The organism is Vibrio splendidus (genome assembly GCF_003345295.1).
GTDB lineage: Bacteria > Pseudomonadota > Gammaproteobacteria > Enterobacterales > Vibrionaceae > Vibrio > Vibrio splendidus_K.
The window spans coordinates 57,672-173,014 of the sequence record NZ_CP031055.1; the positions used below are offsets into that span (position 1 = coordinate 57,672).

A 115,343-nucleotide genomic window follows, 5' to 3' on the forward strand; every position below is an offset into this window, starting at 1 on the left:
GCCAAAGGCCAGTCGGTTGATATTCGTATGTCGACTATGCCTGTACAGCATGGTGAGTCTGTGGTTATGCGTCTTCTCAACCAATCAGCTGGCCTTCGTAAATTAGAGGCGTCAGGTATACCAAGTGATCTGTTGGTTCGACTTCGTCAACAGTTACGCCGTCCACATGGCATGATCTTGGTCACTGGCCCGACGGGTTCAGGTAAAACAACCACCCTCTATGGTGCGCTAAGCGAATTAAACGAGCCGGGCAAAAAGATTATTACCGCGGAAGATCCGGTGGAATACCGCCTTCCTCGAGTGAACCAAGTTCAGGTAAACCCTAAGATCAATCTCGATTTCTCTACTATCCTCAGAACTTTCCTTCGTCAGGATCCTGATATCATCCTTATTGGTGAGATGCGTGACCACGAAACCGTTGAGATTGGTTTGAGAGCCGCGCTGACGGGCCACTTAGTCTTAAGTACGCTGCATACCAACGATGCAGTAGACAGTGCGCTGCGTATGATGGACATGGGTGCTCCCGGTTATCTCGTGGCAAGTGCCGTGAGAGCGGTGGTGGCACAGCGATTAGTTCGTAAAGTGTGTACTGATTGTAAGGTTGAGGATGAGTTGGATGAACCTCGTAAACAGTGGTTGAGCGTACGTTTCCCTAATCAAGTGGCTGTACCATTCATGAAAGGTCGTGGTTGCCAGAACTGTAACCTAACCGGTTATCGCGGGCGTATTGGTGTATTTGAAATGTTGGAGCTAGAGCAAGACATGATGGATGCCCTCAGAGCGAATGACGCGGTTGGCTTTGCTCAAACGGCAAGGCGGTCTAAAAACTACAAACCGTTGTTGGCTTCTGCGATGGAGTTAGCTTTGCAAGGTGTCGTGAGCCTCGATGAGATCATGCACCTTGGTGAAGGCGATGCTTCCGGTGCCACAGACCCAATTTATCTGTAGGGGTAGACTAGTATGCCAACGTATCGTTATGTAGGTCGCAGTTCTGATGGCAGTCAAGTGACTGGTCAGTTGGATGCGAATAACGAAGATCTTGCCGCAGAAAGTTTGATGAGTAAGGGGATTATTCCCACCTCAATCAAGCTGGGTAAAAGTGGTGGTTCAGTCTTGGATATGGATGTATCTAGCCTGTTTTCCCCCAATGTTCCGCTTGAAGTCTTGGTTCTGTTTTGTCGACAGTTATACAGCCTAACCAAGGCAGGCGTACCACTATTAAGGTCGATGAAAGGTCTGACTCAAAATTGTGAAAATAAGCAGCTGAAAGCAGCGCTAGAAGAAGTGGTTGCTGAGCTAACCAATGGCCGTGGATTAGCAGCATCGATGCAGATGCATCCCAAGGTATTTAGCCCGCTGTTTGTCTCTATGATTGGGGTTGGTGAAAATACCGGTCGCTTAGACCAAGCTTTGCTGCAATTGGCTGGATACTATGAGCAAGAAGTAGAGACTCGCAAACGAATCAAGACTGCGATGCGTTATCCAACCTTTGTGATTAGCTTTATTTTGGTCGCGATGTTCATTCTCAATATTAAGGTTATTCCACAGTTCTCTAGTATGTTTGCGCGCTTTGGTGTCGACCTGCCGCTCCCAACTCGTATCTTAATTGGCATGTCGGAGTTCTTTGTTAATTACTGGGGCTTAATGCTCGCGGTTATCTTTGGTCTTATTTTTGCTTTCAAAGCATGGGTTAAGACAGACAAAGGATTGGAAAAGTGGGACAGGTTACGCTTAAAAATACCTGTGATTGGTGGGGTAGTGAATCGAGCGCTACTTTCGCGTTTTTCACGTACATTCGCCTTGATGCTAAAAGCCGGAGTACCACTGAACCAATCGCTGTCGTTGTCTGCGGAAGCGTTGGATAACCGATTCCTTGAGTTGAGAGTACAAGCTATGAAAGCCGCAATAGAAGCCGGTAGTACGGTTTCTTCAACAGCGATCAATAGCGAAATTTTCACCCCTCTGGTGATACAAATGATTTCGGTGGGTGAAGAAACCGGTCGTATTGATGAGTTGCTACTTGAGGTATCCGATTTTTATGATCGAGAAGTCGATTATGACTTAAAGACCTTAACCGCAAGGATCGAACCTATTTTATTGGTGGTTGTGGCTGGTATGGTGCTGATCTTAGCTCTGGGTATTTTCCTACCTATGTGGGGAATGCTGGATGCAATCAAAGGCTAGGGAATGCTAAATAACCTACAACGCTCACGTTTTGTTATTTGGAGTGTCGTTATTCTTTTTCTTATCGTGGGTGTGCTCTCTGCCTTTAAAACGGTAGAAGAAGAAGCGACTAATACGGCATTGATCGTCGCGAGCAAGCGGATTTTAGAGCAAGCAAATTTGTTCAAACAACAGTATTTGTTATCGGTTGCTAAGCAAGACAATGGCTCGGAACATCCTAAAAGTTATAGCCGAACAGGCTGGATAATGCCGATTCAAGGAGATGAGCGAGACTGTCATTATTGGCTTGAGGAATTGTACCCTCAAGAGAGCATTTTAGGGCTCAGTTCACCGAGTGTTGAAGATAAAAGTGATAACATACAGTTTCATTGTCGCTATCATTATAGTGATAAGTATCAGATAGATATATTGCTCAAAAAAGAAAGGTTTAGTGTGAAAGCCAATATTTTGGCTTTGTGAAAATATTGACAGTTTTTCTGTGGTTTTATACGTGTGCAAATGTATAATGCGCGTTAGCAATTAGATGAGTAGGTAGAAAATGCTTAAAAATCAAAAGGGTTTCTCCCTTGTCGAATTAGTCATCGTCATCGTGGTCGTTGGTTTATTGGCGGTCGCTGCTTTACCCCGCTTCCTCGACGTGACAGATGAGGCTAAAAAATCAAGCATTGAAGGTGTCGCTGGTGGTTTTGCAACCGCTGTTTTGTCGGCAAGAGCACAGTGGGAAGCTGAAGCTAGACCATCTGAGAAGATTGGTGTTGAAACATACAATACTGTAAATTATGATGGTGTTGATTTTTGGTTAACAAGATCAAAGAACAGTAACAATGTCGATACCGATTTTAGAGATGGCTACCCATGGACTCTGAACAACGATTCGAGCACTGCACCACAAGATATTTCAGATGAAACCTGTTCTGAGTTGATGGAAAACTTATTGCAAAATCCCCCTAAAGTAGGTGCGGTTTCAGATGTTGCTAGCGACTCAAATTACAAATATTCAGCGCAAGCGAATTCAGGTGATGCAACGTGTACTTACATTCAGTTAGAAGGTAATACCGAGCACCAATTTGTTTACGAAATTAAAACTGGTCGTGTGACCGTAACTTTGCAGTAAGTCTGCGTAAAATTAAACATAGAGAGAGCTTAACTATGAAAAGACAAGGCGGTTTCACCCTAATCGAACTAGTGGTTGTAATTGTTATTCTGGGTATTCTTGCTGTAACTGCGGCACCACGTTTCCTAAACTTGCAAGATGATGCTCGTGAGTCTTCGCTTCAAGGCCTGAAGGGAGCAATTGATAGTGCTGCTGGTATCGTTTATGGCAAAGCTGCTGTAGAGGGAGTTGAGTCTCAAGAGTACACAGCAACCCCAGCTCCTGCAGTAGAAGGGATTACAACTTCTTTTGGTTACCCAACAGCGGACGTTGATGGTATTGGTGCTGCTGTTGTTGGCTTATCTACAGACTGGTCTGTAACGGCTAGTACTGCAAATACCAGCATTACATACTCATTTGTAGGCACTAATGCGAACGCAGCGGCATGTATTGTTACTTATACGCAAGCTACTGGTACAACAGCTGCAAGTGCTGCAACTACTACAGTAATTTTAGGCTCAGCAGCTGATGGTTGCGGTGGTAATTAGATTTATGCTTTAGACCAGCTTCGGCTGGTCTTTTCTTTTGTATTCAACATGTTTTAACTGCAACTTTATTCTTTATCCTTCCGCATAGTAATTTATAATCTAGATACCCAAATTAACCATCAAAGGCTTATATGAATACAAAGCCAAACAAAGGTTTCACTTTAGTTGAATTGATTGTGGTGATTCTTTTACTTGCTATTATTTCAGCGACAGCTTTTAGTCGGTTTGGTGGTCGTCAAGTTTACGAATTGTATGCTCTTCAAGAACAGGCATCTTCTGTCATTCGACAAATTCAGCTCAATAGAATGCAATCTAACATGAACATGTCTGTGTCAGGTGCTGAAAGCTTACGTTTAGTGGCAGCGAACAATTGCATCGGTGCACAATCTGCTTGTGACAACACATCTGAAACAAGAAGTGATGTTATTTCTAGTGATGATTATAATTTCTCGTCTATACCTGCCTCTAGCTACACTTCTCCAATTGAATTCAACCTTTTAGGTAACCCTGAAAATACCGCCTCATCTGGTGTTCAAATTACCATCTCATCCAATAATAGTTCCGACAGAGCTTGGGTTTGTATCAATTCTCAAGGTTTTGTTTATCCAAGTAATCAGGAATGCCCATGAAGTACGTAAATAGTGGCTTTACGCTTATTGAGTCGATCATTGTTATTGTACTACTTGGTTTTGCAATGCTCGCATTTTCTACTTTTCTCGCACCACAATCCGCACTTTCTGGGCAAGTGAATTATTCCAACCGAGCCTCAGCATTAGGTCAAAGCATTATGACAGATCTTCTCGCTCGTGATTACGGGTCAGTAAGCTCTGGAACACCTATAGAGCTTGGCAGTACTTACACTAATTTTGATGTGGCGTTGATAGTTACCAACGATACACCGACCACGTCGATGCAGAAATTTACGCTAACAATTACCGCGAGCAATAATCCCCCTATCACTTTAGTCGCCTTTAAAGGGGAGTATTAATGAAGGATAAAGGGTTTACTCTAATAGAGATGATTTTGGCTATAGTCGTATCAAGTATTGTGTTGCTTGGTGTTGCGAATTTTACAGAGCTTGGTATGAGGGGCTACTTTGGTTCCGTAGAGCGTTTTCGACTACAAACGGAAGCTAGGTTTGTATTGGAAAAGCTTTCTCGTGAAGTGAGGCATGCTGTACCTAATTTGTTTCCAGCTTCAGTGAGTAGCGGTTGTGTATCATTCTATCCAATTGTTGATTCAGGTTTTTATGCCATTTCTGGAGCTGATATTAACTTCTTGGTTAGTGATACCGGAGCAACGAGTAGCTCATTACAATCCATGTCATTAGTAATAAACCCGACGCGTCCTCACACTGATATCAACGAATTAAACAATATATATCCTCTTAACAATGTTACTCCTCCTAGTGTATCTGCCGCCTATTTTTCTATTCCAAATGGTGCTAACACTCTTATCAGTGAATCTGTAGGCAAAAGGCACTACATTTTTGACTCGAATAACCTTGTGGAATATTGCTTTGCGAATAGTAATTTACTAACTCGTAATGGTGTCACAATAAGCGATCGAGTTATGAGTGAGAATAGTACCCTGAGTTATCAGCCTGCGGATGTTCAGAGTAATGGTGTTGTTGAGTTGATTCTCGAGTTTGCAGAAAATAATGAGTCCACAGTGTTTGAGCAAGAGATACAGGTGATAAATGTCCCGTAAATCAACCCAAAAAGGCAGTGCGCTAATCATGGTCATCTTTGTTATCGTAGTGCTTGGTTTCTTAGCAACAAGTTTGAGTCGAACTAGTTGGTCTGATAATGACTCAAACACCCGAGTGGTGCTAGGCACGCAAGCTTGGTTACTCAGCCATTCTGTTAATGAGTATGTGATGACGCAATTCTATCCCGATCCTGACCCACTATCTTCTTCTGCAGTCTCTACGGTTTGTACTGATCCTATGCCTGGACCTGTTATTACGGTGGCAAATGTGATAGTTGCTGAGTCCCCAATGAACTGCTCTCTTAACCAGCTACAATGTTCAAATCGGGGAGAGTTAGATGGCTTTGTTTTTTATGTCTTAGAGTCTTCGGTTATTTGCGGTTCTGGTGTGAGCGAAGTGCAACGTAATCAAGAGCTTTGGGTTAAGGAGTAAACTCTGAATGTTACTTAAACTAAGGTTATCATCTAGACTATTATTAATTGTCTTTCTATTTACATCATTTAATGTAGATGCAAAAAAATATGACTTGAATGACTTAAATGATTTTTCTAAGTTATGTAGTGGTTCGGTATCTTATTCATCCTCATTTTACCCGATGATATATTACTGTAATGGGGTTTTTTCATCAAAAAATGATGATGTGAATGCTAATAGTGGGTCTACAATTCTCGCATATGGTGGTTATAATTTAGACGGGACCAATATTGGCTCTAATGGATCAAACATAACTCTAAAATCAAGTACGTGGAATAGTAATAGCAATATAGAAAAATCTATAATTCATGGTAATTTGAATCTACATACGGCTTTAACATTATCAGATACTTATGTTGATGGGTATGTTAAAAATAATGTATACATGAGTATTTTTATTTCTGATGATAGTCATATCGCTGGTTATGTTGAATCTTGGTTTAATATAACAGTAGAAGGTTCAGATATTAAGGGTGACGTTAGAAATAATTCAAATAGTTCAATCTATATCCATGAAGGATCTAGTGTTAATGGTAAAGTCAATGCTGGAACATCTGTTACTATACTTGACTCAATCATAAAAGGTGACGTTAAAAATAGAAGTAATAATAATATTTATATTGGTGATAATTCCGAGGTTCGTGGATCCATTGATGCCGGTTCATCAATTACAGTAGATGGCTCAATTATAAAAGGTGACGTTAAAAATAGAAGTAATAATAATATTTATATTAGTGACGATTCTGAAATTCGTGGATCCATTGATGCTGGTTCATCAATTACAGTAAATGACTCATTGGTGACAGGTAATATTTCAAATAGAAGTGACAATCATGTCTATATTGAGAGTTCATCTAAAGTTGAAGGTAATATTATAGGTCGAGGGGAGTTGTTTTTAAGAGACTCAGAGGTCTTAGGTGATATTCAAAGCCTCTTGCAGGATATCAATTTAGATAATGCAACGGTTCATGGGAACGCAACAGCTGCGAATAATAATTGGGCAACAGTTTATTTTCAAGATAACAGTGAGGTTTATGGACAATGCTTGTATAGAACAGACCCTATTGATGCGTGCCAACAACGAGGGTTGTCACCGCTAGCACAGTATCATTTTGATAAGAATTCTTGGGGTGGGGGGAATGTTTTTGATGTTACTGATAGTGCTGGTGGTTTTAATGGTAAAGCAGTAAATCAACCAAATTTGAACCATAATCCTTTTGAACCAGCTTTAATCAATGATTTTAAGAACTTTGGTACTTGTGGATATGCTCAGTTTAGTAATTCTGACAACTCGTATGTCGAAGTTCAGCATTCTTCAGAATTATCCTTTGAGGAAGAACTTTCTGTTTCAGTTTGGATTAAGCTAGGTGACCGTTACCCTCAAGGTAGTTCACTTTATACAATTGTAGCAAAAGATACAAACTATGAATTTCATATTAATAGTCAAGGGAAAATATATTGGTACTGGTTGCAAAAAAACAATCAAACTAGAACTCTGACTAGTAATATAGTGATTAAAAAAAATGAATGGTATCATATTGTCATTGACTACAAAGCAAATAGGAAAAATTCTCAAGCAAAGCTTTATATTAATGGGGCTTTAGATAATATTGTCGGAGATAATGGAAATAAGAAACTGAAAAAAAACAATGAACCATTAAGAATTGGTAATGATGCTAACTTTTCTACTCGTTCATTTAATGGGTACATTGATGAAATTAATGTTTTTAATCGATCTTTAAGTCCTGATGAAGTTAAAGAACTCTACAGTGAACGTCATTTATGTGATCCAATAGATGATAACTTGGTACTCGTAGTTGAACCCAAGGTTGAATATGTATTGACTTGTGAGGTTGCAGCAGTCGAATTCAAAGTCGTAGATGAGAATGGTAGTGTAATTAGTACCGTTCAGGATAGCTTCACTGCATCACACACACCAAGTTCGACTGGTAAATGGTGTGAAGATGAGAGCGGGAGTAACTGTTCTACATCTTCGGGGGACTACCAAAGTCACTTTGTGAATGGGCAAAAAACTTTATACTTATCTTCTTCTAAATTAGATAGTTATGATGTCAGTGGTACTTGGAATGGCGACTTAGAAACTGCCACATCAAAAATTAGCTTTGTACCTTATAAGTTCGATGTTGATGAGCAGTTTGTTGTGGCTGGCGAGGAGTACGAAGTGACGGCAAAAGTGTCTTCTTGTAATACGCAAGATTCTTCGTTGTCACAAGATTATGTGGGTACGCCTACTGTGAGTTTAAATATCGTCCAACCAGTGAGCGGTGATGATGCGATAAGCTTACTCGATTACACACCTGATTTTGAAGTGAGCGATAAAGGAGAGACAACTGATGCATTTTCGATTCAAGAGGCAGGCCAGTTTAAAATAACGTTAACAGACGATAGTTTTGACTGTAGTGAAATATCAGGTTGTCCTGAAAGTGGTATTGATAAACTTTCAGGTAGTTTCTTGGTGAATTCTCGTCCTTGGCAATTTGCGATCTGTACGGATAATAACTCTGATGGAAACAGCAGTAGTGGGGCAGCATTTGTTGCAGCGGGGGAAGAGTTTGACGTGCTTGCTAAACCAATTAGGTTCACGAATGACTCTAGTCAGCTATGTAACAATAACTTGGTAACACAAAACTATTTGCTTTCTTCAGGTGCAATAGGTGCGAATCATACATTAGATACACCTAGTAATGGTGATGCAGTGTTAGGTAGTTTAGAACCGAGTAGTCAACTGATTCAATCTAGTTCTGATATTGTTTCTTCTGATAATGGTTATAAATTCAAAAGCTTAAAGTATTCAGAGGTTGGTAGTATCAACTTTGAAGTGACTGAAAACTCAAACAGCTTTTACGGCAAGATTCTGGGTGGATTTTCTGGAAGTAAATCTATTGGTCGCTTTTACCCTAAATATTTCACCACGATAGGTACTCCAATTTGGGATTATCCAGGAAGTGGAGTAAGTGAGCAAAGCTTTGCTTATATGAATCAACCATTCGATGGTGTCGAATTTGAAGTTGAGGCGTTAAATGCTCTAGGGAACGCGATTACAAATTATGCATCATTTGATACTACGTTAACGGCAGGTTTCTCATTATTTGAACCAAATTTTGGTGACCGTTTTAGTATTCCTGTACCAAACAAAGTGTGGACTGTTGCTGATAATAGAAGCATTGGAACTTTTACATTAAGTCAAAGTTCCCCTTCAACAGACTGTGATTCAGAACTATGCCTCGAAAAGTTACCAACCGCTGATAACTATGAAGATGGCCCTTATAATGGTGCAACAGGGACTGTTACTGATATCTCAATTACTCATACTGGCTCTGAAGATGATGACCCGGTTACATATCTGAATGAAGAAGGGAGTAGAGATCCTCAACGCCTAACCGAGCAGCCCGATATCCGCTTTGGTCGAGTGGAGTTAGACGATGTTGGTGGTAATTCAGGTTCAACAATTACTATTCCTCTAAGATCGGAGTATTGGAATGGCAGCCGCTTTGTTCTTAATGAAGATGATAATGCTACAAACGTCGAAGCTTCTACGAGTGCTAGCGATGTTATTTGGTCAGAAGACGGCAGTGTCATCACGACAGTAACACTCGCTAATGGCGGGCTTGTATCTGATGGAGAATCTCGTAACCTGACGGCTTCTCAAGGTACAGGTGTAAGCATCCGTGAACAAGTACAGTTGTGGCAAAATATGGATGATATTCCATGGCTCAGATACGATTGGGATAGCGATAAAGTTTCTGATGAGGAAAATGGAGAGCAAGATCCCTCCACCGTCGTCACATTTGGCATCTACCGCGGTAACGATCGAGTGATCTACCGAGGTGAAAGTGGTTTAACAGGTCAGTAAAAATATAATTTTTGCCCCTTAAGTTAGGAATCTGTAAGAAATTGCGGGTTTCAGTCCATGTTTATACTTCAATGCCTTGCCGTGACAGCAAGGCATTGGTACATTTAGTGCAATTTTTGTCTTCTAATTCTTGCAGGATGAGCGAAGAATATGTTTAAAAAACTTCGTGGCATGTTTTCAAACGACCTATCGATTGATTTAGGTACAGCCAATACCCTTATATATGTAAAAGGCCAAGGCATTGTTCTTGATGAGCCTTCCGTTGTCGCTATTCGCCAAGATCGTACGGGGTCTGCAAAGAGTGTAGCTGCTGTTGGTCACGCTGCTAAGCAAATGCTTGGTCGTACGCCTGGTAACATTTCAGCGATCCGCCCAATGAAAGACGGTGTAATTGCTGACTTTTACGTAACCGAAAAAATGCTTCAGCACTTTATTAAGCAAGTGCATGACAACAGTGTGCTTAAACCAAGCCCTCGTGTTTTGGTTTGTGTACCTTGTGGTTCAACTCAGGTTGAGCGTCGTGCTATCCGTGAATCAGCATTAGGTGCTGGTGCTCGTGAGGTTTACCTAATCGATGAGCCTATGGCTGCTGCGATTGGTGCTGGCCTACGTGTATCTGAGCCAACGGGTTCAATGGTTGTTGATATCGGTGGTGGTACGACTGAAGTTGCGGTTATCTCACTAAACGGTGTGGTTTACTCGTCTTCTGTACGTATCGGTGGTGACCGTTTTGATGAAGCGATCATCAACTACGTTCGTCGTAACTACGGCAGCTTGATCGGTGAAGCAACGGCAGAGAAGATCAAACACGAAATCGGTTCAGCTTACCCTGGCGATGAAGTCGATGAAATCGAAGTACGTGGTCGTAACCTTGCTGAAGGTGTACCTCGTAGCTTTAGCCTGAACTCAAACGAAATTCTTGAAGCACTTCAAGAGCCGCTATCTGGCATCGTATCTGCAGTGATGGTTGCACTTGAACAGTGTCCGCCAGAGCTTGCTTCTGATATCTCAGAAAACGGTATGGTACTGACAGGTGGTGGTGCACTGCTTAAAGACCTTGATCGTCTGCTTACTGAAGAAACGGGTATCCCTGTTGTTGTGGCAGAAGAGCCATTAACGTGTGTTGCTCTAGGTGGTGGTAAAGCACTAGAGATGATCGACATGCACGGCGGCGACCTGTTCAGCGAAGAATAATATCTAGTGTTAGGCTCTTTTCTTATCTAGTTTTATGTAAAGAGCCTAGGACCTTGTCTATAGGATCAAATGTAGCTCTAGGACCAAATATAGAATGAAGCCAATTTTTGGTAGAGGTCCCTCTCTACAATTGCGCCTGTTTTTTGCTGTAATTTTATCAGCCAGCCTTATGCTGGCTGATAGTCGTTTAGATGCTTTCTCAAATGTACGCTATCTATTGAACAGCATGGTTGCGCCTATTCAATATGCAGCCAACTTACCTCGTACTATGTTCGATGGTGTCTACGATCGTTTTAGTACTCGTAAAGGCCTAATCGAATCCAACCATAATATTAAACGAGAAGTCTTGCGCCTGAAGAGCGAGCTGATTCTGCTTGAGCAATATCAAGAAGAAAACAAGCGCCTCCGTAAGTTGTTAGGGTCTCCGTTTATCCGTGATGAAAAGAAAGTAGTCACTGAAGTTATGGCGGTAGACACTTCACCATATCGTCATCAAGTTGTGATCGACAAAGGTCAGATTGATGGTGTGTATGAAGGACAACCGGTGATCAACGAAAAAGGCATTGTCGGCCAAGTGACTTTTGTTGCTGCTCACAATAGTCGTGTCCTGTTACTGACTGACGCAAACAATGCGATTCCCGTACAAGTTATTCGCAACGATATTCGAGTGATCGCTTCGGGCAATGGCATGATTGATGAGATCCAGCTAGAGCACATCCCAACCAGTACCGATATACAAGAAGAAGATCTATTGGTGACATCTGGACTCGGTGGAGTATATCCAGAAGGTTACCCAGTCGCCTACGTTACTGCCGTTGATTACGACCCGAAACGTGAGTTTGCCGTTATCAAAGCGGAGCCTGTAGTTGAGTTCGATAAGCTCAGATACTTGCTGCTAGTATGGCCTGATGAAAACAAACAGATGCAAGCGGATCAATCCAGCATAGAACAAGCATTGTTAGAGGGCGAAGATGGCCAATAGCGTTTTAAGAAGCAAGGTAGTCATTGGCTGCTCATTTTTAGTAGCACTAATTCTGCAAACGATCCCTTGGCCTGGTAGTTTGGATCTATTTAGACCATCTTGGTTACTACTGGTTACCTGTTACTGGGTTTTGGCTCTACCTCACCGTGTTAACGTGGGTAGCGCTTTGATTCTGGGCTTATTGTGGGATTTGTTGATAGGCTCGACGTTAGGTATTCGAGGCATGATGATGGCAATCGTTATGTACATTATTGCGATGAATTTCCTAGTCATTCGTAATATGGCGCTATGGCAACAAGCGATGATTATTGCCGCGTTAACGGTATTGTTTGAGGTGTTGATCTTCTTTGGTGAATATTTGATCCAAGATGTCGTTTTCAATCCATTATCGTTATGGAGCGCATTGATAAACTGTATACTTTGGCCTTGGATGTTTCTATTAATGAGACGCGTACGTCGTCATTGGCATGTAAGGTAGAGTGACAATGGAAAAGAAGCATTTAGTTTTGGCATCCGGTTCACCACGCCGCAAAGAATTGCTATCGCAACTTGGTTATGAGTTTTCTGTCCTTGTAACTGATGTTGAAGAGTGTAAACACGCCCAAGAAACCGCCGAAGAGTATGTTAAGCGACTATCTTTAGATAAAGCCTTAGCTGCGTTGTCTTTATTGAAAGATAACCCTTCTGAAAAGCAGCATGTCGTTCCTAGTTCTGATAATGTAGTTTCTAGTGTTGATAATGTAGCTGTTGGCTCTGGCATCGTAGCTCTTGGCTCTGATGCTATTTCTCTTGATTCTGAAACAGTCGTTCTTGGTTCTGACACAGTTGTCGTAAGCCAAGGGCAAGTGCTCGAGAAACCCACCGATTTTGCCGACTCTAAGCGCATGCTTACTCAGTTAGCAAACGAGCGTCACCAAGTGATGACGGCAGTTTCTGTGGTTTCAGAAGAAAAACAAAGAACAGAAATCATTATTACCGACGTATGGTTTAAACCCCTCAGTGAACAAGAAATAGAACAATACTGGCAAACAGGGGAGCCATGCGATAAAGCCGGTAGCTATGGGATCCAAGGTTTGGGTGGGCGCTTTGTTACCCGAATCGAAGGTAGTTATTACGCCGTTGTCGGCTTACCTTTATATGAAACGGACCAGCTACTGCAAGAATTCTTATAATTACTAATCTGAGGTGCACCATGAGTGCTGAATTGTTGCTGAACGTGACCCCGAGTGAAACTCGCGTGGCCATGATTGAAGGGGGGGCTCTTCAAGAGATCCATGTCGAACGAGATGCTCGACGCGGTATCGTAGGAAATATCTATAAAGGACGTGTAAGCCGTGTTCTTCCGGGAATGCAGGCGGCTTTTGTGGATATAGGCCTTGAGAAAGCAGCTTTTCTACACGCCTCTGATATTGTTCCGCACACTGAATGTGTTGCTGAAAATGAAAAAAAACAGTTTCAAGTCCGTGATATTTCGGAGCTTGTTCGTCAAGGTCAAGATATTGTTGTTCAAGTTGTCAAAGACCCTCTTGGTACTAAAGGTGCCCGTTTAACCACTGATATTACTCTGCCATCTCGTTATTTGGTCTTTATGCCGGGCGCAAGCCATGTCGGTGTATCTCAGCGAATTGATAGTGAGTCAGAACGTAACCGTCTTAAAAAAGTGGTATCTCGTTACTGTGACGAACACGGTGGCTTCATTATCCGTACGGCCGCAGAAGGGGCTGATGCGAATGAATTGGCACAAGATGCCGCATTCTTGAAACGATTATGGCTAAAAGTGTTAGAGCGTCGTGGTAAACACAAAGCTCGTACTCGTCTATACGGTGAACTTTGCCTAAGCCAACGTATCTTACGTGACTTTGTGGGTACTGAGTTGAGCCGGATCCAGGTCGATTCGCGTTTAGAATATGAAAACCTAAAAGAATTTACTTCTGAGTACGTGCCAGAGCTGACTGAAAAGCTTGAGTTATATGAAGGCGACAAGCCTATCTTTGATATGTACGATACCGAGAACGAAGTTCAACGCTCTTTGGATCGTAAAGTCGAATTGAAGTCTGGTGGGTATCTGATTATCGACCAAACGGAAGCGATGACGACAGTTGACATCAACACCGGTGCCTTTGTCGGTCGTCGTAATCTAGAAGAGACGATTTTTAACACCAACGTAGAAGCGACGCAAGCCATTGCTCGTCAGCTGCGTTTGCGTAACTTAGGTGGCATTATCATTATCGACTTTATCGATATGCTGTCTGAGGAACATCGTAAGCGAGTACTAACTTCTTTAGAGGCGGCGCTCGATAAAGACCGTGTGAAAACCAATATTAATGGCTTCACACAGCTTGGTTTGGTTGAGATGACTCGTAAACGTACCCGTGAAAGTATTGAGCATATTCTGTGTTCTAGCTGTCCTGCCTGTGAAGGTCGTGGCAGTGTGAAGACAGTCGAAACCGTTTGTTATGAAATACTTCGAGAAATTACTCGTGTAAATCGTGCGTACGATGCCGATAAGTTCGTGGTTTATGCGGCAGCAGCGGTTGCCGAGGCATTAGAGGGTGAAGAGTCTCATGCGCTTGCTGAGCTTGAAGTCTTTATTGGTAAACAAGTGAAAATTCAGGCTGAGCCTCTGTACATACAAGAGCAGTTTGATGTCGTTATGATGTAATGGATATTTTGTGAGTTCAAGCGTTACTCTGATTCTTCGTGCATGTCTATGGTTAGTGGTTACTCTCTTAGTAACGCTAGCCATTGCTGTTACTACACTGCGTGTAGCCTTACCCAATTTAAATAAGTATCAATCTGAAATTGAGCTTTGGGTAAACCAACATTCCGGTTTTGATTTTTCTATTCAAGACGTGGGTGGTTTTTGGCGTAACACTCACCCCTCTATTGCTCTGCAAGGCGTTAAAGCTAGCCTTCCCAATGCAGAAGATGTGACCTTCTCTGTTGAGCGTGTTGAAGTCGAGTTTGACTTGATTCAATCGCTCGTTCAGATGCGTCCAGTTGTGGCCGATCTGGTCATGAATCAAATGTACCTTGATATTCGCTCAATTGATCTGTTTGCTGGAAAAAACGGTACAGACGAACCTAAAGACCCCGGCTCTTCGAAGCGAGTGATGCAAGAGCTGGATAATTTACTATTGAAAACTTTGGTGGATGTGACCGCTAAAGATTCTTCACTTCTCTATCGTTCAGTCTCGGGCGAAGATCGTCAGCTCGATATCGACATTTTAAAATGGCAAAACACAGATAAACATCACCTTGCTGAAGGGGTTGTTAGCATTAAAGACGCCAATCTTAACTCGTTGTCAGTAAGTGCTAACTTTATCGATGGTGGCTCATTAACCGATGTAACCGGTGAGTTCTATGTGAGTGCAGATAACATTTCGGTTAAACCATGGTTAACCCGTTACATGCAGGCTGAGTCTGGTGTTGAAACCGGTACTGTGAGTTTAAATAGCTGGCTGACCTTGAGAAACAGCAAACCAGTGAGTGCGTATGTTGAGGTGTTACCTTCTGAATTGACTTGGAACGAAGATGGCCAACATGATCTGATGATTGAGTCAGGGGTGTTTAAACTGTCTCCACTCGCTGAAGGTTGGCAAGTAAATGGGCACTCTCTTAACCTAAGAACCGACGATAGACCATGGCCTGAACTTAATGTTGCCTTCAAGTGGAATAAAGGCCCTTGGGAGCTCAATGTTTCTGAACTTGATGTAGAAACTATTACCCCGTTAATCAAGTTACTGCCTGATTCTGCGCAATCAACCAAAATGATCAATTCGTTGAAGCCTGGTGGCTCTGTTTCTGATATTCGGGTCTCAATGGATTCTGGCATCGAAAGCTTACGTTATTCAGCGAGTTTTAGTGATCTTGCCATTGAGCAATGGGAGTTGGTTCCGGGCTTTAGCCAAGTTTCAGGCAGTGTGTTTGGCTCTGCATCTGAAGCGAAAGCCAGTCTGCATGTGATTGACGATGTGTTTCCTTATGGTGATGTCTTTCAAGCGCCTTTAAATATCAAACAAGGTCAGGTTGACATTGTTTGGCAGCAAGATGAAAACGGTTGGAAGCTTTGGTCCGATAAAATCACAGCAGCCACGCCAGATTTACAAGTTCTAGGCGCATTTCGCTTGGACTTCCCAAAGGATGCTAGCCCATTCTTATCGTTCTACGGCGAAGCTGATGCTTACAATGTCGGCGAAACATGGCGTTACTTACCTACATTGGCACTTGGACAAGATCTTACCGACTACCTTTCTACTGCGATTCAAGCGGGTAAAGCAGATACCGTAAAACTGTTGTGGCATGGCGATTTGTCTCAGTATCCATACACCAACCACGATGGTATTTTCCAAGTTTGGGTTGGCTTAGAGGACGCTAAGTTCAGCTTTGATACCGCCTGGCCATTGATTACCGATCTTCAACTTGATCTGTTGTTTGAAAATGATGCGATGCATCTTGATTCTCGTTCCGCTCAATTGATGGATGTGATGGCAGACCGAATCACAGGACGCATTCCTTATTTAGGGGAAGGCGGCCATATTGAAATTGAAGCTAAAGCGACGGCGTCAGGTAATGCGGTTCGTGATTACATGACGGCTTCACCGTTGGTTGATTCTGTGGGTGCTGCCCTAACGGCGCTGCAAGTGAGTGGTGATGTATCGTCTGAATTCCAACTCAATATTCCTTTTGATTCCGAAAAAGAGCCAAGAGCGTGGGGTTATGCTGATCTCAAAGATAACCATGTAGAGATTGAAGCGCCGCCAATGGTGCTTGAAAATACCACTGGGCGTATTGAATTTGATAATGATGTGATTACGGCCAACGGTCTCGCTGCCGATTTATTAAAGCAAGGTATTTCCGTTGATTTTAAAGGGCTCAACGATGGGCCTGGATATGCCGTTGATATCGATGTATTGGGCGATTGGGACGTTAAGCCTCTAGAGCCTTATGTTGGTGAACAGTGGTTGAGCCGCTTGTCAGGTCATGCGCAATGGCAAAGCCAGATTGATATTCAACTTAATGACATCGGGTTTACTTACCAATTAGATTTACAGTCAGATCTTAAATACTTGGCGAGCGATTACCCGTATCCATTGGCGAAAAAATCACTAGAAAGTGGTTCTGCAAGGCTTCAAGCCTCGGGCAACCAAGAGTCGATTACCGCGCGTCTGCAACTGCCGAACACTAAATACCAAGCTGAAATTGATATTACTGGCGATGTTCCTGAGTTAACGGCGACTAACTTAGTGCTGGGTCGTGGTGGCTATAAAATTAGCCCTGTCGTTGGCCATCATGCATTAATTCGTACCGACAAATTTAATGCCGATGATTGGTTATCGGTTGTTATGGAACCGGTGAAGCCTTCAGATGCTGTGCTCAGTCAAATGAACACGCCAACCATTCCTGCACCAAGTCGCATTACGTTCGAGAGTAAGGAACTGATCTTAGGCGGTATTCCTTGGAATGATGTCGATTTTAGCGCTCGTAAGAACAAACAGGCGTGGCAGATGGAAGTGTCTAGCCAAGAGATCGAAGGGGATATTAATTATCTGCCTCCATACGATTTAACGGTTTCGCTGGATCGCCTACATTTGTACGTTCCTGAGTGGAGTGACAAGAAAAACCAAGAACAATTGCTTCAACGAAAAGAGCAAGAAGCCCCATTGATCTCTGAATTGGATAGAAAGATCCATGATGCGATGCCAAATCTAAAATTGACCCTTAACGATTTTTGGTTGCAAGGCTATAAGGTCGGTAAGGTCGATGTTGAACTGGCCAGGCAAGACGATCGTATTGAGTGGAAGAAGATTCAGGTTCGAAGCGGCGGAAACAAAGCGGATGTGAGTGGCTGGTGGGAGTTGAAAGGCGATAAGAGTCATTCATCGCTAGCCGTTGATGTTGAAGGCGAAAACAACAGTGAATTAATGGAACGTTTTGGTATTACTTCAGGGATTCAAAAAGCGCCTTTCGCGCTGGAAGGTCAACTGCAGTGGGATGGATCTCCTTGGGGTATTAAAATGGATACCCTTGACGGCAACGTTGAAACCAAATTCGGCAAAGGCATTATTTCAGACGTAAGTGGTGCTGCTCGATTGCTTGGTCTATTTAGCCTAGATTCGATTATCCGTAAGATGCAGCTCGATTTCTCTGATGTGTTTGATAAAGGCATGGCATTCAATAGCATCACAGGAACCGGCAAGATTCAAAATGGCATATTCCTGACGAACGATCTGAATATGGATGCGGTCGCAGGTGAGATGAAGATCAAAGGAATTGCTAACCTGAATACGCGTCAGGTTGATGCTGAAGTGAACTTTACTCCTGATATTACCTCGGGCATTCCAGTATTGACGGCCTTTGCGGTAACGCCTCAAACGGCGCTGTATGTATTGGCGGTGACTACGGTTATATCGCCGGTGGTTGAAGTCTTTACTCAAGTGAATTACTCGGTAAAAGGCCCATTGGATTCACCTACGGTGAGTGAGCTTTCTCGTAGTTCTGGCGAGTTCCAGCTACCCGAAAAATTGAGAAAACTAGCTGAGTAGTTGTTAACAAGCCAGTCGGTTAATATACGGTCAAATGCCGATTTCTGAATCATAATGAATAGAGGAGCGAGACACATGGATAGCGTTGGGTTGATTCAAATGACATCTGGCCCTAGCCCTGAATTGAACCTTGCTTACCTTGCTCAAGAAGTAGAAAAGTGCAAAGCGTTAGGGGCTAAGTGGGTTGTTTGCCCTGAAAACACGTTAGTTTTTGGTAGCAAAGCCGATTATCACCAGTATGCAGAGCCCTTAAATGATGGCCCATTACAGAAGAAACTGTCTGAGTTAGCTACGCTTCATCGAATCTGGATTATTGTCGGTAGCATGCCTATAAGTACGACTAAAGGCGTGACTACTACAACATTGGTGATTGATGATTTTGGCAGCTTAGTGGCTCATTACGACAAGCTACATATGTTTGATGTTGATGTGGCCGATGCGCATAAGTGTTATCGAGAGTCCGATATTTTCACTCCGGGTGACCGAGTTGTGACGACAGAAACGCCTTTTGGTCGCTTAGGTTTGAGTATTTGTTATGATGTGCGCTTTCCACACTTGTATTCAGAGTTACGTAAGCAAGGTGCGCAGATCATTATCGTTCCAGCGGCGTTTACAGCAGTGACTGGTCAAGCGCATTGGGAAGCCTTATTAAGGTGCCGTGCGATCGAAACACAATCGTGGATTGTAGCGGTAGGGCAAGGTGGCAAACATCCTTGCCAAAGAGAAACATGGGGACACTCAATGGTGGTTGATCCATGGGGACGAGTGGTCGCACAATTGGACCAAGAGCCTAAAAGTATGGTGGTTGAGATAGACACATCCAGTTGTGAGTCAATTAGGCAAAATATGCCAATAGCGCAACATTCTCGATTCACCAATCAATTTTAATTACAAACAAGAGCCATTTATGAGCATTAATCAAATTGAAGAAGCACTACTGAACCCGACAGGGCTTACGGAGCAAAATATCGCAGATACATTGGCGAGCATTGCTACCCGCCAAATTGATTATGCTGATATCTATTTCCAGTCAAGCTGGCATGAATCTTTGGTGCTAGAAGATAGCATCATTAAAGACGGTTCTTTCAACATCGACTGCGGTGTTGGTGTTCGAGCGGTATCTGGCGAAAAAACCGGTTTTGCGTACTCTGATCAAATCCAATTAGAGGGTCTGAAGCAAAGTGCGATTGCTGCTCGTGGTATCGCGAAGCAAGGCCAAAACGGCAAGGTTCACGCTTTCAAACGCAATTCGAACCAAGCTTACTATGACGCTGTTAATCCGCTAGCAAGCTGGGAAAAACAACAAAAAACAGAATTACTAAAAGCGCTTGATGCTTACATTCGTACCAAAGAGCCTATGGTCACTGAAGTATCAGTGAGTTTAAGCGGTGTGCATGAGCAGATGCTTGTTGCTGCTACTGACGGCACTTTCGCGGGTGATATTCGTCCGCTTGTTCGTTTGTCTATCAGCGTACTGGCACAAAAAGGCGATCGTCGTGAACGTGGCAGTGCTGGTGGCGGTGGTCGTTTTGGTTACGACTTCTTCTTAAGTGATGCTAATGGTTCTCAGGTTGCTTACCAATTTGCTGATGAAGCAATCCGCCAAGCGTTAGTTAACCTTGAAGCGGTTGCTGCACCTGCTGGTGCAATGCCTGTTGTTCTTGGTTCGGGTTGGCCGGGCGTTCTTCTACATGAAGCGGTAGGCCACGGTTTAGAGGGTGATTTCAACCGTAAAGAATCTTCAGTATTCTCAGGTAAGATCGGCGAGCAAGTAACATCAAGCCTATGTACGATCGTTGATGATGGTACATTGACAGATCTTCGTGGTTCATTAAACGTTGATGATGAAGGTGTAAACGGTCAGTACAACACGCTAATCGAAAACGGCATCCTAAAAGGTTACATGCAAGATAAGCTTAATGCTCGTCTAATGGGTGTAGCGCCTACAGGTAATGGTCGTCGTGAGTCTTATGCACACCTTCCTATGCCGCGCATGACCAACACTTACATGCTGCCAGGTGAGCATACTCCTGAAGAGATTATCTCTACGGTTGAAAGAGGCATCTACGCGCCGAACTTTGGTGGCGGTCAGGTGGATATTACTTCTGGTAAGTTTGTGTTCTCCGCTTCTGAAGCGTACATGATTGAAAACGGTAAGATCACTCACCCAGTGAAAGGTGCAACGCTAATCGGTTCGGGTATCGAAGCGATGCAGCAAGTGTCTATGGTGGGTAACGACCTTAGCCTAGACCGTGGTGTTGGTGTGTGTGGTAAAGCCGGCCAAAGCGTTCCAGTCGGTGTTGGTCAACCAACATTGAAGCTAGACTCTCTTACAGTAGGTGGTACTGAGTAATTCAGGCTAACCCCGTTTGATTAGAGTTTCAGTTTCTTAGAAGCTAGAAGTTAAAAGTTAAAAGCGCCTCCAATGTGAGGCGCTTTTCTGTTTTTGGGCTTTCTGTTGCTGGATCGCTATTTACTAAACCGAATCGTTACATGTTCTCTTCAGCAAATTCTGCCAGTCGGCTTCGTACTACACCATTGAGGTGAATATTGGCACTGCCTTCGAAGTCTTTAAAACGCTCGACCATGTAGGTTAAGCCTGAAGTTACAGGGGTTAAGTAGGATGAATCTATCTGAGCTAGGTTTCCTGAACAGACGATCTTGGTGCCTTCACCACAACGGGTGATGATGGTTTTGATTTGTGAAGCGGTGAGGTTCTGACACTCATCCAAAAGGACAAAGGCATTTTGAATTGAGCGGCCTCGCATGAAGTTAATCGATTTGAACTGGATATTGGCTTTGTCACAGATGTACTTCATTGACCCTTCGGTGCAGTGATCGTTCTTGTGCAGAGCTTCCAGTGTATCGGTCACTGCCGCTAACCAAGGCAGCATTTTTTCTTCCTCGGTGCCGGGAAGGAACCCAATCGACTCACCGATATCGGGCGTGTTTCGGGTTACGATGATCTTATCGAATTGTTTACGCTCTATGGTTTGCTCAAGTGCGGCAGCCATGGCTAACAGTGTTTTACCACTACCTGCAGCGCCGGTGAGAATCACCAAATCAATATCAGGGTCGAGCAGTGCATCAATCGCCATCCCTTGATAGACATTCTTAGGTGTAATGTCCCATGTCTTGCGGTTCATTAACCTTTCTCGACTGAGATCTCTGAGCGTAATGCGTTCGGCCTCAATCTCTTCTACACGACCAGCAAAGTCACTTTCTTCGTCAATCACATATTGGTTGAGGAAGGTTGGATCGAAAGGTACTCTTGCGAGGGTGTGCAGCGTTTTTCCGCCTAAACTTCTACTCTCGACGTTATCGACGCCATCCCAGAATGAGCCTTCGAGTTGTTGAAAGCCTTTAGTGAGGTATTGGATGTCATCAATCAATTGATCAGTTTGATAGTCTTCAACAAAGCGGACCCCAGCGCCTTTGGCTCGTAAGCGCATGTTGATGTCTTTAGTGATAAGAACCACTTCGCGTGGTGCGCGTTTGTTTTGAAGGTAAAGAACTGCGTTGAGGATTCGGTTATCGCCTGCCTTGTCATCGGCGAAGGCTTTGATGCTTTCTTGAAGTTCGTAATCAGCGAGTATTGAAATACTGCCAGATGCGTTTATGTCTTTAGAAAAAGGAATGCCTTCCGATATTTGGTCTGGTGTGGCTTCCCTGAACAAGTCTTCGAGCGTTCGAATCGCAATTCTCGCATCTCGAGCAACGTCTCTTTTACTGTCTTTGATTCTGTCGAGTTCTTCTAGCACCGTCATGGGGATAACGACATCGTGCTCTTGGAAAGAAAATATAGCGAAAGGTTCGTGAAGTAGGATATTAGTGTCTAAAACAAATAGCTTCCGGTTGGTCTCGCCCATAGCATCTCCTTGCCGACGTGCGGCTTGCCTTGCATTCATTGAACGTAGATAAAGCTCATATAAAGATTAGTATCTCATTCCGGTGATAGTCAACTACTCACCTAAACTTCATCTAGAGAAATATCGCCATATCGTTGTGAATGAATATGGCGTGTTCATTTAAGAGCAGCAATCTGCTACCTATAGATTAACCATGATTTTTTGACAGTTTGATTGCATTGGCGAAAACAGAAAAAAAGTGTGAAATCATCGCCTTTAGGCGTGACCTAAATCACAGCATCGAGTAATATTAGCGACCTTTTTCTGCACCATTTTCTTGAGATATTTATTATCGAGAGCGCACTTAAAAAGTGGCTGCAAACTAGGCATTTTTAGCTATATTTTTAATGCAGGAGCGATAACGCTCTTGTTTAAATTGCAGTTCAAATGACCAAATTCCAACTATAAGATTGAGGTAGTCGATTCATGACATTTGCTTTGGGGCAACGCTGGATAAGCGATACGGAGAGCGATTTAGGTTTAGGTACCGTTGTAGCAATGGACGCTCGAACAGTGACAGTAATGTTTGCAGCATCAGAAGAGAATCGTGTCTATGCACGCACTGATGCTCCCGTAACCCGAGTAACGTTTAATGTTGGCGATGTCATCGAATGCCAAGAAGGTTGGTCTCTATCTGTCGAAGAAGTTATCGAAGATAAGGGGCTACTGACTTATTTGGGCACTCGTGAAGACACTCAAGAGACAGAGGTGACTCTGCGTGAAATATTCTTAAGCAACCAGATCCGCTTTAACAAACCACAAGATAAGCTGTACGCAGGTCAAATCGACCGTATGGATAACTTCGTACTGCGTTACCGTGCGTTAAGCAATCAATACCAGCAACATAAGAGCCCGATGCGTGGCTTGTGTGGTATGCGCGCTGGTTTGATTCCTCATCAGTTGTACATTGCTCATGAAGTGGGTCGTCGTCACGCTCCGCGCGTTTTACTAGCTGATGAAGTGGGTCTAGGTAAAACCATTGAAGCAGGCATGATCATTCACCAACAGGTGTTGTCTGGCCGTGCTGAACGCATTCTGATTGTGGTACCTGAAACTCTGCAACACCAATGGTTAGTAGAGATGATGCGCCGTTTCAACCTGCACTTCTCTATCTTTGACGAAGAGCGTTGTATTGAAGCCTTCGCGGAGTCAGATAACCCATTTGATACACAGCAATACGTTCTGTGTTCTTTAGATTTCCTACGTAAGAGCCGTAAGCGCTACGAGCAAGCACTTGAAGGTGAGTGGGATTTGTTGGTTGTCGATGAAGCGCACCACCTTGAGTGGAGCCAAGACAAACCGAGCCGCGAATACCAAGTGGTTGAAGGATTAGCTGAAAATACTTCTGGCGTACTGCTACTGACAGCAACCCCTGAACAGCTGGGTCGTGAGAGTCACTTTGCACGTCTGCGTCTGCTTGATCCTGATCGCTTCTACGATTACGAAGCATTCGTTGAAGAAGAAGACCAATATGCCCCTGTTGCTGATGCTGTAACGGCATTGTTCTCTGGCGTGAAGCTTGAAAACAGCGCGAAGAATCAGATTACAGAGCTTCTATCTGAGCAAGATGTTGAGCCTCTATTCCGCGTTATCGAGGGCGATAGCAGCGAAGAAGAGCAAGCGTTAGCTCGCCAAGAGCTAATTGATAACCTTATGGATCGCCATGGTACCGGCCGTGTTCTATTCAGAAACACACGTGCTGCAATCAAAGGCTTCCCTAAGCGTAATGTAAACCTACTGCCGATGGATATTCCAACGCAGTACACAACTTCTATGCGCGTATCAGGCATGATCGGTGGCAAAATGGCTCCCGAAGCTCGTGCGATGAAGATGCTGTACCCAGAAGAGATCTTCCAAGAGTTTGAAGGTGAAGACTCAAGCTGGTGGCAGTTCGATTCACGTGTGAACTGGTTGATTGAAAAGATTCAAGATAAGCGCAGCGAAAAGATCTTAGTGATCGCCTCTCGTGCGAGTACTGCTTTGCAATTAGAGCAAGCACTGCGTGAGCGTGAAGGTGTGCGTGCAACCGTATTCCATGAAGGCATGTCGATTTTAGAGCGTGATAAAGCGGCGGCTTACTTTGCTCAAGAAGAAGGCGGTGCTCAGGTTCTTATCTGTAGTGAAATCGGTTCTGAAGGTCGTAACTTCCAATTTGCTAACCAGTTAGTGATGTTCGATCTTCCGTTCAACCCAGATTTGCTTGAGCAACGTATTGGTCGTTTGGACCGTATCGGTCAACTGCGTGATATCGACATTCACGTTCCTTACCTAAAAGGCACATCGCAAGCGATTCTAGCGCGTTGGTTCGATGAAGGTCTGAACGCATTTGCAGAGACGTGCCCTACAGGTCGCACGGTTTACGACAAGTACTCTGATGTTCTTATTGAGATGTTGGCTTCTGGTAACACCGAACAACTTGATGAAGTGATTGAAGAATCAGCCAAGTTAAATCAAAGCCTAAAATCAGATCTAGAAAAAGGCCGCGATCGCCTATTAGAAATGCACTCAAATGGCGGCGAAAAAGCGCATGAGATTGCAGAAAAGATCGCGTCGACTGACGGTGATACTAACCTAGTGTCTTTTGCACTGAGTCTGTTCGATACCATTGGTTTGAACCAAGACGATAAGGGTGAAAATGCGCTAGTTGTGACGCCATCTGAGCACATGATGGTTCCAAGCTACCCAGGCCTACCTTATGAAGGTGCAACCATCACGTTTGATCGTGAAACTGCGCTGTCTCGTGAAGACATGAACTTCATTAGCTGGGAACACCCAATGATTCAGGGCGGTATTGATCTGCTATTGAGCGAAGGTGTGGGTGCATCAGCGGTATCGCTACTGAAAAACAAAGCGCTACCTGTTGGTACTATCCTGCTTGAGCTGGTTTACCTTGTTGATGCACAAGCGCCAAAGCGCAGCGGTATCAGCCAGTTCTTACCTAAGACGCCGATTCGTTTGATGATGGATGGTCGTGGTAACGATTTATCTGCTCAGGTTGAGTTCGATAGCTTTAACCGTCAGCTAAGTCCTGTGAACCGTCACTTGGCAAGCAAGTTGGTGAATTCAGTACAGGGTGAAATTCACAAGCTAATTGAAGCCGGTGAGACGCATGTACTGCCGAAGGTTGAAGAAGTTCGTCAGCAAGCCCAGAAAGATATGCAAACCAACTTGAACGGTGAGCTAGAGCGTCTACAAGCGCTTAAAGCGGTGAACCCTAACATTCGTGATGAAGAGCTAGAAGTTATCGAAGCTCAAATCAATGAACTGACCGGTTACATCAGTAAAGCTCAGGTTCAGCTGGATTCGTTACGCTTGATTGTGGTTTCTCACAACTAAGCCAAGAACTCGAATATCGCTAGCTTGACGCTTTAACGAAATAAGGCCTTCATCACGAAGGCCTTATTTGTATCTGTAGCTTGGTTAACCGTTTGGTTAATAGTTCGTTTAAGAGTTTGGCTAATAATTTGGATAGCTGATTACATCAACCATTTCCACCAAACGAACAGAGCTAAGAAGCCAAATAGGTAAACCAGACCTGCTACAGACAACCATTTTAGCTTAGTGCCAATCGCAAGCGCTTTAGGTAGCTCTGCTTTGCTCACCAAAATGAAATTCAGTAATGCGAAGAATGGGGTCGTGATAAAGGCGAGTATCATCGCGAAATCGAGCATTGGCATCAAGGCTGCACTAAAGAACATTACGATTGCTAGCGCAGCGATAGATACGATGATTACCCACCCTTGTAGCATTCTTGGGCTGCTCTCTTTTTTAAGCAGTAGACGCTGTGATTCAGCAAGTACGCGTGAGTAGCCATCGATAACGGTAATGGTACTGCCAAAAATACAGAAGAAGGCGACGATTGCGATCAGTGGACGAGACCATTCACCAATTGTTGAGGCGTAAATACCGACCAACTGATGAGTGAAGCCAACGCCAGATCGAGATAATTCAACTCCCGAGCCGTGAAGTACCAGAGCACCTAAAGCAACGAATACCAATGCAAGCAATGCCGTACCAATGTAGCCTACATTGAAATCGAACAGTGCTGATTGAGCGGTCACGTCTTGTTTCTCTTTTTGGCTTTTTAGCCACATAGAAGTGATGCTTGAGATCTCGATAGGCGCAGGCATCCAACCCATAGTCACCACGATAAATCCGATAGCTGCCAATGACCAAGGTGATGGTGGCACAAAAGCGGCATCAGGTTCGACTGGAGAGCCAATAGCAATCGCAACAGCAGCTAAGGTTGTGATGGTCAGGATCGCCATGATCGCTTTAGAGAGAGTGTCGAGCGCGCGGTAATGGCCCGCAAAAAGAATGATCAAACAGGTCGCTAAAACGATCATGCACAAGGTGCTGGTGGCTAAATCGAAAGGAATAAAGTAACTGAGTAGGCTCGCACTGAATAACAGCAAGGCTGCGGTATTCACGACTGCGGAAATAGCACTCAGTATCGAAAAGATCACAAGGTATGGGCGGCCTAGGTTAGAGTAACCTTCCACCAAGCTTTGACCCGTTCCTAGTGTGTATTGGATACCAGCTTTGAAGAACGGGTACTTAAATATGTTTACGAGGATAATAAGCGCGGCTAGCTGCCAACCATAAATCGCACCAGCCTTGGTTGAGGCTACTAAGTGAGAGCCACCTACAGCTGCTGCGGCCATCATAATGCCTGGGCCAAGAGACTTAATTAAACTTGATAGGGGAGCTGAGGTTGGTGTTTTTGTGCTGGTAGTTTTAACCGTACTTTCCATCATTTTTCCTTTGATGCTGACTTCTTATTATCCGTTACCCTATCAATACCATGTTTTGTAAGGTCGTCAACTTTTATGTACAAAAATGTTGAAAATTGTATTTATTAATAAACGAATCAACCGTAAATTATTTATTCACTAGTAATTAAGAGGCTTTAATGGCGTTAGAACAGTACACACCACCGCGTGAACCGTGGATTGATATTGTTTATCAAGATGACGATATTCTTGTGGTGAACAAGCCTGCAGGCCTGCTTTCGGTGCCAGGGAGATTGCCAGAGCATTACGACAGTATGTGGAGTCGGTTGGTTGTCGAATTTGCGGAGATTCAGGTGGTGCATCGACTGGACATGTCGACATCGGGCTTGATGCTGCTCGCTAAACACAAACAAGCTGAGCGTCATTTGAAGAAGCAATTTCAATATCGACTGACACACAAACTCTATTACGCCCGAGTATGGGGTTCAGTAGAAGAAGTAGAAGGTTTGATTGATCTGCCGCTCATTTGTGATTGGCCAAATCGACCAAGACAAAAGGTGTGCTTCGAGGATGGCAAGTCATCACAGACTCGCTATGTGGTGGAGCGACAAGAGGCTCAAACGGCATTGTTGAAGTTGCTGCCGATCACTGGCCGCTCTCATCAGTTACGTGTTCACTGCATGGAACTAGGGAATCCAATCGTTGGCGACGAGTTTTATGCAACGCCAGATGCGTTTAACTATAGTGATAGGTTAGCTCTGCACGCGTGTGAACTGAGCTTTTATCATCCGGCTAATAATCAGCTTTTCAAAGCCTTTGTTCCGTGTGAATTTTATCCTCAAGCATCACCGCAAATTGAACAGCACTTTGAAATTGCGCCAGAGCTTCCAGACTACAACAAGCTAAAAGCTTAGAATGGTTAAATCAATACCAATACAAGGACGTACAATGCGGAAGTTGAAAGTGGTCTTTCTCGACAGAGCCACCATCCCATCTCAAATTCATTTAAAACCTATCAGCTTTGAACATCAGTGGGTTGAGTATGATTTTACTTCGCCGGAGCAAGTGTCTGAACGAATGGAAGGCGCTGATGTGGTTATTACCAATAAGGTGGTGCTCAACGAATCGAATTTAGCTCAAGCACAACAGCTTAAGCTAATAGCCGTTTCAGCAACAGGTGTGAATAATGTCGATGTTGGCTACTGTAAGAGTAACAATATCGCAGTGACAAACGTGCAAGGCTACGCGACTCAATCGGTACCTGAACATGTTATCGCGATGCTGTTTACGTTAAAGCGAAACCTCATTGGTTATCATCAAGACATCGAGGCCGGCGAATGGCAAAAGGACAAACAGTTCTGCTTTTTCACCCATCCAATCCAAGATGTTGCAGGCAGCACATTAGGTTTAATGGGTAGCGGCAGCTTAGGGCAAGCGACCGCGATATTGGCCAAAGCGATTGGTATGAACGTAATTTTTGCTGAGCGCAAAGGGGCAGATTCTTGTCGAGAAGGGTATCTACCTTTTGATACGGTGTTACAACAAGCAGATGCGATCAGCTTGCATTGCCCGTTGACCGAAGCGACTCGAAATCTGATTTCGAAGCGAGAGCTTACAATGATGAAACCAAGTGCGGTGCTAATTAATGCTGGCCGTGGTGGATTAGTCGATGAGCAAGCCTTGGTCGAAGCATTGATAAATCATGAGATTGCGGGCGCGGGCATGGATGTGTTCACACAAGAGCCTGCAGATACTTCGAATCCGTTGTTAGCGAATAGCCACTTGCCGAATTTATTGTTAACGCCACACGTAGCGTGGGGCAGTGACAGCTCAATTCAAAAGCTTTCCGATATTCTGATGGATAACATTGATGCGTTTGTTGAAGGGAAGCCACAGAATCTCGTGAGTTAATTCACAGTAAGCGGTTATACGCTCAGCTTCAGACATAAAAAAGGTTGGCTTTGAGCCAACCTTTTTAGATGTTTTGTCTGTAGTTCGACTTAGCTTATCTGCCAGAAGCCATTAGCCTTGAGGTTTGATGACCAATACATTGATTGGTGAATTCTGTACGACTTTACTCGCCACTGAACCCAGTACCACTTTGTCGATTTTCGAGCGCTTATGACTAGGCATCACAATCAGGTCTGCCCCAAGCTTTTCTGCGTAATCTAGAATCGTTGTGTAGGTTTTACCTTCTGCAACGTGAACCTTATAAACTACTTCATCGTCGATGTACTTGTCTGCAAACTCTTTCAGCTGATTTTTCACATCGAGCTTCATTTGGTTTGCTGCATCTTTCGGGAAGTAAGACGCAACCATCGACATGTGAATGCCCGGCAATACGTTCAAGATGTGGATTTCAGCATTACTGTGCTTTGCGTGCCATACCGCTAATTCAACAGCTTTGTCAGAAAAGCCTTTGTCGTTAAGATCAACAGGAACAAGGATTTGTTTATACATGTGTTTTTCTCTTTTTTATCAGCGCTTAGTATTGACCAAGCGCTGTGATTATCCTTTCCATGTAATAAAGCCAAATAGAGTGAGCACTACTTGGCTCTATCCATTACGCGCTAATCTCATCCTTACGAGCACGCCTTCTTTGGTTCATCGCTAAGCCAATTAGAATCAGTAGGGATGGTAAGAATACCCACTCTTTCATTGGTCTTTCTGCGTCTTGGATAACTGATTTAATTTCCCAATCAAAGTCAATGCCAGCCGCTTCTGCTGGGCTACCGAACTCAACCATGTCGACAATCATCTTGCCTTCAGATTTCGTCAGCATTAAGCCCATTGAAGCAATGCGGTCTTCACTTGTTGTCGCAGAATCTTCAAATGGAAGGCGAACCGTCTTCTCAGAATAGTCACCTTCTAAGTTTTCGCCACCCACTCTTAACTCAAGAGATTGTCCCACAGATAGACCTTCTGTGATTTGAGCGATCTCAACTCCAGGTGAAAGAACTTTCTCTGGATAAATCATGTCCCACCAGAAGCCAGGGCGGAAGAAAGAGAAAGTTAGAACCAATAATAGGATCGTTTCCCACCATTTGTTCTTGGTAAACCACCAACCTTGCGTTGCAGCGGCAAAGATAAGTACCGCAGTTACAGAAGAGAAAATAGTGAGGAATAGATGCCACCAAGAATCAATGCCCATCAATAGTAGTTGAGTATTGAAAATGAACATGAATGGCAAGATCGCGGTCCGGATATCATAAGTAAAGCCTTGAATACCGGTTCGAATCGGGTCTGATTTTGCAATCGCGGCGGCCGCAAAAGCTGCCAAACCAACTGGAGGCGTATCATCGGCTAAAATACCGAAGTAGAACACGAATAAGTGAACTGCAATCAGAGGGATGATCAGGCCATGCGCCGCGCCTAAGGTAACAATTACCGGAGCCATCAGCGTTGATACAACGATGTAGTTCGCCGTTGTTGGTAAGCCCATACCTAAGATTAAGCTGATTACCGCAGTGAACAGCAGCATAAGAATGATGCTACCGCCTGAGATGAACTCAACGAAGTCCGTCATTACCAAGCCGATACCCGTCAGAGTCACCACGCCGACAACCGTACCCGCTGCAGCTGTTGCTACACCGATACCGATCATGTTGCGCGCGCCTGAAACCAAGCTCTCTAATAGATCAACGAAACCGGCTTTAGTTTGCTCTGCAAGATCGTCCGATTTGTTCATCAGAGTCATCAAAGGACGCTGTGTGATCAAAATGAAGATCATGAATACCGTTGCCCAGAAGGCAGAAAGACCTGGAGAGAATCGCTCTACAGTCAGACACCAAACAAGCACCACGATAGGCAATAGGAAATGTAAACCAGACTTAATGGTTGGGCCTGGATCGGGTACTTCTGTTAGCTCGGCATCGATGTCCATGCCACCTTCAGCGGCATATTTTGCTGATACTCGAACCAAGGCTACATAAGAGATCAATAGAGCAACGGTAACAATAGGTGTCGCTGCATCGCCAAAGACATCTTTCGTCCAGCCGACACCGTAGTAAACCGCAGCACTGATGACACAAAGACCTAAAATGGTACCAGTGAAAGACAGTAGGCTTTGTACGATAGTTGGTGTGTGACGACGAGGTAGGCCTGTCATACCCGCTTTACATGCTTCTAAGTGAACAATGTAAATCAGGGCGATGTAAGAGATAAGAGCAGGCAATAGCGCCGCTTTAATCACTTCTACATACGAGATACCCACATATTCAACCATCAAGAATGCAGCAGCACCCATGATTGGTGGGGTTAACTGACCATTGGTTGAAGCGGCTACTTCTACAGCACCGGCTTTTTCACCTGAGAATCCGACTCTTTTCATCAGAGGGATTGTGAAAGTACCCGTGGTAACCACGTTAGCAATAGATGAACCAGACACTAGACCGGATAGGCCAGATGCAACAACAGCTGCTTTCGCTGGACCGCCTTTCATGTGGCCAAGCAAAGAGAAAGCCACTTTGATGAAGTAAGCACCAGCGCCTGCGCGTTCTAGCATTGCACCAAACAGTACAAACAAGAATACGAATGACGTAGAGACGCCAAGAGCAACACCGAATACACCTTCAGTTGTTAGCCACAGATGCGACATTGCCTTGTTCAGGCTTGCACCTTTATGGGCGATAACGTCTGGCATGTGTGGACCGCCAAAGGTGTAAAGTAGGAATACTGCAGCCACAACCATAAGAGGTGGACCTAAAGCGCGTCGTGTTGCTTCAAGCAGTAGAACCATACCAAATACAGCAGCAACAATATCGAATGTTGTCGGTGCGCCTGAACGTTCAGCGAGTTGAGTATAGAAAATATAGATATACGAAGCTGAAAAGCTACCAACCAGCGCTAATATCCAGTCGACCGCAGGAATTCTATCCCGAGGCGAATTTTTCATTGCTGGGTAAGCGGTAAAGGCTAGGAAGATGGCAAACGTAAGATGAATTGCTCGAGCTTCAGTGTCGTTTAAAATTGCGAAGTTAAAAATGAACGGCAGCGGGGATGCATACCAAAGTTGGAACAGTGACCAACATAGAGGCACAAACCATAAAATACGGCCTTGGATACCGTGAGGGCTACGCGCACCAGTGTCTGATTGTGCCACCATTTCTTGCACATCTGGAGACGGTGATGTTGTCTGCGTCATGTACTTTATCCTTATTATTGATGGTCTGCCTTTCTTACGAACAACGAGACGTTATTTATTTCCTATCTAGTGTAGCGAATGGATAGGGAAATGCGTTTTTTGTTCGTCTTTGTCTTAGGCTTGATACGAAGGTAAGTTCGCCAAATTGGAGAAACTTAAAGGTTTGTTTCTTTTCACTTGGGTTATTTTTATAAAACGTGAAAAGCCAATAAGGAGGACATGCCTCCTTATTGGTAGAGTAGGCTTAAAGTAGAATTACTTTAGAAGGCCTACTTCTTTGTAGTATTTTACTGCGCCAGGGTGAAGAGGGATTGAGATACCCGCTTTAACCATGTCTTCTTTCTTCAGGTTCGCAAATGCTGGGTGCAGGCGTTTGAATGTAGCGAAGTTTTCAAATACCGCTTTAGCAACGTTGTATGCGACTTCATCAGAAACGTCAGACGTTGTTACCATAGTTGCAGCAACACCGAAGCTGTTTACGTCAGCATCTGTACCACGGTACATGCCAGCTGGAACTGTGCTGTATGCGTAGTATGGGTTTTCAGCTACGATCTTGTCGATTTGTGGACCAGTTGCAGAAACCAGTTTTGCATCACAAGAAGTCGTTGCTTCTTTGATTGATCCGTTCGGGTGACCAACCATGTAGATGAATGCATCAATCTTGTTGTCACAAAGAGCTTGTGAACGCTCAGAACCTTTAAGTTCAGAAGCAAGCTTGAAGCTATCGTTAGTCCAACCCATAGCGTCCATTACAACACCCATCGTTGCACGGTCACCAGAGCCTGGGTTCCCAATGTTTACACGCTTACCTGCTAGGTCAGACACATTGTTGATACCAGCATCGGTACGAGCGATGATGTTGAACGGTTCTGTATGTAGAGAGAACATAGCGCGAAGTTTTTTGTATTCGCCCTGATCTTTAAATTTACTTGTACCGTTGTAGCCGTGGTATTGCCAGTCCGATTGAACAACACCGAAATCTAGTTCACCAGCACGGATGGTGTTAACGTTGTAGATCGAACCACCAGTAGATTCTACAGAACAACGAATGTTGTGGTCTTTGCGGCCTTTGTTCACTAGCTTACAAATAGCGCCACCAGTTGGGTAGTAAACACCCGTTACTGAACCAGTACCAATTGTGATGAACTCTTGAGCGTTAACTGCGCCAGCGCCCATTACAGCAGCTGCAATAGCCCCAACTTTAATAAGTTTGGTAAATGCCATGAATTTCCCTTCCTTTATTCATTATTAACCCTGAAACAAGTGTAGTCGTTTCTGGAGTTTCCTATTTGGAAACGGCACCTTTTTCAATCCATGTGATGAAAAAGTGGCTGAATAATATCAAAAATTGGCAGAAAATTACTCAAATGTTAAAAGATATAGCTAAAAAATCTAACAAATGACGCTTAGATCTTATGTTTGATTTGCTACTGAGTTTTTTAAAATCAATGGTTTAGTGGTGTTTGAGGAGGGGGAGATAGATATTCTAGGATGTGATTTGGATCACGAAGCGAATCGGTGTTCGTGATCCATTAATCAGGTTGATGGTTATGAAACAGTGACCAATTATCCTGCGTATTCAAACAGTTCGCACACAGAATCAAACAATTGCTTAGTGGTAACGGACAGGGTGGGAGTGATGAAGATAGTATCATCGCCTGCAACAACACCTAGTATACCTTCCGACTTACCCAGTGAGTCCAATAAACGAGCAATAAGTTGCGCCGCACCTGGGCCAGTGTGTATCACCACCAATGCATTGTTGTGGTCAATATCTAATACTAATTCTCTTAGAGAGCTAGAAACTGTCGGAACACCAAGTTCAGCAGGAAGACAGTAAACCATCTCCATTTTTGCATTACGAGTTCGAACTGCACCAAACTTAGTTAACATACGCGAAACTTTAGATTGGTTGATACTTTCAAAACCTTCATGTTTGAGGGCATCGACAATCTCGCCTTGCGAACCAAAACGTTCTTCTTTTAGTAATGATTTAAAAGCACGAACTAAGTTGTCTTGTTTTTCTGTATTGCGCATATGTCATTCTTATTCATTAACAAAGATGTTTGCATATTCTCGCATACATATTCAATTTTAGCTAAAATATCACGGCAATTTGTTAGTCATATCACTGTAAAAATTTAATAGAATAATGTGTTATTAGTGTCGACTTATTTTGTTATTTCAGTCGATTATCGCCATAATGCGAACTTGCTGTGTAGCACGGTTTTATTGACTTGCGCGAAGTCGCAAAGCTGGCGTTAATTGATTGTAATCACTTTGTGATTAATATATTTTTTTAACGATAATTTAGCTCAAGAACTACCCTACCAAGAATTTATAAGAGAAAGCTCTCAAGGAGAATAACAATGAAAGTAGCTGTTATTGGTGCCGCTGGTGGCATCGGTCAAGCCCTAGCCCTACTACTAAAGAACCGCCTGCCTGCTGGTTCAGATCTTGCACTTTACGACATCGCTCCGGTAACTCCGGGTGTTGCTGCCGATCTTAGCCATATCCCAACACCTGTTTCGATCAAAGGTTACGCGGGTGAAGATCCAACACCAGCACTAGAAGGTGCGGATGTTGTGCTTATTTCTGCGGGTGTTGCTCGTAAGCCTGGTATGGATCGTGCGGATCTTTTCAATGTGAACGCTGGCATTGTTAAGTCTCTTGCAGAGAAAATCGCAGTTACTTGTCCTACTGCTTGTGTTGGTATCATCACTAACCCAGTAAATACAACAGTACCAATCGCTGCTGAAGTACTTAAGAAAGCGGGCGTTTACGACAAGCGTCGTTTATTCGGTATTACTACTCTTGATGTTATTCGTTCTGAAACGTTTGTTGCTGAGCTGAAAGATAAAGATCCAAGCAACATCCGTGTTCCTGTTATCGGCGGTCACTCAGGTGTAACGATCCTTCCTCTACTTTCTCAAGTTGAAGGCGTAGAGTTTACTGATGAAGAAATCGCAGCGCTAACAACTCGTATCCAAAATGCGGGTACTGAAGTAGTAGAAGCTAAAGCTGGCGGCGGCAGTGCAACACTATCGATGGGTCAAGCGGCTTGTCGCTTCGGTCTTGCTCTAGTGAAAGCGCTTCAAGGCGAAGAGAACGTAATTGAATGTGCATACGTTGAAGGTGAAGGCGAGCACGCACCATTCTTCGCACAACCAGTTAAACTTGGCAAAGAGGGCGCAGAAGCGATCCTTAGCTACGGTGAACTGAGCGACTTCGAACGTAATGCTTTAGATAGCATGCTTGAAACGCTAAATGGCGATATTGAGATCGGTGTTGAATTCGCTAAATAAGCGGGACACCATTTAACTCAGCCAAAAGATAGTTAATAAGAGCCGATCATTATGATCGGCTTTTTTGATCCTAAAATTCAAGTTGCTCGTATCTGTCTATATAACCAAGGTCGAGGTAAAGTTTATGGCTACTGTTGAAAAGGGTATGAATGTCCACTATTTGGGGCGCTTAGGAAAAATATTGGTCATTGATGAGCAAGAGCAGTACGCCTTGGTAGAGACTTACAATGGGCATGAGCAATACGCAGTGCCAATGGAAGAACTTGAAGAAATTGAAGTACAACTGCCGCTGTCATTAGAAGCGAGCCGATATTGAATTTGATTATCTTACAAATATTTGTTCAAAACTAAAAAAGAGCCCTGAGGCCCTTTTTTGTTATTTATATAGAAGCTAGAAGCGAGTTGTCTATTAACCTGCTTACTTGCTACGTTTAACAGCTAAGTGTGCGAGCGTGGTTAGCGCTTGCTTATATTCTGAATCAGGAAGTACAGAAAGCTCAGCAATCGCTTTATCTGCTTCTTCATAGGCTTTATTTGTTGTGTACTCTAACGAGCCTGTCCCTTTCATCACAGCCATAATGTCGTCGAGACGCTCCATACCATTGGCTTTTTCAATCGCTTCTCGAATCATGCTGGTTTGTTCAGGAGAACCATTGTGCATTGCGTAAAGTAGAGGCAGTGTTGGTTTGCCTTCGGCTAGATCGTCACCAACGTTCTTACCCATCTCTTTACCATCAGCAGTGTAATCCATCACATCATCAATCAATTGGAATGCAGTGCCTAGGTATTTACCGTAGTTTTGCATAGCCGTTTCGATTTCAGGTGATGATTCGCTAAGAATTGCACCGATTTGCGTTGCAGCTTCAAACAAGCGAGCGGTCTTCGAGTAGATGACCTGCATGTAACTTTCTTCTGTGGTGTCCGGGTTATTACAGTTCATTAATTGTTGAACTTCACCCTCGGCAATCACGTTAACTGCTTCACTCATTAACTCAAGGATCTTTAAGGATCCTAGCGTTGTCATCATCTGGAACGAGCGAGTGTAGATAAAGTCACCCACCAAAACGCTAGCGGCATTACCAAAAGCTGCGTTGGCTGTCGCTTTACCGCGTCTCATGTCCGACTCGTCGACGACATCATCATGGAGAAGGGTAGCTGTGTGAATAAACTCGATAAAAGCTGCAGAGGTGATATGAGCTTCACCTTGATAACCAAGTGCACGAGCAGATAAAAGAGCAAGCAAAGGACGTAGGCGTTTGCCACCACCGCTAACGATATAAAAACCAAGCTGGTTGATTAAACTTACGTCAGAATTAAGTTGGGCTTGAATTGTTTCATTCACTTTTGCCATATCATTGGCAGTAAGCGTTTGGATAGCTTTAAAATCCATTGTTCATCCGGCTGAAGTTAGACCCTGTAAGGCTTATACGTTGTATTTAATTGTTGAATAATACACTAAAAAACGTTGATTAATACATCACTTAAAGGCATCATTGCCGCACTTTTCTTTGGCGAACATGTTTTCGCCAATATTTTAAAAATATGGCTTGTCATAGCGGCATGATTCCCGTAGAATCTGCGCCCTATTGATTAGTTTAGCGCACACCCGAGTTGTAGAATTAACAACCATAGGCTGTGCGGAAAAAGCGGAGTAAAATATGTACGCTGTTTTCCAATCTGGTGGCAAACAACACCGAGTAAGCGAAGGTCAAACACTTCGTTTAGAGAAATTAGACGTTGAAACTGGTGCAACTGTAGAATTTGATAAAGTTCTTCTTGTTGCTAACGGCGAAGAAATCGCTGTTGGTGCACCTCTTGTTGAAGGTGGCAAAGTTACTGCAGAAGTAGTACAACACGGTCGTGGCGATAAAGTAAAAATCGTTAAGTTCCGTCGTCGTAAGCACTCGCGTAAGCAAGCTGGTCACCGTCAGTGGTTCACAGAAGTGAAAATCACTGGCATTAACGCTTAAGTATTAGGAGAGTTTAACAATGGCACATAAAAAAGCTGGCGGTTCTACTAATAACGGCCGCGATTCAGAAAGCAAACGTCTTGGTGTTAAGCGTTTTGGTGGTGAATCTGTTCTTGCAGGTAACATCATCGTTCGTCAACGTGGTACTAAGTTCCACGCTGGCACAAACGTTGGCATCGGTAAAGACCATACTCTTTTCGCTCTTACTGAAGGTAAAGTGAAATTTGCAGTAAAAGGTCCTAAAAACCGTAAGTTTGTAAGCATCGAAGCTGAGTAATTTAATCTTTTATTAGATTATTTATACTAGCTTTCAAGCTGAATTCAAAAGCCCTGCCGATTCGGCAGGGTTTTTTATTTATAGCGAGAATAAAAAAGTAGACGCTCTTGTTTTGGTTTTGATAAGCCGTTCTATTTTTGAGAAACAGTTTGGTTTTATTAAGAAGCCGTTTGTTTTTTAAGATACAGAAAGCAAAGAACCTCTCCTTATTTGTTCCTTGGTTGCAGATCGATCTAGATCTTAGGTGATCGATCTAAACACGGATCTGCTAGAATTTATATCATTCCTTGATGAGTGGTAACGCAACGTAAGTGCGGAGTTAAAAAATGAAATTCGTTGATGAAGCATCAGTAAAAATAGAAGCCGGTGATGGCGGTAATGGTACAGTAAGCTTTTGGCGCGAAAAATTCGTCGCTAAAGGTGGTCCTGACGGCGGTGATGGCGGTGATGGCGGTGATGTTTACATTCAAGCGGATGAAAACTTAAACACACTGATCGATTACCGTTTCCAACGTTTTTACAATGCTGAGCGTGGCGAAAATGGCCGCGGTGGTAACTGTACTGGTAAACGTGGTAAAGATATGACGATGAAAGTACCGGTAGGTACTCGCGCTGTTGATATCCACACGAATGAAATCGTTGCTGAAGTTGCTGAGCATGGCAAGAAAGTTATGGTTGGTAAAGGTGGTTGGCACGGTCTTGGTAACACGCGCTTTAAGTCGTCTGTTAACCGTGCTCCTCGTCAAAAGACAATGGGTACTAAAGGTGAAGTTCGCGAACTACGTTTAGAGCTTCTTCTGCTAGCGGATGTTGGTATGCTTGGTTTGCCAAACGCTGGTAAATCTACGTTTATTCGCTCAGTATCTGCTGCGAAACCAAAAGTGGCTGATTACCCGTTTACGACGCTAATCCCTAGCTTAGGTGTGGTAAGTGTTGTCCCTGAGAAGAGTTTCGTAGTTGCCGATATCCCTGGCTTGATCGAAGGCGCAGCTGATGGCGCTGGTCTTGGTATTCGTTTCTTGAAGCACCTTGAGCGTTGTCGCGTTCTTCTGCATATGATCGATATTTTGCCGATCGATGGTTCTGATCCTATTCAGAATGCACTGACGATCATCGATGAGCTTGAGCAATACAGTGAGAAAGTTGCACAGAAACCTCGTTGGTTAGTATTCAATAAAGTTGACCTAATGCCTGAAGAAGAAGCTGACGAAAAGATTCAAGAAATCGTTGAAGCTTTGGGTTGGGAAGGCGAGTACTTCAAGATCTCTGCTGTAAACAAGATCGGTACCAAAGATCTTTGCTTTAAACTGGGTGAGTTCATGGAGAACCTACCTCGTGAAGTTGAAGCAATTGAAGAAGAAGAAAAAGTTAACTTTATGTGGGATGACTACCATAAAGATGCGATGGCCGGTAAGAATGTCGTTACTGAAGATGACGACGACTGGGATGATTGGGATGACGAAGAAGATGACGGTCATGTTATCTATGTTCGTGATTAATAATCCTCGTAGTTTCTTATAAGCACTTTGGTCGCTTTTTCTAAGATACGCTGATAGTTTTATTAAACCGCAATGAAAATTGCGGTTTTTTTGTATCTAAATCATGACGTCTTGCTGTTTTTTATGCAAAATTTATCTTTAGATAATTAACGCCTATGGGAAGGAAATCATGGCATCAAAACAAAGAGCGATCTCAAGGTTAGTCGCTCAATCAGGACAAATGTTATTAGCTCATGGCGCCGAGAGCACACTGGTCGGTGACATTATGCGCCGCATCGGTATTGCTTGTGGGGTGAATGAGGTTGAAGTTGCACTGTCAGCCAATGCGTTGGTTGTGACAACAGTAATGGATGATCATTGCATAACGACGACTCGAAGTTGCGCTGATCGTGGCATTAATATGCAGGTGATAACCGAGATTCAACGCGTGTGTATCATGATGGAGAAAGGGATTCTTGATTATGATTTAGCTTATAATAAGATCCAAGGGATCAGTCCTGAACGCTACAACCGTTGGTTAGTTGTCGTAATGATTGGGCTATCGTGTGCTTCTTTTAGCCGTCTTGCTGGCGGAGATTGGCATGTCTTTATGATGACGTTTATAGCTTCGGCTTGCGGTATGATTGTGAGACAAGAGATCGGTCATCGTCATTTCAATCCGTTATTAAATTTTGCTATTACCGCTTTTGTCACCACCACCATTTCAGCTCAGGCGGTGCTCTACAATATTGGTGGTCAACCCACTATCGTGATGGCTTCGTCAGTATTGATGCTAGTGCCTGGTTTTCCTTTGATTAACTCCGTAGCAGATATGCTTAAAGGCCATATAAATATGGGTCTCGCACGCTTCACCATGGCCAGTTTATTAACGTTGGCTACAAGCTTAGGTATTGTCGCAGCGATGAGCCTATCTGACGTATGGGGGTGGGTGAACTAATGACTATTTTGGAACTTTTTGTTGGGTTACTCAACGACATGTTTTTTGCTGCGATTCCTGCGGTTGGTTTTGCATTGGTGTTTAACGTACCGCAACGAGCATTAATTTATTGTGCGCTGGGAGGTTCCATTGGTCACGGTAGCCGTTATTTGATGATGCACTTTGGTATTCCTATTGAATGGGCGACGTTCTTTGCTGCTACATTGGTAGGCATGATAGGGGTGCATTGGTCGCATAAATTGTTAGCACACCCGAAAGTATTTACGGTTGCAGCCTTGATTCCGATGGTCCCTGGCGTGTTTGCCTTTAAGGCGATGATTGCCATGGTTGAGATTAACCGAGCCGGATACAACCCAGAACTATTGGCATTGTTGATGGAGAACTTTTTGAAATCGATGTTCATTATCGCAGGGCTTGCGGTTGGCTTAGCAGTGCCTGGGCTGTTATTCTACCGTCGTAGACCTATCGTCTAGCTTCAACTTCATTTTCAAGTAAGGACAGGACTTTCGATTTATGATCATCAGCATGATAGCGGCAATGGCGAACAACCGTGTAATTGGTAAAGACAATCAGATGCCTTGGCATTTACCTGCAGATTTCGCATGGTTTAAACGTTCAACTATGGGCAAACCTGTCGTGATGGGGCGTAAAACTTACGATTCAATTGGTCGCCCTTTGCCGGGGAGGCTGAACGTTGTAATCAGCCGCGACGAGAGTTTAGAAATCGAAGGCGTAACGACGGTAACTTCGATTGAAAAAGCACTAGAGCTGGTAAGTGATGTTGATGAAGTGATGATCATCGGTGGTGGTTCAATCTATGAAACCTGCTTACCAAGAGCGAACAAGTTATACCTGACTTATATCGATTTTGATGTGGATGGTGATACTCAATTCCCAGACTGGGGAGAAGGTTGGAAGCAGAGCTTTAATGATACTTATCAAGCGGATGAGAAAAACAAGCACGATATGGAGTTTGTGGTTCTCGAGCGTTAACGGTGGTTATTAAGAGTTAGGCTCTGAAAATGCTTGCGTTACTGTGCACAGCTAGCGCAAGCTTCTCGTATCTCGTATCTCGTATCTCGTATCTCGTATCTCGTATCTCGTATCTCGTATCTCGTATCTCGTATCTCGTATCTCGTATCTCGTATCTCGTATCTCGTATCTCGTGTTTCTATAGCGCTTTTTGAGTGAAAAACTGTTTGTCTTCCCAGCGAAGTATCGTCAAGTCTCCCCCCCACACACACCCAGTATCAAGTCCAATCACATCTTTTCCTGAGTAACCTTCTAGCGCAGCCCAGTGTCCAAAAATAACTGTTTTATCCAGCTTTATACGTTGTGGTAGGTCAAACCAAGGCACTAACGGCTCAGTGGTAATTTCGCTTGGCGGAAGTTTACAGGCCATATCGAGTCGGCCATCAGTAAAACAGAAGCGCATTCTAGTCAGGCTGTTTATCGCATAGCGATAGCGCTCAATCCCTTCTAAATTTTGACACCATGAGTCAGGCGTGTTGCTGTACATGTTTTCGATAAGCCATTGCCACTGCTCTGATTTTAATAAATCAGCTATTTCCAGACTTTCAATACGCGCTCGCTCTAGATCCCATTGAGGTGAGATGCCAGCATGAGACATTACGAACTCTGGATGTTCTTGAATCAAAGGCTGTTGTCTTAACCATTCGAGCAGCTGTTCTCGGTCTTCTGCATCAAGAATGGGTTGAGTCTTGTCTTTTGCTTTAGCTGGAAATAGCCCTAAGGAAACCGCAAGTAGATGCAAGTCATGGTTGCCTAATACAACCTTAGCAGCGTTACCTAGGCTACGAATAAAGCGTAGCGTCTCCAATGATTTAGGACCACGGGCGACTAAGTCACCAGCAACCCATAAGGTATCTTGCTGCTTATCAAAATTGACGGTTTTAAGCAGTAATTGAAGTTCGTCGAAGCACCCTTGGATGTCTCCGACAATATAATTCGACACAATAATTTCCTGTAGATACGGATGTACGACTAATTAAGAATATTAGGGATTGCGAGTCTGAATGGATCAACTTCAGTTATGAAGTCGATGCCTTTGTTATCAGTCATCACATAATGACCTTGCATAACACCCACAGGAGTTTCGATGACGGTACCACTGGTGTAAGTGTATTCGTCGTTGGCTTCAATCACGGGTTGTTGCCCAACCACGCCATCACCTTCTATGGTGAGTTGTTTGCCGTTGGAGTCGGTAATCAGCCAGCGGCGAGACATTAGTTGAACCGTTGTTTTACTGAGATTTTTGATGGTAATAATGTAGGCGAAGACGTAGCGGTTCTTCGTTGGTTCAGATTGTTCCTCTATGTATTTAGAGTGAACCTGACATTTGATACAAGGCGTAGATATATCCATATTCGCACCTTTTGTTGTTGGTATACTTTAAAGTATTACATAAAAAACAGGCTCCTCACCGAAGTGTAGGAGCCTTTTAGAATTATTTGTCAGCGCTGTGAGTGTCGTACAACCAGTTTGCCATGTCGACAAACTGCTCGAGCGTTAAATTTTCAGGACGCATGCCTGGGTTAACACCCAACTCTTCAAGTACTTCCTTGTCGATTAGGCTCTTGTAGCAGTTACGAACCGTTTTACGACGCTGGTTAAAGCCTTCACGACATACACGATCTAGCCATTTCAGATCTTTTGCCGGGTAAGGTAGCACTTCGTATGGCTGTAGGCGTACTACTGCAGAATCTACTTTCGGTGGCGGAACGAAGGCCGTTGGTGGCACTTCTAGCACAGGCGTCACTTTACAGTAGTATTGAGCCATTACCGTAAGACGACCATAAGCTTTAGTACCTGGGCCGGCCGCTAATCGGTTAACCACTTCTTTTTGAAGCATGAAGTGCATGTCTTGCACGTCTTTATGGAACTCAAAAAGGTGGAACATCAATGGTGTCGAGATGTTGTATGGCAAGTTACCGAAAATACGTAGCTTGTTGTTTGGCTTAACAAGTTGTTCGAAATCGAACTTCATTGCATCGCCTTCATAGATCGTTAGCTTATCAGCCAGATCGGGATGGTTGCGAAGACGTTCAGCCAGGTCTCTATCCAATTCGATAACTGTAAATTTATCGACAAGCTTACCCACTGGCTCAGTAATTGCGCCTAGACCAGGACCGATCTCTACCAAGTTTTGACCTGGTAGTGGGTTAATGCTAGATACGATGCCATCAATAATGTATGGATCGTTAAGGAAGTTTTGACCAAAACGTTTACGCGCTTTGTGCCCTAAGTGGACATCATTTCTCATTGTTTTTTCTCTACTAATTCAATGGCGTGCGTGAGCGCTGTTCTAAAGCTCCCTGTATCGGCTTGGCCTTTCCCTGCCAAGTCTAAGGCGGTACCGTGGTCGACTGATGTTCGAATAAACGGTAAGCCAAGCGTGATGTTCACTGAACGACCAAACCCTTTGTATTTCAATACTGGGAGTACTTGGTCGTGATACATACCTAAAACAGCATCTGCATCTTGCAAATATTTTTCATTAAAGATGGTGTCTGCTGGCAATGGGCCAACTAAATTGATGCCATCTTTTTGGCGAATTTTTTCTAGCGTCGGGGTGATGGTTTCTATCTCTTCACGTCCCAAGCAACCATCTTCACCTGCATGTGGATTCAAGCCACACACGTAGATAGTTGGTTTCTCAATAGCAAACTTTTCAACCAAATCTTTATTCAGAATTGCAATAATTTGCTCTAATCTGTCTTCGGTCACTGCTTGAGATACATAAGCTAGTGGGATGTGCGTTGTTACTAGCGCAACACGCAGCCCTTCTGTTGCCAACATCATCACCACGAGCGGTGTATTGGACTTCTCTGCAAAGAACTCGGTATGGCCACTAAAAGCAACGCCAGCTCGGTTAATTACACCCTTGTGAACAGGGCCGGTGACAATAGCATCAAATTCATCATTCATACAGCCAATTGCTGCGGTTTCTAATGTATTTAATACGTAGTGGCCGTTCGCTTCATTAAGTTGACCCGCAACGGCGACTTCAGCGAGTGGAACATGTTTCACAACCAATGTTCCAGAGCGTTGAGGTTGCTTGGGCGCGGTTGAATCGTAATCCAACAGCTCCACCTCGATCCCTAACATTTGAGCTCGCTCTGCTAGTAGGGTTTTGTCCGCACACACCACGAGCTGATGTGGCCAGCTTTCTTGGGATAAGGCGAGAGTTAAATCTGGCCCAATTCCTGCAGGTTCACCTGCCGTAATGACAAGGCGTTTAGTTGTCATCTTGGTCATCCTCAACCATTTCAACAAAAGCACTCGCTCTTACTTCTTGTAGCCAAGCGCCAGCTTCTTCGTTGAACTTACGGTTAAATAGAATTTGGTAAGCTTTGTTTTTCAAAGCTGAATCGGTACGGTCAACTTCTCGACGGTCTAGTACTTCAACAATGTGCCAGCCATGCACGGTTTTAAATGGTGCGCTGATCTTACCTTCAGGTAGCGTTTCTACTTGGTGCTTAAATTCAGGTACATACAAATCCGGTGTTTGGTAGCCTAGTTCACCATCTTGCACTGCAGAGCCTGGATCTTGGCTGTATTGCTGCGCAAGTTCACCAAAGCTCGCTTCACCCGCGTTTACACGACGCGTGATTTCTTCAAGTTGCTCCTTGGCACCGTCGTCACTTAAGATGACGGTCGGTTTAATTAGGATATGACGAGCATTAACTTCCGTCACCGCTACTGTTTCCAAGCCTTTCACATCTTCAATTTTCAGAATATGGAAACCAACGCCGCTTCGGAAAGGACCGATGATGCTGCCTTTATTCTGCATTTTGATTTGGTCTGCAAAAATGGTAGGCATCTCTTCTTTACGCATCCACCCCCAGTCACCACCTTGTAGCGCTTTAGGGCCTTTTGAATAAGTATAAGCCATGGTGCTGAAATCTTTGCCTGAGTTAAGTTCCTCAACCACTTCTTTAGCTTGAGCTTCTAGCTCTTCTTTGGTTTGGTCATCATTAAAGCGAAGTTGGATGTGTCCGATTTTGTATTGAACGGTCGCGTTAGTCTCTTGCGCCAAGATATCCGCAAGGCTATCGACTTCAGCTGGAAGAATGTTGATACGACGACGCACTAAGGCGTTACGCGCTTCACTTGCCGCAATCTCTTTTCTTACTTGTTCGCGAAATGCATTGTAACTAAGGCCTTCTTCAGCAACCGACGCTGTTAATTGTTCTACAGTCTGGTTGTTGTCTTTCGCTATGCCTTCGATTGCTTGATCAAGTCGAGCATCATCAATACGAACGCCAATACGTTCTGCTTCTTGCGTTTGAATGGTATCGATGATCAGCTTCTCTAGAACCTGTTCATTCAAGACATCTTGCGATGGTAACGTTTGACCACTTTTCTTAGCATTTGCGCGCAGCGTCTTCATTGAAGCATCGATGTCACTTTGTAAGATCACGCCTTCGTTAACGATAACTTTTACGCTGTCTAGTTCTACCGGCGCTGCGTAGCTTACTGATACAGTGCAAGCTGCTGCGATGGCAATTAATGTGCGTTTCCACAATGTCATGTGTAATCCTTTAAATTTACTGATGTTTTATCAGTAAAGAAAATTAGTTGTTTAAGAAGAATGGGCGGCCGTAGCTCAGAGAGTTATCAGAACTACTATCCCCAACAGCGCCAGAGTCAGAGCCGATATTAGTGCCAAAGCCGACAATACCGAAGTTCACACTGAAGTTATTTTCATATTCAGGCGTAGTGTTTGGGTCACTAATGTTATTTGTCAAACGGTTACTATAGGTAAAGCCGATGTACCAACAATCCGATTTATAGTTTAACCGAGCTAACCACTCGAGATTCTCTTGTGTAGTCAAATCATAGAAATATTGAGCACTGGTATTCCATTTCGGTGAAATTTGGTAAGCGCCAAGTAAGCCTGCTTGAGAGATGCCATCTCTTGTTATTGATGATACGTCAAAATCAACCGTTTCATTTATGTATTCTTCTGTAACGTAGCGATAGTTGGTTTGTATGTAACCACCACCAAAACGGTATTCTAACGTACTGTTTGCAAGCTGCATCGCAGTGGTATCAATATCGTATTGCACGCCACCATGGTAGAACAGGTAGTCATCGTAGTTGAAGTCCATTTCAATAGCCCAAGAAGAATAATTAGTTTTAGCATCAGAACCTTCACTACTCAGGGTTTGCTTTGTATCTTTATCAAAATAGAATATTTGACCAAATGATATATTTAGGCGTTCTTTGTATTCGTCATCAAAGAAGCGAGAGGATGCGCCGTAACTCACTTGGTTTGCGGCTGCTATACGATCCACGCCACTGTATTTACGGCTTCTGAACAGGCCGTAGTAATCAGTCTGTAGTAGTGTTGTATCGTAAAGGCCAATATCACTTTGATCTTCTTCTGGAACATACAAGTATTGGACTTGCGGCTCTAGTGTTTGAGTATAGTTACCAACAATAGTGGTATCTCGTTCTAGTACGACACCCGCATGGCTTCTAAATTCAGGGATCACGCGACTTACTGATTCTTCCAAATCTTCATAATCAGAGCCTGCGCCCGTATCAACGCCATCAAGATCTTGTTGGTAATACGTACCAAGTAAGCGAGCTTCTGTTGTCCAGGTACCCCAGGTATTGCCTACCGGAATTGTAATGCCAGGTTCAATGTGGACACGAGTGGCAGATGGTTTGCCCGAGGCATCAGTATCGAACAGTGACACATGGCTAATGAGGTCGAAATCTAGGTAATCCATGACCTCAGGAGCGTAGTAGTTGTACTCTAACTGAGGCATTAAACGATACGGTAAGTTGTTTTTTGTATCGGTTAGGACTTGGAAATCTCGGACAAGTACAGAAGCATCCCAGTTCTGTGAACGGTAGGTCGCTCGGCCTTCTTGAAGTAATTGACCATCTTCACGGTTACCAATACCAGAACTTAGATCGGTAAAGTAATCAATATCGCTGACTTTTGAGTAGTCGACTTCAAACAACCATGATTGCTGGAATATCCCTGAATGCTGGAGTTGAGCCCCCCAACGGTCGCCTTTTTCGGAGTATTTTTTGTCATCCGGTAAATATTCAGACTCGATACTACCTGAGCCAAAATCGCTCAAGTAACGGAATTTACTGTTAAGTTGGGTACCACGCTCTTGCATGTACTTAAAGGTGGTTTCCAAGTCGTAGTTTGGTGCTAAGTTCCAATAAACCGGGATTTCAGCTTCAAAGCCATCGCTTGAACCGTATGAAACTGTTGGGTACAAGAAACCAGTTTTACGGGTATCGCCAATAGGCACAGTTAAGTAAGGTAAGTAGAAGACAGGAACACTTTGAATTTCAAAACGTGGGTTATAAAAGGTGGCTTGTTCTTCATTTTGATCGACGTCAATACTTGATGCTCTTAGACGCCAAGCATTATCGCCGATAGGGCAAGAGGTGATCGAGCCATCTTCAATTTCATAAACCGCTTTGCCTGTTTTTGCGATATAAACCGCATCACCGCGACCTGGTTCGCAAAGAAATTCGTAGTCGGTATTTTCTAGCGTCATTTCATCGGTAGTCAGATTGTTGGTTGCTCTGTCTGACACTGATTTTATTTGACCATCACTAAAGTTTACGTTGCCTTCAGCTACAACGATATTTTCTTGTTGGTGTAGGGTCACATTATCAGCAAGGATGGTCTTGTTCCCTTGCGTAACTCTTACGTCACCCGAATAGATTGCCTTGTCACCATTGATAGCTTCTAAGCGATCTGACTCAACATGAGCGGGTAGCTGTGTCTCGTTTTCTGCAGCGGGCTCGATCAAGCATTGATCTATAGAGGGCATTTCCTGCACACTACTATCGGTGATTGTTTCAGCTTGAGTTGTCGACACGTATAATGCCGTACTTATAGACGCGGCTAACAAGGTGCGGGAAAAAGATTGCATGAAGTTGAACTATCCTGTGTCACTAGATGAAGGGTTGATCTAGTATCAATCCAATTAATAAAGCATTTTCCTTATGATAAAGGAAATATTAGCATTCAGCATCATCAGACAGCGTTACTCAGACAAAATTCATAGATAGAGAACACATAATGCAAATATTTGGCAAAATTTTGGGCGCTTTTTTTGGCTTTTTATTTGGAGGTCCGCTTGGTTTAGTTTTTGGCCTATTTTTGGGGCATCAATTTGATAAGGCTCGACGTTTAAACCAATCGGGGTTCAATAGTTCTGGTTTTGGTCGTGGACCAAGCCAAGCTGAAAGGCAGAACGAGTTCTTTAAAGCGGCTTTTGCGGTTATGGGACATGTTGCTAAAGCAAAAGGGCAGGTAACACCTGAAGAGATTCAGCTTGCTTCTACAATGATGGAGCGTATGAATCTGCATGGTGAACAACGTAAAGCGGCGCAAGATGCATTCCGTGATGGTAAGGAGAGTGACTTTCCGCTAGGTGATGTGCTTGAGCGTGTAAAAATCTCATCGGGCGGCCGTTTTGATCTTCTGCAGTTCTTTCTGGAGCTTCAGGTATCTGCCGCATTTGCTGATGGAAGCTTGCACCCTAGTGAGCGTCAGGTTTTGCATAAGATAGCGCAAGGCCTAGGGTTTTCTGCAGAGCAACTAGAGCGCCGCTTGCAGATGCAAGAAGCAGCGTTCCGTTTCCAACAACAAGGTGGAAGCTTTGGTGGTCATCAAGGTCACGGGCAATCATCAGGTTGGCAACAGGCTTCACAACAGAACCAACTGGCAGATGCTTTCAAGGTACTTGGGGTAAGTGAAAGTGCCGAAGGTAAAGAGGTGAAAAAAGCTTATCGTAAATTGATGAATGAGCACCACCCAGATAAATTGATGGCGAAGGGTTTACCGCCAGAGATGATGAATGTCGCGAAAGAAAAATCGCAAGAAATTCAGAATGCGTATGACCTGATAAAGAAGGTCAAAGGTTTTAAGTAATCGAACACTAAACCGAGTAATAACAAAATTACTCGGTTTTTTTATTAAAGGGAATTATATGACGGTAACGTATCAGAATGTTCTAGAGTTTTGGTTCGATGAATTGACGCCTAAAGATTGGTTTACTGGCGGCGCCGAGATTGACGCTTTGATAGCGTCTCGTTTTTCTGAACTGCACAAAGCCGCCATTCAAGGTGAGTTATTTGAATGGCGTCAGACAGCAGAGGGTCGCTTGGCTGAGATTATCGTGCTTGACCAGTTTTCTCGGAATCTTGGTAGAAATAGTCCATATGCGTTTACTGCAGATCCTATGGCGTTGGTTCTAGCTCAAGAAGCGGTAGCGGGTGGCTTTGATCACCAACTCAATCAACAACAGAAAAGCTTCCTCTACATGCCTTATATGCATAGTGAATCTTTTCTGATGCATGAACAAGCGGTGCTGCTTTTTTCCCAGACAGGGCTAGAGAATAACCTTGATTTTGAGTTTAAGCACAAGGTGATCATTGAGCGTTTTGGTCGTTACCCACACCGTAATGAAGTACTAGGTCGAACTTCGACTCCTGAGGAAATTGAGTTCTTACAACAACCAGACTCAAGCTTTTAATTGTGGAGATACGGTCAAAGAATTGAGAAGAGGCGAGTGGTTAATAAAACCTCTAGCCTCTTTTTTTGTTTAGCTTTAGTGATTAACTTTCGCGTTAGAACTAGTTTGCTTGGTTAAGTGACCAATCGTAGTCATAACTGATTTTTTCAGTGTTCGTCACCGGCTTTGTTCGATACTGGTCTAAGTGTTGAATGAGTTGTTTTTCTGTACCAAAATCCACAGCAAACCATTCGTAAATCGATGATAGTTGAAGTTTGTTGTTTTCAATTAACACACCTTTGTCACTATTAACAAACTCGGTCGACGCTTGTTCTAGTAGAGCCTCGGTGTTGTCAGCCGTAAAGGCTTGAAGTTGTAGGTTAGGACAACCTAAACTCGCACAATTCACCGCGTAATGCGTGCGTGGGTCTTGCCAAATAGGTCTTAAGATTCGATGTTCAATATCATTGAGTGTCAGTGATTTACCGTTGACGACAACCACATTATCTCCCCATGGTCCAAAACTGAATAACCCGCCGAGCTTGGTAATTGATTTGATTGGGTAGGCATCAAGAATTAAATCGACGGTCACGGCGTTATATAGATTAACCCAGTAGGCATACTGCTCCGCTTTTGAATAGTCGAGCGGATTAACCTGCTCCAGTCGCTTGATGTACTGTTTGAGCTTTGTCTTGTCTGCAGTGCTCGCTGCTTGATATCTAACTAAGGTGTGTTGGCCTTGCGTGACTAAATAGTTATCGAGGAATTGTTGCCAATCTTGATGAGAAACTTGCTCAGAGTTGGCTTCATTACTTTGATTCCAGTACGGCCACAGTTCAGATTTTGGCGCCGACCAAGCTAAGGTTGAGAAAAGTAGGCTGATAATAACAAGTAGTTGTTTCATGGCATTCTCCTGATGACTGACTACTAAGACCTTATGCTTTACGATTTTCTTTCATGGCTCTTTAGTTAAACCACAGATTTGAGTTAAATGAAGAAGTTGAATCGAATAAAAAAGGTTGGCACTTGGCCAACCTTTAGGTTTATTCAGAAATGTCTCATTATTTTAGGAAGCTAGGAATTTTCGCTTCAAACTCAGAGATCTTATCGGCATGTTGAAGCGTTAGACCTATGTTGTCTAGGCCATTCAGTAAACAGTGACGACGGAACTCATCAATTTCAAACGAGTATTCTTTTCCATTTGCACTGACTTTCATAGCTTCTAAATCAACAGTAATTTCAGCGCCTTTATTCGCTTCTACGAATTGGAATAGCTCATCCACCTCTTGCTCAGTCAATCGAACCGGCACCATTTGGTTGTTGATCGAGTTACCATAGAAGATGTCTGCGAAGCTTGGCGCGATCATCACTTGAATACCATAATCAGCAAGCGCCCAAGGTGCGTGTTCACGAGATGAACCACAACCGAAGTTTTCACGAGCCAGTAGAATTGAAGCGCCTTTATAGCGAGGTGCGTTCATTACAAACTCTGGGTTTGGTTGTTGGCCTGCATCATCTAGGAAGCGCCAATCGTGGAACAAGTGCTTACCAAAACCGATGCGGTTTACTTTCTGTAGAAACTGCTTTGGAATGATCGCATCAGTATCGATGTTGGCCGTATCTAGAGGAACGACTAATCCGGTGTGTTGTTGAAAACCTGACATGTTAAATCCTCTAATTAAAGTTCACGAATATCGACAAAGTGACCAGCGATTGCCGCTGCGGCTGCCATTGCTGGGCTAACTAGGTGCGTACGACCATCACGGCCTTGGCGGCCTTCAAAGTTGCGGTTTGATGTAGAAGCACAGCGTTCTTGTGGACCAAGGCGGTCGTTGTTCATTGCAAGACACATAGAACAACCTGGCAAACGCCATTCGAAGCCGGCTTCTTTAAAGATTACATCTAAGCCTTCAGCTTCTGCTTGTGCTTTTACTTGCTCAGAACCCGGAACGATTAATGCTTGAACATGCTTCGCTACTTGGCGGCCTTTCGCTACCGCAGCAGCTGCACGCATGTCTTCGATACGCGAGTTAGTGCAAGAACCTACGAAGACTTTATCGACGTTGTAATCCGATAGAGATTTACCCGCTTCAAGACCCATGTAAGCCAACGCTTTTTCTGCAGATGCCTTTTCAACAGGGTCTGCGAAGCTTTCTGGTGCAGGGATTGGTGTGTCTACCGAGATAACCTGACCTGGGTTAGTACCCCAAGTAACTTGTGGTTTGATGTCTGCTGCTTCTAGTGTAACAACCGCATCGAATTCTGCATCAGCATCGGTTTTCAATGTGTTCCAGTATTCAATAGCGGCTTCTAAGTCTTCGCCCTCAGGAGAGAACTTACGACCTTTGATGTATTCGTATGTCGTTGCATCTGGAGCAATTAGACCCGCTTTAGCGCCAAGCTCGATTGCCATGTTACATACCGTCATACGACCTTCCATTGTAAGGTCCGTAATGGCCTCACCACAGAATTCAACCACGTAGCCTGTACCGCCAGCGGCTGTTGTCTTGCCGATGATAGCTAGTACGATATCTTTTGCGGTAATGCCTTCAGCGACTTTGCCTTTTACTTCGATCTTCATGGTTTTAGCGCGCGCTTGTTTTAGCGTTTGAGTGGCTAGAACGTGCTCTACTTCTGAAGTACCGATACCGAATGCTAATGAACCAAATGCACCGTGTGTCGCCGTGTGTGAGTCACCACATACGATGGTCATGCCCGGCAGAGTGATACCTAGCTCAGGACCCATTACGTGCACAATACCTTGGTATTTGTGGTTTAAGTCGTAAAGCGTGACACCAAACTCTTCACAGTTTTTCGATAGCGTTTCCATTTGGATACGAGCCATCTCACCAGAAGCGTTGATGTCTTTGGTTTGTGTCGATACGTTGTGATCCATGGTTGCAAAAGTTTTGCCTACTTGGCGAACTTTACGGCCTTTTTCACGCAGGCCATCAAAGGCTTGTGGCGACGTTACTTCATGGACTAAGTGACGATCGATATAAAGAATTGGCGTTTCACCCTTCGCTGCAACCGCAACGTGAGCATCATAAACTTTTTCGTATAAGGTTTTTGCTTGCTGGTTTGTCGACATAGCTTTTCTTCCTTGGGAGCATCAGTCCCAGTGTTTGTTTCGAGCCAAGTCATGCGGTTTAAGCAGACTTGGCTTGATATTATTCTTATGTACTTGCTTCTAATCTAAGCATCTAGCTTATGAAGCTAAGATGTACTCAGCGATCTTGTCACCCATTTCTGAGGTAGTCAGTGCTTGGTTTTTGCCTGCAAGGTCTGCCGTTAACTCGCCTGCAGAAAGTGCTTTAGATACCGCTGTTTCGATGTCTTGTGCTGCAGCTTCTTCGCCTAAGCTGTAACGAAGCATTAGGGCTGCAGAAAGAATTTGCGCGACTGGGTTCGCAATGTTCTTACCTGCGATATCTGGTGCACTGCCACCTGCTGGTTCGTATAGGCCGAAGTTGCTTTCGTTCAAGCTTGCAGAAGGAAGCATGCCCATAGAGCCTGTGATCATTGCACACTCATCAGAGATGATGTCACCGAAGATGTTCGAACAAAGCATCACGTCAAACTGAGATGGGTCTTTGATTAGCTGCATGGTCGCGTTATCGATGTACATGTGGCTCAGTTTCACATCTGGGTAGTCTTTCGCGACTTCTTCAACCACTTCACGCCATAGGATAGAGCTTTGTAGAACGTTCGCTTTATCGATTGAGTAAACGTTTTTGTTACGTAGACGAGCAGATTCAAACGCAATCTTTGCAATACGTTCGATTTCGTAACGATGGTAAACCTCAGTATCAAACGCTTTTTCAGTTGCACCTTCGCCTTCACGGCCTTTTGGTTGACCGAAGTAGATACCGCCGGTTAGTTCACGAACAACCACGATGTCGAAACCATTACCTGAGATGTCAGCACGTAAAGGAGAGAAAGACTCTAAACCCTTGTGGATTTGTGCAGGACGTAGATTACAGAACAGTTGGAAGTGTTTACGAAGAGGAAGTAGGGCACCACGTTCAGGTTGGTCGTTTGGTGGAAGGTGTTCCCATTTAGGACCGCCGACAGAACCAAAAAGTACCGCGTCAGATTCTTCACAGCCTGCAACGGTTGCTTCTGGAAGTGGACAGCCGTGGTTATCAATAGCGATACCACCAACATCATACTCCTCGCGAGAAAAACTAATTGCGTGTTTCTTTTCAATCGCGTCTAGCACTTTGTGTGCTTGTTGCATTACTTCTGGGCCAATGCCATCACCAGGTAGTACGGCAATTTTGTATGATTTATCTGTCATGTTAATCCTTTAATTCTTGTTACTGAGCTGTTTGGCTCGTTTTAAATTTTGTCCCTAAAGCCAACAACATCGGCTCTAGGGCTCTGTTATTGGAGTATTAAACTGTCGCGAATTTTTGCTGCTTCATTTCAGCAATAGTGTCTGCGCGTTGAATGCTATTGATAACGTGTAGCAACGCTTGACCAGAAGCTTCAACGATATCGGTTGAAACGCCAGTACCGTGGTACTTACGGCCTTTATAGTTAGCAATGATGTCCGCTTGACCTAAGCCATCTTCGCCTTCACCTTTTGCAGTCAGGTCGAACTTGTCCAACGCGATTTCGTAGCCTGTTAAGCGGTAGATACATTGGTATAAAGCATCAACCGGGCCATTGCCGACAGCCGCTTCGCATTTCTCTTCATCACCACATTGCAATTTGATGCTGGTGGTAGACATAACACTACCAGATTGTACGCTTAGGTAGTTAAGTTTATAGAAGTCATCTTCATCACGTAGATTTGCGAAGTGCATCAATGCTTCTAGGTCGTAATCGAAGACTTGTCCTTTACGGTCAGCAAGCTTCAAGAAGTCTTCGTACAATGAATCTAGGTTGTACTCATTATCTTTATAACCCATTGCGTCCATGTGGCTCTTAACTGCTGCACGGCCACTACGGCTTGTTAGATTCAATGCTTTGTTTTTCAAACCAATCGACTCAGGTGTCATGATCTCGTAAGTGTTTTTGTTCTTAAGCATGCCGTCTTGGTGGATACCTGAAGAGTGGCTAAATGCATTTGCACCAACGATGGCTTTATTGTCTTGAATTGGCATGTGGCAAAGTTGGCTCACTAGCTTACTGGTACGGTGAATCTCTTTATGATCCAAACCAGTATGAACACCTAACAACTCTTGGCGAGTTTTGATGATCATTGCGATTTCTTCTAGAGAACAGTTACCCGCACGTTCTCCAATACCATTGATTGTGCCTTCAATTTGGCGAGCGCCCGCTTGTACAGCAGCAATTGAGTTCGCAACCGACATACCTAAGTCATCGTGACAGTGAACAGAGATGATCGCTTGATCGATGTTGGGTACGCGATCGAATAGCGTTTTGATAATGCCACCAAACTCATTCGGTACTGTGTAGCCAACGGTGTCTGGAATGTTGATGGTTTTCGCGCCCGCGTTAATCGCGGCTTCAACCATGCGACATAGGTTATCGATAGGGGTACGACCTGCATCCTCACAAGAAAACTCCACATCGTCAGTGTAGTTACGCGCATGTTTGACGGCTTTCACTGCCATCTCGACAACATCGTCGTAGCTGCGGCGTAGCTTATCTTGTACGTGTACCGTCGATGTTGAAATGAAAGTGTGAATACGGAATTGGTCCGCTACTTTTAGTGCTTCTGCAGCGGCGTCTATATCTTTTGCAACAGCACGAGAAAGCGCACAAATACGGCTGCCTTTGATGTGTTTTGCAATCGTTTGAACTGATTCAAAATCACCTGGAGAAGAGATAGGGAAGCCAGCTTCGATAACATCCACACCCAGTCTCTCAAGAGCATAAGCGATCTGTAACTTCTCTTTTACCGTAAGGCTTGCTGCCAATGCTTGCTCGCCGTCACGTAAGGTAGTATCAAAAATTATTACTTGATCGTTCATGGGTGCTTCCTTATATCGATAATGAATCGATTGCTATCCAAATTATTATTAAGAATGATGTTCTTTTAAAAGTGCCAGTTACAAAAAAACCCGCTCAGTGCGGGTTTTAATATTTGTGTAGTTCTTGACCCACAACTTACCCGCGCGATTGGTTCACGATAAGGAGAAGTTTCAGCAGTAGAGAAGAAGAAAAAATCATTACACAAATATCCGTAAATAAACTGTTAACACCATATTTACCGTAATTTATTCTGAGCGTCAAACAAGAAAATCCAATATCAGCGTGCATTGGCAGTGTTTTGGTTTGGTTTGTGCTGTTTTTTATCTCCTCTTTGGCTAAATCGACTGATTGGTGGTTTTGTATTGGCGGGTTAGTTTATCGTTTGGCTGATGTGTAGGTTAAAACTTTGTAGTAAATCTTTTTGATGGAACGATTCACCAAAAAAATTATAAGTGTGACCCTATTAATTAATCACTTGATTAAATAGTGAGTAATTAATCTTCTACTGTTACGTCTGTTTATCTCTATAATTAATCGGATGATTAATTATAGAGATGGATTTTTGCCATGACGGCACGAAAAGCGGGGCGGCCTCAGCAGAACTTAGATGTTCGACAGTTATTGATTGAGCATGCTCGCGATCTGTTTGTTGTTCAGCCATACGACAAGGTCTCGACACGCCTGATCGCTGAGCGTGCGGGTGTGAACATTGCGATGATCCGTTATTACTTTGGCAGTAAGGCTGGGTTATTTGAGGCGATGCTACGTGAAACCCTACGACCGATGCAGCTACAAATGCAGAAGTTAGTTGAAGAGAGCAGTCATGAAAACTTTCTCGATTTAATGCGGACTTACTACAAAGAGATGGTCAAGGTGCCCAAGTTTCCTCGCTTGATTGCCCAAGTGATGAATATGCCTCCCTCGGAAGTGCAAAGAGAGTTGCTCGAAAAGGTTTTCCTCGATGTGGCGAAGCCAGCCCAAGATGTCATTTTTGAAAAGTTGGTGGCACAAGGTGTCTTGAGAAAAGAGATGGATCCCAAGCTCTGTCGCGTGTCGTATATAAGCTTGATGGTATTTCCATTCATTGCACCGCCCCCTCTATTAGCAATCCATGGTATTGAGATTAATGAAGAATTTCTTAACCGTTTAATCGAACACAACATTCAATTGATGACAGAAGGCTTTATAAACACGCCTAGCCCTTCTTCCGTGCAGGATCAAAGATAATGAAAATAAATAAAAAACTACTCTTCTTTCCGGCACTTGCGGTTGGTGTCATTGGCCTTGTGGTTGCGATTAACTTGAAGCCGGATCTGCCAACCAAGCCTGCGGGTGATAGAGCTCGCTTAGTTGACACAGTAAGCCTAGAGCAACAACTGATAGCACCGTTAGCGGTTGGTTTTGGCAAAGTGGTGCCGAAAGTCGAATGGAAAGCGATTGCCGAGGTGACAGGACAGATCGTTTATCGTCATCCGGATCTTGAGAAAGGTCAGGTGATCCCTGCGGGAACGGTCGTGCTCAAGGTTGATCCACTGGATTACGAATTGAAGCTGATACAAGCAGAGGCCGATCTTAAATCAAGTCAAACCTCATTAGCGAAATTAAATCAAGAAGAAGACAACCTGAATCAGACTCTTAAGATCGAAAAGAATCGCTTAGTGATCAGCAACAAAGAGCTACAACGTAAACAAGATCTGCGTAAGAAAGGGCTGACTTCTCAATCGGATGTCGACCTGCAACAGCAAAGTGCACTGTCTCAACAGAAGCTAGTGTTGGATATCGCGAACCAAATCGCTTTAATGCCTGATGAAAAACGAGTTGCGGAAGCGGTGATAAAGGTCAATGTGTCTAAAGTGAAAGAGGCGCAGCGATCTCTCGATAAGACCACCATCATTTTGCCAAGAGCGATGCGAATTTCTCAGGTTGATATCGAACAAAATCAAGTGGTTAACCTTCAGCAAGAGATGTTTGTTGCTCACGGGATTAATGTCATGGAAGTGGAGGCGCAACTTTCTATTCACGATATGCAAACTTTAGCCTCGAGCTTTAATCAGTTCCCTCGCGATGCTGCAGGGATCCCTAATCCTTATGAAGCGCCAATCAAAGCGACGATTCAACTTAACAGCGGCAACCTGAACCTGAGTTGGCCTGCGAAGGTGGCAAGAATCAGTGAGACGGTTGATGAAAACCAAGCGACAGCAGGGATTATTCTCGAGATCGCTCAAGACTATTCACAACTGCAGCCAAGCAATGCGACCCCGTTGGTCAACGGCATGTTTGTAAAAGCTGAGATTGAAGGTGTCGCGAATCTAAGTTGGGTGGTTCCAGAGCGATCATTGCACGGTGACAAGGTTTACCTGATGGATGACAATCAGCGCTTGCAAGTGGTGAATGTTGAAGTGCTTTATCGCAGAGATAACCAAGTGGTTGTGAGTGGCGAGCTACAAACGGGAGATAAATTGGTTCTTAATGACGTCCTACCAGCTATCGAAGGCATGTTACTGAAAGAATCGAACTCTGAAGAGGTTAAGCTTGAATCTGATACTCAGGAGAGTGCGTCATGATCAAGTTCTTTTCTAGGCACCCAACAGCGGCAAACTTGTTGATGCTTGGGTTATTGATCATGGGTATCAGCTCATTATCAACCATCAAGCGTGAAACCTTCCCCGCTTATGATCCGCCTTATATTATGGCTGCCATCGTTTATCCCGGAGCATCACCACAAGAAGTGGAAGAGAGCCTATGTGTACGAATGGAAGACGCGATAGATGGTTTAGCCAACATTGAAGAAACTCAGTGTGAAGCTATCGAAGGTAGCGCACGTCTAATCCTGAAGTTGAATGAGAAAGCGGATATTGGCCGAATGCTGGTGGACGTACAAACTCAAATCAATTCGATCAATGACTTTCCAAGCGAGATTGAATCTCCGGTTGTTCAAGAGCTGGATTGGAATGAACCGGTTGTTGATATCGCGATTACAGCCGAAACCTCATGGCCAGAGCTTAAGGCCTACGCTGAAGACCTCAAACGTATCATGAAGCTTGATTATGATGTTTCACTGGTCGATGTTAGCGGCTTCTCTGATCATCAATACCGTGTGGAACTGGATACCCAAGCCATTCGTCAGTTAGGTTTGAGTGTCGGTGATATTGCAGACCAAATTGGTCGTCAGAATGTAAAGCTGCCGAGTGGTAACGTTGAAACACCAGATAAAAACTTCCTGATTCGTTTTGATGAGAGACGGGTCACGCCTGTTGAGCTTGAGAGTATTGTTGTTGGCTCTGCGCCGAATGGTTCAGTGATCCGTTTGAGGGATATTGCCAAGATAACTGATCGCTTTGAACTGGATGAGCAGAAAGTCCTGTTCGATGGCAAGCCTTCTGCTTTGTTGAAGATCAGCAAAAACAAAGAAGACGATGCGCTTCGAATTAAAGAAAACGTGACACGATTTGTTGAAGATCAGAGTGCGATTGCCCCTGATGGTGTGACGTTACAAATGACCAACGATCTCTCTTCTGTGCTTTGGGATCGTCTCACCATGATGGTACGTAATGGTTGGCAAGGTATTGTGTTGGTTTTTGCCACCATGTGGTTGTTCTTTAGTTTACGTTACTCATTTTGGGTCGCTGCAGGTTTACCCGTTGCCTTCCTTGGTGGCTTGTTCTTAATGGCGAACTTAGGTTTGTCGATTAACATTATGTCGCTGGTCGGACTGTTGATGGCGATTGGTATCATGATGGATGACGCCATCGTGATTGCCGAATCGATAGCGTCCCATTTAGATCGGGGGCAAAACGTTGATGATGCGGTGTACAACGGCGTTAAGAAAGTGCTTCCCGGGGTGTTATCTTCTTTTTTAACTACGGTGTGTATTTTCGGTAGCTTGTTGTTCCTCGATGGAGAGATGGGCGCGGTGCTTAAGGCTGTTCCTCAAGTATTGATATTAGTGCTCTCGTTGAGCTTGATTGAAGCCTTCCTGATTCTACCTAATCACTTGTCTCATTCATTACACAAAGAAAAGAATGACAAGCCAGCGCTGCGCTTCAAAGTGGTGTTGCTTGAAAAATTTGAGAACTTCCGCAATACAACTTTGATGAACATGGTCGAGAAGGTCGTGACGTTCCGCTATGCCTTTATGGGCGGAGTGCTGACACTGTTGTTACTTTCTATTGCCTTGATTGCGGGTGGTGCTGTTAAGTTCCAACCCTTCCCCGAATTGGATGGAGACATCGCTGAAGCGCGTATCATTCTTCCGCCGGGTGCGTCATTGTCTCAAACCGAGAGAGTCGTCGATAAAATAGTCGCGTCTGCTGAACGTTTGAACGTGCAGTGGAGTGAAGAGGTCGAAGAGGGCAATGAGTTGGTGGAACACATCACGAGCCAATTCAATGCTAATGCTGATGCCAGTGAGTCAGGCCCACATTTAGCCACTGTGCGTTTAGACTTACGCGGTGCAGAGAGCCGTAACACGGTTATCGATGATTTCATCAATGCATGGCGCGAAGATATCGGTGAGCTGGCGGATCCTATTTCATTAGTGTTCAAGCAGCCAACCATGGGGCCGGGTGGTCGTGCTATCGAGATCCGTGCCAAGCATGATGATCTGGCTGAATTGAAGTCTGCTTCTCTGGAGATTCAGGAATACCTCAATCAGTTTGACGGGGTGCATGGTGTGCTTGATGACATGCGCATGGGTAAAGAAGAGATCTTAGTCAAGCTGCGCCCTGGAGCCGAAACCTACAATGTGAATGGGCAGATGATTGCTTCTCAGTTGCGTGCTGCATTCTTCGGGCAAACGGCGGATGAGATTCAAATCGGTGTTGAGAACATCTCGATTGAGGTGCGTCTTGATAAGGAACAAGCGGGCGACATACAGCAGCTGGCTAACTTCCCGATCATTACCGCCGACGGCAGTCAGATCCCGTTAGCAACGTTGGCGACATTAGATTTCCAACGTAACTACGTGCGAATTCAGCGTATTGATGGGCTGAGAACCATCAGCATCTTTGGTGATATTGATAATAAGAAGGCGAGCTCGTCGGCGATTTTGGCTCAGTTCCAAAAAGATGAAGCAGCCAAGCTTATTCAGAAGTACCCAGGCTTGCGCTTTGATTTCGAAGGGGAAGCTAAAGATGCGGCTAAGACTGGAGCCTCGATGGGCAAAGGCTTCTTGCTCGGCTTATTCGGCGTGTTTGCGATTCTTAGCTATCAGTTCCGAAGCTACTTAGAGCCTGTGGTCGTGATGTTAGCCATTCCACTCGCCTTTATTGGGGTGGTCGTTGGGCACTGGATACTTGGGCACTCTTTGAGTATGCCAAGCATGATGGGCTTTGTGTCGCTGGCCGGAATCGTGGTCAATGATTCTATTTTGTTAGTACAATACATTCGCCATCACGTCGATGAAGGCGATAGCGTACATGACTCAGTGGTGAAAGCGAGTCGCGAGCGTTTCCGAGCAGTATTTTTGACTTCAATGACCACAGCCGCAGGTTTGCTACCACTGCTAACAGAAACCAGCTTGCAGGCTCAGGTTATCCAACCGCTGGTGATATCAATTGTGTTTGGTATTTTTGCTTCGACCTTGCTAGTGCTGTTTATGATTCCGGCGGCTTACGCAATACTGGCGGACTTTGGTTTAGTGAAAAAGCATGAGCCATTAGCGCTATAACCTTTAGCGCTATTACCTTTAGCGCTATTATCATTAGCGAGCACTATTATCATTAGCGAACGCTATAACCATTAACACGATAGAAGTAGCGTTTGCTTGCTTATATACAGAAGTAAAAACATAGAAGAATAAAGCGGCCTTGGGTCGCTTTATTTTTATCGGCAGTTTCTAGGCCTCATCAGCTTGCTTAGCGAAAGCGGTCAATTCGCCTCAAAATTCATTTTAGTTCATTCAAAACGTCACTTAACTGTCATTTCAGGGGCATAACTTGAGCCTTAACTGAATAAGGATTGTTAAGGAGATTGTATGCGTACTATCGAACCTATTGTCCGCTGGGATGTGGCATTTTCTGTTTTTTGTTTAAAGAACCGTTATAGCGGACAACAGGCGACACTCAGTAAGGCGGTGTCTCATACTGGAGATGGACACCTTTACGTTTTGATTGCTTTGGTTGCACTACTGGCTGACAGTTACACCGGACGAGATTTTCTTTTGGTGGGCTTAACTGCCTTTGCAATCGAGTTACCTATTTACTGGTTTGCCAAAAATACCCTCAAGCGTCGCAGACCAGCTGAATTCTCTTCATTGCTTTATTCCCATATTGTGCCATCTGATAAATACAGCCTGCCTTCTGGGCATTCCGCTGCGGCTTTTGTTATGGCGACTCTAATCGGACATTTCTATCCGAGCTTATATCTCTTTAGCCTGATTTGGGCGGCAGCGATTGCTGGCTCTCGAATCCTACTTGGTGTGCACTTTTTAACGGACGTACTGATTGGCGCAGCCTTGGGTATTGCTTGTACTAGCCTGGCTATCAACTTCATTTTGTAATTATTTCGTTGGCAATCAATGCCGATCTTAAGCTGCAAATTTAAAGGAATATGCATGAAAATCTTATATGGCGTCCAAGGCACAGGAAATGGTCATATTGCTCGCGCGAGAGCAATGGCGGTGGCTTTTCGTCAGCAAAATATCGATGTCGACTTTCTGTTCTCTGGGCGAGACGAGAGCAAGTACTTCTCGATGGAAGCGTTTGGTAATTATCAGACCCGCAGCGGCTTAACCTTTTACAGTGAGCAGGGGCAGGTTAAATACGGCAAGACATTCATCAAGAACAACATCTGGCGGTTTCTCAGTGAGATTAATCAGATCGATTTGACACCTTATGACTTAGTGCTGAATGACTTTGAACCTGTGACTGCATGGGCAGCTAAGAGGCAAGGTGTGCCATGCATTGGCATAAGCCACCAGAATGCGTTCCGCTATGATGTACCCAAAGAAGGGGGCAACTGGATTGAACATTTGGTGATTCAACATTTCGCCCCAACTGAGCATTCGATTGGTTTGCATTGGTATCACTTTGAACAACCAATACTGCCGCCTATCGTTCACACGCTGGCTGGTGATCAACAAACCAAAACAGCACAAGACTTTGCGTTGGTCTATTTGCCGTTTGAGGATCTTGAGTCGATCTCGGAGCTGTTGATGAAGTTTATTTCGCACAACTTTGTCTGTTATCACCCGAATGTCATTGAGCACCGTCGAGTCGAAAATATTGAGTTCAAACCACTGAGTCATACCGGCTTCCAATTCGACCTCAATCAATGCTCTGGTGTAGTGGCTAATGGCGGTTTTGAATTGCCATCGGAAGCCCTAACCTTGGGTAAGAAATTGCTTCTCAAACCACTTGAGGGGCAGTTCGAACAGCAGAGTAATGTTGCGACGCTTGAAGCGCTCGGGTTGGCTCAAACCATGAGCTTTTTAGACGCGGCTACCTTGCGTGGTTGGCTCGGTGAAAAGCAGGCCGAAGTGGTTACTTATCCCGACGTGGCAAGTGCACTTGTTGAGTGGGTGTTAGCGGGCAATTGGTCCAACCAAGATGACTTAAGAAAGCAACTTTGGGACAAGGTAGATTTTCCTAGTTATGCATCGCTCACTTAACTCATAAGTGTTATTTCTGAATCAACCAGTCAAACAATTCATGAGTTCAATAAATTGTAACAAATGTAACCAAACGATAGAACAGCTAAATAAGTCGAAATGAAACTCATAAGTGATGCATTTTATGTTTTTTTATAACTCTATAAATAATTGATTTTTAGATGTTATTTAATCATTAAGGTAAAATAAAATTATTCTTTATCAATCTTGTTGGTAGCTCGAGATTTATTGGTTAATAGTAATGGTAATCCGAAAAACATCGGTCTGATAAATATAAGAATTAGTGGTTATCTATTCCTATACCATTACCAATTTAACGCTGTCGAACCGACAAGAGGCAACTTGAATGTTAGAGAAAAAAGACGCAATGAGTGCTATTGCAAGCTACAGAATGGAAAGCACACTTCGTGGAGTCGACTTAAATCTTTTGACTGTATTTGATGCAGTTATGCAAGAGCAAAACATTACACGTGCAGCTCATAATCTGGGTATGTCTCAGCCTGCTGTAAGTAACGCTGTTGCTCGTCTAAAAGTGATGTTTAACGACGAACTATTCATGCGTCAAGGTCGTGGTATTCAGCCGACTCAACGTGCTCGTCAGTTGTTTGGTCCAATCCGCCAAGCACTACAGTTAGTACGCAATGAACTGCCAAGTTCTGTGTTCTCTCCAGAGTCGTCTTCTCGTCTGTTCAAACTTGCGATTTGTAGCCCTTGTGACATGCGTTTTGCACCTAAGATTATGTCGACAATCAACGACCAAGCACCTAGCGTTAAACTGCACATGGATGCAGAATTCGATCGTCAACTTTCTGAGCGTATGCGCTACCAAGAAATCGACTTCGTTATTGATTACGCTCGTTTTGATGAGCAGGGCTTTTCAAGCACTGAGATCTTCCAAGACGAATTAGTTGTTGTTGCTTCTGCTTCTCACCCACGTATCAACGGTGAAGTTTCAGCGGCAGAGCTGCTTAACGAAAAGCACGCAAAACTGTCTCGCATCCATGGTCAACGCAGCTTCTCAGAGCAAGCTTACCGTGACCTAGATTGCACGCCTTTCTACGAAGGTACGAGCTTAAGCAACGTACTTTACGTTGTTGGTCAATCTGAGCTTGTGACTATTGCACCTCGTTGGATGGTTGAGCATGCCGCGAACAAAGATCAGCTTCAGATTCTAGATTTCCCATTCGATAATGCGGCAATTTCTGGCTTCCTAAGCTGGCACGAATCAAGTGAAAAGGACAAAGGACACATTTGGTTACGAGATCAGTTAATGATGATCTGTGGCGAAGTAGTGGCGCTTAACTAAGCACTAATCCCTATGATTTATAAGCCCTAAGCTGGGAGTCTGGCTTAGGGCTTTTTTGTACCTGCTATTTTTGTTGATAGAAAACTTAGCGTGAGACGTACTATTACTTATAACTTTGAGCTTCATCAGTTGCCTTTTCCATGATCAGAGGTACACTTGTGCGCTCAAAAAAGCTTACAGGTGTAAGCCAAAGGTAAAGAGATGGCCAATTTAGATTTTCATATCGTAAAAAGACTTCGTGACCAAATTGCCCAAGGTGGCAACCGTACAGCTTTGAAGCATAAAGTCGACAATGTATGGCAAGGTATTAGCTGGGAACAGTTTGGACAACAGATCGATACGCTTTCGTTAGCACTGTTGGCTCACGGACTGAGAGTTCAGGATAAGATAGGCATCTTTTCGAACAATATGCCTCAGTGGACTGTGGCAGATTTTGCATCTTTACAAGCGCGTCTTGTAACGGTACCAATCTACCCAACCAACACAGCGGCGCAGTCTTCTTACATTATCCAAAATGCAGATGTGAAGATCTTATTCGTTGGCGAGCAAGCTCAATTTGATGCGGCGGTTAGCCTTTTTGAAGAGTGTGAACAGCTAGAAGTTGTTGTGGCGATGTCTGCTGATATCGACACTCAAGAACATAGTTTTGCTGTTTCATGGCAGGACTTCATGACTCGTGGTGTTGAAGCTCAACAAGCGGAACTTGACGTTCGCTTAGCTGATGCAAACATGGATGACTTACTGACCCTTATCTATACCTCTGGTACCACAGGCCAACCAAAAGGTGTGATGCTTGATTACACTAATATTGGCTATCAATTGAAAGGTCACGATGAACGTCTTAGCTTAACTAAAGATGACGTATCACTGTGTTTCTTACCTTTGTCACACGTATTTGAGCGCGCTTGGACTTTCTATGCCCTTTATAAAGGTGCAACCAACTGTTACCTGCAAGATACGATGCAAGTGCGTGATGCTCTAAGCGATGTGAAACCGACAGTAATGTGTGCAGTTCCCCGTTTCTACGAGAAGATTTTCTCAGCGATTCACGAGAAGGTATCTAAAGCACCGTTTATCCGTAAAGTGTTGTTTACTTGGGCGGTAAATATGGGAGCGAAGCTTTCTGTTTGTCACCAAGAAGGTCGTACTCCATCATTCATGCTGAAGAAGAGCCATGCGCTTGCCGATAAGCTTGTGTTATCTAAACTGCGAGCTCTGTTAGGCGGAAACATTAACTTTATGCCATGTGGTGGTGCGAAGCTTGATGAAACCATTGGTCGCTTCTTCCACGCGATTGGTATCAACGTAAAACTTGGCTACGGCATGACAGAAACCACGGCAACAGTATCGTGCTGGGATGACCGCTGTTTTAACCCTGATTCGATTGGTATGTCGATGCCGGGCGCTGAAGTAAAAATTGGTGCTAAGGACGAGATTCTTGTTCGTGGTCCAATGGTGATGCGTGGCTACTACAAGATGCCCGAAGAGACCGCTAAGACATTTGACGAGCACGGTTTCCTAAAGACTGGTGATGCGGGACATTTTGATGAAAATGGTAACCTGTTCATTACTGATCGTATTAAAGAATTGATGAAGACCTCTGGCGGTAAGTACATTGCACCGCAAGTGGTTGAAGGCGCGATTGGTAAAGATCACTTTATCGAACAGATTGCCGTTATCGCTGATACGCGCAAATTCGTTTCTGCGCTGATCGTTCCTTGTTATGACTCGCTAGAAGAGTATGCCAAAGAGCTGAATATCAAGTATCACGACCGTGTTGAGCTTGTTAAACATCACCAGATTGTTGAGATGCTAGAGAAGCGCGTGAATGACTTACAGAAAGAGTTGGCTAAGTTTGAGCAAGTGAAGAAATTCAAGTTGCTGCCAAAAGCATTTTCTATGGATGATGGCGAACTGACACCTACTCAAAAATTGCGTCGTAAAGTTATCAACGATAAGTATCAAGACGAAATCGAAGAAATGTACAATGAAAAGCCTAAAGATAAGTAGTTTTCTGCTTAGATAAATTTTCAGTTGTTTAAAAATCCCCCTACGAATGTGATTGCATTTTTAGGGGGATTTTTTATGCCTGCTGACACAGCACAATGTGCGAAAGCGCACACCAATAAGGGCGTAATTAATCGATAAACCGTGATTCATTTGAATATTAAGCTCTTTTTTTTAGGTGTTAATTGGTTTTTAAATCTAACTATTGGGTTTGGTTTGGGTTTTATTTAATGCTTTCAGCTAATAGTTGGTTTTTTGACGTAATTATCGGATAACAGGTGTTAGACCAGATGATAATAAAGCGTTAAAGTTGTTTCGTATTACTGTTTGTTGTTATCACGACAGACAGCCATAGCCGAAAAAGTGGAAGTATTTCGAATTAGGCTACGAATAAGCCCTAGACTATGAAAAACCAGCCCAACATGTTCACCAAATATGGTTGGAAACTGGTGAGGAGAGCAATATGACAACAAAACCTGAAACAGCCATGTCATCCGGCGCTGAAATGTTATCCGGCGCTGAGATGGTGGTGCAGTCTCTAATTGAAGAGGGTGTAGAACAAATCTTTGGTTACCCAGGTGGTTCTGTACTTGATATCTATGATGCGCTGCATGCTAAAACTGCTGAAATTAAACACGTATTAGTACGACACGAACAAGCCGCTACCCATATGGCAGATGGCTATACTCGTTCTACCGGTAAGCCGGGCGTAGTACTTGTGTGTTCTGGTCCAGGTGCGACCAATACCGTTACTGGTATTGCCACAGCCTACATGGACTCAATTCCAATGATAGTTATTTCTGGTAACGTACCAAATAGCTTAATTGGTAATGACGCCTTCCAAGAGTGTGACATCGTGGGTGTATCCCGTCCGATTGTTAAACACAGCTTCCTCGTTAAGAAAGCGGAAGATATCCCTGAAGTCGTTAAAAAAGCATTCTATATTTCAACGACAGGACGTCCTGGTCCTGTGGTTATTGATCTGCCAAAAGACATCTTAAACCCACAAATCAAGCTTCCTTATGAATACCCAGAAACGATCAAAATGCGTTCATATAACCCAACGGTTACGGGTCATAAAGGTCAGATCAAAAAGGCGCTAAAAGCCCTTCTTGAAGCGAAGAAGCCGGTACTTTATGTCGGTGGTGGTGCGGTTATTTCTGAGGCAGATAAGCCGCTGTTAAAATTAGCAGAGGCACTGAATTTACCTGTGGTAAGCACCCTAATGGGGCTTGGCGCTTTCCCTGGTACCCATAAAAACTCTTTGGGTATGTTGGGCATGCATGGTTTGTATGAAGCCAATATGGCGATGCACAATGCGGACTTGATCTTTGGTATTGGCGTACGTTTCGATGATCGAACCACCAATAACCTAGATAAGTACTGCCCTGATGCGAAGATCATGCACATTGATATCGATCCATCTTCTATCTCTAAGAACGTTAAAGTGGATCTACCGATTGTAGGTTCAGCGGAAAAAGTACTAGAGAGCATGGTTAACCTGCTTATTGAGCAAGGTGGAACTAACGATGCAGACGCGATGGAAAGCTGGTGGAGTGAAATTAAACAGTGGCAAGAGCGTGACTGCTTAGCGTATGACAAAACGTCTGGTCGTATTAAACCGCAACAAGTTATTGAAACACTTCATAAAGTAACCAATGGCGATGCCTATGTTGCTTCTGATGTAGGTCAACACCAAATGTTTGCTGCTTTGTACTACCCGTTTGACAAGCCACGCCGTTGGATTAACTCTGGTGGTCTAGGCACGATGGGCTTTGGCCTACCTGCTGGTATGGGCGTTAAGTTTGCGAAACCTGATGAAGAAGTTGTGATTGTTACTGGTGACGGCAGTATTCAAATGAATATCCAAGAGCTGTCGACTGCGCTGCAATACAATATTCCCGTTAAGATTATTAACCTTAACAACCGTTTCTTAGGCATGGTAAAACAGTGGCAAGACATTGTTTATCAAGGTCGTTACTCTAATTCATATATGGACTCTGTTCCTGATTTTGCTGCGATTGCCGAGGCTTATGGCCACGTTGGCATGCGTATTTCATCTCCGGATGAACTGGAATCAGGTTTGGAAAAAGCACTGGCGATGAAAGACCGTTTGGTATTTGTCGATATCAGTGTGGATGACACCGAGCACGTATACCCAATGCAGATCAAAGGCGAGGGTATGGATAACATGTGGCTAAGCAAAACGGAGAGAACATAATATGAGACACATCCTTTCACTATTAATGGAAAACCAACCAGGTGCACTTTCTCGAGTGGTTGGCTTGTTTTCTCAGCGTGGCTACAACATCGAGTCTTTGAATGTATCTCCTACGGATGATCCAACGCTTTCTCGTCTGAACGTCACCACTAACTCGAGCGAAATGCAGCTTGAGCAGATCCAAAAACAGCTACACAAGTTAATCGACGTACTTAAGGTACAAGAAGTGTCTGAGCTTGAGCATATCGAGCGTGAACTTTTGATGGTAAAAGTACGCGCTAGCGGCTTTGCTCGTGCTGAAGTGAAACGCACAGCGGATATCTTTCGTGGCCAAATCGTTGATGTGACGGCTTCGCAATATACGGTTCAAATGGCTGGCACTAGCGAGAAGCTGGATGCTTTCATTCAGGCATTGTCTGAAGTAACGGAAGTACTTGAAGTGGCTCGAAGTGGGGTTGTTGGCATCGCACGTGGTGAACGAGCGTTGAAAGCCTAAACAAGAAGTATTTAAAAAATAGTTTAAAAGCCGCTTTTTTAAGCGGCTTTTATTTTGTTAATTTCCTAGAGTGCTATAATCTTGCGCTCTCTTTTTCTTCCTGAGCTAGTAATGCGAAATAAAAAATCAATAATTACATTACTAATCATCTCAATCACACTCTGTTCAGCTGTCGCTCTATATTACTTGCAGCGATATAAAGAAGTGAAGCAGCAGAGTTTTGACTACTCGGCCAAGCAAGCCGTCCATCAATTGGTGTACGCCAAGAGAGACTACGATCTTCTTAAGACTCAATTAGTTTCCGTAATGGGCCTGTTGAGCCACAGCCAAAGCTTGGTTAACTTTGCCTCTTCTCCCTCTGACCAAACCAAAGATCTACTTGAAGAGGTTTGGCAGTCTGTCCTTGTTAATCAGAAATGGTATACACAGATCCACCTGCTAGATATCTCGGGTAAAGAGCTGGTTCGTGTGAACTACTCCGCTGATTCAGGCCACATAACGGTACCGCAACAGCTTCAAGATAAATCTGACTCGAGCTATTTTCAATACGCCCAAAAACTAGAAGCTGAACAAATTGGCGGCTGGGGCATTGAGCTTGAAATGGAACATGGTGAGATCACCTTCCCTTATATGCCGGTAATTCGTGTCTTTACCCCCGTAGAAACACCTGACAAAAGAGTGGGCTACCTTGTTATTAACCTCGATGTATGGGGTTTATCGTCGCGTCTTAGTTTTTCACCTGATAATGATCTTAGAGCAGAAGTTCTTAATGAAGCGGGTTATTACATAGCGAGTAACCATAGCGGTAAGCTGTTTGGCGATTCTATTCCAGAAAGAAAAGGCTACAACCTGAAAAACATCGCACCAAAGGCATGGGAAGCGATCTCTAATGATCAGGTGGGGCACGTTTTTGAAGATGGCAATTTGTTTGCGTTTAACACGGTGATGCTCGCGAATAATCAAAAGGTCCATTTACTGATTCAACTTAATCAGAAACAACTGATGGATCGAGCTGAACCGAGCTTAAGTGACCTCTCTCAAGAAGAAGTGTTTGTGTTGCTAACGGTACTGGTTTTTGCATTTCCGTTTGCTTATTTAGTGACTCATTACCGACGTCGAAGTCTAGAAAGTAAGTTGGCACGTGCCGCATTGAGCGGCATGTCGGCCGTCATGATCTCTGATAAGCAGCATCGTACTATGATGATCAACAACGAGTTTGAGAACATGACGGGGTACTGCAAAACTCAAGTGATCGGTCAAAATGCATTACAGCTGTTGCTTGAAAATACCGAGCAGGCACTCTCTAGCGATTCAATCTGGCAACATTTAGAGCAAGAAGAAGTATGGGAAGGGGAAGTTCTGTGTAAGAACAAGTTACGTATCCCTTTCACCGTCATCATGCGAGTACAAGCTGTTAAGAATCGTTCTGGAAAGATCAGTTACTATATTACGTCCTTGGTTGACATTTCTGTTAGGAAGGAGCTTGAGGTGCGTTTGAGGATCTTAAGTGAACGAGATTCTTTGAGTAACCTTTGGAACCGCCGAAAGTTCGAAGAGCAGCTCGCGTATTATTCTCGCTTGGTCGAGCGTTACCCTAATGAAGCGACCACTTGCTTAGCTTTAGTCGATATTGATAACTTCAAACGAATCAATGACGAACTGGGCCACGATGAAGGCGACCGGGTGATTGCAAGTGTTGCAAGGCTTCTACAAGACAGCCTACGCAATACTGATTTTGTTGCTCGCGTAGGGGGGGAGGAGTTTGCATTACTGATGCCACACACCTCACTGCCGGAAGCGAAACGTGTGTTGGATCGATTACGAATAGAAATAGAGCTATCCTCAGGGACTAAAGTGACGGTGAGTGTCGGTTTCACTGATTTGACAAGCAACAGCACTCGCTCATACAAATGTGCCGATGTTGGGCTCTACGAATCTAAATCGTCTGGGCGCAATACCGTCTCTATGTGCCCTAGTCATGCTGATGTCGCTTAATCTTTCATTACTCGATTAGTTTTTAATATTTCACTTGGCTTTCACTGTTTACTTAGCTTTCACTGTTTCACTTGGCTTTCAACAGACTTAGCCCTTAAAAAGATTTACGTTTTAAGTGACTAACCACTTTCCTATCAAGCCATCTTTCTCGCTTCGTATCTTTTAAAGCTAGCCTTCAGCAGTTCCTTTCAACATCTATAATAGGAATCTCACTTTTGAGGCGACCTATGTCACAAGTCTTATGTAGTTAGACTAAAGTCTAATGCTGATGAAAATTTGAGCTAAAATAAACAATAAGTAAACTACCTTGCTTCAGGTTGCGTCGTGTTAAGCGAACCAATAAACAGAGTGTTTACCCGATATAAAAGGGATGACACCGTTAACTTAATTCAGCTGGTTAGCTCGCCTTATCAATGGCTTGAGAGATAGCAGTAGAATTAGGTTAGCTGTAGCAAGAGTTTGGGGATCATACTGTCTGGTTAAAAGAGGCGTGGTATGTTTGTCGATTTTTTAGTGAGGTTAACCATAGGCACATTGGTCATTCTTGGCTTTCAACTGAGTGCACTGTATTTTTTACCTATGGTTGTACTGCTCAATACTCATCACAAAGAGTTTTTTGGGTGGTAGTTCAGTCGTGATACTGGAAACAAAAAACGGAGCCGTTGGGCTCCGTTTTTATTTGGTAAGAAATTACTTGAGCGTTATGCCGCTTCGATAACTTCTTCAATTCGTTTCATTGAACCTAGTAAATGTTGATCAAGTAACTCTGTTGCTTGTTCTGCATTCTTAGAGAGTACTAGCTTCATGATCATTTCGTGCTCATCAATATTGAACAGATCATCAGATGCTGTTTCAGCTGACATTGCTAAGAAGCGGTAACGTTTAACTTGGTTAATAAGTTCATCAAAGAACTTAAACATGTTCTCTGAATCAGCACCTTCAAGCAACGCGACATGGAATTGTTGGTGGCGTTCTTCCCATTCAACAGAATCAAATTCTTCTTCTACGTTCTGAAGGCGTGATAGTTTGTGGTAAGAGGTCAACACTTCTAATTCCCAGCTTTCATCACCAGCTGAGATCGCTTTTTTAAGCAGAACGGAAGAGACCAGTCGAAGGCTTTCGTATAGGTCATTGAGTTCTTTCTTTGATACCGGAGATACCCAGCAGCCTTTCTGTGGCTCTAGCTTTACGTATTTACTCCAAGATAACTGCACTAAGGCTTCACGAATTGGAGATGCGCCTACGTTGTATCGTGCTTTTAGATCAGCAACAACGAGTTTTTGGCCAGGGGTTAACTCACCATTGAGAATATCTTGGCGAATCATCTTTGATACTTTGTCTGTGAGCGTAGGACTAGACATTACAAACCTCATGCATATTTGATTCTAGTCTGCTAATCCGTCTCTTAGAAAGAGCCCATGGAAGTTAACAGTACGTGATTCTACTGTGATTGATAATACAGCGTACTGAAAAGTTAGGCAAGATTTGTTTCATAAAAAAAGAGGGCCGAAGCCCTCTTTTATATTTTATGCGTATCGGTTCATTCTTATAGAACGTGAACAGATGCCGTGTTTGTAGTACCAGAAGCTACTAGAGCGCCAGAAACCATTACTACGATATCGCCTTTGTTACCTAGGCCAGATTGTAGAGCGATTTCTTTACCGTTGATGTAGAACGTGTCTGTGTTCTCGATAGAGTCAACAAGAACTGGTTTAACACCTTTAGTAAGAACTAGCTGTGCAGCTGTCTTTTCGTTAGTTGTTAGAGCAAGGATGTTTGCCGTTGGGAAGTACTTACGTACTGAACGTGCAGACTTACCGCCTTCAGTTGCAACAACGATTAGAGGAGCCGCTAGCTTCTCTGCTGTGTCTACCGCACCTTTACATACTGCTTCAGTAATGCGTAGACGTGGGCTGTCTAGACGAGAACCTAGCTCAGCTTTAAGAGCTGAATCAGTGCGGTTCGCGATTTGAGCCATGATAGTTACAGCTTCAACTGGGTACTTACCTTTAGCAGTTTCACCAGAAAGCATTACTGCATCAGTACCATCCATGATTGCGTTCGCAACGTCACCCGCTTCAGCACGAGTTGGACGTGGGTTGCTGATCATAGAGTCAAGCATTTGAGTTGCAGTGATAACCATCTTACGTGCGCGGTTACACTTCTCGATCATCATCTTCTGAGCGAAGATTACTTCTTCAGCTGGGATTTCAACACCTAGGTCACCACGAGCAACCATGATGCCGTCAGAAGCTTCAAGGATTGAATCGAAGTTATCGACACCTTCTTGGTTTTCAATCTTAGAAATGATGTGGATGTTCTCGCCGCCGTTAGCGTTTAGAAGCTCACGGATTTCTTTAACGTCGTCTTCTTTACGGATGAAAGAAGCAGCTACGAAATCAACGCCTTGCTCACAACCAAACTTAAGGTCAGCTTTGTCTTTCTCAGAAAGAGCTGGAAGTTGAACAGAAACGCCAGGAAGGTTAACACCTTTGTTTTCGCCTAGAGCACCGTTGTTAAGAACTTTACACTTAACTTCAGTTTCTGTTGTTGCGATAACTTCCATTTCGATTAGGCCGTCATCAACAAGGATAGTGTTACCAGCTGTTAGGTCTTTAGCGAAACCTAGGTAAGTTACTGCTACTACGTCTTTGTTACCAACAACTGTTGCGTCAGTTGTGAAAGTGAACTCTTGACCAGCTACTAGATCTACGTCGTTACCATCTTCAAGTTTGATAGTACGGATTTCTGGACCTTTAGTATCTAGAAGGATAGCAAGTTGCTCACCTTTTTTTTCCATTACTGTACGGAAGTTCGCGATACGAGTGCCGTGTTCTGCGAAGTCACCGTGAGAGAAGTTAAGACGCATAACGTTCATGCCAGCATCTACTAGTTCAGTTAGCTTCTCTACAGATTCAGTTTTAGGGCCAATCGTACATACGATTTTGGTCTTTTTCATGGAAGGTACTCTCCGGTAAGTATTGTTACAATTTGAAATTTATTTAAGGTCTGAAGATTGGTCCGCTACATCAACATTTTGTGCCTGTTGTGTAAAAGCGCGGGACTTCCAATATGTCCTTCAGAGTTGTAAGTCTTTCATCAATTTTAGTCATTTTATGACCAAAAGATTTTGATTCAATATCGGTTTTATGTGACTTACCCCACTATATAAGAGGTAAGTTGCAAAAAAATAACAGTCAGTTTTGTAATTTTTTTTCTTTTCGGGTGCGGATTCTACCACCTAATCAGTTCAATATCACTGCTTAACAATTGTCTTAGGACAAGGTTTTATCGCTATTTATTAATTTTTTGGATCAAAATAAATGGACTAAATAGTTTCGTTGTAACTATAATATGTTTCAAATCGAAACTTACTGGCCTTTTTTAAATGTCGAAACGAAACACCCAGCTCAGAAGACATGCTATTTCTAACCTCGTTAATGAAAAGGGGGAGGTTAGTGTTGATGAACTATCCGCTAAATTCGAAACCTCAGAGGTCACGATTAGAAAGGACTTAGCGTCTTTAGAGAAAAACGGTCAGCTTTTGCGCCGTTATGGTGGTGCGATTTCATTACCGAAAGAGGTTGTGAACGAAGAACTGGGTCCACAAGTTTCGACTCGAAAGATTTCATTAGCGAAAGCCGCTGCAGATCTAATTCGCGACCATAATCGCATTGTGATCGATAGCGGTAGCACGACAGGAGCGCTAATTCAGCAGCTCAATAGCAAGCGTGGTTTGGTTGTAATGACCAACTCGTTGCATGTTGCTAATGCACTTAATGAGTTGGAAAGCGAACCAACACTGCTAATGACCGGCGGCACTTGGGATACCCATTCGGATTCTTTTCAAGGCAAAGTCGCAGAATCAGTACTGCGAGCTTACGATTTTGATCAACTATTTATCGGGGCTGATGGTATCGACCTTGATAGAGGCACAACCACGTTCAATGAATTGGTTGGCTTAAGTAAAGTAATGGCTGAAGTGTCACGAGAAGTGATCGTGATGGTTGAGTCGGAAAAGGTGGGACGAAAGATCCCGAACTTAGAGCTGGCATGGGAACACATTGACATCTTAATTACCGATACAGACTTAGTCGAAGAATCCAAAGCAAGTATCGAATCACATGATGTTCGAGTGATCCTGACCGATCCAGCGTAAAAACAAATTTAAGTATTATGCATTTACCTTCCTATAATTGATCTTAATAAAGATCTGGCCTTTGCTTGCTGCCAATAGGAATAAAACGAAATTGATGGAGTGAAACTATGTGTGGAATTGTTGGTGCAGTAGCACAGCGTGATGTAGCCGAAATTTTAGTAGAAGGTCTTCGCCGCCTAGAATACCGAGGCTACGATTCAGCGGGTGTCGCTGTAGTTGATAGCGAATCTAACCTAACTCGTGTACGCCGCCTTGGTAAAGTACAAGAGCTAGCAGACGCAGTCGATCAACAACATGTCATTGGCGGTACTGGTATTGCTCATACACGTTGGGCGACACACGGTGAGCCTTCTGAAGCAAACGCACACCCACACATGTCTGGCGATATTGCTGTTGTACACAATGGCATTATCGAAAACCACGAAACACTGCGCGCTCTGCTGCAAGAGCGTGGCTACGTGTTTACTTCACAAACAGATACTGAAGTTATCGCTCACTTAGTTGAGTGGGAACTTCGTACTTCTGATTCATTGGTTGAAGCTCTACAAAAAACAGCAAAACAATTAGACGGTGCATACGGCACTGTGGCGGTTGATCGTAAAGATCCTAGTCGTATCGTTGTTGCTCGTTCTGGTAGCCCAATCGTTATCGGTTTTGGTGTGGGCGAGAACTTCCTTGCTTCTGACCAACTTGCACTATTAAGCGTAACTCGTCGTTTCATGTACCTAGAAGAAGGTGATGTTGCTGAGGTTACTCGTCGTGATGTAACGGTATTTGATGTAGCGGGCGAGCGTGTTGAACGTGAAATCGTTGAATCAAACGCAGAGCACGATGCAGGTGACAAAGGTCAATACCGTCACTTCATGCAAAAAGAGATCTTTGAGCAGCCATCTGCGTTAATCAATACAATGGAAGGTCGTATTTCTGAAACGGCTGTTATCACTAACGCAATTGGTGTTAAGGCTGAAGAGATCCTAAGCAAGGTAGAACACGTGCAGATCATCGCATGTGGTACGTCTTACAACTCAGGCATGGCGGCTCGCTACTGGTTTGAGTCTCTAGCAGGCGTAAGCTGTGATGTAGAGATTGCTTCTGAATTCCGTTACCGTGATTTCGTTGTTCGCCCGAACAGCCTATTGGTGACTCTGTCTCAATCTGGTGAAACGGCGGATACGCTTGCTGCACTTCGTCTTGCAAAAGAAAAAGGTTACATGTCAGCAATGACTATCTGTAACGTAGCAGGTTCTTCTTTGGTTCGTGAATCTGATTTTGCTTTCATGACTCGCGCAGGAACTGAAATCGGTGTTGCTTCTACCAAAGCTTTTACAACTCAACTAGCTGCAATGCTGATGATGGTAACGTCAATTGGTCGTCTACAAGGTCGTATCAATGAAGAGAAAGAAGCAGAGATCGTTCAAGCACTGCATCAACTGCCTGCTGATATCGAGAAAGCATTAGCGTTTGATAAAGAGATCGAAGCGCTAGCACCTGATTTTGCAGATAAGCACCACACACTGTTCTTGGGTCGTGGTGAGTTCTACCCAATCGCAATGGAAGCGTCTCTTAAACTGAAAGAGATCTCTTACATCCACGCAGAAGCATACGCGGCTGGTGAGCTTAAGCACGGTCCTTTGGCTCTTATCGATGCAGATATGCCTGTAGTCGTTATTGCACCAAGCAACGACTTGTTAGAGAAGCTAAAATCGAACGTTGAAGAAGTACGTGCTCGTGGCGGTCTACTTTACGTATTCGCAGATGAAGATGCAGGCTTTGAAAGCGATGAGAACATGAAGATCATCAAGATGCCTCACGTAAGTGAAGTAACAGCACCTATCTACTACACAGTACCGATGCAGCTGTTGTCTTACCACGTAGCGCTAATCAAGGGTACCGATGTTGACCAACCTCGTAACCTTGCGAAAGCGGTAACGGTTGAGTAATCGTTAGCCTATCTAAGAAAATTAGATAATAAGAAGCCCATCCTGTGATGGGCTTTTTTGTGTCTGTTAGTTAATGAGCAGTGCTAGAGCTAGCGGTAGCGTCATTAAGCACTAAGTGCTTGCTCTAGGTCAGCTAAGATATCGTCAATGTGCTCAATACCTACTGAGAGGCGAATCATCTCTGGTGATACACCTGCTTGCTTTTGTTCCGCTTCGCTTAATTGACGGTGTGTTGTAGAAGCAGGATGACAAGCGAGAGATTTTGCATCGCCAATGTTCACCAAGCGTTTGAAGATTTGCAGCGCATCATAGAAACGAACACCGGCTTCATAACCATCTTTCAAGCCAAAAGATAAAATGGCAGACGGCTTACCTTGCATGTATTTCTCAGCCAACGGATAGAACTCAGACGTTGGTAGACCCGCGTAGCTCACCCAACTCACTTTTTCATGTTGCTGAAGGTACTCAGCTACTTTTAATGCGTTCTCTGTGTGTCGCTCCATACGTAGCGACAACGTCTCTAAGCCTTGCATTAACATGAAGGCATTCATTGGTGATAGTGCTGCGCCTGTATTACGTAATGGAACGGTTCGAGCGCGGCCAATAAATGCGGCTTCGCCAAAGGCTTCGGTATACACCACACCGTGGTAAGAAGGTTCTGGTTGATTAAAGACCGGGAAGCGATCTTTGTGTTCTGCCCATGGGAATTTGCCTGAATCGACAATAACACCCCCCAACGTTGTTCCGTGACCACCAACGTATTTGGTGAGTGAGTGAACCACAATATCGGCACCAAAGTCGATAGGTTTGCATAGCACTGGTGTAGCCACCGTATTATCAACAATCACAGGTACGCCTTGTGCGTGAGCAAGCTCAGCAACACGTTCTAAGTCGATAATATTGCCTGCTGGGTTACCGATACTTTCACAATAAACCGCCTTGGTCTTTTCATCGATCAATGCCGCTAAGCTTTCAGGTTTGTCGTCTTTGGCAAAGCGAACTTCTATCCCTTGGTTTGGTAGCATATGAGCAAATAGAGTGTAAGTACCGCCGTAAAGTTGAGGTGTTGAAACGATATTGTCACCGATTTGTGCCAACGTTTGAATCGCGTAGTTGATCGCCGCGCTGCCTGCACTCACCACTAAGCCTGCAATACCACCTTCTAAGGCTGCCATGCGCTTTTCTAGTACATCATTGGTTGGGTTCATTATACGAGTGTAGATATTACCTGGTACCGCAAGGTTAAACAGGTCGGCGCCGTGTTGTGCGTCATCGAATTCGTAAGCAACGGTTTGGTAAATAGGAGTCGCAACCGATTTGGTTGTTGGATCAGTGTCGTAGCCGAAGTGAATCGAGAGCGTTTCGTCTTTCATGAGTCTTCCCTGAACTATTGAATGATTTGTGTACTCTCATATTGCCGATTTTTTTATAAAAGAAAAGTATGTTTAGTCACATAGAAGAAATTGGACGAATGGGACAGAGCGTTGAGCTAGAAGATAAAGGACTAGAAAAGCAAAAAGCCAGAGCAGCGTGAACTGTTCTGGCTTTTCTAATTTGGTGGCCCCTCCCAGATTTGAACTGGGGACCGAACGATTATGAGTCGTGCGCTCTAACCACTGAGCTAAGGGGCCGTAGGGCATAGATTATAGGGGAACCAATCAATGGTGTCTAGACACTATGAGGGGCAATTCCGCTTACATCTTAGCCACTTAAATCACGTAGGCACAAAAAAGGTGAGCCAACGCTCACCTTTTTTATTTTATGCTTAAAAGCTAACCACACTAAAGCGTGTAATTACTCGTCTAGGAAGCTACGCAGAGTTTCTGAGCGGCTTGGGTGACGAAGTTTACGCAGTGCTTTTGCTTCGATCTGACGGATACGTTCACGAGTTACGTCGAACTGCTTACCAACCTCTTCAAGAGTGTGGTCAGTGTTCATGTCGATACCGAAACGCATACGCAGTACTTTCGCTTCACGAGGCGTTAGGCCTGCAAGAACGTCTTTAGTTGCACCGCGCAGGCTTGTTGCCGTTGCAGAGTCTAAAGGCAGTTCTAGCGTTGTATCCTCGATGAAATCACCTAGATGCGAATCTTCGTCGTCACCGATTGGTGTCTCCATTGAGATAGGCTCTTTAGCGATTTTCAGTACTTTACGGATCTTGTCTTCAGGCATTTGCATACGCTCAGCCAACTCTTCCGGAAGCGGTTCACGACCCATCTCTTGTAGCATTTGACGAGAGATACGGTTTAGTTTGTTGATCGTTTCGATCATGTGAACCGGAATACGGATAGTACGAGCTTGGTCGGCAATCGAACGAGTGATTGCTTGACGGATCCACCACGTAGCATAAGTAGAGAACTTGTAACCACGACGGTATTCAAACTTATCTACCGCTTTCATCAGACCGATGTTACCTTCTTGGATTAGATCCAGGAATTGTAGACCACGGTTTGTGTACTTCTTAGCAATCGAGATTACTAGACGTAAGTTCGCTTCAACCATCTCTTTCTTCGCACGACGAGCTTTCGCTTCACCGATAGACATACGACGGCTGATATCTTTGATGCTCTGAACAGTAAGAGACGTTTCACGTTCGATGATATCCAGCTTTTGGATAGAGCGACGGATGTCGTGTTCGTTACGTTTGATCTTTTCTGCGTATGGCTTGTCTGAAGCAAGAACTTCGTCCAACCATGCTTCGCTAGATTCATTGCCAGTAAATAGAGCAATGAAAGATTTCTTCGGCATTTTGCCGTACTCAACCGTTTGACGCATGATTAGGCGTTCTTGAGTACGTACGCGATCCATCGAAGTACGCAGTTCGTTTACTAGGTAATCAAACTGTTTTGGCGTCAGACGGAATTCTTTGAATACGTCTTGCATCATTGTTGTTGCAAGCGTTGCTTTCGGGCTTTCGTGGCCGTATTCATTGATTGCTAGTTGACGGTTTTGGTAGCTAGTGCGAAGCGCTGTGAATTTCTCAAGAGCAAGCTCAGGATCAATACCTGTATCTTCCTCTTCTTCTTCCTCGTCGTCTTCTGCTTCTTCTTTGTCTTCGTCTTCTAGATCAGTTTTAGCGAGCTCTGAACCGATGTGAGTCGCCGTTGGCGCAGCTGTGCCATCGTCGTCTGGGTCAACAAAGCCGTTGATTAGATCTGTTAAGCGAATCTCTTCAGCGAGTACGCGGTCAAACTGTTCCAAGATGTATGGAATCGTGCCTGGGTACTCAGCAACAGATAATTGAACGGTATTGATACCATCTTCAATACGCTTCGCAATGTCGATTTCGCCTTCACGAGTCAGTAGTTCAACTGTACCCATTTCACGCATGTACATACGAACTGGGTCAGTTGTACGGCCAATCTCGCTTTCTACGCTTGAAAGCGCAGCAGCAGCAGCTTCAGCTGCATCTTCATCTATATTGGCATCGTCATCATTAAGAGCTAGATCATCAGCGTCAGGTGCAGTTTCTACTACCTTGATACCCATGTCATTGATCATTTGAATGATGTCTTCTACCTGTTCAGAATCCACGATTTCTGCAGGTAGGTGGTCGTTTACTTCGGCGTAGGTCAGATAGCCTTGTTCCTTGCCTTTAATAACAAGTAATTTTAGCTGTGACTGCGGATTTTGATCCATAGATGATATCCAACTTCAGGTCTGGTGAAGGACGTTGCATTCTCAAATGCAAACCAATTATGTTAACAAATTTATTAAATGCTGACTAATCAAACAGGGTTACGCTTTTAGATCTAGCATTAAAGCTAGTAGCTCCCTTTTTTCTTCGGCTGATAAACCGACACTTCTTGCTTTGGCCTGCAGGTTTTCAATTTGTTTTTCAACGCACTGGGCAAGGATATTGTCCAATGAGTCTAAAAATATGTCTTCTTGATTGTCTTCGTCGAGGGGGATTTCCCAGCTCGCGAGACGAGACAAAAGTGCCTCATGTTTGTTCTCTCGCCAATGTTCTAATAATTGGCCTGTGCTGATATGGGGGTTCACTCGGCAGATATCAAGTACTTCGACGAATAAACTTAGTCCAGGCAGCTGTAAGCCTTTGACACTTGATAAATCCGGTACCATATCAGCATAGCTCGGATTTTGGATAAGCAAAGCGATAACTTCACGCATTGGAGTGCGCTTGAGCTCTTTATGCGGTTGAGGTGTCGGGGTCTTTGTGTGAACGCGAGCACGCCTCAATTGGTTATCAAATCCAGTTCGCTCATCGAGCAATTTTTCGAGCAGTTCTTGGAAGTAACTGTCAGGAATTTTACTAATCAAGGCGCTGGCGTGTGCACGCAGTGCCGATTTTCCTTCTGTTGTTCCTAAATTCAGCTTGTGTATTTCAATCAGGTTATCGAACAAATAGGTCGAAAGCGGCGTCGCATTGTGGACGAGCTGTTCGAAAGCAGCCTGACCGTGTTCTCTAATATAGCTGTCTGGGTCTTCACCGTCTGGCAAGAACAGAAACTTGAGTGTGTTACCTGTTTTCAGGTATTCAAGCGCATTTTCTAGTGCGCGCCACGCGGCCTCTTTACCTGCTCTATCACCATCGTAACAACAAACCACAGTATTGGTCTGGCGGAACAACATCTGAACGTGGTCACCGGTTGTTGAGGTACCCAGTGATGCTACTGAGTAATCGACACCGTATTGCGCTAGTGCGACAACATCCATATAACCTTCAACCACAAGTACTTGAGGCGGTTCACGGTATGCTTGTAACACTTCATAAAGGCCGTAAAGTTCTTTACCTTTATGGAAGATCGGCGTTTCTGGCGAGTTTAGATACTTTGGTGTGCCGTCTTCTAAAACACGACCACCAAACCCGATTACTCGGCCTCGACGGTCACGAATCGGGAACATCACGCGTCCACGGAATCGATCGTATCGGTTGCCTTTATCGTTTTCTATCAACATGCCGCCAGTCACGAGCATGTCTTGAGCTTCTTTTTGTTGGCCAAAGTTCTTACGAACCAAGTCCCATTCATCAGCGACGTAGCCAATCCCAAACTTCTGTACGATTTCACCAGAAAGGCCGCGATTTTTTAGGTAATCAATCGCAGGCTTGTTCGCTGAGATTTTCAGCTGAGAGCGGTAAAAATTACTGATGCCGCCCATCAAATCGTAGAGGTTACGTTTTTGTTCGCTGTTGGCTCTTGGTGCCGTGGATATTTCACCGCTGCGCTGTTCTCTAGGAACATCAAGCCCTAAAAATGAGGCCAGCTCTTCAATCGCTTCAACAAAATCGAGACGTTCGAACTCCATAATGAAGTCGATAGCATTGCCATGTACGCCACAACCAAAGCAGTGATAAAACTGTTTTTCTTGGCTTACGCTGAAAGAAGGGGTCTTTTCGTTGTGAAATGGGCAACAAGCACCATAGTTTTTGCCTTTTTTCTTAAGTTTCACGCGTGCGTCCACAATATCGACAATGTCGAGACGCGCTAGGAGATCATCGATGAAACTACGCGGGATGTGTCCTGCCATAAAACCTTAGAAAAATGCACTAACTGAGAGTGTGGATAATAATAGTTTGAATAGGTTACAGATACAAACAAGCCGTGCGTTCCGAAGGATTGCACGGCTTGTTGCAATTTGATTTGGGATTAAGCGAGTTTAGAACGAACTAAACCACTAACTTTACCCATATCTGCACGCCCTTGAATTTGTGGTTTCAAGATAGCCATTACTTTACCCATGTCTTGCATGCCCGCAGGTTGAGCTTCTGCAATTGCGCTATCAAGTAGTGCAATAACTTCTTCTTCAGTTAGCGGTTGAGGCATAAAGCCTTCAAGTACCGTAATTTCTGCTTTTTCCACGTCAGCAAGATCTTGACGATTTGCCGATTCATATTGAGCAACAGAATCGCGACGTTGCTTAACCATTTTAACTAATATAGCAATAATGTCGTCGTCGTTCAGAGTGATCCGTTCGTCAACTTCACGTTGCTTAATTGCTGAAAGAGCTAAGCGGATAGTGCCAAGGCGCGGTTTGTCCTTGGCTTTCATCGCTAATTTTTGCTCTTCTTTGAGTTGTTCAATAAGAGCCATAACTCAGTCCTTATGGATTAAGTTATTAGTACAGACGAACGCGACGTGCGTTTTCGCGAGCTAGCTTTTTAGCGTGACGCTTTTGAGCTGCTGCTTTAGCGCGTTTGCGAACTGTAGTTGGCTTTTCGTAATGCTCACGACGACGCACTTCAGAAAGGATACCTGCTTTTTCACAAGAGCGCTTGAAACGACGTAGTGCAACGTCGAACGGTTCGTTTTCACGTACTTTAACTATTGGCATATGCCTTTCACCTCAGGGGTTATTCATTATCGCTGGTTACTCAGTACCAAATCAGAGAAGTTACCCATCGAGCTAACTCTCTATTCGCGTTTGGCCATTAACCAGCTTGATCAAAAATGGTGCGGAATTTTAATCCGATCACAGTGGCTTTGTAAAGCACTTTGTCGATTATAGTCTGTACAATATTTGTTTGAAGAGCTTAGGCAGGGTAATATTGCGCTAATTTCCCATTTTAGACGAAAGCGTGCCGAGAAAATTATGCGCATTATTGGTATTGAAACCTCTTGTGATGAAACAGGAATCGCAATTTATGATGATGAGCAAGGGCTGCTTTCTCATCAGTTATACAGCCAAGTAAAACTGCACGCCGATTACGGTGGTGTGGTACCTGAGCTAGCGTCGCGTGACCACGTAAAAAAAACCATTCCACTGATTAAAGCGGCATTGGCAGAAGCGAACCTAACGTCGAAAGACATTGATGGCGTGGCTTACACAGCAGGTCCCGGTTTGGTTGGTGCATTGCTTGTAGGTGCAACGATTGGTCGCAGTATTGCTTATGCGTGGGGCGTGCCTGCTGTGCCAGTGCACCATATGGAAGGTCACCTTCTTGCGCCAATGCTAGAAGACAATCCTCCACCGTTCCCATTTGTTGCTCTGTTGGTTTCTGGCGGTCATACCATGATGGTCGAAGTAAAAGGCATTGGTGAATACCGAATCCTTGGTGAATCGATTGATGATGCGGCGGGTGAAGCGTTTGATAAAACCGCGAAGCTGATGGGCTTAGATTACCCGGGTGGCCCGCTGTTATCTCGACTCGCAGAAAAAGGGACTCCGGGGCGTTTTAAGTTCCCACGTCCAATGACCGATCGCCCAGGGCTAGATATGAGCTTTTCTGGTTTGAAAACGTTTGCGGCAAATACCATTCGCGCTAATGACAATGATGACCAAACTCGTGCTGATATTGCTTACGCGTTCCAAGAAGCCGTTTGTGCGACCTTGGTAATCAAGTGTAAGCGTGCCTTGGTAGAGACGGGCATGAAACGTATCGTGATTGCTGGCGGTGTTAGTGCCAACAAACAGCTACGTATTGAGCTTGAAGCGCTGGCGAAGAAAATCGGTGGTGAGGTTTACTACCCACGAACTGAATTCTGTACTGATAACGGTGCGATGATTGCTTACGCGGGTATGCAACGCCTTAAAAATGGTGAAACGGCTGATTTGTCTGTTCATGCCACGCCGCGTTGGCCAATTGACCAACTAGAGCCAATTGCTTAGCTAGTAGCAATCGTTCAACGAGAAACCGTCGATCAACAAAAGCTAAGCGCAGAATAAACCAGTGTGTTTCGATAAACGGTCGCCTTGTGCGGCCGTTTTTATATCCTAGCTTACCGACTATATGTCGATAAATAATTGCTAACAGAGATTAGGGAAGAAAATGAACAAGTTCACAGTAGACAATCAATTGATGGCGTACCTAGACGAAGGTCAAGGCCCTGTTGTTGTGTTAGGCCACAGCTACCTTTGGGATAGTGCAATGTGGAAGCCGCAGATCGATGCATTAAAAACTCAGTATCGCTGTATTGTTCCAGAGCTTTGGTCTCATGGTGAGTCTCAAGCTGCACCAGCTTCGATGCGTAACTTGAAAGATTACGCTCAGCACGTTTTGGCTCTGCTTGATCATTTAGAGATCGAAGAATTCTCTGTGGTTGGCTTATCGGTTGGCGGTATGTGGGGAACAGAGTTGGCGGAGTTAGCTCCTGCACGAATCAAGTCTCTGGTACTTATGGATACCTTTGTTGGTTTAGAGCCAGAAGTTGCTCATGCTAAATACTTCAGCATGTTAGGCACCATTACTCAAACCAAAATGGTTCCTCAGCCGATTGTAGAAGCGGTTGTTCCACTGTTCTTTGCTAATGATGCTCAAACTAACTCACCAGCTTTAGTGGAAGGTTTTACTCAGCAGCTATCATCACTTGAGGGTGAGAAAGCAGAAGAAGTCGCACGAATCGGTCGAATGGTGTTTGGGCGCCGCGATATGATTGAAGCGGTAGAGAACTTTGCACTGCCTGTTTTGATTGCCGTTGGACAAGAAGATAAGCCACGTCCGGCACTAGAGTCATACCTAATGCACGATTGCATTACGGGCAGTGAGTTAGTGGTGATTCCTGGTGCTGGTCATATTAGCTCGCTAGAGCAACCAGAGTTTGTGAACACAATGCTGAAGACGTTTTTAGATAAACATCTGCTGTAAGCTCTTAAAGACTGAATAGTATTGATCGATTGAGACTTGTGTCGGTTTAAATTTATCTCGGTTTAAAAATGGTTCGGCTTAGACATGACAGTTTAAGCCGATTTTTTTTGCCCGAGTTTTGGTTCACTGCCATCGAGTAGGCGACGAATATTCTGATGGTGACGTAGGACGATCAAACAACACAACATGGCCACAGGCAGTGTGTATTGAGGTTTGACTAACCAAGCGTAGAAAGGTGCGAGCAACACAGTAACCAGTGCCGCTAAAGAAGAATAACGAAACAAAAATGCCACAACCAACCAAGTCGCCATGATCATGCCCGTTAGATCGAATCCAATTGGGGCGATGGCTCCGAGTGCTGTTGCGACGCCTTTACCACCTTTAAAGTGGAAGAATATAGGGTACATATGACCAAGGCATGCAGCAATCGCCACGACGCCTAAAATGATCGAGTCGATATTGAGGTAGTAGCCAAGCCAGACTGGAATGGTGCCTTTAAGCATGTCACAAAGTAGCACGGCTGCAGCGGCGCCTTTGCCGCCAACACGCAATACATTGGTGGCCCCTGGATTGTTGGAGCCTACCGTTCTTGGATCAGGAAGTCTTAAGACTCGGCATATCAAGACCGCACTCGAAATTGAACCTAGCAAATAGGCTGCAATGATCATGATAAGTGCCAAAGGGGTCATGTTTTTCCTTAAACGGTTATAAGTCTAACGATGGGAAAATAATGCTCAATCCAAGAGTAATTGATATCATATCTGGAATTACACGAATAATACGTTTTTTTCCCCCATATGGGTATCCGACCTCTAAAAGGACAAGTCATGGCACTGGATAAAGTTTTCATTGAACAGCTAGAAGTAATTACAACGATCGGTGTTTACGATTGGGAACAAGAGATCAAACAAAAACTTGTGCTTGATATTGAAATGGCTCATGACAACCGCCCTGCAGGTAAGAGTGATGATGTTGTCGATGCTTTGGATTACTCGACAGTCAGCACTGCCGTACTTGACCACATTGCGAATGGCCGATTCCTATTGGTTGAGCGTGTGGCAGAAGAAGTCGCTGAATTAATCATGACTCAGTTCTCAGTGCCTTGGATTAAAATCCGTTTAGCGAAGCCTGGCGCAGTGCCACAGGCAAAAGCAGTCGGTGTGATCATCGAACGAGGTCAAGCATGACAATAGCCTATGTTGGTGTTGGCACGAACATAGACCGCGACAAGCATGCAAGGGTGGCATGGACAGAGCTTCAATCGTTAGGGACTAACCTTAAATGCTCTAAGATCTATCATTGTGAGCCTGTAGGGTTTGAAAGCCATTCGTTTTATAACTTTGTGATAGAGCTCGACACGTCACTCTCATTGACTGAATTTTCACAGCAACTTCGTAAAATTGAGTTTAAATGGGGTCGATCTCAAGATGCTCATAAACTTCAAGATCGAAAGCTCGATCTTGATATTGTGCTGTTTGGAGACGTGGTTTCTGAAAGGGAACCAGAATTACCACGCAGTGATATCTATAAATATCCTTTTGTAACACAACCACTTTATGATCTCTGTCCTGCGAGAGTGATCCCGCAAGATGGAAGAACCGTCAGTGAAATATGGCAGAAGATGCAGCAATTAGATTCGCTCTCTGTCGTAGATATAACACTATAATTTTTAAGGTAAGTAATGAGTTATTTTGAAGCGTTTATGTTGGCGTTGGTGCAAGGCTTTACTGAGTTTTTACCTATTTCCAGTTCTGCACACTTAATCCTTCCTTCGGCTGTTTTAGGTTGGGAAGATCAAGGCTTGGCTTTTGATGTTGCGGTCCACGTTGGTACTTTGGCCGCAGTAGTTATCTATTTCCGCAAAGAAGTGGTCTCTCTGTTGAGCGCATTCTTTGGTTCCGTGTTTAAAGGTGATCGTAGTAAAGAAGCGAAGCTCGCGTGGATGATCATTCTCGCGACGATTCCTGCGTGTATCTTTGGTTTGTTGATGAAAGATATTGTTGAGCTTTACTTGCGCAGTGCGTGGGTGATTGCGACGACAACGATTATTTTTGGTCTGTTGCTATGGTGGGTGGATAAGAACTCAAGCCTACGTGATGACGAATACCAAGCAGGTTGGAAAAAGGCGCTGTTTATTGGTCTTGCTCAAGCAATGGCGATTATTCCAGGTACGTCTCGTTCTGGCGCGACGATTACTGCAGCGCTTTACCTTGGTTTCACACGTGAAGCCGCGGCTCGATTCTCTTTCCTAATGTCTATCCCAATCATCACTCTGGCGGGTGGTTACTTAGGTCTGAAGTTAGTGACCAGTGGTGACCCTATCCATGTTGGCACCTTGCTTACGGGTATCGTGGTTTCTTTCATCAGTGCTTATATCTGTATTCACTTCTTCTTGAAGCTTATCTCACGTATGGGTATGACACCGTTTGTTATCTACCGCCTGATTCTAGGTTTTGGTCTATTTGCTTTCTTGATGATGCAGTAGCATTCTCCTTACATAGACCAATGTTTCGTCCTACAGATTGAAACGGAAAAACCCGCCTAGTCGCGGTTTTTTTAATGCATGGTAATCAGCGTTATGGCGATTAATTATCAGCGATTTCTGATAGGGCATTTTCAATTGCGATGGATCTACGTTTCTCTTGTTCTTCTCGAATATCTTTACCTTTAAAACCATCGGCAATTATCACTTTGACTTCGACTTGAAGCGCTGCTTGGTAAGCCACTTCAAAACGCGCTTTCTGAGGGTAAGGCTGATCTTCTAACCCTTTACGACCAGCATGATCGGCTTGGCAGCAAAGCAGTATGTCGTTGAGCCTGTCTGGTTTACGCCAAACATCAAACTTGTTCAGAACCTTGAGAAAGGTGGTTGGCTTGAGCTCGCCTGCACGGTGGATATTAGAATGTTGCTCGCAAACTAACAGTGCGAGATCTCTGAATTCATTGGGCACTCTGACTCTTTCACACAGCTTCTTAATGATTTTTAAGCCTGTATGGCAATGCATTTTGTGGCTTGGCCACTCACTTTCTGGCGTGACGCCTTTACCTAAATCATGTACTTGAGCGGCAAAACGCACGGGTAATGATGAGCTTAATCGCGCAGCTTGTTGAGCAACCATCAGAGTGTGGATGCCCGTGTCGATCTCAGGGTGCCATTTTTCAGGTTGAGGTACACCAAACAGCGCGTCAATTTCAGGCAACACAACAGCCAATGCACCACACTCTTTCAGTACAGAAAGGAACACCTCAGGATGCGGAGTGCTAAGGGATTTATGCCACTCTTGCCAAACTCGCTCTGCCGTAAGATGTGCCAGTTCACCGGATTGAACTATCTCACTCATCATCACCATGGTTTCTGGTGCAACCATAAAGTTGAGATGATGGAGTTTGGCGGCGAAGCGAGCCACACGCAGCACACGCAGAGGATCTTCAACAAAAGCATCCGAGACGTGCCTTAGAACACGATCAGAGAGATCTTTCTGGCCATGGTACGGATCGTAAAGTTGGCCTTTATCGTCTTGAGCAATGGCGTTGATGGTCAGATCTCGACGCATGAGATCTTCTTCCAAACTCACATCTGGTGCAAAGTAACATTCGAAACCTGTGTAACCAGAACCTGACTTTCTCTCGGTACGAGCCAGTGCATGCTCTTCTTTGGTCTTTGGATGTAAGAAGACAGGGAAATCCTTCCCGACAGCGGTAAAGCCAAGGCTCTCCATTTCTTGCGGGGTACTTCCGACCACGACCCAATCTTTATCATAGCTTTCAATGTTGAGCAGTTTGTCGCGTACCGCACCGCCAACGAGATAGCGTTGTAGCCCATTCTCTTTTGGTAGGCTATCGAATATTTGCAACGTATCACCTCGAAATGTTTTATCACTGCTGGACTTTACTGCGAGCAATGGTACTTTCCATTAATCGTAATTATAGGGCAGCACATGTATAAGGAATATTTTGGCTTCGTTGAGATGCCATTTTCGATTGTACCAAATTCTCGCTATTTGTTTTTGAGTCAGCGTCACCAAGAAGCGATGCAGAACCTGCAAGCCGGTTTAGGCGAGGGCGGGGGCTTTGCGATGCTTACTGGTGAAGTCGGTACAGGAAAAACAACGGTCGCCAAAGCGATGTTGTCATCACTTGATAACCAGACTCAAGCTGGCCTTATACTTAACCCTACGTTTTCCAATACGGATTTACTGGAAGCTATCTGCGATGAATTTGAGGTTGAGTACCCTGAACAAGCATCGTTGAAACAGCTGAGTCAGGCCATTCATCACTTCCTGCTCGATAGTCATGCTGAAGGCATTCAAACCTTATTGGTGATTGATGAAGCCCAACATCTCGCAGCTGATGTGCTGGAGCAGCTGCGCCTTCTGACCAATTTAGAAACCGACAGTCGCAAGCTGTTAAAAGTACTGTTGGTCGGCCAGCCGGAATTACAACAGCACTTACAAACCACTCAATTACGTCAGCTAGCACAGCGTATTACAGGTCGCTATCACTTACTGCCTCTTAATACTGAAGAGACAGGCAAGTACATCGCGTTTCGTTTAGAAACGGCGGGTGGCGAGCAGATGCTGTTTTCGAATCGTTCAATCAAGTTGATCGCCCAATATACTCATGGTATTCCAAGGCTCATTAACTTGGTGTGTGACAAAGCCCTGCAATTGGCTTTTCATGATGGTGAGCCATTACCGAACAATGAAACGGTTAACCGAGCGTGTCAGCAAGTTATGTCGTTTCAGGCCGATGTGTATCATGTCGAAAAGCCTCGAGCTTCTCACGTAGTACCCAAGTTATTCCAATACGCTGGGATTGCTACATTAAGTGTCGGCCTCGCAATGGCGACCTTTAATTTTGCTCCAAGCTATATCAATTCATGGCAGTCGGCTGAGACTTCAAGTGAAATGAAAACAGAAGTGTCTGCACAGACTCAGCGCTCTTTGGTGGCGAATGAACCTCAGTTGGTTGCTGAGCCAAAACCTTCCAAGTTTGCTTTACCACAAGATATTCAACAGCACTTGATGCAGGGAACCAATCGTTCTCTCGCTATTAAGGACTTGTATACGCTCTGGGGATATCAGTCTTCACTGCGTGATGGCTTGTGCTTAAGTGAGCCGCAAAGTGTATTTGTGTGCGAGCAACAACAGTCAAATTTGGATACATTGTTAGAGCTTGGCGTACCCGTGGTCCTTAATCTGGATATCGTTCAAGAGCCAGTGTTTGCTGTGCTTTATGGTGCGTCTGAGGAGTCTGTCGAGCTCCTCGTTAACGAAAAGCTTTTGGTGATGCCTAAGCGTACCTTAAAGAAAATCTGGCAAGGTGATTATGTCGCGATTTGGAAACAGCCACTCAGAGAGACGCTCAAAGAGGGTTATCAAGGTGAGGCGATTGCACTACTTGATCTGCTATTGTCTGAAGTTTTGGGTGAAGACGTATCGGGCAGTGATGTATTTGACTATGAGTTAAAAATGAAAATTGAAGCGTTTCAAATGTGGCAAGGCATGTCAGTCGATGGCATTGCAGGAAAACGCACGCTGGCAAGATTACAAAGATTGGCTCAACTCGACTCGCCTAAGTTGATGTCACTCGATGGAGGCGCAAGTTAATGTCACGCATTATGCATGAGCTTAATCAGTCGTCTGCTAAGCAGCCGCCTCTTAACCAAGCGTCTCTTAACCAATCATCTTTTAATAGCCCCAGCTTCAAAGGCTACCAAAATCATCATGTGCCAAGTTCTGTTAAAGGGATTAGCAATAAACGAGGCTCATCGTTAGCAATGGGGCTACTCCTTATCTTGGTGCCTTCTTTGTTGGTGGGTGGTGTTCTGGCTTATCAATCGTATAACCAACAAAAAAAATCGGCTAGCCAAGCTACCTATGTAGCTCTACCTGAATCAAAATCTCAATCAGACCTTGAGCCTCAAATCTCTGATGCTGATATAGCCAATGTGGATGCTGTGTCAGTGGATGCAGAAGATGAAGTATTATTCGCAGTTCGCCCAGCACCAGTAAGCCAACCTTTGAAAGCACTGCCACGCCAAGAGGTGTATGCGCAGATTGGCTCTGAAAGTACGAATGTCGCTGGTGGAGCTATTGTGCCTGTGGCTAGTTCAGAGAGTAGTGCGCGAACATCAGAAGAGTCAGAGTTATCACTAGCTCAGCAAGAGGTTCAGCCAGGTGTAAGCAATGAGAATACGGCTCTGCAATCGGACAGTGATTTACTGCAAGGGCTAGATCTCAGTGAGTTACCACCTGATTTGGCCTTAAAGCTTGAATCAATGATGGGTGAGCAACAAAGCGCACCTGAGCCAATGGACTCACGTCCAGCAGGGCAGGTAGGGTCTCAGGTCATAGAGTTAGAGTCTCACAGCAATAGTTTATCTGGGGTATTACCTAAGCTAGACCTGCAAACTCACATGTATTCGAGTAGTGAAACCAAGCGCTGGGTCAAAGTGAATGGCCAAGAAGTGGCGCAAGGAGATTGGATTGGACAAGACATTCAATTACTGGAAATTAAGCCACAATCAGTGATTATCGAGTTCAATCAACAGAAAATAGAAATCCCCGCTCTGTACGAGTGGAAAGGCTAAAAGCTAGATAGCCCCAAAGACTTAGAGAACAGACAAATAAAAAGGAGCACCGAGGTGCTCCTTTTTGATATTCGATACTGAATTTACTCTGTTTAGCGTAAGATAAGCCAAACAGGTAGAGTGATCAGCTTATGACCAGCCGTTTGGTGACTTTCTGCGACGAGGTATAATGTGTGGCAGGACAAGGCCAAGAAGTAGACCAATACCAGCAACACCACCACCATACATAAAGTATTTCAGTAGTAGATCATCTTTTTGAGTGTCTAGCTTAGCGCGTAGCTCACGGTTCTCTGTTTGAGAGCTCGTAAGTTGTTGGCTAATCTCGCTGTAGTTTTGCTCAAGTTCAGAAATTTGCTTGTTACGAGAGTCTAGAGAGCTCGCTAGGCCAGCTTTTTCGCTGTCAGCACTTTGACGAGCATTCGCTAGCTTGCCTTTAACTTCAGTCAGCTCTTTCTCTAGCTTAGGCATACGCAGAGCCATGCTTTCTTGAGTGCTTACAAACTTACTTTCTACCCAACCTTTACGGCCGCGGCTGTCTTGAACCTGGGTGTAACCCGTGCTCTTGTTAGTTTGTAGGTAAGTAATCTTTTCACCAGCATCAACACTACCGATGATACGGAATGTGTTGTTTGGGCCAGAATGCATATAAGTAAATAGTTTGTCAGCAATATAACGGTCTTGTGCAAAGGCAGCTGGAGCCGCAAGCATTGCGAGCAAAACTAAGCTAATCAGTTTTTTCACAGTAAATCCCTTAACGATTCAAATTGGGTAGGCGTATGAGTCAGCCTCAATGAGCAAATAATATTTAGTTTCTTTATGCGGTGCAACAAAGAAGGGAGGCAAAGCCTCCCTTTCTGTGCGTTTGAGTCAATAATGACATGGTATTTACATATCATTACCGAAGCTCACCGTTTTCTGACGCTAATATTTACTAACGCCAGGGCTATTACATAGTAAACATAGCCTGAATTGCGTAGAAGAACACAACAGCAAGTAGAGCACCTGCAGGTAGCGTTACAATCCACGAAGCAACGATGTTACGCACAACGCCTAGGTTGAGTGCTGCGATACCACGAGCAAAACCGACACCTAAAACCGCACCAACCAATGTTTGCGTGGTTGAAATCGGAAGGCCAGTACCAGAAGCAAGTACAACCGTACATGCCGTTGCTAGTTGAGCGGCAAAGCCACGGCTAGGTGTTAGTTCTGTAATACCAGTACCCACGGTTGCCATTACTTTATGACCCATAGTAGCAAGACCAACAACGATACCAATACCACCTAGTGGAAGAATCCACCATGCGATAGTGCTCTTACCTGAGATTTCACCCATGTGCTCAACCGTTGAAACAACAGCAGACAGTGGACCAATCGCGTTCGCAACGTCATTTGAACCGTGTGCGAATGCCATCGCACAAGCTGTGATAACCATTAGTACGCTGAAGATACCTTCAACGCCAGCAAAGCCATGGTCCTCTTCGCGATTAGCAAATTTCTTTTGAATGTATAAGTAACCGCCAACCATGACTAGAGCAGAAACACCAGCTGCCCATAACCAGGCTTCAGTGCCGCTTAGGTGAAGGCCAACGTGCTTAAGACCTTTCTTAATTGTTACAAGTGCAATGACCATTGTCGTAATGAACATGTACACAGGCACAAAACGCTTAGCGTTAAACAACGGATTTTCTGTATCGAATATCAGTCGTTGGGCACTGACAAAAATAAGATAGGCGAAGATGCCGGAAATCAACGGTGTGACAATCCAACTACCCACAATACCTTGAACGCTGTTCCAATCTACAGCTTCTGTACCTACAGACACACAAGCAAAACCGATGATTGCACCGATGATCGAGTGAGTCGTTGATACAGGCCAGCCCATGTATGATGCTAGAAGCAACCATGTACCAGCAGCCAGCAGCGCTGACATCATGCCGTACACAAGTACATCAGGTTGATGAGCGAATAGAGACGTTTCGATAACACCTTTACGGATCGTGTCTGTTACTTCGCCGCCCGCAAGATAAGCACCTGCGAATTCAAAGATCATTGCGATAATGATCGCTTGTTTAACGGTTAGAGCTTTAGAGCCTACTGAAGTGCCCATTGCATTCGCAACGTCATTTGCACCAATACCAATAGCCATCAAGAAACCGAAAGCTGCTGCAACAATAATCAGGACAGTGCCGTAGTTAGCAAGGATATCCATCGTAATACCTAGTTGTTTGATAACAAGCGGAACAAATTTAGACGCAAAAAACCGCTCAGCGAGAGGAATACTCAGCGCATAAGTGGTTTGGTTAAAAAATGCTCTTCGTTATATAGTTAGCGTATGATTTAAGATCGAGAAAGCATTACTTCAAGACGAGCGCCTACACGCTGTGCTTGATCTGCAATACCACCAACCCATTCAAGAATTTTGTATAAGAACATGATGTCAACTGGATTCATATCGTCTTCAATCGCCATTAATTGTTGGCGTAATTCGATCTGCATCGCGTCCGTGTCATCTTCAATTACATCTAATTGATGAATCATTTCAGCAACGAGTGTTACTTCACGGCCTTTAAAGCCTGTCTCAAGTAATTCGTCTAGTTCATTGATTACGTTTTGTGCTTGGTTCGCTGCATCTAGACAACGTTTAACGTAAGCGATGAAGTTTTCTTGCATTGGAGCTGGAATGACGAGTTGACGACCATATACACGGCCAGCAATGTCTTTCGCTAGGTTTGCGAGTTTGTCTTGTTGCGTTAATAGCTCCAACATATCGGTGCGATCAACTGGCATAAACAAACCACGAGGAAGTTTAAGGCGAATTTCACGTTTTAGTACGTCAGCTTCTTTCTCAAGGTGAGAAATTTGAGCTCGAATTTCAGATGCTTTCTCCCAGTCACCTTTTGAAGAAACTTCAAAGAAATTAACTAGGTGAGAACAACATTCGTTCACGCATACCACGTGACGCTGCAAAGGTTTAATTGGGGACTTTGCAAATAACCCCATAATTGTATTTACTGGCATGGTCATCCAACCTAATAAATAATAACCTTAAAACAACATACACCATATTCATGGTGAAATGTTAAGCGATGGCTACAAAGTCGCGCATGTTAACCTAATCAATGTCTCATTAAAACTGTTTTAGATCATCATAAGGGCGATATTTCTGACTTGCTGAGTTTTCAAATTGGCAATATCCTGTCCCTATCTTCACAGAAAGGTATAACTATGGAAACCGAGATAGAACTGAAGTTTTTTGTTTCTCCTGATTTTTCAGAGACTTTACGCAATAAAATTGCTGAAACTAAAGTACTTCAGCACAGTTGTCGCGAGCTAGGTAACATCTACTTTGACACCCCTGACAACTGGCTACGTAAGCACGATATTGGCTTGCGTATTCGACGTTTTGATGACGTATTTGTACAAACCGTAAAGACGGCTGGTCGTGTGGTTGCTGGTCTGCATCAAAGGCCTGAATATAATGCAGAACACGATAGCAATGAACCTAAGCTAGCCCTACATCCAGAGGATATCTGGCCAGCGGGTAAAGACATCGAAACGTTGCAAGCTGAGCTGACTCCTCTGTTCTCTACCAACTTCACTCGTGAGCAGTGGTTGATTGGTATGCCAGATGGCAGCCAGGTTGAGGTTGCGTTCGACCAAGGCTTTGTTGAGTCCGGCGATCTGCAAGAACCGATTTGCGAAGTCGAATTGGAACTTAAATCGGGTCAAACGGATGCTCTATTTACATTGTCTCGTCAATTCTGCGAACAAGGTGGCATGCGTTTGGGGAATCTCAGCAAAGCTGCTAAAGGTTACCGCCTTGCTCAAGGTTATCAAGGAGATGAAGTCACTCCTTTGACCTTAGTTGATACTGACAAAAGTGATACTGTTGAATCGTGTTTCATTCAATCTTTAGAGCATGCTCTCGCTCATTGGCACTCTCACGAGCAGATTTTTACTGAGCGTCAATCGATTGAAGCGTTACATGAGATAAGCCATTCGTTAAGTTTTATTCGTCAAACCTTCACTATCTATGGTGATATTGTTCCAAGACGCGCGAGTGCTATTTTACGCCAAGAACTTAAGTGGCTTGAGCAAGAACTTGATTGGCTAAAAAGTTATGACCACTTCGAAGATTTGCTCGAAGATAAAGGCCACGTGCTGCGTAAGCTAGATGCACGTAAGTTCTTGGTCGCTGAGCTTAAAGAGATGCAAGAGCAACTGCCAGATCGTGAAGACCTGCTTACCTTGCTGAGTTCTGCTCGATACACCGGTTTATTATTAGATCTGAGCCGTTGGATCTTGTCTCGTGGCTGGCAACCTTTCTTAGATGAAAAGGCACGTGAGCAAATGGCTCGTGGTATCGAATGGTTTTCCGTGCAGCAACTCGATCGCACATGGGCCGATTTGATGGAAGCTTTCCCGCCAGAGCGAGTGATGACCAGCCAAGCGTATATTGATCAGCAATACCGTTTGATGCGTAATTTGTATTCTGGCGTTGGTTTTGCGAGTTTGTATAATGACGATGAACGAAACAGCTTCCGCTTGCCATGGGCCGATATGGTGCAAGGCATTGATGACTTGCTGGCACTCAAAACATTGGAGCCTTTGACTGAGAAGTTGGAAGGCGATGAGAAAGTTCAGCTAGAGCGTTGGTTGGCTCGCCAAGAAGTGTCTATTCTGCATGCGATGGAGCAGACACGACAAATCAGCGTTGAGGTTGAGCCATACTGGCAAGACTAAACTCAATACCGATATCAGTATAAGTATGAATTTGAAAATAGGGCTTCGGCCCTATTTTTTTGTTTGTTGCTCGAGCTTTTCTAGTCGCTCTAGTATTTTTTGTTGTTGCTCTATGATCTTTTCAAGATGCTTCTCTTTGTTTTCTGCTCGTTGATTCTCATGGTGAGTTGGGGAGGTGATCAGAGAAGTAATCAAGCCTGAAATCATACCAAAAACACCCACACCGCAAACAATCACCAGAGACGCCACTAATTTTCCTGAACTCGTTACTGGATAATGGTCGCCATACCCCACAGTACTGATGGTAACGAAAGCCCACCACAAAGCATCTTGGCCAGTGGTAATGTTGGCATTGGGATCTTTGTGTTCTAACAGCAGGATTGTTCCTGCTCCTATGGTTAGGAGAATAACCAGTAGCAGAATAATTGAGGCGAGTGTGGTTTCTTTGCGATTACGAAACAGCTCTCTAAAAACACGTTTACCCGAGCGGAGCACAAGAATGACACGCAGGATCTGAAAAATGCGAGCGAAACGAAGTGGTTCGATCATTGGGATGCTTGCTAAGAAATCGATCCAGTGTACTTTTAGATATTCTTTCTTATTTTGTGATCTCAATAGATCAATCGTGAGCTGAAAAAGAAAAACACTACAGATTATAAAATCGAGGCCGATAAGAACTTGTTTTGATTCTTTATCAATCGGTGCAAACAATAAGCCTGAGATCACAAATAACGCTAAGAAAGAGAGAATCAGTGATAATAAGCTCATCGGCTTGGTTGTGTCTTTGATACTATTTAACATTCATACGAGGCTCAAAATAAATCGCGAACTTTGACTGAAATAGCCACCTCGCGGATATAGAAGCCATCAATATATAAGAATTAATGGAGAACTGACAATGACTAAACTGTCATTCAAGCCGTGGGAAAGGATAATCTCTGACGTTCGTCTCGTTCCAAAAATGGTCATGCTGATGATATTCAGCACTATCTTGATCATTTCGAAGCAGTTATGGGACGCAAGTACGTTTTACGATTCATTGCTTGCTGTAACCAATAATGCGCAAGTTGCGCAGCAGCATTATGAGACTTACCTAGTTCAAGTGGCTTGGCAAACAGCCTTGATGATCATTGTGTTTGTGGTTCTTCTATTAGCGGCGGCGCGCGTTATGCTTCGCCAAACTCAGTACCTTAATGACGCCATTAAAACCATGGCCGATAAGAATCTATCAGTGCCGATTGAAATGGACTGTAAAGATGAATACGGCGATGTGGCACGCGAGCTTGAAAAAACTCGCGTCCAACTGAACGACATGATCAAAACTCAAGTGGCTTCTTCTGACGAGCTATTCGCTCTGACAGAAGTGATGACCATTAGCATGTCAGAAACCAAAGATTCGGCTCAAGAAGAGTTCAACGAGATCGATCAGCTAGCGACAGCAATGAGTGAGATGACGTCTACCGTGCAAACTGTCGCTGAGCATGCGCAAAGTGCTTCTTCATTGACTGAACAGGCATCAGGCCAAGCATTGACTGGTCAGAAGTTCGTTCAAGGCTCAGTTTCTAAGATGAGTGAGTTATCTTCAGATATCGCAGCATCTGCAGCAGCGGTAAACCAAGTAGAAGAGCGCGTTGACTCAATTGGTAGCGTTGTGGGTACTATCCAAGGTATTTCAGAACAAACGAACCTGTTAGCACTGAACGCAGCGATTGAAGCCGCGCGTGCAGGTGAAGCGGGACGTGGTTTTGCGGTTGTTGCCGATGAGGTTCGTAACCTTGCGCAGCGTACTCAACAAGCGACAGTCGAGATTCAAGATATGATCAGTCACCTACAAAGCAGCGCTAATTCTGCGGTAGAGTTGATGGAGAAGAGTGTTGTAGAAGCGGCTGAAGGCGTTGATCTGGTAACCAATGCTGGTTCAGAGCTAGATGGCATCGTAAGCCAAGTCAACCAAATCAATGATATGAACTTCCAGATCGCGACCGCTGCAGGCCAACAGAGCAGTGTTGCTGAAGAGATGAGTGTAAACCTAACGAATGTTCGTGAGCTTGTTGAAGCCTCTGTAGTGGTCGTTGGTGAACTGTTAGAGACTTCTCAGCTCATGGAAACCAACGCGCAAGAACTGGACGGTAAGATTAAACAATTTAAGGTTTAATCATGGGATCTTGGCTTTTATTCCTCAGAGGTACTTCTAGTATTCGATAGCTAGGAAAGACCCGATTCGATAAGTTAACCGATAAAACGCCCACATTGCTAATGTGGGCGTTTTTTATTGGCGTAACTTTGGTATAACTTATCCTTAGATATTAAAACAGGTTCTCAAAGCTCGTTGTTAAACTTGCCTGTTAAAACTATTTACTAAAGAACAGAACCAATTGTTCGGCGCGCAGCTTACACAAGGAAGAAACATGCCATTGCCTTCTCAACTCACCACGCATTCCCAGTCTGCTTTTGAGCAATTATTAGAGCATCAAAGTGAAGCCATCAATGCTTGGCCAGAGCCAATGATTGAAGATCTTAAACGTGTACTCGGTTTAAGTTGTTTTGTTGCTGATTGCTTACAGCGTGATACGGTTTTATCCAACTCTCTACCTGATATGCTGGCATGTGAAGAGCGTGCTGAAGGGTATCGTCAGCGATTAGCCGAGTTACTTTCAGGTTGTGCCGATGAAATGAGTGGCCAGCGTGTGCTGCGTCAATTCCGTAATCGAGAAATGACCTACATTGCTTGGCGTGATTTTTTGGGCGAGTGGGAGCTAGAGCAGAGCTTAAGCCATCTATCGATGTTGGCAGAGGCGATGATCTTCGAGACCTATCAGTGGCAGTACGATATTTGCTGTAAAGAGTGGGGCACACCTTGTAATGATCAGGGTGAAGCGCAGCCGATGTTGATCATCGGTATGGGCAAGCTCGGTGGCGGTGAGCTTAATTTCTCTTCTGATATCGATCTGATTTTTACTTACCCTGAAAATGGTGAAACCCAAGGGGCACGACGAAGTATCGCCAACGCCCAATTTTTCACGCGTTTAGGGCAACGGATTATCAAGGCGCTTGATCAGCAAACCTTTGATGGATTCTGTTATCGAGTAGACATGCGTCTGCGTCCATTCGGTGAGAGTGGTCCACTGGTCATGAGTTACGCTGCGCTAGAAGATTACTATCAAGAACAAGGCCGAGATTGGGAACGCTACGCGATGGTTAAGGCGCGAGTGATGGGTAGTGAAATGTACCCTGAATATCAAGAGCTTCGCCAGATGTTGCGCCCGTTTGTGTTTCGTCGTTATATCGATTTCAGTGCGATCCAATCTCTGCGTCGAATGAAGTCGATGATCAGCAGTGAAGTTCGCCGTCGTGGCCTCTCCAATAACATCAAGCTTGGTTCTGGTGGTATTCGTGAAGTTGAATTTATTGCGCAAGTTTTTCAATTGATTCGTGGCGGGCGCGAGCCTAGCCTGCGTGGTCGAGGGTTACTAGAGACGTTAAGTGCTATTGAGTCTCTCAATTTATTAGAGACCAAAGAAGTCGGTCATTTACGTGAGGCCTACCTGTTTTTACGTCGCCTTGAAAACTTATTGCAAGCGATGTCTGATAAGCAAACTCAAACCTTACCAGATGGTGAGATCGAGCAACTTCAGCTCGCTGTCGCAATGCAATTTTCTGATTGGGATAGTTTGATTACGGCAACTCGTGTTCATATGGCGAATGTACATACTGTGTTCGAAGATCTGATTGGTGTCGATGAAGATGACGCCAATCCAATCGCGAGTCACTTTAGTGAACTGTGGGATATGGCCCATAAACAAGACGTGATTGAGCAGGTTCTTGAGCATGACATCGCGATTGCTAACCCGCTGGAAGCGGCGAAAACCATTATCCAATTTAAAGCGGATTTAGCGAAGAAAACCCTTGGTCCACGTGGGCGGGAGGTTTTAAATCGCTTGATGCCTAAAGTGTTCCAAGCGTTGTACACCGCCAAGGATGCAGAGTTTGGCTTGTCTCGAGTGTTGCACCTTCTCCATAAAATAGTCACGCGTACCACTTACCTTGAGCTATTGGATGAACACCCAGCCGCGTTAACTCAGTTAGTTCGTTTATGTACTGCGAGCCCGATGATTTCGGAGCAGCTTGGCCGTTATCCAATTCTATTAGATGAACTTATTGACCCTCAACAACTCTATAATCCAGTACCTTTAGAGTCTTACAAGACTGAACTGAGAGATTACCTAGCTCGAATTCCTGAAGATGATATGGAGCAACAGATGGAAGGTCTGCGTCAGTTTAAGCAGACTTGTATCTTGAGGATTGCAGCCGCGGATATTGCAGGTGCTCTGCCAGTCATGAAGGTGAGTGATCACCTGACCTATTTAGCCGAAGCGATTGTTGAGGCGGGTATTAACCAAGCTTGGTTACAAGTATCGGCCAAGTTTGGTGAACCGACTCATGTAAAAGATCGTGAAGGCCGCGGCTTCGCAGTTGTTGGTTATGGCAAAGTTGGCGGCTGGGAGCTGGGCTACAACTCCGATCTCGATATCGTGTTCATGCACGACTGCCCGGTACACATCTATACTGACGGTAAGAAAGAGATTGATGGACGCCAGTTTTATTTAAGGTTGGCACAGCGAATTATTCATATTTTCTCAACGAGAACCGCTTCCGGTATTTTGTATGAGGTAGACACTCGTCTGCGCCCTTCAGGTGCCTCTGGTCTATTGGTTAGTCCAACGGATGCCTTTGACGAGTATCAGCACAATGATGCGTGGACTTGGGAGCACCAAGCTCTAACTCGCGCTCGCATGATTTACGGCGATGACTTATTGGCTTCGGCATTTAACAAAACTCGCCATGAGGTTCTGTGCTTGGCTCGTGATGAGGCTACGCTCAAAAAGTCCGTTGTGGATATGCGTGAAAAAATGCGCGGTCATTTAGGCGGTAAAAAAGCCGATCGATTCATGTTGAAACAAGATGCGGGCGGTATTACTGATATTGAGTTCTTGGCGCAATACTTAGTGCTGAGATACAGCAACGAAAAACCTAAGCTCACCCGTTGGTGTGACAATGTACGAATCTTTGAAAGCCTGTTGTCACAGGGGATTATGGACGAGCAGCAAGGTATCGCATTAACCAACGTCTATACGACGTTAAGAGATGAAATCCATCACCGTAATCTACTCAACCTTGATGCGGATGTGGCGATTGAGAAGTTTGAGATGGAAAGGGAACATGTTGTTCAAGCATGGAAGCAATGGATGGAAGCATAACCAAGTCATAGCGTAGTGACTGATGTGTCTATCTTGATAGGCTTTTACTCATTTTTATATGGTTTAGCCACTGTAATCAGTGTGCTAGACTCTAGCCAGATTCGATTTTTGGAGATCCATAATGAAACCAATTCTACCTGACTACAGCCAATCAGGCGTTCTTGTTGTCGGTGACGTAATGCTTGACCGTTACTGGTATGGTCCAACTGGCCGTATTTCACCAGAAGCACCTGTACCCGTTGTGAAAGTAGAAAATAACGAAGAGCGTCCTGGTGGTGCTGCCAACGTAGCAATGAATATTGCCTCTCTTGGTGGGCATGCTCATATCGTTGGTTTGACTGGAAAAGATGAGCCTGCTGAGGTGTTAAAAAACACCCTAGGTGCACTAAAAGTTAAATGTGATTTCGTTGAGTTAGAGGATTATCCAACCATCACTAAATTGCGAGTGATGAGCCGAGGACAACAGCTAATCCGCCTTGATTTTGAAGACAAATTTGAGAACACGGATCCCGAGCTTGTTTTGTCTCGCATGGAGCAAGCGCTTCCTAATGTACGTTCGGTAATCCTATCTGATTACGCAAAAGGTGCCTTGGAGCATGTGCAGAGCTTCATTCAAAAAGCACGTGCGGCAAAGGTTCCTGTATTCATTGACCCGAAAGGCGCAGACTTTGAACGTTACCGTGGTGCGACTTTGCTTACGCCAAATATGGCTGAGTTCGAGTTGGTTGCGGGCAAAGTAAAATCTGAAGATGAAATGATCGAAAAAGGACTCGCGTTAATCGAAGAGTTTGATTTCGAGGCTTTGTTGGTAACGCGCAGCGAACATGGTATGACTTTGCTTCGCAAAGGTTTAGAGCCATTCCACTTGCCGACTCAAGCGAAAGAAGTGTATGACGTGACAGGCGCGGGTGATACGGTTATCTCGGTACTCGCGGCTTCTGTTGCTGCTGGTAAGCCACTGGATGAAGCGTGTGCATTAGCGAACGCTGCTGCAGGTGTGGTAGTTGGCAAACTTGGTACATCGACGTTGTCTACGATTGAATTAGCGGAAGCGATTCATGGTAGCCAAGACACTGACTACGGCGTGATCTCTGAAGCGGCACTGGTTGAAGCGGTGAAGCGTGCTCGTGCGAAAGGCGAGACAGTGGTTATGACCAATGGCTGCTTTGATATTCTGCATGCCGGCCATGTTTCTTACATGAACCACGCGGCTGAGCTGGGTGATCGTTTGATCGTTGCAGTGAATACCGATGAATCAGTCAAACGTTTGAAAGGTCCAGGTCGCCCTGTGAACCCAACTGATCGTCGTATGGCGGTATTGGCTGGCTTAGGCGCTGTTGATTGGGTGGTTCCGTTTTCTGAAGATACACCTCAACGTTTGATCTCTGAGGTTCTACCAAGCATTCTAGTGAAAGGTGGTGATTACAAACCTGAAGAGATTGCTGGTGGTGAAGAAGTGATTGCGGCTGGTGGTGAAGTGAAAGTACTTAACTTTGAAGATGGTTGCTCTACGACTGAAATCATTAAAGCGATTAAAGGTGGTCGAGGCTAACTTTTAGCCTTCTCGTTTTCTAGTCTCAAGGCTTAACCTTTGAGTTAGGCTGAGAATTAGCTTTCAATAGATAATAAAAATGCCGCTCAATGAGCGGCATTTTTGTAACGGTAACTGAGTAATTAAGAATTACTTACTTGCTACTTTTAGACCTGCGTTTACATCAACGATGTCTTGTTCGCTTAGCGTACCGACGGCTTGACGAAGCTGAAGCACACTTAGGATGTAGTTGTAACGAGCATCTGAAAGGTTTTTGTTCGCATCGTATAGACGACGAGTCGAATCTAGTACGTCAACGATAGTACGAGTACCGACATCAAAACCTGCTTCTGTTGCTTCTAGAGCAGACTGAGCAGAGACAACAGACTGTTCGTAAGCACGTAGAGCGCCGATCGAAGCTGTGATGTTGTTATTGAATGCACGAACGTCTTTTACAACGCTACGATAAGTGGCTTCTAGATCTTCACTTGCTGCAACGTAGTTGTATTCAGCCTGTTTAGTCAAAGAAGTTGTATTACCACCCGTATATAGAGGTACAACTAAGTTCAAACCTAGGTTTAGGTTATCTTGGTCGTAATTATTTGAGCTATTTGATTGATCCGCAAGAGAGTAACTACCATCTAACGTCAAGCTTGGTAGGTGACCAGAACTTGCTAGTGTGATGTTATCTTTCGCTACATCTTGAGAAATACGAGATGCTAAAAGGCTCAGGTTCTTTTGCTCTGCTTGTTCAACAAGTGCTGCTGCAGATTCAGAAGATTTGCTTGCTGAGAAACGATCAGTGTCTAGGATGCTTAGGTTAGAGTGTTCCTGACCTGTAATCTCACGTAGACCTTCGTAGTTATTAATCAGAGTGTTCTCTGCTAAAACTTCATCAGCTAAAACGCCATCGTACTGAGCTTGCGCATCATGTACATCGGTGATTGCTGAAAGACCTACTTCAAAGCGCTGCTTTGTTTGTTCTAGTTGACGAGCAACAGCGGCTTTCTCTGCACGAACAAATTCTAGGTTATCTTGAGCTCGAAGTACTTCAAAGTATGCCGTTGCTACACGTAGGATCAAAGCTTGTTGCTCTGCCGCGTACGCTGAATCAGATTGGCGAGCAGTTTTCTCTGCCGTATCTAGCGTGATCCATGAAGAGCGTTGGTAGAGCTCTTGAGAAAAGTAAATCCCAGCTCCCCATTGGTTATTGTCATTGTTTTTATCGCTTAAATCACCACGGTTGATATCGTAGTTAGCTCTTAAATCAATTTGTGGTAGCAAATCACTACGGCTTGACGTTACTGCTTCAAAAGCGGCATCGCGCTGCGCTGCGGAACGAAGAAGTTGTGGATCGTTCTGTTTTGCTTGGTCGTAAACTTCAGCTAGCGTATCAGCAAAAGCTGATGAACTCAGGCTGCCGATTGCTGCACTGATAAATAGTGGAAGCAGTTTTTTCATTTTCCTATTCCTGCCTTTAATGGAATTTTCTTCAAAAGAGTTTAACCCAGTTTGGTGGTAATTTACTCGAAACTTTGCACTTTTTTACATTTAACTATCCACTTGTGCAATATTTATTTTTTAAAACTTAACTTTAATTATAAATTTTATATAAAAAGTTGAACCTTATCCTTGGTAGTTAACTCGGACAATGAGTAAACTATAAAGATCACTTAGTGAGGTGCCAAATGCAACAGTATGACAATCAACGACATGAGTTTACTCCTCAAGATGTGGAAATAGTCTCAAAAGAGACGCTGTTTCGTGGTTTTTTCAAAATGGTTAAATACACATTTAAACATAAGCTGTTTGAGGGGGGCTGGAGCCAACCAATAGAGCGCGAGATGTTTGAACGTGGACATGCTGCCGCTTTGTTACCTTATGATCCTATTCGTGATGAAGTGGTGATCGTTGAACAGATCCGTGTTGGTGCTCTAGAGCATGAGAACCCATGGCAATACGAAATTGTTGCTGGGATTATTGATACCGATGAATCACCACAAGATGTCGCCCGACGTGAAGCGATGGAAGAAGCGGGCGTTGAAGTCGGATCTGTATTGCCTATCACTTCGTATTACCCTTCATCTGGCGGTTGTTCAGAAAAGCTCGACGTATTTGTTGGCTGTGTTGATGCAACGACAGCCAAAGGGGTACACGGATTGGACTACGAAGGTGAGGACATTCGTGTACAAGTTATGAGTCGCGAAGCGGCTTATCAGTTGGTAAAAGACGGTGTGTTTGAAAATGGTGCCACGATCATTGCGCTACAGTGGCTACAATTGAACTACCAAGAATTACAGTCAGAGTGGATAGATTAACGTCATGCCAAATATAGCGGTCAAAAAACCGTATCATGTTGATCTTGCTGAATTGATGCGAGTTTACGAGACTAACTATGCCAAACTTAACGCTCTGTTACCGGTTGGGCATGAGGTTGGTGACGTTCGCTGTTACCAAGCCGTTAATATGGTGTATCAATTGACAGTGAATGAGGTCACAAAATACACCACTTTAATAGATATATGTCAGAGTGACGCGATGCCAGTGTTTCCTTTGCCAAAAATGTCTGTCAGGCTATATCACGACGCTCGAGTTGCAGAAGTGTGCGCTAGCGGGGATTTTTCGCGAGTTAAAGCGAAATATGACTACCCCAACACTAAGCTTTTGCAAAAGGACGAGAAATTTCAATTGAATAAATTTCTTGGGGAATGGTTAACGTTTTGTTTAAAAACGGGTATCAGCCGAACCCCAATTGCCTTTTAATTGAACCTACTTAAACAACACTTTTAAAGTCTAAACAGTAACGTATCTGGATTTGTTATTTTGGAATTATCACACACTTCAAAATTTGATGAGAGCACTATTAAGCTTGTGCAGCTAACGGACACGCATTTATTTGCGCCGAGCAATGGCAGCTTATTAAGCATCAACACTCAAGATAGCTTTCGTGCTGTAGTCGATGGCATTGTTAGTCAGGGCTTTGACTATCAAGCGATTCTAGCTACCGGTGATATCTCTCAAGATCACAGTGCTGAGTCGTACCAGAAATTTGAGTCAGGGATAAAGCCTTTGGAAAAGCCATGTTACTGGCTACCCGGGAACCATGACTTCAAGCCTAATATGGGCAGTGTTTTACCATCACCACAAATACAGTGTGTTGAGCATGTCTTGCTAGGCGATAACTGGCAGATGGTTATGCTGGACTCGCAAGTGGTGGGTGTACCTCACGGACGCCTTAGTGATCAACAGATTGACCTACTAGAACAAAAGCTGACTGAATTCCCTGAGCGTAACACCTTGGTTTTGCTGCACCACCACCCTTTACTGGTCGGTAGTGCGTGGCTTGATCAACATAACCTGAAAGATGCTGAGCAGTTTTGGGATGTGGTTCAACAGCACACCAATGTGAAAGCGGTACTTTGTGGTCATGTTCATCAAGATATGAATCGCAATCATCATGGTGTACAAGTCATGGCAACCCCATCGACTTGTGTTCAATTCAAACCAAACTCGAACGACTTTGCGGTTGATACTTTATCTCCAGGCTGGCGAGAGATTGAATTGCACCAAGATGGAACGGTAACTACGCAGGTTCGCCGCTTGCCTAATGGGCAGTTCTCGCCAGACTTTGATGCAGGTGGTTACTAATATGCCGGACTTTAATCAGCAAACCGCTAAGCCATCGCTGCTTCTCTATATTCATGGTTTTAACAGTTCATCACGTTCTCACAAAGCGAATGTGATGGCAGATTACTGTGCGGAGCATCGCGCTGATATTAAAGTTGTAGCGCCTCAACTACCGAGCTTCCCTCAGCAAGCAGCTCTGCATTTACAGCAGCTGGTGGAGCAATATAAAGATCAATATCAGATCGCGTTAGTTGGTAGCTCGTTGGGTGGCTATCTTTCAACATGGTTAAATAGCCACTATGGTTTCAAGGCGGTGGTTGTAAATCCAGCCGTGAAGCCGTATGAGCTTCTGGCTGATTATTTAGGTGAGCAAGTAAACCCATACACAGATGAACGATATGTGCTGGAAACAAAGCATATCGATGAACTGAAGGCGTTAGAGGTTCCGGCTATCGCTAAGCCGAGTGACTTCTGGTTACTTCAGCAAACGGAAGACGAAGTTCTGGATTACCGACAAGCGGTAGAGAAGTACCAAGGTGCGACACAGACAGTAGAAGAGGGCGGGGATCATAGCTTTGTTGATTTTGAACGTTACCCACAACAAATCGTCACTTTTCTAAACCTCTAATCTGTTTCATCAACAGAGTGATTTTCTCTTGTTTGCCTGTTATTTCATCTATCAATGGTGAAATATCATAGTTTGATGTCTTAGTTTTTGAACTAGCTTGACATCATTACTCAGCTTCCAGACTATATTCCCCAATACTTCGCTCGTTCGCTCTACTATGAAGGTTCATAGTAATGATTCTGCTTTAGTGAAACTAGAGCCAGCGAACAGACGCAAACTTTTTGAGTAAACTCCGTATTATGACTGAACAATATAATGCAAAAGACCTCGAGGTACTTGAAGGTCTCGATCCCGTGCGACACCGCCCGGGAATGTATACAGAGACAGAAAGACCAAACCACCTTGCCCAAGAAGTCATTGATAACTCGGTCGATGAAGCACTAGCGGGACACGCTAAGAAAATTAAAGTTGTGCTTCATGCTGACCAATCGTTAGAAGTTACCGATGATGGCCGTGGTATGCCGGTTGATATCCACCCTGAAAAAGGCATCTCGGGTGTTGAGCTGATTTTAACTAAGCTCCACTCAGGCGGTAAATTCTCAAACAACAACTATAAGTTTTCAGGTGGTTTGCACGGGGTAGGTATCTCGGTGGTAAACGCGCTGTCAAAACGTGTTGAAGTAACGGTTCGCCGTGACGGTCAGGTACATGAAATCGCCCTTGAGGGTGGTCATGCTGTAACTGACCTTACTGTTACGGGGACTTGTGGTCACCGTAATACCGGTACTACCGTGCATTTCTGGCCAGATCCAAAATACTTCGATAGCTCTAAGTTCTCTGTTTTACGCCTTATTAATAACCTGCGAGCTAAAGCCGTACTTTGCCCTGGTTTAGAAATCACCTTTATCGACAAGGTTGGCGGTGAAGAGCATAAATGGTTCTATGAAGATGGTCTAAAAGACTACCTTGCTGAAGGTGTGAAAGGTTATACCTTATTGCCTGAAGAACCTTATGTTGGCGAATTCGTTGCTGAAACGGAAATGGCGAACTGGGCGATCATTTGGCAGCCTGAAGGCGGTGATATGATCACCGAGAGTTACGTGAACTTAGTACCAACTAAGCAAGGTGGTACGCACGTAAACGGTCTTCGCCAAGGTCTGCTTGATGCGATGCGTGAGTTCTGTGAATTCCGTAACCTGTTGCCTCGTGGCGTTAAGCTAACGGGTGATGACATCTTTGACCGTTGTTCTTACGTTCTATCGGTGAAGATGCAAGATCCACAATTTGCAGGTCAAACAAAAGAGCGCTTATCTTCTCGTCAAACTGCTGCGTTTGTTTCTGGTGTAGTGAAGGATGCTTTCAGCTTGTGGCTGAATGAAAAGCCTCAGCTAGCAGAATTACTTGCAGAAGCTTGTATTGCTAACGCACATCGTCGTATGCGCGCAAGCAAAAAGGTTGTACGTAAAAAGATTGCTTCTGGTCCAGCACTGCCGGGTAAGCTAACCGACTGTTCGGTTCAAGATTTAAGCCGTACCGAAATCTTCTTCGTGGAAGGGGACTCGGCAGGTGGTTCTGCTAAACAAGCACGTGATCGTGAGTTCCAAGCGGTTATGCCACTTCGCGGTAAGATCCTAAATACGTGGGAAGTGTCAGCAGACCAAGTATTGGCTTCACAAGAAGTACATGATATTTCAGTTGCTCTGGGTATCGACCCAGATAACGATGATTTGTCGGGCCTGCGTTACGGTAAGATCTGTATCCTTGCCGATGCGGACTCGGATGGTCTTCATATCGCGACACTGCTATGTGCACTATTTACTCGCCATTTCCATGCTTTGGTTGAAGCGGGTCATATCTATGTGGCAATGCCTCCTCTGTATCGTATCGATTGCGGTAAAGAAGTGTTCTACGCACTCGATGACTCAGAGAAAGATGGGGTACTTGAGCGACTATCGCAGAAGAAAGCCAAAATCAACGTGCAACGATTTAAAGGTCTGGGTGAAATGAACCCACTTCAGTTACGTGAAACCACTATGGATCCAAATACTCGTCGCCTTGTTCAATTAACGATTGATGACAACGACGCGACCAACGAGATGATGGACATGCTGCTTGGTAAGAAACGTGCAGATGATCGCCGTACATGGCTACAGACTAACGGTGATATGGCCGAGGTATAATGGATGTCTAACGAAATTACATATGATGGCGTTGAACAGTTGCCAATGCGCAAGTTCACCGAAGATGCCTATTTAAATTACTCAATGTACGTGATCATGGATCGTGCATTGCCGTATATCGGTGATGGCTTGAAGCCAGTACAGCGTCGTATTATCTATGCGATGTCTGAGCTAGGCCTATCCGCTGCATCGAAATATAAAAAATCAGCTCGTACCGTTGGTGACGTTCTAGGTAAGTACCACCCACACGGTGACTCTGCTTGTTACGAAGCGATGGTACTGATGGCGCAACCCTTCTCTTACCGCTACCCATTGGTGGATGGTCAAGGTAACTGGGGTGCACCGGATGACCCGAAATCGTTCGCTGCGATGCGTTATACCGAAGCAAAACTGTCAAAGTTTGCGGAAGTTCTGCTCGGTGAATTAGGTCAGGGAACCGTTGATTGGCAACCCAACTTTGATGGCACGATGAAAGAGCCTCAGATGTTGCCTGCACGCCTTCCTCATATCTTGCTTAACGGCATCACAGGTATTGCGGTTGGTATGGCGACCGACATCCCGCCTCACAATGTACGTGAAGTGGCGAACGCGGCGATTCATTTGATTGATACGCCGAAAGCTGAACTTCCAGATGTGATGGGTTTCATTCAAGGCCCAGATTACCCGACAGAAGCTGAAATTATTTCGCCTAAGTCGGACATCGAAAAGATCTACCGTACAGGCCGTGGCAGCATCAAGATGCGCGCGGTGTGGCACAAGGAAGGCTCTGATATTGTTATCACGTCTTTACCTCATCAAGTGTCAGGTGCGAAGTTACTTGAGCAAATCGCTAACCAGATGCGAGCTAAGAAGCTGCCTATGGTTGACGATCTGCGTGATGAATCTGATCACGAGAACCCAACGCGTATCGTCGTAGTTCCTCGCTCGAACCGTATCGACTGTGACCAACTGATGAGTCACCTATTCGCTTCGACTGATCTCGAGAAAAACTTCCGCGTTAACTTGAACATGATTGGCTTAGACAATCGCCCTCAAGTGAAAGGCTTAGTTCAAATCCTGAAAGAGTGGATTGAGTTCCGTCGTACAACGGTTCGCCGTCGTTTGCAGTACCGTTTAGATAAAGTACTGGCACGTTTGCACATCTTAGAAGGCTTACTTGCCGCTTATCTAAATATTGATGAAGTGATTGAAATCATTAGAACAGAAGATGAACCATGTCCTGTTTTGATGAACCGTTTCAACATTTCTGAAATTCAAGCCAATGCGATTCTCGATATTAAACTTCGTAACTTAGCTAAGTTAGAAGAATTTAAAATTCGAGCTGAGCAAGAAGAGCTTGAAGCTGAACGTGAAAAGCTTGAAAAACTACTAGGTTCAGAGCGTCGCTTGAATACGCTGATCAAAAAAGAAATCCAAGCAGATGCAGATAAATATGGCGATGATCGCCGCTCACCGTTGATTGAACGTGCTGAAGCAAAAGCGCTAACAGAACGTGACTTAGTTCCAAGCGAACCAATTACGGTTGTGCTTTCTGAGAAAGGTTGGATTCGTCATGCTAAAGGGCATGAAGTTGACGCTGAAGGCTTGAACTACAAATCAGGTGATAAATTCTTAGCAAGCACTAAGGGTAAGAGTAACCAACAAGCGGTGTTCCTCGGCAGTGATGGCCGAAGCTACTCCCTTGAATCTCACTCACTGCCATCGGCGCGAAGCCAAGGTGAGCCAATTACAGGTCGCTTGAACGTCAGCCCTGGTACGTCTATTCGCCAAGTGGTGATGGGAGAGAATGAACAGCTGTGGTTAGTCGGTTCTGATGCGGGTTATGGTTTTGTTTGTAAAGGTAGTGATTTACTGTCTAAGAATAAGAGCGGTAAAGCGTTAGTTAACTTGCCTCAAGCTTCAGAAGTGATGTTGCCAAGCCCGATTGCTGACTTGGACACTAACCAGATTCTGGCGATTACTAACCAAGGTCGTATGTTGTTGTTCCCGATTAAAGACCTACCTCAGTTGAGCAAAGGTAAGGGTAACAAGATCATCAATATTCCTTCTGCGAAAGCAAAAGAGCGTGAAGAGTTTGTCTCGCATCTAATGGCTATCCCTGAGAATGCAACGCTGACTATCTACGCGGGTAAACGCAAGCTTGGCTTGAAACCTGCGGATCTTGAAAACTTCCGTGGTGAACGTGGTCGTCGTGGTGGTTTACTGCCTAGAGGGTTGCAGCGAGTTACTCGCATTGATATCGATGAGCCAAGTGAATCATAGGCGACTATGTTAGTTTGATGCCATGATCGGATAAAAGAAAACCCAGCCTGAGAGCTGGGTTTTTTGTATTTGTATTTTACAGTTTGAGTTCAAGTCACCGCGTTATATGGAACTATAAATATATAATTACAGGCGAGTATCTTCAGCAATCGTAACCTCAAGAGTTTTACTCTCTCCTTGGCGCAATATGCCAACATCAATGACAGTGCCTGGTCGCAAATCAGTAACGATGTCCATCACGCTTTGTCGACCGTTAATTTGGGTGTTGTTGATGCTGACAATGATGTCTTGTGCTTCAAAGCCTGCATCCGCAGCAGGGCCGTTAGGATCAATACCCAGTACGACAATGCCGCCAATGTTCTTGTTTCCAAGCAAGCGCGACGTTACTGAATTGATATCTTGCCCGTCAATACCAATATATCCACGAATCACACGACCATCTGCGATGATCTTCTCCATGATTTTATTAGCAAGTGGGTAGGGGATAGCAAACGAAATACCGTAGGTTTCCATATCGGTTGCTTGTTGGAAAGAAGCCGTATTAATGCCGACCAGTTCGCCTTGTGAGTTGACGAGTGCACCACCAGAGTTACCTTCATTGATTGCCGCGTCTGTCTGGATAAAGGCTTGATGACCATCGGCACTAATTGAAGAGCGACCGGTCGCCGAAATAATACCAAAGGTTGTGGTTTGGCCTAGATTGTATGGGTTACCGATAGCCAGTACTACGTCGCCTACGTTTGCTTTGTAATCTTGGTTCAGTGGAATCACAGGTAAGTTGTCACCGCTGACTCTGAGTATCGCGATATCGGTGCGCTTGTCTGAACCGACAAGCTGCGCTGCGGCTACTCGTCCGTCTTGAAGTGCCACGACGATTTGGTCAGCTTGAGCAACAACGTGGAAGTTGGTAATGATGTAGCCTTTTTCGCTGACAATGACTCCGGACCCCAAGCCTTGAGTCAGCAGCTTGTTACGATCGCTTTCTGCGTATTTACGGCTATAAATATTGACCACAGCAGGTGCCGCTCGGCGTACCGCTTGGTTAAATGAAATCTGAAGAGAGGCGATATTATCCACTTTAGGGATAGTGACGTCTGAAACAATGCCTGATCTTAAGCTCGGAAATGCGAGAAGAATAAGCGCCGCTGAAACAAGTCCAAGGGAAATAGAACGAAATAGAAAGGACAGCATGTTTCCCTCTTCAACAAGTAAGGTATGGAGCATCCGTCAATGGATGACTGACTTGATTACGAGTGAAGCATAGCATTTTGATTGATCTAAAGAAAAGGGAGACTGAGTAAGTTTAAAGCAAACTTACTGAGCCTCCCTGTAATTGCGCTGACGTATGACTATCGAATAACTAGATAGATAGTCCTGTCGCCTCTTTGGATATTAAGCGCCAACACGCCAGGTTGTTTTTCAAGAATCTTTCTAAATTCAGCAAGGTTCTTAACGGATTGGCGGTTTACCCCGATGATGATGTCATCTTTAAGGAGTTGATAGGCTTCTGCTGGCGAACCTTGAGCGACACTTGATACCTTGACGCCTGTCGTTGAGTCGCTGTCGGTTGTGTTGGTGAGCTCTGCACCGGCAAGTCCTTCATGGAGCTTTTCAGCTTGTGTCTTACTATTGGTGGATTCACCCAGAGTTACATCAAAGGTCTTATTCTTTCCGTCACGAACGACACCAAGTTCGATCTGTTTACCTGCGCCGAGGGTTGCGACTTTGGCTCTTAACTCGCTAAAAGTATCAATGCGCTTACCATTTATAGAGACAATGACATCGCCCGCTTTCAGTCCGGCTTTGTCCGCAGCACTGTCGGGTACAATTTGGCTAACAAAAGCACCTTTGCTGGACTCATAACCAAGCGCTTCCGCCAATTCAGAGGTCACCTCTCCGCCTTGAACACCCAGCATACCGCGTTTTACTTCACCGAAATCGAGAATTTGTTCTGTCAGGTTTTTCATCATATTGGATGGGATTGCAAAGCCGATACCGACATTGCCTCCGTTAGGGCCAAGGATAGCCGTGTTGATACCAATCAGCTCACCGTTGAGATTCACTAACGCACCTCCAGAGTTACCACTGTTGATAGCTGCATCGGTTTGAATGAAGTTTTCAAAGTTCTCTAGATTTAGGCCGCTACGACCGAGAGCAGAAACGATCCCGGATGTCACGGTTTGACCGAGTCCAAATGGGTTGCCGATAGCGACACTGAAATCACCGACTCTTAACTTGTCGGAGTCTGCAACTTTTATCTGGGTAAGGTTCTTGGCTGTTTCGAGTTTTAATAGCGCGATATCCGACATCTGGTCGCCGCCGATGAGCTCGGCATCGTACTCTCGACCATCATGAAGTTTTACTTTGATATCGTCGGCACCATTGATGACATGGTAATTGGTAACAATATGGCCTTTCTTGGCATCAATGATCACACCAGAACCTAGCCCGCGGAATGGG

General features: G+C 44.3%; 94 protein-coding genes and 1 tRNA gene (2 of these 95 cut by a window edge). 60 read left to right on the top strand and 35 right to left on the bottom strand.

Annotation, left to right across the window (positions count from 1 at the left end):
• The 18 genes from mshE to tldD form a co-directional block, all read left to right on the top strand.
• Positions 1–948, top strand: the 3' portion of a protein-coding gene (gene mshE, locus DUN60_RS00235) for an MSHA fimbrial ATPase MshE (RefSeq protein WP_054541400.1). It extends 777 nt beyond the left edge of the window; only the last 948 of its 1,725 coding nucleotides appear in the window; its start codon lies off the left edge, out of view; the stop codon is at positions 946–948.
• A gap of 12 nt (positions 949–960) precedes the next feature.
• Complete coding sequence (locus tag DUN60_RS00240) at positions 961–2,184, top strand: type II secretion system F family protein (protein WP_114632929.1); 1,224 nt, start codon at positions 961–963, stop codon at positions 2,182–2,184.
• 3 nt (positions 2,185–2,187) lie between these two features.
• Positions 2,188–2,643 (top strand): MSHA biogenesis protein MshF, encoded by a 456-nt coding sequence (locus DUN60_RS00245; protein ID WP_114632930.1) that lies wholly within the window; start codon positions 2,188–2,190, stop codon positions 2,641–2,643.
• Positions 2,644–2,722: 79 nt separating this feature from the next.
• Positions 2,723–3,298, top strand: a complete 576-nt coding sequence (locus tag DUN60_RS00250; protein WP_054547874.1) for a prepilin-type N-terminal cleavage/methylation domain-containing protein — start codon at positions 2,723–2,725, stop codon at positions 3,296–3,298.
• A 35-nt stretch (positions 3,299–3,333) separates the two neighbouring features.
• Positions 3,334–3,825 carry a type II secretion system protein gene (locus DUN60_RS00255; protein WP_054547873.1) on the top strand — a complete coding sequence of 164 codons (492 nt, stop codon included), beginning with the start codon at positions 3,334–3,336 and terminating at the stop codon, positions 3,823–3,825.
• Positions 3,826–3,956: 131 nt separating this feature from the next.
• Complete coding sequence (locus tag DUN60_RS00260; protein WP_054547872.1) at positions 3,957–4,454, top strand: type II secretion system protein; 498 nt, start codon at positions 3,957–3,959, stop codon at positions 4,452–4,454.
• Positions 4,451–4,813, top strand: a complete 363-nt coding sequence (locus DUN60_RS00265) for a type IV pilus modification PilV family protein (protein WP_054547871.1) — start codon at positions 4,451–4,453, stop codon at positions 4,811–4,813. The genes DUN60_RS00260 and DUN60_RS00265 overlap by 4 nt, the downstream gene beginning before the upstream one ends.
• Entirely contained in the window at positions 4,813–5,535 is a 723-nt protein-coding gene (locus tag DUN60_RS00270) for a PilW family protein (RefSeq protein WP_114632931.1), read from the top strand. The genes DUN60_RS00265 and DUN60_RS00270 overlap by 1 nt, the downstream gene beginning before the upstream one ends.
• Positions 5,525–5,968: an MSHA biogenesis protein MshP gene (locus DUN60_RS00275; RefSeq protein ID WP_114632932.1), complete on the top strand. Its 444-nt coding sequence runs from the start codon at positions 5,525–5,527 to the stop codon at positions 5,966–5,968. The genes DUN60_RS00270 and DUN60_RS00275 overlap by 11 nt, the downstream gene beginning before the upstream one ends.
• A gap of 7 nt (positions 5,969–5,975) precedes the next feature.
• Positions 5,976–9,884 carry a LamG domain-containing protein gene (locus DUN60_RS00280; RefSeq protein ID WP_114632933.1) on the top strand — a complete coding sequence of 1,303 codons (3,909 nt, stop codon included), beginning with the start codon at positions 5,976–5,978 and terminating at the stop codon, positions 9,882–9,884.
• A 150-nt stretch (positions 9,885–10,034) separates the two neighbouring features.
• Positions 10,035–11,078: a rod shape-determining protein gene (locus DUN60_RS00285; protein WP_004735928.1), complete on the top strand. Its 1,044-nt coding sequence runs from the start codon at positions 10,035–10,037 to the stop codon at positions 11,076–11,078.
• Positions 11,079–11,172: 94 nt separating this feature from the next.
• Positions 11,173–12,060, top strand: coding sequence for a rod shape-determining protein MreC (gene mreC / locus DUN60_RS00290; RefSeq protein WP_004735927.1), 888 nt, complete (start codon positions 11,173–11,175; stop codon positions 12,058–12,060).
• Positions 12,050–12,538 carry a rod shape-determining protein MreD gene (gene mreD, locus DUN60_RS00295; RefSeq protein ID WP_004735926.1) on the top strand — a complete coding sequence of 163 codons (489 nt, stop codon included), beginning with the start codon at positions 12,050–12,052 and terminating at the stop codon, positions 12,536–12,538. Before mreC ends, mreD begins: the two co-directional genes overlap by 11 nt.
• 7 nt (positions 12,539–12,545) lie before the next feature.
• A complete protein-coding gene (locus DUN60_RS00300) occupies positions 12,546–13,232 on the top strand; it encodes a Maf family nucleotide pyrophosphatase (RefSeq protein WP_065207172.1) in 687 nt (228 codons plus the stop codon).
• A 20-nt stretch (positions 13,233–13,252) separates the two neighbouring features.
• A complete protein-coding gene (gene rng, locus DUN60_RS00305; RefSeq protein ID WP_114632934.1) occupies positions 13,253–14,722 on the top strand; it encodes a ribonuclease G in 1,470 nt (489 codons plus the stop codon).
• A gap of 10 nt (positions 14,723–14,732) precedes the next feature.
• Positions 14,733–18,605 carry a YhdP family protein gene (locus tag DUN60_RS00310; RefSeq protein WP_114632935.1) on the top strand — a complete coding sequence of 1,291 codons (3,873 nt, stop codon included), beginning with the start codon at positions 14,733–14,735 and terminating at the stop codon, positions 18,603–18,605.
• 75 nt (positions 18,606–18,680) lie between these two features.
• Complete coding sequence (locus tag DUN60_RS00315) at positions 18,681–19,493, top strand: carbon-nitrogen hydrolase family protein (RefSeq protein WP_114632936.1); 813 nt, start codon at positions 18,681–18,683, stop codon at positions 19,491–19,493.
• A 19-nt stretch (positions 19,494–19,512) separates the two neighbouring features.
• Positions 19,513–20,958, top strand: coding sequence for a metalloprotease TldD (gene tldD, locus DUN60_RS00320; RefSeq protein ID WP_054547864.1), 1,446 nt, complete (start codon positions 19,513–19,515; stop codon positions 20,956–20,958).
• A 136-nt stretch (positions 20,959–21,094) separates the two neighbouring features.
• On the opposite strand, the gene DUN60_RS00325 is transcribed toward tldD, so the two are convergent.
• Positions 21,095–22,474 (bottom strand): PhoH family protein, encoded by a 1,380-nt coding sequence (locus DUN60_RS00325; protein ID WP_114632937.1) that lies wholly within the window; start codon positions 22,472–22,474, stop codon positions 21,095–21,097.
• A 465-nt stretch (positions 22,475–22,939) separates the two neighbouring features.
• Here DUN60_RS00325 and rapA point away from each other — a divergent pair, with 465 nt between their 5' ends.
• Positions 22,940–25,849 carry an RNA polymerase-associated protein RapA gene (gene rapA, locus DUN60_RS00330; RefSeq protein ID WP_017086997.1) on the top strand — a complete coding sequence of 970 codons (2,910 nt, stop codon included), beginning with the start codon at positions 22,940–22,942 and terminating at the stop codon, positions 25,847–25,849.
• Between the two features lie 140 nt (positions 25,850–25,989).
• On the opposite strand, the gene DUN60_RS00335 is transcribed toward rapA, so the two are convergent.
• Entirely contained in the window at positions 25,990–27,267 is a 1,278-nt protein-coding gene (locus DUN60_RS00335; RefSeq protein ID WP_114632938.1) for an NRAMP family divalent metal transporter, read from the bottom strand.
• 158 nt (positions 27,268–27,425) lie between these two features.
• Between DUN60_RS00335 and rluA the strand changes: the two genes are divergently transcribed.
• Together rluA and DUN60_RS00345 are read left to right on the top strand one after the other, a co-directional pair.
• Positions 27,426–28,160 (top strand): bifunctional tRNA pseudouridine(32) synthase/23S rRNA pseudouridine(746) synthase RluA, encoded by a 735-nt coding sequence (gene rluA, locus DUN60_RS00340; protein ID WP_114632939.1) that lies wholly within the window; start codon positions 27,426–27,428, stop codon positions 28,158–28,160.
• Positions 28,161–28,194: 34 nt separating this feature from the next.
• Entirely contained in the window at positions 28,195–29,157 is a 963-nt protein-coding gene (locus tag DUN60_RS00345) for a D-2-hydroxyacid dehydrogenase (protein ID WP_114632940.1), read from the top strand.
• Between the two features lie 111 nt (positions 29,158–29,268).
• On the opposite strand, the gene DUN60_RS00350 is transcribed toward DUN60_RS00345, so the two are convergent.
• From DUN60_RS00350 to argR, 4 genes are all read right to left on the bottom strand, one after another.
• Complete coding sequence (locus tag DUN60_RS00350) at positions 29,269–29,706, bottom strand: universal stress protein (RefSeq protein ID WP_004735912.1); 438 nt, start codon at positions 29,704–29,706, stop codon at positions 29,269–29,271.
• Positions 29,707–29,809: 103 nt separating this feature from the next.
• Positions 29,810–32,389, bottom strand: coding sequence for a TRAP transporter permease (locus DUN60_RS00355; protein ID WP_114632941.1), 2,580 nt, complete (start codon positions 32,387–32,389; stop codon positions 29,810–29,812).
• A 255-nt stretch (positions 32,390–32,644) separates the two neighbouring features.
• Positions 32,645–33,613: a TAXI family TRAP transporter solute-binding subunit gene (locus DUN60_RS00360; protein ID WP_017078819.1), complete on the bottom strand. Its 969-nt coding sequence runs from the start codon at positions 33,611–33,613 to the stop codon at positions 32,645–32,647.
• 342 nt (positions 33,614–33,955) lie between these two features.
• On the bottom strand, positions 33,956–34,426 hold the full coding sequence (gene argR / locus DUN60_RS00365; protein ID WP_004735909.1) for a transcriptional regulator ArgR: 471 nt from the start codon (positions 34,424–34,426) through the stop codon (positions 33,956–33,958).
• Positions 34,427–34,758: 332 nt separating this feature from the next.
• On the opposite strand from argR, the gene mdh reads away from it, so the two are divergent.
• Both mdh and DUN60_RS00375 read left to right on the top strand, forming a co-directional pair.
• The gene (mdh, locus tag DUN60_RS00370; RefSeq protein ID WP_102487784.1) at positions 34,759–35,694 is read left to right on the top strand and encodes a malate dehydrogenase; all 936 of its coding nucleotides are present in this window, start codon (positions 34,759–34,761) and stop codon (positions 35,692–35,694) included.
• A 124-nt stretch (positions 35,695–35,818) separates the two neighbouring features.
• Positions 35,819–36,010, top strand: coding sequence for a hypothetical protein (locus tag DUN60_RS00375; RefSeq protein WP_054547893.1), 192 nt, complete (start codon positions 35,819–35,821; stop codon positions 36,008–36,010).
• Between the two features lie 102 nt (positions 36,011–36,112).
• On the opposite strand, the gene ispB is transcribed toward DUN60_RS00375, so the two are convergent.
• The gene (gene ispB, locus DUN60_RS00380) at positions 36,113–37,084 is read right to left on the bottom strand and encodes an octaprenyl diphosphate synthase (RefSeq protein ID WP_114632942.1); all 972 of its coding nucleotides are present in this window, start codon (positions 37,082–37,084) and stop codon (positions 36,113–36,115) included.
• A 268-nt stretch (positions 37,085–37,352) separates the two neighbouring features.
• Here ispB and rplU point away from each other — a divergent pair, with 268 nt between their 5' ends.
• From rplU to folA, 6 genes are all read left to right on the top strand, one after another.
• The gene (rplU, locus tag DUN60_RS00385) at positions 37,353–37,664 is read left to right on the top strand and encodes a 50S ribosomal protein L21 (protein WP_004740823.1); all 312 of its coding nucleotides are present in this window, start codon (positions 37,353–37,355) and stop codon (positions 37,662–37,664) included.
• Positions 37,665–37,683: 19 nt separating this feature from the next.
• Positions 37,684–37,941, top strand: coding sequence for a 50S ribosomal protein L27 (gene rpmA, locus DUN60_RS00390; protein ID WP_004735905.1), 258 nt, complete (start codon positions 37,684–37,686; stop codon positions 37,939–37,941).
• A 326-nt stretch (positions 37,942–38,267) separates the two neighbouring features.
• Positions 38,268–39,440, top strand: a complete 1,173-nt coding sequence (gene cgtA, locus DUN60_RS00395) for an Obg family GTPase CgtA (RefSeq protein ID WP_009847831.1) — start codon at positions 38,268–38,270, stop codon at positions 39,438–39,440.
• Between the two features lie 169 nt (positions 39,441–39,609).
• Positions 39,610–40,377: a threonine/serine exporter family protein gene (locus tag DUN60_RS00400; RefSeq protein WP_114632943.1), complete on the top strand. Its 768-nt coding sequence runs from the start codon at positions 39,610–39,612 to the stop codon at positions 40,375–40,377.
• On the top strand, positions 40,377–40,850 hold the full coding sequence (locus tag DUN60_RS00405; protein WP_162808202.1) for a threonine/serine exporter family protein: 474 nt from the start codon (positions 40,377–40,379) through the stop codon (positions 40,848–40,850). Before DUN60_RS00400 ends, DUN60_RS00405 begins: the two co-directional genes overlap by 1 nt.
• 40 nt (positions 40,851–40,890) lie before the next feature.
• Complete coding sequence (folA, locus tag DUN60_RS00410) at positions 40,891–41,370, top strand: type 3 dihydrofolate reductase (protein ID WP_065207181.1); 480 nt, start codon at positions 40,891–40,893, stop codon at positions 41,368–41,370.
• A gap of 178 nt (positions 41,371–41,548) precedes the next feature.
• Here the strand turns inward: folA and apaH are convergent, their stop codons facing one another.
• From apaH to lptD, 6 genes are all read right to left on the bottom strand, one after another.
• On the bottom strand, positions 41,549–42,352 hold the full coding sequence (apaH, locus tag DUN60_RS00415) for a bis(5'-nucleosyl)-tetraphosphatase (symmetrical) ApaH (protein ID WP_065207182.1): 804 nt from the start codon (positions 42,350–42,352) through the stop codon (positions 41,549–41,551).
• Between the two features lie 29 nt (positions 42,353–42,381).
• Positions 42,382–42,762, bottom strand: coding sequence for a Co2+/Mg2+ efflux protein ApaG (gene apaG / locus DUN60_RS00420; RefSeq protein ID WP_004735899.1), 381 nt, complete (start codon positions 42,760–42,762; stop codon positions 42,382–42,384).
• Positions 42,763–42,844: 82 nt separating this feature from the next.
• The gene (rsmA, locus tag DUN60_RS00425) at positions 42,845–43,660 is read right to left on the bottom strand and encodes a 16S rRNA (adenine(1518)-N(6)/adenine(1519)-N(6))-dimethyltransferase RsmA (RefSeq protein ID WP_004735898.1); all 816 of its coding nucleotides are present in this window, start codon (positions 43,658–43,660) and stop codon (positions 42,845–42,847) included.
• Positions 43,657–44,646 (bottom strand): 4-hydroxythreonine-4-phosphate dehydrogenase PdxA, encoded by a 990-nt coding sequence (pdxA, locus tag DUN60_RS00430; RefSeq protein ID WP_162808203.1) that lies wholly within the window; start codon positions 44,644–44,646, stop codon positions 43,657–43,659. The genes rsmA and pdxA overlap by 4 nt, the downstream gene beginning before the upstream one ends.
• Positions 44,636–45,931, bottom strand: a complete 1,296-nt coding sequence (gene surA / locus DUN60_RS00435; protein WP_114632945.1) for a peptidylprolyl isomerase SurA — start codon at positions 45,929–45,931, stop codon at positions 44,636–44,638. The genes pdxA and surA overlap by 11 nt, the downstream gene beginning before the upstream one ends.
• Positions 45,932–45,974: 43 nt before the next feature.
• Entirely contained in the window at positions 45,975–48,311 is a 2,337-nt protein-coding gene (gene lptD, locus DUN60_RS00440; RefSeq protein ID WP_114632946.1) for an LPS assembly protein LptD, read from the bottom strand.
• A 149-nt stretch (positions 48,312–48,460) separates the two neighbouring features.
• Between lptD and djlA the strand changes: the two genes are divergently transcribed.
• Together djlA and DUN60_RS00450 are read left to right on the top strand one after the other, a co-directional pair.
• Complete coding sequence (gene djlA / locus DUN60_RS00445) at positions 48,461–49,315, top strand: co-chaperone DjlA (protein ID WP_114632947.1); 855 nt, start codon at positions 48,461–48,463, stop codon at positions 49,313–49,315.
• 58 nt (positions 49,316–49,373) lie between these two features.
• Positions 49,374–49,919: a DUF924 family protein gene (locus DUN60_RS00450; RefSeq protein ID WP_114632948.1), complete on the top strand. Its 546-nt coding sequence runs from the start codon at positions 49,374–49,376 to the stop codon at positions 49,917–49,919.
• Positions 49,920–50,019: 100 nt separating this feature from the next.
• Here the strand turns inward: DUN60_RS00450 and DUN60_RS00455 are convergent, their stop codons facing one another.
• The 5 genes from DUN60_RS00455 to leuA all read right to left on the bottom strand — a co-directional run bounded on the left by DUN60_RS00455 (position 50,020) and on the right by leuA (position 55,843).
• The gene (locus DUN60_RS00455) at positions 50,020–50,802 is read right to left on the bottom strand and encodes a DUF547 domain-containing protein (protein WP_114632949.1); all 783 of its coding nucleotides are present in this window, start codon (positions 50,800–50,802) and stop codon (positions 50,020–50,022) included.
• A 157-nt stretch (positions 50,803–50,959) separates the two neighbouring features.
• Positions 50,960–51,562, bottom strand: coding sequence for a 3-isopropylmalate dehydratase small subunit (gene leuD, locus DUN60_RS00460; RefSeq protein WP_114632950.1), 603 nt, complete (start codon positions 51,560–51,562; stop codon positions 50,960–50,962).
• Positions 51,563–51,576: 14 nt separating this feature from the next.
• Positions 51,577–52,989 (bottom strand): 3-isopropylmalate dehydratase large subunit, encoded by a 1,413-nt coding sequence (leuC, locus tag DUN60_RS00465; protein WP_102515450.1) that lies wholly within the window; start codon positions 52,987–52,989, stop codon positions 51,577–51,579.
• Between the two features lie 117 nt (positions 52,990–53,106).
• The gene (gene leuB, locus DUN60_RS00470; RefSeq protein ID WP_017109323.1) at positions 53,107–54,198 is read right to left on the bottom strand and encodes a 3-isopropylmalate dehydrogenase; all 1,092 of its coding nucleotides are present in this window, start codon (positions 54,196–54,198) and stop codon (positions 53,107–53,109) included.
• A 97-nt stretch (positions 54,199–54,295) separates the two neighbouring features.
• A complete protein-coding gene (leuA, locus tag DUN60_RS00475; RefSeq protein ID WP_065207191.1) occupies positions 54,296–55,843 on the bottom strand; it encodes a 2-isopropylmalate synthase in 1,548 nt (515 codons plus the stop codon).
• A 568-nt stretch (positions 55,844–56,411) separates the two neighbouring features.
• On the opposite strand from leuA, the gene DUN60_RS00480 reads away from it, so the two are divergent.
• The 10 genes from DUN60_RS00480 to DUN60_RS00525 all read left to right on the top strand — a co-directional run bounded on the left by DUN60_RS00480 (position 56,412) and on the right by DUN60_RS00525 (position 71,478).
• Positions 56,412–57,071, top strand: a complete 660-nt coding sequence (locus DUN60_RS00480) for a TetR/AcrR family transcriptional regulator (protein ID WP_065207192.1) — start codon at positions 56,412–56,414, stop codon at positions 57,069–57,071.
• Positions 57,071–58,408: an efflux RND transporter periplasmic adaptor subunit gene (locus tag DUN60_RS00485; RefSeq protein WP_114632951.1), complete on the top strand. Its 1,338-nt coding sequence runs from the start codon at positions 57,071–57,073 to the stop codon at positions 58,406–58,408. The genes DUN60_RS00480 and DUN60_RS00485 overlap by 1 nt, the downstream gene beginning before the upstream one ends.
• Positions 58,405–61,512: an efflux RND transporter permease subunit gene (locus DUN60_RS00490; protein ID WP_114632952.1), complete on the top strand. Its 3,108-nt coding sequence runs from the start codon at positions 58,405–58,407 to the stop codon at positions 61,510–61,512. Before DUN60_RS00485 ends, DUN60_RS00490 begins: the two co-directional genes overlap by 4 nt.
• 306 nt (positions 61,513–61,818) lie before the next feature.
• Positions 61,819–62,343 carry a phosphatase PAP2 family protein gene (locus DUN60_RS00495; protein ID WP_114632953.1) on the top strand — a complete coding sequence of 175 codons (525 nt, stop codon included), beginning with the start codon at positions 61,819–61,821 and terminating at the stop codon, positions 62,341–62,343.
• Positions 62,344–62,397: 54 nt separating this feature from the next.
• A complete protein-coding gene (locus DUN60_RS00500) occupies positions 62,398–63,453 on the top strand; it encodes an MJ1255/VC2487 family glycosyltransferase (protein ID WP_114632954.1) in 1,056 nt (351 codons plus the stop codon).
• Positions 63,454–63,799: 346 nt separating this feature from the next.
• Positions 63,800–64,759 (top strand): transcriptional regulator LeuO, encoded by a 960-nt coding sequence (gene leuO, locus DUN60_RS00505; RefSeq protein ID WP_004735878.1) that lies wholly within the window; start codon positions 63,800–63,802, stop codon positions 64,757–64,759.
• A 201-nt stretch (positions 64,760–64,960) separates the two neighbouring features.
• Positions 64,961–66,769: an AMP-dependent synthetase/ligase gene (locus tag DUN60_RS00510; RefSeq protein WP_114632955.1), complete on the top strand. Its 1,809-nt coding sequence runs from the start codon at positions 64,961–64,963 to the stop codon at positions 66,767–66,769.
• 460 nt (positions 66,770–67,229) lie between these two features.
• Complete coding sequence (locus DUN60_RS00515; RefSeq protein ID WP_004735876.1) at positions 67,230–68,987, top strand: acetolactate synthase 3 large subunit; 1,758 nt, start codon at positions 67,230–67,232, stop codon at positions 68,985–68,987.
• A 1-nt stretch (position 68,988) separates the two neighbouring features.
• The gene (gene ilvN / locus DUN60_RS00520; protein ID WP_004735875.1) at positions 68,989–69,483 is read left to right on the top strand and encodes an acetolactate synthase small subunit; all 495 of its coding nucleotides are present in this window, start codon (positions 68,989–68,991) and stop codon (positions 69,481–69,483) included.
• Between the two features lie 111 nt (positions 69,484–69,594).
• Positions 69,595–71,478 carry a sensor domain-containing diguanylate cyclase gene (locus DUN60_RS00525; protein WP_102490854.1) on the top strand — a complete coding sequence of 628 codons (1,884 nt, stop codon included), beginning with the start codon at positions 69,595–69,597 and terminating at the stop codon, positions 71,476–71,478.
• Positions 71,479–72,179: 701 nt separating this feature from the next.
• On the opposite strand, the gene DUN60_RS00530 is transcribed toward DUN60_RS00525, so the two are convergent.
• On the bottom strand, positions 72,180–72,803 hold the full coding sequence (locus tag DUN60_RS00530; protein ID WP_004735872.1) for a GntR family transcriptional regulator: 624 nt from the start codon (positions 72,801–72,803) through the stop codon (positions 72,180–72,182).
• Positions 72,804–73,024: 221 nt separating this feature from the next.
• Positions 73,025–74,437: a pyruvate kinase PykF gene (pykF, locus tag DUN60_RS00535; RefSeq protein ID WP_054547842.1), complete on the bottom strand. Its 1,413-nt coding sequence runs from the start codon at positions 74,435–74,437 to the stop codon at positions 73,025–73,027.
• Positions 74,438–74,866: 429 nt separating this feature from the next.
• On the opposite strand from pykF, the gene DUN60_RS00540 reads away from it, so the two are divergent.
• Together DUN60_RS00540 and glmS are read left to right on the top strand one after the other, a co-directional pair.
• Complete coding sequence (locus DUN60_RS00540) at positions 74,867–75,637, top strand: DeoR/GlpR family DNA-binding transcription regulator (protein WP_114632956.1); 771 nt, start codon at positions 74,867–74,869, stop codon at positions 75,635–75,637.
• Between the two features lie 107 nt (positions 75,638–75,744).
• A complete protein-coding gene (gene glmS / locus DUN60_RS00545) occupies positions 75,745–77,577 on the top strand; it encodes a glutamine--fructose-6-phosphate transaminase (isomerizing) (RefSeq protein ID WP_114632957.1) in 1,833 nt (610 codons plus the stop codon).
• 104 nt (positions 77,578–77,681) lie between these two features.
• Here the strand turns inward: glmS and DUN60_RS00550 are convergent, their stop codons facing one another.
• The 6 genes from DUN60_RS00550 to rpsU all read right to left on the bottom strand — a co-directional run bounded on the left by DUN60_RS00550 (position 77,682) and on the right by rpsU (position 83,871).
• Entirely contained in the window at positions 77,682–78,950 is a 1,269-nt protein-coding gene (locus DUN60_RS00550; protein ID WP_114632958.1) for an O-acetylhomoserine aminocarboxypropyltransferase/cysteine synthase family protein, read from the bottom strand.
• Positions 78,951–79,132: 182 nt separating this feature from the next.
• Positions 79,133–79,208: transfer RNA gene (locus DUN60_RS00555), tRNA-Ile, on the bottom strand.
• A 163-nt stretch (positions 79,209–79,371) separates the two neighbouring features.
• The gene (gene rpoD / locus DUN60_RS00560; protein ID WP_009847799.1) at positions 79,372–81,216 is read right to left on the bottom strand and encodes an RNA polymerase sigma factor RpoD; all 1,845 of its coding nucleotides are present in this window, start codon (positions 81,214–81,216) and stop codon (positions 79,372–79,374) included.
• A 99-nt stretch (positions 81,217–81,315) separates the two neighbouring features.
• A complete protein-coding gene (gene dnaG / locus DUN60_RS00565; RefSeq protein ID WP_114632959.1) occupies positions 81,316–83,067 on the bottom strand; it encodes a DNA primase in 1,752 nt (583 codons plus the stop codon).
• A 119-nt stretch (positions 83,068–83,186) separates the two neighbouring features.
• Entirely contained in the window at positions 83,187–83,630 is a 444-nt protein-coding gene (locus DUN60_RS00570) for a GatB/YqeY domain-containing protein (RefSeq protein ID WP_009847797.1), read from the bottom strand.
• Positions 83,631–83,655: 25 nt separating this feature from the next.
• A complete protein-coding gene (rpsU, locus tag DUN60_RS00575; protein ID WP_004396009.1) occupies positions 83,656–83,871 on the bottom strand; it encodes a 30S ribosomal protein S21 in 216 nt (71 codons plus the stop codon).
• Positions 83,872–84,129: 258 nt separating this feature from the next.
• On the opposite strand from rpsU, the gene tsaD reads away from it, so the two are divergent.
• Positions 84,130–85,146 (top strand): tRNA (adenosine(37)-N6)-threonylcarbamoyltransferase complex transferase subunit TsaD, encoded by a 1,017-nt coding sequence (gene tsaD, locus DUN60_RS00580; RefSeq protein WP_004735972.1) that lies wholly within the window; start codon positions 84,130–84,132, stop codon positions 85,144–85,146.
• A gap of 160 nt (positions 85,147–85,306) precedes the next feature.
• A complete protein-coding gene (locus DUN60_RS00585) occupies positions 85,307–86,122 on the top strand; it encodes an alpha/beta fold hydrolase (protein WP_114632960.1) in 816 nt (271 codons plus the stop codon).
• 92 nt (positions 86,123–86,214) lie between these two features.
• Here the strand turns inward: DUN60_RS00585 and plsY are convergent, their stop codons facing one another.
• Positions 86,215–86,811, bottom strand: a complete 597-nt coding sequence (gene plsY / locus DUN60_RS00590; protein WP_004735970.1) for a glycerol-3-phosphate 1-O-acyltransferase PlsY — start codon at positions 86,809–86,811, stop codon at positions 86,215–86,217.
• 138 nt (positions 86,812–86,949) lie between these two features.
• Between plsY and folB the strand changes: the two genes are divergently transcribed.
• From folB to DUN60_RS00605, 3 genes are read left to right on the top strand one after another with little or no spacing between them, the layout of a single operon-like run.
• Positions 86,950–87,309 (top strand): dihydroneopterin aldolase, encoded by a 360-nt coding sequence (folB, locus tag DUN60_RS00595; protein WP_004735969.1) that lies wholly within the window; start codon positions 86,950–86,952, stop codon positions 87,307–87,309.
• Positions 87,306–87,788: a 2-amino-4-hydroxy-6-hydroxymethyldihydropteridine diphosphokinase gene (folK, locus tag DUN60_RS00600; RefSeq protein WP_108150470.1), complete on the top strand. Its 483-nt coding sequence runs from the start codon at positions 87,306–87,308 to the stop codon at positions 87,786–87,788. Before folB ends, folK begins: the two co-directional genes overlap by 4 nt.
• 15 nt (positions 87,789–87,803) lie before the next feature.
• Positions 87,804–88,607 carry an undecaprenyl-diphosphate phosphatase gene (locus DUN60_RS00605; protein WP_004735967.1) on the top strand — a complete coding sequence of 268 codons (804 nt, stop codon included), beginning with the start codon at positions 87,804–87,806 and terminating at the stop codon, positions 88,605–88,607.
• A 100-nt stretch (positions 88,608–88,707) separates the two neighbouring features.
• Here DUN60_RS00605 and DUN60_RS00610 read toward each other — a convergent pair whose 3' ends face one another.
• Positions 88,708–90,024, bottom strand: coding sequence for a multifunctional CCA addition/repair protein (locus DUN60_RS00610; RefSeq protein WP_114632961.1), 1,317 nt, complete (start codon positions 90,022–90,024; stop codon positions 88,708–88,710).
• A 36-nt stretch (positions 90,025–90,060) separates the two neighbouring features.
• Here DUN60_RS00610 and DUN60_RS00615 point away from each other — a divergent pair, with 36 nt between their 5' ends.
• Both DUN60_RS00615 and DUN60_RS00620 read left to right on the top strand, forming a co-directional pair.
• Positions 90,061–91,731, top strand: a complete 1,671-nt coding sequence (locus DUN60_RS00615) for an ExeA family protein (RefSeq protein ID WP_208638347.1) — start codon at positions 90,061–90,063, stop codon at positions 91,729–91,731.
• Complete coding sequence (locus tag DUN60_RS00620) at positions 91,731–92,714, top strand: general secretion pathway protein GspB (RefSeq protein ID WP_114632963.1); 984 nt, start codon at positions 91,731–91,733, stop codon at positions 92,712–92,714. The genes DUN60_RS00615 and DUN60_RS00620 overlap by 1 nt, the downstream gene beginning before the upstream one ends.
• A gap of 129 nt (positions 92,715–92,843) precedes the next feature.
• Here DUN60_RS00620 and DUN60_RS00625 read toward each other — a convergent pair whose 3' ends face one another.
• From DUN60_RS00625 to DUN60_RS00635, 3 genes are all read right to left on the bottom strand, one after another.
• Positions 92,844–93,455 carry a TIGR04211 family SH3 domain-containing protein gene (locus tag DUN60_RS00625; RefSeq protein ID WP_054547835.1) on the bottom strand — a complete coding sequence of 204 codons (612 nt, stop codon included), beginning with the start codon at positions 93,453–93,455 and terminating at the stop codon, positions 92,844–92,846.
• Positions 93,456–93,660: 205 nt separating this feature from the next.
• Positions 93,661–94,923 (bottom strand): inorganic phosphate transporter, encoded by a 1,263-nt coding sequence (locus tag DUN60_RS00630; RefSeq protein ID WP_017077661.1) that lies wholly within the window; start codon positions 94,921–94,923, stop codon positions 93,661–93,663.
• A gap of 128 nt (positions 94,924–95,051) precedes the next feature.
• On the bottom strand, positions 95,052–95,732 hold the full coding sequence (locus DUN60_RS00635; RefSeq protein ID WP_004735960.1) for a TIGR00153 family protein: 681 nt from the start codon (positions 95,730–95,732) through the stop codon (positions 95,052–95,054).
• A 207-nt stretch (positions 95,733–95,939) separates the two neighbouring features.
• Between DUN60_RS00635 and DUN60_RS00640 the strand changes: the two genes are divergently transcribed.
• Positions 95,940–97,457 carry a CYTH and CHAD domain-containing protein gene (locus tag DUN60_RS00640; RefSeq protein WP_114632964.1) on the top strand — a complete coding sequence of 506 codons (1,518 nt, stop codon included), beginning with the start codon at positions 95,940–95,942 and terminating at the stop codon, positions 97,455–97,457.
• 51 nt (positions 97,458–97,508) lie between these two features.
• Here DUN60_RS00640 and DUN60_RS00645 read toward each other — a convergent pair whose 3' ends face one another.
• Entirely contained in the window at positions 97,509–98,258 is a 750-nt protein-coding gene (locus DUN60_RS00645; protein WP_054547832.1) for a potassium channel family protein, read from the bottom strand.
• Positions 98,259–98,355: 97 nt separating this feature from the next.
• Here DUN60_RS00645 and DUN60_RS00650 point away from each other — a divergent pair, with 97 nt between their 5' ends.
• The 3 genes from DUN60_RS00650 to hldE all read left to right on the top strand — a co-directional run bounded on the left by DUN60_RS00650 (position 98,356) and on the right by hldE (position 104,267).
• The gene (locus tag DUN60_RS00650) at positions 98,356–99,612 is read left to right on the top strand and encodes a methyl-accepting chemotaxis protein (RefSeq protein WP_017084751.1); all 1,257 of its coding nucleotides are present in this window, start codon (positions 98,356–98,358) and stop codon (positions 99,610–99,612) included.
• A gap of 253 nt (positions 99,613–99,865) precedes the next feature.
• Positions 99,866–102,715, top strand: a complete 2,850-nt coding sequence (gene glnE, locus DUN60_RS00655; protein ID WP_114632965.1) for a bifunctional [glutamate--ammonia ligase]-adenylyl-L-tyrosine phosphorylase/[glutamate--ammonia-ligase] adenylyltransferase — start codon at positions 99,866–99,868, stop codon at positions 102,713–102,715.
• Positions 102,716–102,836: 121 nt separating this feature from the next.
• Entirely contained in the window at positions 102,837–104,267 is a 1,431-nt protein-coding gene (gene hldE, locus DUN60_RS00660) for a bifunctional D-glycero-beta-D-manno-heptose-7-phosphate kinase/D-glycero-beta-D-manno-heptose 1-phosphate adenylyltransferase HldE (RefSeq protein ID WP_114632966.1), read from the top strand.
• 129 nt (positions 104,268–104,396) lie between these two features.
• On the opposite strand, the gene tolC is transcribed toward hldE, so the two are convergent.
• A complete protein-coding gene (gene tolC, locus DUN60_RS00665) occupies positions 104,397–105,707 on the bottom strand; it encodes an outer membrane channel protein TolC (protein ID WP_065207219.1) in 1,311 nt (436 codons plus the stop codon).
• A gap of 227 nt (positions 105,708–105,934) precedes the next feature.
• On the opposite strand from tolC, the gene nudF reads away from it, so the two are divergent.
• The 6 genes from nudF to parC all read left to right on the top strand — a co-directional run bounded on the left by nudF (position 105,935) and on the right by parC (position 112,883).
• The gene (nudF, locus tag DUN60_RS00670; RefSeq protein ID WP_065207220.1) at positions 105,935–106,564 is read left to right on the top strand and encodes an ADP-ribose diphosphatase; all 630 of its coding nucleotides are present in this window, start codon (positions 105,935–105,937) and stop codon (positions 106,562–106,564) included.
• 4 nt (positions 106,565–106,568) lie between these two features.
• On the top strand, positions 106,569–107,009 hold the full coding sequence (locus DUN60_RS00675; RefSeq protein WP_008222561.1) for a DUF1249 family protein: 441 nt from the start codon (positions 106,569–106,571) through the stop codon (positions 107,007–107,009).
• Between the two features lie 60 nt (positions 107,010–107,069).
• Positions 107,070–107,894: a 3',5'-cyclic-AMP phosphodiesterase gene (gene cpdA / locus DUN60_RS00680; RefSeq protein WP_114632967.1), complete on the top strand. Its 825-nt coding sequence runs from the start codon at positions 107,070–107,072 to the stop codon at positions 107,892–107,894.
• Between the two features lies 1 nt (position 107,895).
• Entirely contained in the window at positions 107,896–108,501 is a 606-nt protein-coding gene (gene yqiA, locus DUN60_RS00685; protein ID WP_114632968.1) for an esterase YqiA, read from the top strand.
• 239 nt (positions 108,502–108,740) lie between these two features.
• Entirely contained in the window at positions 108,741–110,621 is a 1,881-nt protein-coding gene (gene parE, locus DUN60_RS00690; RefSeq protein ID WP_017077669.1) for a DNA topoisomerase IV subunit B, read from the top strand.
• 3 nt (positions 110,622–110,624) lie between these two features.
• Complete coding sequence (gene parC, locus DUN60_RS00695) at positions 110,625–112,883, top strand: DNA topoisomerase IV subunit A (protein WP_114632969.1); 2,259 nt, start codon at positions 110,625–110,627, stop codon at positions 112,881–112,883.
• 126 nt (positions 112,884–113,009) lie between these two features.
• Here the strand turns inward: parC and degS are convergent, their stop codons facing one another.
• Complete coding sequence (degS, locus tag DUN60_RS00700) at positions 113,010–114,074, bottom strand: outer membrane-stress sensor serine endopeptidase DegS (protein WP_029224735.1); 1,065 nt, start codon at positions 114,072–114,074, stop codon at positions 113,010–113,012.
• 158 nt (positions 114,075–114,232) lie between these two features.
• Positions 114,233–115,343: the 3' portion of a Do family serine endopeptidase gene (locus DUN60_RS00705; protein ID WP_065207222.1), read on the bottom strand. Its footprint extends 245 nt past the window's final position; 1,111 of the gene's 1,356 nt are visible here — the last part of the coding sequence; its start codon lies beyond the right edge, outside the window — the gene reads right to left on this strand; it ends in the stop codon at positions 114,233–114,235.

What these genes read in the sequence shown, in the direction of transcription:
- DUN60_RS00240 (WP_114632929.1), top strand. Translation starts at nt 961, where the DNA reads ATGCCAACGTATCGTTATGTAGGTCGCAGTTCTGATGGCAGTCAAGTG.
- DUN60_RS00245 (WP_114632930.1), top strand. Translation starts at nt 2,188, where the DNA reads ATGCTAAATAACCTACAACGCTCACGTTTTGTTATTTGGAGTGTCGTT.
- DUN60_RS00250 (WP_054547874.1), top strand. Translation starts at nt 2,723, where the DNA reads ATGCTTAAAAATCAAAAGGGTTTCTCCCTTGTCGAATTAGTCATCGTC.
- DUN60_RS00255 (WP_054547873.1), top strand. Translation starts at nt 3,334, where the DNA reads ATGAAAAGACAAGGCGGTTTCACCCTAATCGAACTAGTGGTTGTAATT.
- DUN60_RS00260 (WP_054547872.1), top strand. Translation starts at nt 3,957, where the DNA reads ATGAATACAAAGCCAAACAAAGGTTTCACTTTAGTTGAATTGATTGTG.
- DUN60_RS00265 (WP_054547871.1), top strand. Translation starts at nt 4,451, where the DNA reads ATGAAGTACGTAAATAGTGGCTTTACGCTTATTGAGTCGATCATTGTT.
- DUN60_RS00270 (WP_114632931.1), top strand. Translation starts at nt 4,813, where the DNA reads ATGAAGGATAAAGGGTTTACTCTAATAGAGATGATTTTGGCTATAGTC.
- DUN60_RS00275 (WP_114632932.1), top strand. Translation starts at nt 5,525, where the DNA reads ATGTCCCGTAAATCAACCCAAAAAGGCAGTGCGCTAATCATGGTCATC.
- DUN60_RS00280 (WP_114632933.1), top strand. Translation starts at nt 5,976, where the DNA reads ATGTTACTTAAACTAAGGTTATCATCTAGACTATTATTAATTGTCTTT.
- DUN60_RS00285 (WP_004735928.1), top strand. Translation starts at nt 10,035, where the DNA reads ATGTTTAAAAAACTTCGTGGCATGTTTTCAAACGACCTATCGATTGAT.
- mreC (WP_004735927.1), top strand. Translation starts at nt 11,173, where the DNA reads ATGAAGCCAATTTTTGGTAGAGGTCCCTCTCTACAATTGCGCCTGTTT.
- mreD (WP_004735926.1), top strand. Translation starts at nt 12,050, where the DNA reads ATGGCCAATAGCGTTTTAAGAAGCAAGGTAGTCATTGGCTGCTCATTT.
- DUN60_RS00300 (WP_065207172.1), top strand. Translation starts at nt 12,546, where the DNA reads ATGGAAAAGAAGCATTTAGTTTTGGCATCCGGTTCACCACGCCGCAAA.
- rng (WP_114632934.1), top strand. Translation starts at nt 13,253, where the DNA reads ATGAGTGCTGAATTGTTGCTGAACGTGACCCCGAGTGAAACTCGCGTG.
- DUN60_RS00315 (WP_114632936.1), top strand. Translation starts at nt 18,681, where the DNA reads ATGGATAGCGTTGGGTTGATTCAAATGACATCTGGCCCTAGCCCTGAA.
- tldD (WP_054547864.1), top strand. Translation starts at nt 19,513, where the DNA reads ATGAGCATTAATCAAATTGAAGAAGCACTACTGAACCCGACAGGGCTT.
- DUN60_RS00325 (WP_114632937.1), bottom strand. Translation starts at nt 22,474, where the DNA reads ATGGGCGAGACCAACCGGAAGCTATTTGTTTTAGACACTAATATCCTA.
- rapA (WP_017086997.1), top strand. Translation starts at nt 22,940, where the DNA reads ATGACATTTGCTTTGGGGCAACGCTGGATAAGCGATACGGAGAGCGAT.
- DUN60_RS00335 (WP_114632938.1), bottom strand. Translation starts at nt 27,267, where the DNA reads ATGGAAAGTACGGTTAAAACTACCAGCACAAAAACACCAACCTCAGCT.
- rluA (WP_114632939.1), top strand. Translation starts at nt 27,426, where the DNA reads ATGGCGTTAGAACAGTACACACCACCGCGTGAACCGTGGATTGATATT.
- DUN60_RS00345 (WP_114632940.1), top strand. Translation starts at nt 28,195, where the DNA reads ATGCGGAAGTTGAAAGTGGTCTTTCTCGACAGAGCCACCATCCCATCT.
- DUN60_RS00350 (WP_004735912.1), bottom strand. Translation starts at nt 29,706, where the DNA reads ATGTATAAACAAATCCTTGTTCCTGTTGATCTTAACGACAAAGGCTTT.
- DUN60_RS00355 (WP_114632941.1), bottom strand. Translation starts at nt 32,389, where the DNA reads ATGACGCAGACAACATCACCGTCTCCAGATGTGCAAGAAATGGTGGCA.
- DUN60_RS00360 (WP_017078819.1), bottom strand. Translation starts at nt 33,613, where the DNA reads ATGGCATTTACCAAACTTATTAAAGTTGGGGCTATTGCAGCTGCTGTA.
- argR (WP_004735909.1), bottom strand. Translation starts at nt 34,426, where the DNA reads ATGCGCAATACAGAAAAACAAGACAACTTAGTTCGTGCTTTTAAATCA.
- mdh (WP_102487784.1), top strand. Translation starts at nt 34,759, where the DNA reads ATGAAAGTAGCTGTTATTGGTGCCGCTGGTGGCATCGGTCAAGCCCTA.
- DUN60_RS00375 (WP_054547893.1), top strand. Translation starts at nt 35,819, where the DNA reads ATGGCTACTGTTGAAAAGGGTATGAATGTCCACTATTTGGGGCGCTTA.
- ispB (WP_114632942.1), bottom strand. Translation starts at nt 37,084, where the DNA reads ATGGATTTTAAAGCTATCCAAACGCTTACTGCCAATGATATGGCAAAA.
- rplU (WP_004740823.1), top strand. Translation starts at nt 37,353, where the DNA reads ATGTACGCTGTTTTCCAATCTGGTGGCAAACAACACCGAGTAAGCGAA.
- rpmA (WP_004735905.1), top strand. Translation starts at nt 37,684, where the DNA reads ATGGCACATAAAAAAGCTGGCGGTTCTACTAATAACGGCCGCGATTCA.
- cgtA (WP_009847831.1), top strand. Translation starts at nt 38,268, where the DNA reads ATGAAATTCGTTGATGAAGCATCAGTAAAAATAGAAGCCGGTGATGGC.
- DUN60_RS00400 (WP_114632943.1), top strand. Translation starts at nt 39,610, where the DNA reads ATGGCATCAAAACAAAGAGCGATCTCAAGGTTAGTCGCTCAATCAGGA.
- DUN60_RS00405 (WP_162808202.1), top strand. Translation starts at nt 40,377, where the DNA reads ATGACTATTTTGGAACTTTTTGTTGGGTTACTCAACGACATGTTTTTT.
- folA (WP_065207181.1), top strand. Translation starts at nt 40,891, where the DNA reads ATGATCATCAGCATGATAGCGGCAATGGCGAACAACCGTGTAATTGGT.
- apaG (WP_004735899.1), bottom strand. Translation starts at nt 42,762, where the DNA reads ATGGATATATCTACGCCTTGTATCAAATGTCAGGTTCACTCTAAATAC.
- rsmA (WP_004735898.1), bottom strand. Translation starts at nt 43,660, where the DNA reads ATGAGAAATGATGTCCACTTAGGGCACAAAGCGCGTAAACGTTTTGGT.
- pdxA (WP_162808203.1), bottom strand. Translation starts at nt 44,646, where the DNA reads ATGACAACTAAACGCCTTGTCATTACGGCAGGTGAACCTGCAGGAATT.
- surA (WP_114632945.1), bottom strand. Translation starts at nt 45,931, where the DNA reads ATGACATTGTGGAAACGCACATTAATTGCCATCGCAGCAGCTTGCACT.
- lptD (WP_114632946.1), bottom strand. Translation starts at nt 48,311, where the DNA reads ATGCAATCTTTTTCCCGCACCTTGTTAGCCGCGTCTATAAGTACGGCA.
- djlA (WP_114632947.1), top strand. Translation starts at nt 48,461, where the DNA reads ATGCAAATATTTGGCAAAATTTTGGGCGCTTTTTTTGGCTTTTTATTT.
- DUN60_RS00450 (WP_114632948.1), top strand. Translation starts at nt 49,374, where the DNA reads ATGACGGTAACGTATCAGAATGTTCTAGAGTTTTGGTTCGATGAATTG.
- DUN60_RS00455 (WP_114632949.1), bottom strand. Translation starts at nt 50,802, where the DNA reads ATGAAACAACTACTTGTTATTATCAGCCTACTTTTCTCAACCTTAGCT.
- leuD (WP_114632950.1), bottom strand. Translation starts at nt 51,562, where the DNA reads ATGTCAGGTTTTCAACAACACACCGGATTAGTCGTTCCTCTAGATACG.
- leuC (WP_102515450.1), bottom strand. Translation starts at nt 52,989, where the DNA reads ATGTCGACAAACCAGCAAGCAAAAACCTTATACGAAAAAGTTTATGAT.
- leuB (WP_017109323.1), bottom strand. Translation starts at nt 54,198, where the DNA reads ATGACAGATAAATCATACAAAATTGCCGTACTACCTGGTGATGGCATT.
- leuA (WP_065207191.1), bottom strand. Translation starts at nt 55,843, where the DNA reads ATGAACGATCAAGTAATAATTTTTGATACTACCTTACGTGACGGCGAG.
- DUN60_RS00480 (WP_065207192.1), top strand. Translation starts at nt 56,412, where the DNA reads ATGACGGCACGAAAAGCGGGGCGGCCTCAGCAGAACTTAGATGTTCGA.
- DUN60_RS00485 (WP_114632951.1), top strand. Translation starts at nt 57,071, where the DNA reads ATGAAAATAAATAAAAAACTACTCTTCTTTCCGGCACTTGCGGTTGGT.
- DUN60_RS00490 (WP_114632952.1), top strand. Translation starts at nt 58,405, where the DNA reads ATGATCAAGTTCTTTTCTAGGCACCCAACAGCGGCAAACTTGTTGATG.
- DUN60_RS00495 (WP_114632953.1), top strand. Translation starts at nt 61,819, where the DNA reads ATGCGTACTATCGAACCTATTGTCCGCTGGGATGTGGCATTTTCTGTT.
- DUN60_RS00500 (WP_114632954.1), top strand. Translation starts at nt 62,398, where the DNA reads ATGAAAATCTTATATGGCGTCCAAGGCACAGGAAATGGTCATATTGCT.
- leuO (WP_004735878.1), top strand. Translation starts at nt 63,800, where the DNA reads ATGTTAGAGAAAAAAGACGCAATGAGTGCTATTGCAAGCTACAGAATG.
- DUN60_RS00510 (WP_114632955.1), top strand. Translation starts at nt 64,961, where the DNA reads ATGGCCAATTTAGATTTTCATATCGTAAAAAGACTTCGTGACCAAATT.
- DUN60_RS00515 (WP_004735876.1), top strand. Translation starts at nt 67,230, where the DNA reads ATGACAACAAAACCTGAAACAGCCATGTCATCCGGCGCTGAAATGTTA.
- ilvN (WP_004735875.1), top strand. Translation starts at nt 68,989, where the DNA reads ATGAGACACATCCTTTCACTATTAATGGAAAACCAACCAGGTGCACTT.
- DUN60_RS00525 (WP_102490854.1), top strand. Translation starts at nt 69,595, where the DNA reads ATGCGAAATAAAAAATCAATAATTACATTACTAATCATCTCAATCACA.
- DUN60_RS00530 (WP_004735872.1), bottom strand. Translation starts at nt 72,803, where the DNA reads ATGATTCGCCAAGATATTCTCAATGGTGAGTTAACCCCTGGCCAAAAA.
- pykF (WP_054547842.1), bottom strand. Translation starts at nt 74,437, where the DNA reads ATGAAAAAGACCAAAATCGTATGTACGATTGGCCCTAAAACTGAATCT.
- DUN60_RS00540 (WP_114632956.1), top strand. Translation starts at nt 74,867, where the DNA reads ATGTCGAAACGAAACACCCAGCTCAGAAGACATGCTATTTCTAACCTC.
- glmS (WP_114632957.1), top strand. Translation starts at nt 75,745, where the DNA reads ATGTGTGGAATTGTTGGTGCAGTAGCACAGCGTGATGTAGCCGAAATT.
- DUN60_RS00550 (WP_114632958.1), bottom strand. Translation starts at nt 78,950, where the DNA reads ATGAAAGACGAAACGCTCTCGATTCACTTCGGCTACGACACTGATCCA.
- rpoD (WP_009847799.1), bottom strand. Translation starts at nt 81,216, where the DNA reads ATGGATCAAAATCCGCAGTCACAGCTAAAATTACTTGTTATTAAAGGC.
- dnaG (WP_114632959.1), bottom strand. Translation starts at nt 83,067, where the DNA reads ATGGCAGGACACATCCCGCGTAGTTTCATCGATGATCTCCTAGCGCGT.
- DUN60_RS00570 (WP_009847797.1), bottom strand. Translation starts at nt 83,630, where the DNA reads ATGGCTCTTATTGAACAACTCAAAGAAGAGCAAAAATTAGCGATGAAA.
- rpsU (WP_004396009.1), bottom strand. Translation starts at nt 83,871, where the DNA reads ATGCCAATAGTTAAAGTACGTGAAAACGAACCGTTCGACGTTGCACTA.
- tsaD (WP_004735972.1), top strand. Translation starts at nt 84,130, where the DNA reads ATGCGCATTATTGGTATTGAAACCTCTTGTGATGAAACAGGAATCGCA.
- DUN60_RS00585 (WP_114632960.1), top strand. Translation starts at nt 85,307, where the DNA reads ATGAACAAGTTCACAGTAGACAATCAATTGATGGCGTACCTAGACGAA.
- plsY (WP_004735970.1), bottom strand. Translation starts at nt 86,811, where the DNA reads ATGACCCCTTTGGCACTTATCATGATCATTGCAGCCTATTTGCTAGGT.
- folB (WP_004735969.1), top strand. Translation starts at nt 86,950, where the DNA reads ATGGCACTGGATAAAGTTTTCATTGAACAGCTAGAAGTAATTACAACG.
- folK (WP_108150470.1), top strand. Translation starts at nt 87,306, where the DNA reads ATGACAATAGCCTATGTTGGTGTTGGCACGAACATAGACCGCGACAAG.
- DUN60_RS00605 (WP_004735967.1), top strand. Translation starts at nt 87,804, where the DNA reads ATGAGTTATTTTGAAGCGTTTATGTTGGCGTTGGTGCAAGGCTTTACT.
- DUN60_RS00615 (WP_208638347.1), top strand. Translation starts at nt 90,061, where the DNA reads ATGTATAAGGAATATTTTGGCTTCGTTGAGATGCCATTTTCGATTGTA.
- DUN60_RS00620 (WP_114632963.1), top strand. Translation starts at nt 91,731, where the DNA reads ATGTCACGCATTATGCATGAGCTTAATCAGTCGTCTGCTAAGCAGCCG.
- DUN60_RS00630 (WP_017077661.1), bottom strand. Translation starts at nt 94,923, where the DNA reads ATGGATATCCTTGCTAACTACGGCACTGTCCTGATTATTGTTGCAGCA.
- DUN60_RS00635 (WP_004735960.1), bottom strand. Translation starts at nt 95,732, where the DNA reads ATGCCAGTAAATACAATTATGGGGTTATTTGCAAAGTCCCCAATTAAA.
- DUN60_RS00640 (WP_114632964.1), top strand. Translation starts at nt 95,940, where the DNA reads ATGGAAACCGAGATAGAACTGAAGTTTTTTGTTTCTCCTGATTTTTCA.
- DUN60_RS00645 (WP_054547832.1), bottom strand. Translation starts at nt 98,258, where the DNA reads ATGTTAAATAGTATCAAAGACACAACCAAGCCGATGAGCTTATTATCA.
- DUN60_RS00650 (WP_017084751.1), top strand. Translation starts at nt 98,356, where the DNA reads ATGACTAAACTGTCATTCAAGCCGTGGGAAAGGATAATCTCTGACGTT.
- glnE (WP_114632965.1), top strand. Translation starts at nt 99,866, where the DNA reads ATGCCATTGCCTTCTCAACTCACCACGCATTCCCAGTCTGCTTTTGAG.
- hldE (WP_114632966.1), top strand. Translation starts at nt 102,837, where the DNA reads ATGAAACCAATTCTACCTGACTACAGCCAATCAGGCGTTCTTGTTGTC.
- tolC (WP_065207219.1), bottom strand. Translation starts at nt 105,707, where the DNA reads ATGAAAAAACTGCTTCCACTATTTATCAGTGCAGCAATCGGCAGCCTG.
- nudF (WP_065207220.1), top strand. Translation starts at nt 105,935, where the DNA reads ATGCAACAGTATGACAATCAACGACATGAGTTTACTCCTCAAGATGTG.
- DUN60_RS00675 (WP_008222561.1), top strand. Translation starts at nt 106,569, where the DNA reads ATGCCAAATATAGCGGTCAAAAAACCGTATCATGTTGATCTTGCTGAA.
- yqiA (WP_114632968.1), top strand. Translation starts at nt 107,896, where the DNA reads ATGCCGGACTTTAATCAGCAAACCGCTAAGCCATCGCTGCTTCTCTAT.
- parE (WP_017077669.1), top strand. Translation starts at nt 108,741, where the DNA reads ATGACTGAACAATATAATGCAAAAGACCTCGAGGTACTTGAAGGTCTC.
- parC (WP_114632969.1), top strand. Translation starts at nt 110,625, where the DNA reads ATGTCTAACGAAATTACATATGATGGCGTTGAACAGTTGCCAATGCGC.
- degS (WP_029224735.1), bottom strand. Translation starts at nt 114,074, where the DNA reads ATGCTGTCCTTTCTATTTCGTTCTATTTCCCTTGGACTTGTTTCAGCG.